We start from the raw sequence: 115,343 nt of genomic DNA, 5'->3' as shown, positions 1-115,343 counted from the left end.
GGGTGAGGGTGAAGCCGGGCTCGGCGAGGCCTCCGGCCTGGCGGGCGGAGAGGATCGCGCGGCCGGCCGCGCCCCGGTCCAGGGGGTGGCGGAACCCGGCCCGGTAGGCCACGTGGTAGTCGGTCCAGGTCGGCTCGACCACGGCCACCGCGAGCGCGTCCGATCCGTCGACGAGGGTGAGGTGGGCGGTGGCCCCGATGTCCTCGGCGAGCGAGCGCAGCGCGGGCAGCGCCGCCTCCCGGACCAGGGGGTGCACCTGGCGGCCCAGGCGCAGCACGCCGAGCCCGACCCGGGCGCGGCCGCCGAGGTCACGTCGTACGAGGGCGTGCTGCTCCAGAGTGGCGAGCAGGCGGTAGACGACCGTGCGGTTGACGCCGAGTTTGTTGGACAACTCGGTGACCGTCAGACCGTGGTCGGTGTCGGCGAGCAGCTTGAGGACGCGTAGTCCCCGGTCGAGCGTCTGGGAGGTCTCCGCGGTCACGACACCCACTCCTTAAGTGGCGAGTCGCGGCGGCACTCTCCGTGGTTCGCGGCGCCGGTCCCATCGGCATCGCGCGCAGAGCCCGCCGGCGAGGCCAAAACACCGGCTGCGCTCCGCGGCGACGCTGCCACGGGGCGTTTGCATGGCGGGGACAGTAGCGAGCGGATACCGCTCAGCGGAAGACCTCGTCCAGAATCCGGGCGCGAGCAGAATTTCGAAACCCGCGGAATGGGCGGAGCAGCCCCAACAGATGGACAAATAATGACCCGTGGGGGATGAATTTGATCCTGTTCGATCCCCTTCGGGACCTAAGTCCGTCTTAGCGAGGACCAGGGGCGACCCGCACGGATTTGCCGGGCCATTACCGTGGCAGACGGTCGAGGAGCGTCCGTGGGGGCCGCTCCTCGCGAGGGGCCCGGCATCGCACGCCGGGCCCCCTTTCCGCGACGGGCCCGCTACTTCATGCGGGTCGCCCACTCCTGAACCTTCTTGATCCGCTCGCGCAGCTGTCCCGCCGTGGCCTCCGCGCTCGGCGGACCGCCGCACACCCGGCGCAGCTCGGTGTGGATGACGCCGTGCGGCTTGCCGCTCTGGTGGACGTACGCGCCGACCATCGTGTTGAGCGACTTGCGCAGTTCGAGCAGTTCCTTGTGCGAGACGACGGGGCGTCGTTCTGCGGGCATTTCGAGCAGATCGGCCTGCTCGGCCGGCTTCTGGCGGCTGTGCGCGATCTGCCGGGCCTGCCGCTTCTGGAGCAGCATCTGCACCTGGTCGGGTTCGAGGAGCCCGGGAATGCCGAGATAGTCCTGCTCCTCCTCGCTCCCCGGGTGGGCCTGCATGCCGAATTCGGCGCCGTTGTACATGACCCGGTCGAAGACGGCATCGGATTCGAGGGCCTCGAAGGGGAGCATGTCGTCCCCGGTGTCCTCGTCCTGCTCCCTGTTCGCCTCGTCCATTTCCTGCTCGGACTCGGCGTAGGGGTCCTCTTCCTCGCCGTCCTTCTTCGGCTTGTCGAGTACGTGGTCGCGCTCGACCTCCATCTCGTTGGCGAAGCCGAGGAGCATGGGAATGGTGGGGAGGAAAACGGAAGCGGTCTCACCGCGCCGCCGTGACCGGACGAAACGGCCGACGGCCTGGGCGAAGAACAGCGGGGTCGAAATGGTGGTGGCGTACACCCCGACGGCCAGCCGCGGCACGTCGACGCCCTCGGACACCATGCGCACGGCGACCATCCACCGGTCGTCGCCCTCGGCGAACTCGTCGATCCGCTTGGACGCTCCGGTGTCGTCGGACAGCACGACGGTGGCCTTCGTCCCGGTGATCTCGCGGATCAGTTTGGCGTAGGCGCGGGCGGAGTCCTGGTCGGAGGCGATGACGAGCGCGCCGGCGTCCGGGATGGCCTTCCTGACCTCGGTCAGACGCTGGTCGGCTGCGCGCAGCACATTGGGCATCCAGTCGCCGCGCGGGTCGAGCGCGGTGCGCCAGGCCTGCGAGATGGCGTCCTTGGTCATGGGCTCGCCGAGCCGCGCCGCGATCTCGTCGCCGGCCTTGGTGCGCCAGCGCATGTTGCCGCTGTAGCTCATGAATATGACCGGCCGCACGACACCGTCGGCGAGCGCGTTGCCGTATCCGTAGGTGTAGTCGGCGGAGGACCGCCGGATCCCGTCGTTGCCCTCCTCGTACGTGACGAAGGGAATGGGGTTGGTGTCGGACCGGAAGGGGGTGCCGGTGAGCGCGAGGCGCCGGGTCGCCGGGTCGAAGGCTTCGAGGCAGGCCTCGCCCCACGACTTGGAGTCACCGGCGTGGTGGATCTCGTCGAGGATGACGAGCGTCTTGCGCTGCTCGCACCGGTTGCGGTGCAGCATCGGGCGCACGCCCACACCGGCGTAGGTGACGGCGACGCCGTGGTACTCCCTGCTGAGCGGCCCCGCGCTGTAGTCCGGGTCGAGCTTGATGCCGACCCGGGCCGCGGCGTCCGCCCACTGCTTCTTGAGGTGCTCGGTCGGCGCGACCACGGTGATCTGCTGCACCACGTGGTGGTGCAGCAGCCACGAGGCGAGGGTGAGCGCGAAGGTCGTCTTGCCGGCGCCGGGCGTCGCGACGGCGAGGAAGTCGCGCGGCTGCTCCTGGACATACCTCTCCAGGGCACCCTGCTGCCAGGCTCTCAGCTTGTTGGCGGTGCCCCAGGGGGCGCGGCCGGGGAAGGCGGGTGAGAGGTGGTGGGAGGCGGTAGTAGTCACGGTCTCCGGTTCGGGGCTCTCGGTGTACGGGATCACGGGCATCCGGGCGGCGGTGCCCGGCGGGCTGCCGAGCGGGCTCCGCGTCCACCCGGGCGGGCGCGGAACCGACTCGTACGTACGACAACCGGGCCACCTTACCGGCCCGGGTCGCCCGGAGGCGTCTTCCCGGGCTGGAGCTGCGCCCCCCGCACCCCCTGTCGCGCCTGAACGGCGCTCGTCCTCAAACGCCGGACAGGCTGAACATGCCCCCAGCATCGGCACCGACAGGGACGCGGGGAACTGCGCGACCAGCCACCTGCGGCCCGACGACGAAGGCGGGTTTTTGGGGGCGCGGGGAACTGCGCGAGGAGCGACCGCGGTCCGCAGACGACCGGGGTTTCAGGGGCGCGGGGAACTGCGCGACCAGCCACCTGCGGCCCGCAGACGAAGGCGGGTTCTCAGGGGCGCGGGGAACTGCGCGAGACCGCGGGCACGGTCCGCGGGACGAAGAGGGGTCAGGGGCGCGGGGAACTGCGCAAAGCACGCCGGGGAACAGGCCCGCGTGGCCGCGCGGAACGGACGCCCGGGCCGGGCGGGCCCGGCGCTACGTCGCGGATGGGCGCGGAGCTACTTCGCGAAAAGGGGCAGCCGCTCGGCGACCTTGGGAACGTCGAGCATGCCCTGGCAGACCGCCAGAACGAACTCCTCCGCGTCGTCCACGTCGAACTCCGGGTCGAGCGGATGACCGCTGAGGTGCAGGAAGACCCAGGTCGCGTACCAGGCGATCCGCTTGTTCCCGTCGACCAGCGCGTGGTTGCGGGCCAGCGACTCCATGAGGGCGGCCGCCTTGTGCCAGACGTCCGGGTACGCGTCCTGCCCGAACACGCTCGACCGGGGCCGCACGAGCGCGGACTCCAGCAGCCCGTAGTCGCGCACCTCCTCCTCGCCCAGGCGCTGGGTGAGGTTGTGGAGTTCGGGAAGCGTCAGGTACGGCGTCATGCGAGCCTCCGGTTCAGCTCGGCGCTCGCCTTCAGCACGTGCTCGGCCGCCTCGTCGAACAGTCGCGAGCGTTCGTCGACGGCACGCATCACGGCTTCGTGGGCGAAGGACTGCATGCTGCGCCCTTCCGCCTCCGCGCGCTGCCGCAGCGCATCGAGCTCTTCTTCGGTGAACCTGACATTGAGACCAGCCATGGGGCGACGGTACCGCGTGGTACCGCCTGGTGTCGTGCGGGTTTCAGGTGACGGAGGTGGGGGGCACGGCCCGAGCCGGGCGGGGCCGGAAGAAGTGGGGGCCGAGCAGGGGGCCGGGCAGGGCCTCAGCGCTCCCGGACCCGGGCCGCCACCCACGTCCCGCTCAGCGCCACCGCTGCCATCGGCAGGAACACCACCAGGAAGGCGCCCGGGTGGGAGCCCGTCGGACCCGTCACCGAGCCGCCGCCGAGCGCCGCGAACGCCGCCCCTCCCGCCGCCAGCAGCAGCGCGTTGGACAGGCCGTCCGAGATCTGGAGGGCGGCGGAGTTGGCACCCGCCTCCTGGGGGGCCGAGAGCTTCAGGAGCAGCACGCTCGTCGAGGTGATGACCATGCCCATGCCGAAACAACCGACGGCCCACGCGACGGCGACCACCCACACCGGCACCGCCGCGACCAGCACGCTCGGCGCGACCACGATCGCGAGCGCCACCAGGATCATGCCGACCACCATCATGCGTTCCCGGTACGCCTCCATGCGGGGCCGGGCCTGCACGGAGGAACCCAGCGCCCAGGTGGCCCCGCCGACGGCCAGCGAGAGTCCGGCCATCGTGGGGGTGAGGCCGCGCTGGGTGACGAGCATCAGCGGCACGAACGACTCCGCCACGATGAACGACCCCGCCGCGATCCCGCGCAGCAGCACCACGGAGGGCAGCCCGCGCGCCCCGCGCCAGGTGCCGTGCGGAAGGAGCGCGCGCCGGCCCGCGACGGCCGGCCCGAGGAGAGCCACGCCCGCCGCGAACGGCAGCACGGAGAGCCATCTGAGGTCCTGCCCGGCGTACTGCAACAGGCCCGCACCCACCGAGATCGCCAGCGCCAGCCCGATCCGGCGGCGGTCGAAGGGCTCCACGGGCGCGGACGGGTCGGCCGGCCCGGACGCCATCCGCCGCGTCGCCGGCAGCGCGAGCGCCAGCGGGAACACCACGAGGGCCGGGATCCCGATGAACACCCAGCGCCAGCCGAGCTGTTCGGTGACGGTCCCCGCGACGAGCGGCCCGACCACCGAGGGCACGACCCAGCCCGCCGCGAACGCCGCCATCATCGTCGGCTGGAGGCGCGCGGGGTAGGCGCGGCCCATGACCACGTACAGGGCCACGATCACCAGTCCGCCGCCGAGCCCCTGTACGGCGCGGCCCGCGATGAACGTCCACATGTTCGGCGCGGTCCCCGACAGCAGCAGCCCCGCCGCGAACCCGCTGATCCCGACGCCGAGCGCCCCGAGCGGCCCGCGCCGGTCGGCCCACTGGCCGGCCACGACCATCCCGAACAGGCTCGTCGTGAAGTACGCGGAGAAGGCGAAGGCGTACAGCGACACCCCGTCGAGCTCCCGCGCCGCCACGGGCATCGCGGTGCCGACGGCGGTCGCCTCGAAGGCGATGAGCAGCACGACCGTGACGATCCCGACGCTCAGCGCCCGATGCTCACGCCCCAGGATGCCGCCGCCCCCGACGACCTCCGCGGAGGGGTGGCCGGCCACGCGGACATCGGACGGTTCAAGGGCGCTCATCCGCCCAGGGTAAGAGGCGTGCGACGGGTTGGCCCCTGTCGGAGGGCGGATCTCGGCCTGGGCCGATGGTCGTAGGAGTACGCCGGGAAGCCGACGGTCCTGGGAGTACGACGGGAACATGACGCGCGATGAACTCCCCCGACCTCCCACGCCCTCCGTATGAACCCCCGTGAACGCCACATGGCAGTCGCATTGCACCCCGCCCCGGGCCCTTCCCCCGCCCCGGACGGCCCCCTACGGTCGTGCATACGCACTCAGCACACGGCCGTGTACCCGAGTGGCTCAGGGACTCGCCTGCAAAGCGAGTTACGCGGGTTCGATTCCCGCCACGGCCTCCAACCGCCTGAACAGGCGAAGCAAAAGGGCGGCACCCCGTACAGGGTGCCGCCCTTTTGCCGCCCGTCTCAGTTGGCGTCTCAGTTGGCCGGTACGAGCGCGCCGGCCGCACCGCCGTCGTCATCGTCCGGCCGATCCGCCTCGGGCTTCCAGATCAGGCCGTCCACCTGTCGCGCGATGTCCGTCCGCACGGCATCCACCATGTGCTGATAGCGAGCGGCCATGGCTGTGGTCGACCACCCCATGAGGCCCATGACGGCGCGCTCGGGGACACCGAGGATGAGCAGAACCGTGGCGGCCGTGTGACGCGCGTCGTGCAGGCGTCCGTCACGCACCTTCGCCTCTGTGAGGAGAGCCTTCCACTCTGCCCAGTCCCGACGGTGGGACGGACTGCGACCGTGTTCGTCCGGGAAGACCAGTCCGTTCTCCTCCCAGCGCTTCCCGGCCACGGCTCGCTCCTCTTCCTGCGCCTTTCGGTGGGCACGGAGTAGGTCGACGAGCTGCTCAGGGAGACCGACGGCACGGCGGCTGGCACGTGACTTGGTGACCGACAACTCCGCGTTGGTTCGCCTCCTCTGTGGGCAGTACCCGGCCGTTTTGCGTCCGCATGGCTCCACACACCCGTGGGCGTACTGCGGCCGGTGGCGGCTACGCCGGACCACAAGGAACCCGCCGTCGAGGTCCACGTCATCCCAAACCAGTCCGAGCACTTCCCCTTGACGGAGTCCAAGAGCGAGGGCGACGGCCCAGCGTGCGGAGTTCCGCTGACGATCGGCGGCCTTGAGCAACCGCTGTACCTCGTGGACGCTGTAGGGCTCCACCTCGTACTCCCCCGTCTTTGGGGCCTTGGCCAACTGAACCGGGTTCTTGCCGAGATGGCCGCGCCGAACCGCCTCATTGAGGGCGGTGCGCAGCGTGCGGTGCGCCTGGTGTGCGGTCGCGGGCTTGCTGCCGTTGGCCTGCATCTTGGCGTAGAACGCCTCGATGTGCTCGGGCTTCAGCCTGTCGAGACGGTGAGCGCCCAAACCGGGGATGAGGTGCTTCCGGACAGCCACGCCGTACCCGACCATCGTGTTGTCGTTCACGGCGAGGGGCGCGACGTTCTCAATCCAGTGAGTCAGCCACGCCTTGACCGTCCATGCCTTTCCGGGCTTGCGTATGGTCTTGGAGTCGCGCTCCTTCTCCAACTCGCGTACGGCTAGGGTTACTTCGGCGCGGGTCTTTCGCTCGACGTGGCGGCGGTCCGGGGCGCCGTCGTCACGGATGCCGACGGTGACGCGACCGTGCCATTTGCCGTCTTTGCCGAAGTAGATCGAGCTACGACCATTCGGCTGTCGGGTGCGCTTCTTGTCGTCCTCTGCCACAGGCAGGCTCCAGTTTCTTGCGTGTCGAGTTGGGGCAGGGAGGCGGCCTGATCTGTCCGGGATGCCGCCTCCCCGGGCGTCGTCAAGCGGCGCGTTGGGCGGTGCGGAGACGGGTCGCGTAGGCAGCCGGCGCATCGACGGGGACACGGCGAAGTCCGCCGACCAGAACGGACTCCAATTCGCCGGTGCGGATGAGCGCGAAGCATGTGGTCCTGCCGATCCTGAGTCGGCGTGCGGCCTCTTCGACCTTGAGGAAAACGAGGGTCGGGTCGTCGTCGACGGCGGTGGCGGGGGTGTCGTGTTCGTCCACGGCTCACTCCTGAGGGGCCGAGTTCATGGGCAGGTGCCGCCGCACAAACCGCAAAATCCGCAGAAAGCCCAGGGATGCCCGATGAGCTGCGGTGTTGTGGCGTGCGTACGGTGTCGAGTGGCGCTCCGCAGAAACCCGCGATATTCCGCAAAAATCAGGGGCGCGGCCGTCGACCGGCCCTGCAGGTGGGACGGTGCTCGGTTTTTTGCGGAATATCGCGGGATTGTGCGGCGGACCCCGGCCGCGTGGCGGCGCAAGGTCTCGCCGCAGGTCAGCGGGCGTGCCGGGGGTTATTGCGGATTTTGCGGTTTGTGCGGGAGGGGACAGGCGGTTCGGGGGCTACGGCCCGATGTCCCGGAAGGTGGGGTGTACCTGCAAGCGGGGTGCCGGGGGGCGTCCGCGCTTGCCGGTGCGCTCGGGCTGATAGGACCGCAGGTATCCGTGGTCTTCGAGCAACGCGAGAGCCGGTTCGAGGTCGGCAACAGTGGGGACCTCGCTGCGGGACAGGACGCTGAAGACGTCCCGTCGGCTGACGTCCGCCCATCCGTTGTCCCTCAGCGCTTCCAGCACGCTGCGGGCGCGTGACAGGACCGGGTCGGCGCTCATGACGTCGAAGACGGCGAGGGCGTGGGCGGTGTAGTACTCCCCCAGCTTGATAGCCGCGTGCATGGTGTCTTCGGTGACCGGGTGGGCATAGCCCTTGCCGCCGCGTTCGGCGAGGTGCAGCAGCGCGGCCACGCGTGCGGTCGCCCCGGCAAGCTTTCCGGCCCAATTGGAGATGTGGCCTAGCTTGCCGCCGCGCGCCTTGAGTTGCGGCTCGATGGCCTTCTGATAGGCGATCAGGGCCGTGTCCGCTTCCGGGGTCAGTTGGATGACGGCCGGGTCGGTCCACTCAGCAAGTGACAGGGTGAGGTCGATGACCCGGGAGGTGTAGTTGGCGGACGTCTGCTCGGGGACCGGATCGGTGATGATCTCGCGGTCACCGACCGTAGACACCGGCAGGGAGTACAGGAATCGGGCCAACAGCCCGCGGCCCTCGAACCCCTTCACCTTCCCGATGTCCCTCAGCACGTCCGGTTGCACGGCGAGGCCGATGGTCAGCGCGGGCGCGTCGATGTACTCCCGGCGGGTCTGCCGGTTCACCCGCAACCGGTCCCCAGCATGGCCTTTCAGGAAGACTTCCATGTTTGGGGCGCCGGAGTAGCGTCCGGCAATGATGTCGAAGATTCCGCCCTCGGCGCTCATCACCGACAGGCGGCCGCCCTGCTCGGCCATTAGCGAGGTCACCGTCTCGGGTGTCGAGTCGTCGGCCAACAGCACCGGTTCGGCGGGGACGGTGAGCGTGTCGGCCGTCTGCGCGAGGCCGACCGCCGCGGCCACCATCTCTTGCCGCTTGTCGCCGTCGGCGGACGCGGCCTTGGCGGCTGCTCTGTCTGCGGCTTCCTTGGCCAACCGCGCCGTGAGCTCCGCTTCGACGATCACGGGCTGCAACGCGGTCTTGAGTTGTTTCTCGGCCTCGTAGAGGGGGTTGGTCAGCAGGGCGAAGACGGCGGATTTGCGGTTGGCGGGTGGGAGGGCGACCACGGTGTACAGGTTGGTCGGCTCACGCCAGTTACCGCGTACGTGGACCACCGACCGGCCGCCGGCCGCCGTGGCGAGCACGGCGAGGGCGATGGAACCGGCGAGGTCCACCGGGGTCTGCGTCTCTTGCGCAACGGCCGCTACGAACTCCCCCAACCAAGCGGGTAGGGCACGTACCGGAAACGTCGGACGTTCACGGCGGCCGGTGAGCGGGATGGGGTCCTCCCACACCGGCTCCACTCCGGGTTCCTCAACGAGGCTCAGCCCGGCCCACAGGTCCGAGCTGTCCACCGGCTGTGCGCTCATGCCGCACTCGCCTCCCCTGCGCCGCCCCGTACGAGCCCGGAGCGGATCGCGGTGCGGCACTCCGATGCGGACAGGCCGATGGACTGCCCCGCACTCATCAGCTCGCTGGTGACGGTGGCCTCGGTCAGGTCCTCGGTCCGGATCAGTCGTGCGAGGGCGTAGGCCGCGAAGTACACAGAGCGATTACGACCGCCCTCGCGGGCGGACAGCACTTTTTCCAGTTCCCCGCGCAGGGCGGTGGTGCTGTAGGCGGTGGCGTTGCGCATGCGGGCGGACAGCTCCGACAGCGGCATGGGGGCCGGTGCGGGCTTGGTGGTGAGCAGGTCACTGAGCCACGCAGGGAGGGGGGCGGCAGGGGCGTCATGAATGACCTCATAGGCCCGGGTGCCGACCATGCTTCCGGCGCCGACCACGTACCCGCCCCAGGCTCGGGTATCGACCTTCCACCCCAGGCTGCCGCCCGTGCTGCGTAGCGTCTTTCCCTCAGGCGCGGTGAAGTACAGGTGCTGTCCGCCACGGCGGGTGCGCACGGTGTACGTCTCGGTCGGCAGCGGCTGGCCCGCTCGTTCGCAGAGGGCGGCCAACACGTCCAGCCCATCGGCCATGCCCGCCCACTCGGCCGGTGCGGTGTCGTCGGCGTTCTTGGGCAAGTCCAGGTCCACCACGACGAGTTGGGCGGGGCCGGTGGCGATCCCGACGTTGTATGGGGCCGTGTCCCAGCACGCGCGGATGCTGTCCGCGTCCAGGGTGGCGCGCTGCTCCGGGGTGCGGTGGCCCTCGGTGCATCGGCCGGTGCCGGGGCAGTCCCGTTCGGGATGTCCGGCGGGCCGCTTGTCTCCGGGCCGCAGGGGGAAGACGGGCCAGCCGCGCTCAGCGGCAGCGAGTGCGGCGCACAGCAGCGCCGGGGCATGGGTTGGTGTCATGCTGGGGGTTCTCCTGTTTCTGCGAAGGGACAAGGGAGCCGGGGCGGTCGCGGTCTTGTGGTGAGAGGCGACCGCCCCGGGCATAGCTACAGGTCGGTCAGTGCGTCGGTGGGGATCTCGTACACGTCGATGACCTCGGACACGTTGGACCAGCGGCCCGGGGTGTGGTGGATGTAGGCGACGTGCAGCGCGGTCCCGTCGCGGTCGGTGGTGGCGTAGACGTTCACCGCGTCCACCGCGTCACGGCTGGCACGGGCCCTGCGGATACCGGAGCGGGCCGCGTCCAGACTGATCGGCTCGGGCCTGTAATTGCGGCCGTCCACCTGGGTGAAGAGCGTCGCGGGCCGGGTGTTGGTGTGCATGACGGGTGTCCTTTCTCGGGGGGTTAGAACGGCGGTTCGTCGGTGGCCCACGGGTCGGGGCCCGGGTTGGTGTGGCGCGGCCACAGCGGGCGGCGCGGCAGGGGCAGCAGGGCCCACCGCCAGTGCTCCCGCCAGCAATCGCAGGGGTCCCAGTCCGAGCCCGCGTACTCGCCGGTCTCGTAGTCGCCGTAGAAGGATTCGGTGCCCCCGATGCCGTCGCACTGCGGGCAGCCGGGGCGGGGCGTGTCGGTCAGGATCAGGGCCGGGCGGGGCCAGGTCGCGCGCTGGATGCGCAGCCGGGGCCGGTAGCGGCGTTTCACAGGGACTTCCTTTCCGTAGCGGGCAGTTCGGGCAGCCCGGCCCGCGCGAGCTGGATGGCGTCGTAGCCGGGCAGGGTGGCGCGGGTGATCAGGGCCGTGGCGAGCTGTTCGGCGTAGGCGGCACCGGCGCGGGCGGACTCGATCTGTGCCCCGGCGCGTAGGGCTTCGACGCGTTCGACGTGGGCGTGCACGGTGTGCTGTTCGCTCATGTGCCGCTCGTGCGCGATGGTGTCGCGGCGGTCGGTGCGCCAGTGCCGGGCGGTGAAGCCGTAGGCGATGGTGGTGGCGAGCACCCACAAGAGCAGTGGGAGCGGCAGGCCATCGGCGTAGGCGGCGACGCCGGTGAGGGCGAAGGCACCGGCGATGCCGTACCCGGTCGCTGCGAGAACGCTGTCTCCGGTCCGGCTCAGAGAGGCGCCGGCCGCAGCGGCACCGGCCGCAAGGACGGTCATCAACGCGGCGTTGCCGAAGCTGTGTTGTGCGCCGTTGGCGTTCCAGATCCGGGCCAGGATCAGCACGGTGGACGTGGCTACGGCGGGGGCCGCTTTGGGGGCGGCCAGGGCGAGCCAGTGGCGCGCGAGGATCGGTTCGTTCACGGCCGTTCCTTCCGGGGTCAGTTGGGCAGGGCGTGGGCGAGAGCGGTCATGAGGCTGTTGACGGTGGGGGCGGCGCCGGTTCCGGCGAGGTAGAAGCCGAACATCGCGGCCAGGAACGCGGTGCCGTAGCTCTTGCTGGTGCGCAGGACGAGCACGAGCAAGATGCCGAAGATCAGCAGGAGCGAGATGGTGACTGCCATGGGTCAGCCCTTCTTCGAGAACGGGCGAGCGGCGGGGGTGTCGGTCTGGCCTTCGCGGTAGATGCGGAGCCAGAGGTTGTAGAGGTGGCGGCCGGTGCGGATGCGCTTGCGCTCGCCCCGGCAGCGGCGGCAGGTCTTGCCGGGCTTGAGCTGTCCGCGCCGGTTCTTCTTGAGGGCGTAGCCGAAGCCCTTGCACTTGCGGCAGTCCCCGAACGGGCTGGACGCACACAGGCTTGCGTAACCGAGAGTGACTATGAGCAGGCAGGCGCTAGCAAGGAGGATGAGGGTCATGGGGAGCCCTTCCAGGCGGTCTTCGGTGTTTCCGCAGGTGGGGTACTAGGTGCGAGATCGCTGATCAGAGGGCAAGAGGGGTGCTAGCGGGGGTGCTAGACCTAGCAGCGGTGGCCGCTAGGTCTAGCACCCGTGCGCGTCAGCTCCCGGACCGCTTTCCGTCACGCACAGCGACGGCTTTCAGGATGTCGGCGCGGGCGATGCCCCGGCGGGTGGTGCCCTTGCCCTTATCGGTGGAGCCCCATACGTCCTGCACGGCAACGCCGTGCGGCTTGAGGTTCGAGGTCACTGTCTCGGCCTTCCAGCCGCCGTAGACCTCGGGCCGCAGGGCCGCGAGGCGGGTGGCGACCTTCTCGTTCCACACCTTGTCCTCATCGGCCGGCACCACCGTGAGAACGTCGGCCAGCAGATCGAACGCGGCCTCCCCGCTCTCGGGCGCCTGGCCGATGGCGTGGCCGGTGACGTTGCCGTACTCCTCGCGCATCTTCCGCGCCCGGGCCACGACCTTTTCCGCGCCGACCGCGTCCACGAACGCGGACGCCACGATGCGCGGGTCGTCGCCTTCACCGGCCATCCAGCAGATGCCCCGGTCGGTGCGGGAGAACATCGTGGCCCGGTATCCCGCCTTGTACATCGAGGTGCCGAGCACCATGTCATTGGCGGGCTGGCCCATGACCTTGAGGCAGAAGCGCAGCACCGCGTTGGCGGAGATGCCGGTGGGCAGGGACTTCGCGTCGGGCCGCTGCGTGCCGAACAGGGTCACCATGCCGAGCGCGGGACCGCGCTTGCACAGGTCGGTGGCGATCTCTTCGAGTTCTTTGCCGTACTTCTCGTGCTCGAAGGGGACTTGGCACTCATCGAACCCGGCGACGATCGGGTGCAGCCCCAGGGACTTGTCGTTCGCCAGCTCTGCGGTGACCTTCGATTCCGGGCAGCGCGTGCGCGGCAGGGACTTGATGACCTTCGCCCGGCGGCGCAGCTCGGTGCGCAGCTCTCGCAGCGATTCGAGGACGTAGAGGATGTCTTCGTCCTCGTCCCCGGCGCGGTAGCGGTGGCAGACCGGCTCCAGGGCGCCGAAGTCGCCGGTGCCCTTGAAGTCGAACGCGTACAGCTCCGCACGCGGGTCCAGGGCCGCGATCAGCAGGAACAGGCGCATCAGGAACGTCTTGCCCATGCGCGGAATGGAGCCGACCACGACGGAGGCGAACATCAGGGTCCCGGCTACGTCGCCCATGCGCTGGTCGTTGCCGAAGACGACCGGCTTGAACAGATCCACGCTGCCGGACTTGAGCAGCGGCCACGCCGGTTTGGTGGTCTCGTTCATGGGCTTGTCGCCCACCCACAGGATCAGCCGCCCCTCATGCTCGGCCGGATCGGCAGAGGGCCACACGCAGCCGACCTTGCGCCGCAGCCCCGATGCCAGGGGCTTGCGCTCCTCCATGATGTCTTCTGGGGTCACACCCCAGGGAAGGTCAAGGTCAGCGCGGTATCCGGGACCGTCGCGGGTGATCTCGGAGGTGAAGCGCATTCCGTTCATGTCGCCGCCCTTCTTGATGGCGGCCGACAGCTTTTGATTGCCGATGCTGTCCAGCGCGCGCAGCACGATGGAGCCGGTGAGCTTCTGGAGTTCGGTTTTCAGCACGGCCAGGCCGATGACGGGCTGGTCCTGGGGTGCTCCCCAGAATCCGGCGACCAGCACCGCAGCCGACGCCAGCACAGCGAGCCAGCCCGGAGCCATGACATACAGGGTCAGCGCGAAGGCGGCACCGAAGACCGCACCCACGGCGGTGACGAACACCCGCAGCCGCACCCGGCTGTCACGCTGACGCGACAGCTTCAGGTACTCGGCGGTGTTCTCCTTGTAGACCTCATACGCGCGCAGCGGGGCGGCTTCGGCGTCCCACATCCACCGGTTGGTGTCGCGGACCATGCGGGCCGCGCCCCGGGGGGCGTTCATCCCGAGCCGCAGGGCGTACCAGGGGGTGCGGATGCCATGGAAGCGGGTCGCGTAGAACGCGTTCGAGGCGGCGCGCTGGGTGGTGGAGACGAACCCCGGCTTCGAGGTCAGCCAACTCGGCAGAATCGGCTGACGCTTGTAGGTCGTGATGCCCGGATCGGGCAGGCGGGGCGAGTCCACCGGACGAAGCCGCGGCGACTCGTCTTCGTCGTACTCGGCTTCGGCCGGCGCGGTGGCAACGGGCGCTTCGGCCGTTCCCGGGGCGGAGGTCGCCCCTGCGCGGGCGGTGCGGGCCTTGTCGAGATCGACCACCTCGCCGGTGCGGTCGGCGTTCATGTCGGCTTCGAGGCGTTCGAAGAACTCGTGATTCTCGTCGGGGTGATTCACTGAACTGTCCTCCTCCAAGAGGGCGTGAAGGGCCCGGCCGCAGGCTGTGGAAGGTTGGCGGCCGGGCTCCTGAAATGAGCGTGGGACGTAGCGGTCCGTGCGTCGCCGGTCGTGCTGTCCGCAGCTGTCCGCTCCTCTGCGGACACGGCGGACACGCGCTGTCAGGCGGCGTGGGCTGCGGTGCGGGACAGGGCTTCGGCGACGCGGGCGCCGACCCATTGGGCGACGTTGCAGGAGACGGCGTTCCCGGCCTGCATGGTCTGCTCGCCCTTGTTGCCGAGAACGGTGTAGTCGGCGGGGAAGCGCTGCGCGAGGAGCTGTTCGCGCGGCTGGATCATCCGGTAGTGGCAGTCCTCCAACGCAGGTCCCGGGGAGGCGATGGCGGCGGAGTCTCGCGTGCCGAGCGTGTGCAGCGACTCGCCGGTGCTCTTGGCGGCGGCGTTGCGGTATGGGATGACGAGCCAGTGATGCCGCCCCTGCCCGGTGACCGTGTCGACCGGCAGCGAGACGGGGCGGGCGGTGGCGTTGCGGCGCAGGGTGACGATGAACGAGTCGTCGGCCGGCGGCGGGGTCAGCAGAGCCTCGAACCCCTTGGGGTTGGCCAGCCGCGTGCGCATCGGCTCAGCGGTCGTGGTCGGGGTGGTGTTCCACGTGCCGCCCGTCGGTACCAGGACCGCGTCCCCGATCTTCACCGTGCGCGAGGCCAGTGGCGCCGTGTCGGCGGGCACGGCCCGTCCGTCGTGGCCGCCGTGGTTCACGGTCAGCACCATGCGCCGGTCCCCGAGCAGGTCGAGCCCGGCGCGGATGCGCTTGACGGTGTTCGCGGCCAGCGGGCGCAGCTTGTGCGCAGCCCGGTCGCCGATACGGACCCCGAGGTTGGACCAGTCGATGATGCTCGCCGCGGGGCGCACGTAGGGTTCCACGATGGAGTGGCGGCAGCGGGTGTTGGGGCAGCGGTAGTCGTACTGCTGCTTGTACTTGCCCACCCTTCGCCCGTTGCGCCACGACTGGACGGCGGACACGTCCTCACCGCACTCCGCGCACCAGGCGGGCGGGGTCGGCTTCAGGTCCGGCAGCGGGATGCCCTTGCGGGTGAAGACGATGTAGACGCGGTCGCGCCACTGCGGCGCCGGGTCGTTGCTGTCCCCGCCGACGTGGGCGGAGGACGCGGAGACGATCTGGCTGTTGTAGCCGAGCATCTCCATGCCGCCCCGCCACCAGTCGAAGAGTTCCCAGTCGACGACGAACTCCAGGACGTTCTCGCACAGCACCGCCTGGTAGCGGTGGACTTCGGTGGCGCGGATGACGTCGTAGGCGGTGGCGCGGGTGCGTTCCCACGCTCCGTCGGCGACGGGTCCGTGGTCCTCCAAGTCGAAGGCGAGCTGACCGTGGGTGCGCTTGCGCCCGCCGGCCGGGGAGATCTCCGTGCAGATCGGCGAGGCCCACAGCACGTCGGTGCGGGGCAGGCGCCGCATGTCGTAGTTGTTGACGTCGGCGCACAGGTGATCGGCGTCCGGGTGGTTCGCGGCGTGCGTCTCAACGGCGCGCTGCCAGTGGTTCGCGGCCAGGCGCAGGTCGTACCCGGCGGCGACCAGCCCGGTGGACGAGCCGCCCGCGCCGCAGAACAGATCGGTGAACGTCAGGCTCATGCCCAACTCCTCGCAGAGTGCGTATGGTTCACAGCTCGAACAGGCCCGGCGCCTCGACGGCCACCGGAGCGGCGGCACGTCGGGCGGCGCGGCCGTCGGCGGTGTGGCAGGCCGGGCACCACGCCAGAAGCTCACTGGCGGGCAGTGCGGCGGCGGCCACGGCGGTGGTGAGCGGGTCGGCGGGGGCAGCGATGAGCCGCACCCGGTGGCCGTGCTTGCCCGCGTAGGCGTCGTGCTGGTGCGGGCAACGCCCCTCGCTCTTGGCGTGCAGGTTTCCGCAGGCTCCGGTGCACTGGCAGCGGAACCCCGCCGCCTGCATCACCGGCCGCCACGTAGCGGTCCCGGTCAGCGGCTCGCTCACGCCGCCACCCCCGCAGACCGCTCAGCTTTCAGCGCCTCCCGCAGCAGTCGGCCGTTGGACGACGAGGTACGGACTGCCCTACGGATCGCCTCAGCCGTCAGCCTGTCGGCCGACCACTCGGCAGTGACCGACCGGGCTTCGGCAAGCAATTCGTCCGGGGTACGCGTCGGGCGGGGCGTGCGGGCCGCCTCGGGAACCCGACCGGTTGCCCGGCGCGGGGTCGACTCGACAGCGGCCACCGGCCGCAGCGAGACTGGTTCAGCCGACTTCACCGGCTCGGCTTCCGCAACCGGTTCGGCCGTCGGCTCCGGGGCGACTGCCGGTGTTGCTTCGGCCGACTCGGGGGCAGGGAGTTCCGTCACCTCGGGCGGGGTCTCGGGTGCCGACTCGTGCAGGTCAGACCCCAACCGATTTATTGTCATCTCTGCCGTTTCATCCTGATCTGTGATCAGGATGGCGCGGTGGTGCAGCACCTTCGCCACGAGGTCCGAGCCGAAGAAAATCGACCCGACCGGCAGAGACGTGGCGAGCAGCACCAGGACCCAGTTGGCGGGGGCCCAGTCGGCCAACTGCATCCGCTGTCCACCGCCGTGCAGTGCGGGCACCAGCCCGTGCACGTAGTTGAGGACCAGCGACGCAGCCGTGTAACCGGCCAGCACGCGCAGCGCGAACGTCTTGTCCCGGCCGCTCAGTACGAGGGTGGCGACCAGCGCCAGGGCCATCAGGCCATCGACCACGAACGGGTAGAGCAGGGCTGCCGTGGCGTCCGCGCCGACCGTCCGGGCCACGTCCCGCTGCGCGTTCCACGAGACGCGGAACGCCATACCGACCACGCCGACCAGAGCGAGAACCAAGAGGGTCTTCGGGGCGCGATTCATGCCGCGTCCCCGATTCCGCCGGTGGTGCCACGGCGTCCGGCCCGACGGCCGTTGACCGTCCCCAGGGTCGGGGCGACGCTCGGGGCGACGCTCCAACCAACCCCCGCCTGCTTGGCCTTGTACATCTCCTCATCCGCGCGCCTCAGCAGCGCGGACAGGTCGGCCAGCTCCGTGCGCGGGTCGATCCGGATCGTGCCGATCGACGCGGCCACACCGAGCTGCGTGCCCTCGAAGACCACGGGCCGCTCCAACTGGTCCGACAGCTCATACAGAGTCCAGTCGAATTCACCCGCGCTATAGACGCTGGTGACCGCCACGAACTCATCCCCGCCCAACCGGGCTGCGAGACCGCCGTTCTCGGCGGCCCACTGCTGCATGCGGTGCCCGGTGGCGCGGATGACCGCATCCCCCGCCGCATGCCCGTGGGTGTCGTTGGTCTGCTTGAACCGGTCGAGGTCCACGAAGTAGACCGCCCGCGGGCCACCGTTCAGGAACTTGCTGGCTCGCTCCTCGAACGCGTCCCGGTTCAGCAGACCGGTCAGCGGGTCGCGGCGGGCCGACTCGATCCGGCGCCGCATCCACAGACTGTGGATCGACCAGCTGGACGCCAGCGGTAGAGCAGCGGCCAGGGATGTCAGGATCTCGCTCACGCCGCTTCCTCCGTCCCGGCGAAACGGCCGGCGGAGCGGGCGGCGCGCAGGAACGGCACGGTGCGGGTGAGCGCGTCGGCGTACAGCGCGTCCCACGCGGCGATCTCGTCACCGCCCTCACCCTGAGCAGCCAGGTCCGCGATGACCTCGCGGGCCACATCGAGGCGGGCGGCCCGCTCCTCGGGCGACTCCGGGGTCAGCGGGCCCCGGAACAGGTCCCGGTCAAGACCCAGGGGCAGTTCGTCGAAGCCCAGGGCCAGTTCTTCGAACTCGATTGCGTTCAGAGCCTGGTGGCTGCCGATGTACGTACGCATGGAGATCTCTCCTGAAACGCGAAGGGAACCGGGCGGCCTCGGTCTTGTGGTGAGAGGCGGCCACCTGGCAGAGCCGGACCAGTGGCGGTCCGGTAGCGCCCCGGCCGGGAGTCGAACCCGGCCTACGACCATCGAGGCGAACGAACGTTTGGACCTCCTCTGGCGATGCTTGTGTGGACGTTGCTGCAAGGGGGACCAAGTCCCCACTCTCCGGCCGTTGCTCGCGGTCGCCGGGCCACCTCGCCAGTCGGGCCGAAGCCCATTGCGTCCTACCTGGCCTTTAGCGGGATTGCAGCGTCCCCGCCCTGAACATGAGCGACACACCATGTTGCGTGGTGTGTATTACCTACCACTCACGTTGGCAGAAGGATTCCGCGCCGTCAACCCGTAGCTTTCGACTCGAACCCGCCGGCCTTCTCGTGCGGTGGTGGTTCAACTGTCGCTAGTGGGCGCTGACTTCGGGAGCGAGCACTTGGGGGTGCACTCGTGCACTCCTACGTGCAAACCCTCTGTGCCGCGGCCCTGACCTGCGTAGAGTGACGACGAGTCAAGCTGGCACGACGGCCGCTCACTGGGGGTTCGATGGCAGACCGGAACGCCAGGCTTGCCGCGCTGATGCAAGAAGCCGACATCTCCCACAAGTCCCTTGCTCGCGCGGTGGTCACCACTGCCGCGCGAGCAAGCGAGGACGTCGCCTGTGACCACACGTACGTGAGCAGGTGGCTCAAGGGCTCCATCCCTCGCGGCAACATGCCGCAGTTCATCGCCGATGCGATCGGGCGCAAGGTTGGGCGTCGTCTTACGATCGACGACATCGGGATGGGCGACGCGGCCGTTTCGGCCGTGCGGCCCGAGTTGGGGCTCGACTTCGCCGACAGGCCGGAGAGTACGGCCAAGACTGTGGCCGACCTCTGGCGTGCCGACCTTGCCGAGGCTCAGACGTTGGTCCGGTCGCTGCCCGATTCCGCGGCTTGGAACGCCGCGTCTCTGCGCTGGATCGTGGCCCCTCCAGACGGAGAGCTGACGCGGACCGGCAACCGGGCGGTCGGCGCCGTGGACGTGGACATGGTGCGCTCGACAGCCGACGCATTCAGCATGCTCGACGGCAAGTTCGGTGGTGGCCATGCTCGACGGGCTCTCATTCAGTACCTCCACACCGATGTTCGGCCGATGCTCGACGGGAAGTACTCCGACGACGTGGGCAGGCAACTGCACTCGGCCGTGGCGGAAGCGCTCCTACTCGCCGGTTGGATGTCGTACGACAGCGGCCTTCACGGCATCGCTCAGCGGTACCTCATCCAGGCACTACGCATGACGCAAGCGGCCGGTGACCGGCTTCTCGGCGGAAGCGTCCTGTCCGCCATGAGCCATCAGGCCACGTTCCTGGGGCGGTACCAGGACGCTGCGACACTCGCCCGTGCTGCGTATACCGGCCCTGGACCTGCGTTAGGGCCGACCATGGCCGCACAGTTCCGCGCGATGGAGGCACGGGCACTGGCGCGACTTGGTGATGAGCGAGGCTGCGACCTCGCCCTTGCTGAGGCAGAACGCAAGCTCAGCCAGCGGACAGCCGAGAGCGATCCGCCGTACATTGCGTACTTCGATGAAGTGGAGCTCGCAGCCGAGATCGGCCACTGCTTCCGTGACCTGGGGCGCTCTGTCGAAGCTGCTCAGCGGGGCGGGGGATCTATCTTCGCCGACGGTCTGAACAATCGAAGCGACTTCTTCGCGACGATGGTTCAGGCAGATGCGCACATCATTCAGGGGGAGGCCGGCCAAGGGTTCGATATCGCACTGAGCGCACTACAACTTGGCGAGGGATTGAAGTCTGCACGCTGCATTCAGTACGTGCGGGAATTTCAGGGACGCGTCACGGTCGAAATGAGACGGGCCACGGAGTTCCGTACTTTCGAGGAACAGGCCCGTCAATTCCGCCTCTGGCAATAAGGCACGTCCCGAAGTGCAGGGCTCTGCCCAAGAGCTTGAACAGCACGTAACCGGCCCCGTGCGCGATGGGGTGGCCGTTTACAGGGTGTCGGAAGCCGGGGCCCCGATGTGGCTGCCCGCCGACCGGACCAGCGCCCACGCTTTGCATTCTGCCGCGGAAATCCACATCTGCGACAGATGGGTTAAGTGAAAGACTAATCTACGCCCGTATCCTCTAGGGCCAATTGCGCACTGCGCGAGAGGTCGAGAACCGCTTCAAGCAGTGGGAATGCCGAAGACTCCAGCTCTTGAGCCAGGCGGTTACTGCGCGCCTCCTCATCTTCCGCTAATGTCGAGTTCCAAAATGCGTACAGCGACCACAGGCAGTCAAACACTAAGTAGGCGTTTCTCCGCACCTCTGTGGCGGCATTCAGCGTATTCGCTGGACCGAGCAGGCTGATTTCTAGCCAGCTCTGATCAACTGCATCCTTCAGATTCAAAGCTTGAGACACATGGGATTGTTCCGCCCAAATTAATTCACCTCTTGCGCGTTCGGCTAAATCCATTCCAACAGAAATCAACTTCCTGTACGCGTCGCGTCGCGGCTCTCGAACCTCCTTCCGGTATTCAGCACGGACTGTTGCGCGAGTGGTTTCACGCTGTGCGCGATAGGTCAACGTGGAGGTACCAAAGGCGGTAAGCGCCCCCACTAAAGCACCGCAAATGGCGGCAATCCCTGAATCCATGGGGCGGGACTCTACCAAACACCGCAAGAGATCGCCGAATAATTCGCGCGGCTCCAGCTAAAAAGCGGGGGTGATCCGGCATTGCTGTTGAAGTGGTAATTGACCATGTGTCCTAGAACGGCGCCCAGTCTCGACGAGAGCCACCCGAGCGCAGGCTTTCCACACGCTTCTCAACTTCCTCGGCCGCTCGCGGGCTTGTACCGGCGTTCTGCGAGAGCCACGTGACCATGAGAAGTTCGCGAATACTTCGGAGTGTCTTGTATCCGGACCATTCCCGCACGTCGAAGCCATATCCGGTGACGAAATCCGCATACTCGGCTTCCGTGTGCCAACCGAAGCTGTCGTAGTACATGGCTGTCTGCATGAGGTCCCATTCTCGGGCGCCGACAACGAACCCGTCGAGATCGATAACCTTGGGATGACCGAGCGCGTCACGCAGCACGTTGCCGACGTTGAAGTCACCGTGCAGGTGACCCACCGGAAGCACGTACCGTAGACCACCGTACTCGGCCGCCAATTTCTCAGCCATGGACCGGAGGAAATCCCGGGTAGCGGACGCAATAGCAGCACTCTTCAAACGTTGCGCGACCTTGTCAAAAGGCTGAAGGGGAGGGAGCGAAAAGGGCGGTGACTGCAAGTCGTGAAGCCGCCGCAGCAGTACGCCCATTTCTCCCGTGCTCGCGTACGTGTCTCCGTCGGCTAGGCCTTCCCAGAAAGTCACCGGATGCCCCCGAACGACGATCGGCTGTTCCGCCTCCGTAACGAGACGTGCCGCCGGATATTCCTCATCCGCAAGCCATTCAGCTACTGCCACTTCCCGTCGGGCGGAGGGCAGCCGATCGGGACTCCGACCCACCCTGGAGACGATCCGGCCGCCTGCGATTCGGAATACTGCATGGTCTCCGAATCGCAGCATCTCAGTGCCGTTGGGGTCCACTTCGGCGGCGTCGCACGCCTCGCGCAGAATGGCCACTGCCGCGTTCGCGTCGAACTCGGTGCGCTCGGTCGTCGTCATGCCGTCTGAGTACCCCGTCCAACCGGCAGCGCACGGACTTCCCGCCCTCGGGCCGCGCCCTTGGCAATGAGCCCCTGCCCCTCCATCTGCGCGATGGCAGAACGGACGGCGGTCCGCGACGCCCCGAAGTGCTCGCACAGCTCCTTCTCTGTGGGGAAGCGGTCGCCGATCTTGACCAGGTCTCCCCGCAACAGGTCGGTCACCTTCTCGACCAATGGCCGACGGTCACCAGACCCCGCAACAAACCACCCGGCACCCTGCACCGACTCGATGACCCCCTCAGCCTTGAGCACGGCAAGCGCCCGTTCGATGGTGCTGCGGCTCACGCTGTACTGGCTCACGAGCTTTGCCTGTGAAGGCAACGCCTCAGTGATCTTGCCTTTCCTGATCTTCTCGCGAAGAGCTTCCGAGACTTCCAGGTACGTACCTCGCGGACTGCCTTGCGGCACGCGGCCTCCCCTTCCTCGACCTCGCCGGCGTCCAGGTGGCGCCTCGCAGATTCAAGCTTCCCACGTCCCGTGCCACCGGCCGTGGCCCCGTCTCCCGGGTTCCGCTCGGCTGTTCGTCGTCGCGCCTCTTCGTCCAGCGCATTGGCTACCGCGGCCGTTCACCTCCGTACGCGTACCCGAGACGGGGTTCCCGACTGCCGATCTTCCTGTCACCGTTGAAGGTATGACGAATGACTTACCTGTACGCATCGTCGGCGAGCGAGTAGTTACCGATGCCGGCGTCGGGCACGTGCCGACCGTATGGCTTCCGCTACATGGGCAGGTCATCGCCGAACTGCCGCCGCGGAAAGGCAACCGCCGCTGGCTCCGCGACACCGTGGGCATTCGCTCGCCAGAGTTCACCGGCAAACAGTGGCACCTGCCACGCAACAGTCTCATGCGGCTCGTGACAGCGTCCATCGACCGGTACGGGTTCATCGTGCTCTGGCGGGACATGTCTCAGCTATCGCAGTGCACCAACAGGTGCTTGAAAGCAACAGGCATCGAATGCCAGTGCTCGTGCCTAGGCGAGCACCATGGACAGGATGCCGTCGGCTGGCATGAGCGGGTTGGGGATGTTGTGGTGGCCGACCTTGGCGACTGCATCCGTACAGGTGTCGTGTACGGCGCGAGAGGCAGCGACGCGAACGCCGTGATCTATGACGGCGAACTAGCAGGCGAGCGCTACTGCGTCGATCGCAAGGGCCGGCAGAACTGGCCAGCGGCCGCACAGTTCATGTGCGCGAGCTGCATAACTGAGCGGGCGAGCGTGTGGGACCACTGCCACACTCACGGCTTCGTACGAGCCCCCCTGTGCAATCGCTGCAACACGCGCCTCTGGGGAGGATGGCAGGCCCAGCACGGCCGAGCACCGGCTACCCGCAACCTGGATGACAGCTATTACCGCCAATGTCCCAAGCATGAAACCCAGTGGAGGCCGTGCAGTGCATAGCCCCCCCTCGGCTCTTCCCTCGGGACCGAAAGGCTCAAGGTCCCCCCGTATAAGCCGTACACGCAGTCCGCCTGTCACTTTGGCATGCAAACATCCGAGGGTTACGGTCACTTCCTACGGACGCTATCAGACCGCCCTTCAGGCGGTAAGAGCCGTATCATCCTCGGGAAATTATTTTTGACAAACGCACGGGCGACTTCTCTATCCGGGTACCCAGGATCGCTATTTGATCTATCCAGAGCAAAGATTCGGCGCTTTCTGTTTTCCTTCAAGCGCTCAACCTTTCTCCCGGAGAGGGCGGCATGCAGCGCCTCCCTTCTGACCGTCCAAACCTCTTCATTTACAGCTCGATCATAAATCGCTCCCCGGCTCACCAAGTCTTCTCTCCAATCGCCAACCAGAGTCTCGATCGCGAGACGACGGACATTCAGATCTGCGTCATTAGTGGCGCGATCAATAAGGAGATCACGGGTAAACGAGTCGGTAGTCCAACCCTCGCGCAGAGCATCCAGGGCTGCATATCGAACGGTCCAGTCTGCATCATCACAAGCGCACGTTCTGACTAGATCTAGCGTGAATGGATCAGTTGGCCAATTCGAGTAAATAGCCTGCAAGGCTTCTTCTCTGATTACGCCATCTGAATCATTAAGAACTCTATCGGCAAGCGCATCATGGGTCTGCGACTCGTCCGTCCAAGAGTGGATCGCCACGTCGAGCGCAACTTGACGCACTGCCGCATCTGCGTCGTATCGCAGTCGTTCTAGACAGATCTCAAGCGTCCTATCCGACATGGGCCGAACTTGACTCAGAGCCATCAGGGCAGCAGATCGGACAAGCTCACTCGCATCCGCGCGTGAGCGTTCTTCTACAATTTGCAGAACTTTTGGGTCGTCCTGGTAGGTCAGGCACAGGCTAGTGACTGCAGCCTCTCGCAGATCATCATCCGGGTGAGATGCTGCACGCACGAGGAAACTAAACTCGTCCTCGGAATCGCCACCAGTACCTCCAGCGAGTCGGCGCACGAGGTCTTCTGTGTCTCTCTCGTTTCGGTCGTTAATTAGACTAACCTTCGCGAGCGCTGTAGCAATATCGTCAAGCGCGGGGCGGGCAAGAAGGTCCTGATGAAGCGCCACTGTCGAGTTGCCCGAAGCGGATGCTCCTCCGCTTGTTTCAGTCACGATTCCCGGGTGGCAGGACAGGCGCATCAATTCAGCGCGGGCATGATCCCATAGCGCTTCAAGAGTGCGCCTACGTTCATTAACTCTGCCTAGCTCCATCTCCGCACTAGCCCTGTATCGCAGCGCTTCATCACGCGAATCTTGCGTGCCCAAGCCTATCCGGGTGCTAGCTTCCGAGATCTGTCGAATATCCAGATCGACAATTATTTCGCGCAGCACGTTGATGATCTGAAGCAATGTATTCATAAGTAACTGCGCATCATTCAAAGCCCACCGAAGATTATCTCCCACATGGCGCGCCCGTTCGAGGCTGAGCTGCAATTGCAGAGTAGCCAAACTCTCGCCCGAGCTGCCAGGGGCACCTATACTGGCTGGCGCTGAGCTGGTTTTCCTGGCCGCCACGCTGCCCGACCGCAACAGAATTTCGGCTTCGAGACATAGTTTATTGTATCGATCAGGCGAGATTCCCGCCGCGCGGCTAGTTATGCGCAAAAAGATTCTCACGAAACGCGCCGATGGCATCAATGTCTCACCCCTATAGAGTCGATCGAGATGAGATTTTGAGTAGTGCATCTCCCTGATGGGCGGCCCCTCGGCCCGCTTGCCATTCACGTCGATCACCTCCTGTTGGGAGGCAAACCGTTCGAAGTGATCTGACATCTCCCGCGTGCTGAGGCCGGCCGCTTCTGCCTCCCGCCGAAGGAGGCTGCCGAGCTCTACTCGCGGGTCTTCACCCTCCATGCCTGGTTGCGCCACCGCTTACACCCTCCCGTAGCTCCACCGAACGCTTGGCAGCTCTGCCCCAGCCTGTCCCTGCCGTGTCCCGTGCTGCCCCTGGGACGGCTTGGGGACAGGGCCAGCTGCCTGCACAAACCCGCTACCTGCCCCGAACTGTCCCAGCCTGGCCACTTGGGAGTTGGGGACATCAGCCAGCAGCACGATTCTCGCCTGAACAACTACGCCAAGCATCAACTTCTGGTGCTTAACCCTGAGGAAGAAACGTGCTCCAGTACGTCATCGACAGCGGGTTCGAAACCATCGCGCTCGACAACGCGTCCCCCGGGGGGCTCGTGCTCGCAGCCGCTGCGGAGTGCCTCGGCGCTCTCGCCGCCGCGTGCATCATCGCGGGTGCTTCCTGGTGCAGCACCAAGCTGCGCAAGCATCGGAAGCCTCAGGTAACAGAGTCTGAACAAGAATGAGTTGGCCACGAGTCAGGCGCGGAGGCGATGGAGCGGGGCGTCTCAGTCTCCGTCTCATTCATAGCCGTACGCGGCCGTTCAGACCCGTGCACGGTCACTGCGAAGGACGCAGTGACCGTGCGGGGATGAACCTCGTTGAACGTGCCCGCATCTCTAGCTGAACAGCGGAGACAAACCTGCAAAGCGAGTTACGCGGGTTCAATTCCCGCCACGGCCTCCAAGTTCGGTTCTGCTAGCGGCACTTGAGTGCCTGCTTGGCGAATTGGACGTACTGCCGCATCAGGGTGGTGAGCACGTCCCGGGTCTGTTGCGTTTCAGGCGCCCGGTCCGCCGTCAGTTGCAGTTCGATGTACTTGGCCGAGGGCGGCAGGGTCGGCCCCCTGGCAATATCCGGGCGCGCGCACTCGAATACGGCGGCCGCATCTCCGCCCCAGACGAACGCCTCGTCACCCGCCTCGATACGGGTACCCAAGTGGCGTGCCGAGTGGTTCCAGTCCGTGCCTTTGCCGCTTCTCCGGAGCTCGGCCCAGGCTATGAACCGCGCGGCGTTGTCGATGCGCACCGTGCAGTACGTGGTCTGGTCCTTCGGAACGAAGACATCGAAGGGGCGGTTGTTCTCCACTGTCGCCGCGTCACCTGTGGGCAGCAACGGGGCGACCGCACTGCTCGCGAAGGCCCCCCAGCACATGTTCTTCGGCATGCTCGGCACCGATGGGTCGGCCGAGCAGCCGGACATGGTCAGCACCGCGGCAAGCACAGCCAGGAAGCCTCGGCCACGCGTCACTTCGCGCCACCGGGGGGCGTGGCGCTGGCCACCGCGGAACGTCCCGCCGAATACGCGACGGAGATCGAAGAGGACGCGACCCCCTGATATTCGCGGCTGTCCCGTTCGGCGAGGCCGACGCTGTTGCCCGCCGCCCTTACCGCGCCTGCCGCCGACTTCTTCGCATTGCTCTCCGCCGTCGCGTATGCGTCTGCCGCCTCTTGGCTCGCCTCGCCGGACGAGTCCTTCTGCCTGTTCTCGACAAGGGATTCGGTGATGTCTTCCTGGAGCCATTCCACGGCATCACCGCCGACCGGCAGCAGCTCGATGTACTTGGCTCCGACCGAGTTGAGGATGCGGTTCGTCCAGTCCGCCTTGTCCTGCACGGCGTCGTTGAAGGCCTTGTCGGTTTCCGCGTGCTTCTCATAGATGGCCTGCACACGAGCCTCGGCCATCATTCCCGCGATCTCCCCGCCCGGGTGCACCGCATTGCGCACGGCTTCCCCCACATCGGCCCCGTGACTTTCCGGGTGCGCGAAGACATCGCGTACGAGCAATGTCGTATAGGCCTGCTGTGCATTGGTGATCGCACCGTACGCATCGGGATCCTGTGCCACCGCACCAAGGAAATGCGCGACGCGTCCGGAGTTGACGAAGTCAGCCAGCACCCCGAAGGGCTTCGCCTGCGCCGCGCCGTTTTCCGCCGTCGCCTGCAAGTCGGGCATGTACTCCGCCGCCATGTTCCCCAAATTGCCGGAAAGGCCCTCGAGTTTGCCGGGCGCGCCGTCTTCTCCCGTGATCAGGGTGGGGTCGGATCCGATCTTCGCCACGACCTTCTCCATCACACTCGCCATCGCCGCCGTATGCTCCACCGGCTTCGCCTCCGCGTCCCCGGGGATCCGGCCCGTCGTGGCCGCCTCGATCGCGTTGCCCAGGGCGGACTGGTACGGGGTGCGGGCGTCGGGGCGGGCGTCGTACAGGTCGTCCGTCGCGGGCTTGTCGAGGAGGTGGTCGACCATGCTCAGGGGGTGGCCCCCGGCGTCGAGTGCGGGGGCGTCGTCCGAGGTCACCAGGCCGTTGCCATCCGTATCCTCCCGCACCGGCTCGTCAAAGAACTCCGCCGCCACCTGCGGGTTGTTGCTCATGGACGTCATCAGGCCGGTCAGCGGGTCGAAGCCGCGGCCGCCGTCCTTGTCCAGGTTCAGGGCCATCGCGTTGTCGTACGGCACGCTCTGCTGGAAGATCTTCGGGTTCTGCCGCTCGAAGCCCACCATGTCGCGGGCGACCGGCAGCAGGAACTCCCTGTCGTACGTGCCGTGCCGCAGCAGCGCGCCCAGCGCCTGGTAGCCGTACACCCGGGCGCCCGGGCCCGCCAGGCCTCCGACGTCGATCGGCCGGCGGCCCGCGCGCATCAGGTCGGTCGTCCAGGTGGGCGGGAGGTGGCCCGTGGTGTGCGGGTTGGTGGCGAGGCCCAGCAGGGGGCCCAGGTCGGCCTGGACGTGGCGGACCATCGCCGCGCGGTCCAGGCCCGCGGCGCCGAGGCCGGTGGCGTCCAGGGAGAGGCGCGCGTAGAAGTCCAGGCTCCCCTGCGGGCCCAGCCGGCCGTAGAAGGCGGTGGAGAACTCCGGGTCGTGGACGTTGGCGTCGAGGAGCGTCTGGAGCTGCTTCAGCTCCTCCACGTTGCGCGCCGTGCCGCCCTCGCCGGTGACCCGCTTCGCCAGGTCGACCGCCCGCGCGGCCTCCTCGTCGTCCAGGGACGCGTACTGGGGGGCGGTGAAGTCGTGCGCGTCGGGGACGTTCGCGGTGAGGGCCAGGCGCAGCGCCTCGTCGGCGGCGTCGCAGGCCGCGACCAGCGCGTCCACCTTGTGCTGCCAGGCGGCGACGTTCGCCTCCTCCGCCTTGAGCGCCTTCGAGAAGTCGGCGTCGGGGTCGTGCCGCGCCGCCGCGTCGTCCGCGAGCGGATCGCGCGCCGTGACCCGGCCGTGCGCGTCGACGACGATGCCGTTGCCCCGCGCGCCGTCCACGATGGCCTGGAGCCCGTCCTTCGCCTTCTTGAACTCCGTGTACGCGTCCAGGAGCAGCCGGTGCGCCCCGGTGGCCTCCTTCTCCGCGTCCGCGAACTCCTTCACCGTCTTGCGGATGAACGCGCGGGTGACCCCGGCGTTCACCCCGGCCCACCTGGCGGTCTCGGCGTGCACCCGCATGCCGTCGTGGGCCTCTTCGGACAGCTTCCTCAGCTTGGCCGCCATCTCCGACCAGGCGTCCACCGCGGCCCCGAGCTTGCCGACCGGAGCGTTCAACACATCCGCGAACTTCAGCAACGTCCGTGCACCGCCCGCTAGTTGATGTAGTCGCTGAGCACGGACACCGCGGCCAGTGAGCCCCGCACGCGCGCGTCGTCCTTCGCGTGCCGGGACGCCGAGTAGTCGAGGTGGTTGGAGATCTGCGCGCAGGCGTCGCGGAGCGTCGTGTACTGGCTCTGCCAGGTGTCGTGGAGCTTCAACAGGGCTGCGCCGCTGGTGAAGTTGTCCGCGCTCAGGGCGCGCGCCGCCTCGAAGGTGGCCGCCCTCGCGTGGTCGCCGTCGCGCCGGAAGCCGTCGTACAGCTTGTAGGCGTCCGAGCCGATCACTCCGAGGTCGTCGGCGTGGGCGACGAGATCACCCCCGTCCGCCCCGTGAGCCCCCCGCGTTCCCGCCGCCTCTGACGCCATCCCCAACTCCCGTGCCCCGCGCGTCCGTTACCGTTCCTGCGACAGCAGCGTACGGTACACGGGCCATCACGGTCCGGCGTCGGGGCCGGACGCACCCGGTTCGAGCGGGCGCCTAGCCCTGCTGGACCACCGCCGCCTGGGGCCGGATCGGCAGGCGGTTGACCGGGCGGCCGGTCGCGGCGCGGACCGCGGAGGCGATCGCGGCAGGACTGGTCACGACCGGGACGGCGCTGGCCGCCTTCGCGCCGAACGGGGCCACGACGTCCCGCTCCTCGACCAGCTTCACGATGCGGATGTCGGGGGCGTCCAGAGCCGTCGGCAGGGCGTAGCCGGTGAGGTCGGGGTGGCGGATGCGGCCGCGTACCGTGCGCAGGTTCTCGGTCAGGGCCGCGCCCACGCCCTGCGTCACCCCGGCCTCGATCCGGGCCGTCAGCCGGCGCGGGTTGAGGATCCGGCCCACGTCCTGGGCCACCGCGAGTTCGACGACCCGGACGGAGCCGAGCTCGATGTCGACGTCCACCACGGCGCGGATCGCGCAGAACGCGAGGCCCACGAACGCGTCGCCCTGGCCGGTCTCGTCGAGCGGCTCGGTGGGGTGCGGGCGGCACTGGGCGGTGGCCCACAGCTCCTTGCCGTCCATCGCCTCGGTGACCGTCGTCGACAGGACGCCGTCGTACGACGTGATCTTGCCGTCCGCGATCTGGAGCAGCTCCGTGGACATGCCGAACTTGTGCGCCAGGGGCTGGAGGAGCTGGGTGCGGACCATTTTGGCCGCGCGCTCCACCGCGCCGCCGGACACCCAGGTGTGGCGGCCGTGGGTGGCGGGGCCCGCAGGGGGCTGGTCGGTGTCGACCGGCGCGACGTGCACCTCGTCGATGCCCAGGGTCTCCTGGACGATCTGGCGGGCGAGCGTGGTGAAGCCCTGGCCGGTCTCGACGGCCGCGCAGATGACCGTCGCGACGCCGTCGTGGACCTTGACCGTGGCGGTGGAGACCTCGTCGGTGCCCTCCGCGCCGAGCATGTGGACCATGCCGAGCGCGTAGCCGACCCCGCGCCGCACCGCGTCCGGCTCGCCCGCGCCCTCGGGCCCGCCCGGCAGCAGCCAGTCGTCCTCGGGGGCGTCCTTGGGGAGGGTGGGGAGGGGGAAGTCCCGTACGGCGCCCAGGAGTTCGGCCACCGGCGCCGGACAGGTGACGGTCTGACCGGTGGGCAGCAGGTCGCCGGTGGCGAGCACGTTGCGCATCCGCAGCTCGGCCGGGTCGATGCCCAACTTGGCGGCCAGCTTGTCCATTTGGCCCTCGTACGCCGCGCACACCTGCATGGCGCCCTCGCCCCGGACGTGGCCGGACGGCGGGTTGTTGGTGCGCACCGCCCAGCCCTCCACGAAGGCGTGCGGCACGACGTAGGGACCGCACGCGAACGCGACGGCCGCGGCCAGGGATTCGGCGGACGCCTCGGCGTAGGCACCCGCGTCCAGGAGGATCTGCGCCTCGACCTTGACGAGGCGGCCCTCGGTGTCCGCGTGGTGGCGGTAGCGCAGCAGGGTGGGGTGGCGATGGGCGTGGCCGAGGAAGGACTCCTCGCGGGTCGCGGTCAGCTTGACCGGGCAGCCCGTCCTCAACGCCAGCAGGCCGAGCGGGAGTTGGAAGCCGAGGTCCTCGCGGTCGCCGGTCGCGCCGGGCACCCCGGTGACGACGACCTTGACGCGGTCCGGATCGAGACCGAAGCAGGCGGCGGCCAGATCGCGGTCGCCGTGCGGGTCGGTGGAGGCGGTGTACAGCTCCACGCCACCGTCGGGGCGCGGCACCGCGAGGCCGGCCTCGGCGCCGATCGGGGCAGGGTCCTGGCGGCCGATCCGGTACAGCCCCTCGACCACGACGTCGCCGGTGACCTCGGGGTCGCCGTACTGGAGCGGGAGGTGGCGGATCAAGTTGCCGTCAGGGTGCAGGGGTTCGGCGCCGAACGCCTTCTCCGGGTCGGTGACCGGCTCGAGCACCTCGTACTCGACGGCGATCGCGGCGGCCGCCAGGCGCGCGGTGTCCGGGTGGTCGGCGGCCACGGCGGCGATGGGCTCGCCGTGGTGGCGTACGTACTCGGCCGCGAAGACGGGACGGTCGGCGATGCGGCGGCCGAACGCCGGGTCGCCCGGCACGTCGGCGTGGGTCACCACGGCCCGTACGCCCGGCATGGCGGCGGCGGCCGTGGTGTCGATCGAGACGATCCGGGCGTACGCGTGCGGGGCCCGCAGCACGGCCGCCCACAGCAGGCCCTCGGCCCACAGGTCGGCCGCGTAGGGGAAGGTCCCCTCCGTCTTCGCCCGCGCGTCGACCGGCGCGAGCGACGCGCCGATCCCGTGCGCGGGCGGCTGCTGCTCCGGCCCGGCCACCGAGGTGGCCCCGTCGACCGTCGCGGTGGCTGCGTCGTTGCTCACGCCATGCCTCCGTCGTGCGTGTGCGGGGGCTTGGCGCTGCCGGCCCCGGGGGGTGCCTGGTGCGGAATGCGGGCCTCGTCGGCCAGGGCTCCGGCGGCCTCGCGGCCCGCCACCACGTCCTTCACGGCGTCGAGCACGCCGCGATAGCCGGAGCAGCGGCACAGGTTGCCGCAGAGCGCCTGGCGCGTTTCGAGCTCGGTGGGGGCGTGGTTGCCCTCCAGCAGGTCGTGCACGGTCATGGCCATGCCGGGGATGCAGAAGCCGCACTGCACGGCGCCGCTCTCGGCCAGCGCGCGCTGCACGTCGGAGGGTTCGCCGTCGGTGGCGAGCCCCTCGACGGTACGGACCTCGCTGCCGGCGGCGGTCGCCGCGGGCACCAGGCAGGAGGCGACGAGCCGCCCGTCCACCTGGACGTTGCACGCCCCGCACTCGCCCTGCGAGCAGCCGTCCTTGGCCCCGGCGAGCCCGAGCCGCTCGCGCAGCACGTACAGCAGCGACTCGCCGACCCAGGCCTCGGTCACGGGCCGGTCGGCGCCGTTCACGCGCAACACGTAGGAGGCGCGGGGGTGTTCGAGGTCGGGGGCGCCGGTGAAGGCGGGGACGGCCTCGTCGACGGGGGTGACGTCGGCGATGCCGGCGATGGCGGTGGTCTGGGCGCTCTCGGTGGTTCCGGCGCTCTCGGTGGTCCCGGCACTCTCGGTGGTCCCGGGGGCGCCGGAGGTTTCGGGAGCGTGGGGAGCCTCGGGGGTCCCGGGAGCCTCAGGAGTCCCGGGAAGGGCGACGTCTTCGGGCCCGGGCCCGGGCGCGGGCGCGGGCACGGCCTCGGCCGTCTCGATCGCGGGCACACCGTGCGATTCCGGTACGGCTTCGGCCAGGGGCTCGACGGCGACGGGCTCCTCGGGGAGCGACGCGGCGGGTACGTCGGCCGGGGCGGGTACGTCCGGCGCCACAGGAGCGGCTGGAGCTTCAGGAGCGGCCGAGGCGTCCGGGACGTCCGGGGCGTCCGAGGTGTCCGGGACTTCCGGGGCGGCCGGGACTTGCGGGGCTTCCAGGGCGTCGGGCGTCGACGGGGGGTTGCTCGACGGAAGGTGCGGCGTCGCGCCCGGCGCGTCCGGTACCACCGGCGCGGACAGCGCCGAGTCCGCCTCCGCCGCGCCCGGACCTGCCGGGGTTCCCGGAACCTCGTGGGCACCGTGCTGCGCGTCGTGGCGCAGGTCGGGATGCGGGCCGGGGTGCGGGCCGGGGTGCGGATCCTGGTGGACGTCGCGGGGCGTGTCGGGGTGCGCGTCCAGGGCGTCGAGGGGCAGCTCGGCCGCGGGGGGCGCATGCTCCGGCGTGGGCTGCGGCATGGCCTCCGGCAGGGGCTCCTGCGTGGGCTCCGGGAACTGGTGGGCCCAGGGGGCGGGTGCGCCGCCGGGGAGGGTGGCGGGCGGGGTCGAGCCCCACTGCTCGATCAGCGCGGAGGTCGTGAACTCCCCTGATTCCTCGGGGAGTTCACCCTCGGCGACCGGGATCGTCCACTGACCGGTGCCCGCGAGCGAGGGCTCGTCGGGGAAGTGCCACTGGCCCGTGGCGGAGGGGTCGTGGGCGGGCTGCGTCGGGGTCGCGGGCAGGGGGGTGGGCGCGGGGGGCTCCGGCCACACCACGGTCTGCGCGCCGGGCGCGGGGTCGGTGCCGGACGCGCCGGGCGTGCCCTGGCCGGTGGAGTCCGCCGGTTCGGCCGCCTCGGTGGGGATGCGCCAGATGCCGGTGGCCCCGGGGTCCGTCGCCGCGACCGGGGTGAGCGGCACGATCATCGGCGGTACGTAGCCGTGGCCGGGCGCCGCGAGGGGGGCGCCCATCATGTCCATGTCCGGGGGGAGCTGGACGAACGCGGTGGCGTCGGGCTCGTACTCGCCGCCGTGCGGCACCGGCTCCCAGGCGCCGTGCCGGGGCGCCTGGCCGTAGCCGTACTGGTGCGGCTGCCCGTACTCGTACTCGTTCTCGCCCTCGTGCCCGTGCTCGTATGCGCTCTCGCGCTCGTACTCGTTCTCACGTCCGCGGGCGTATGCGTTCTCGCGTCCGCGCTCGGGCTCGTGCTCGTTGTTGCGGTCGGTCACGACAGCGCCCTCCCCAGTGCTCGTCGGGCCAACGCGGCGACGGTGCGCCGCAGATGCAGTACGGCGGGCGAGAGGGGCGGAGGCGGTGAGCCGTCCGCCGGGGGCGCCGGGTCCGGGATGCAGGCGGCGGCCACGTACTCGCCGAACGCGCCGAGCGCCTCGGGGGCCAGCGCCGCGCGCTCGCCGTCCCAGTCGATGAGCGAGGCGATCCAGCGCTCGGCCTCCAGGGGGCGCAGCGGCATGGGCGCGATGGCGCCGACCGCGCAGCGCACTCCGCGCCGGGCCGGGTCGAGGACGACGGCGACCGAGGCGGTGGCCCGGCCGGGGCCGGTGCGGCCGGTCGCCTTGAGGAAAACTTGGGGCGCGTGCAGCAGCGGCACCCGGACATACCCGATCAACTCGGCCGGGGCGAGCATGTCCCGGCCGGCCAGCAGATGCGATACGGGAATCTCGCGCCGGGCGGCGTCCGGGCCCGCGATGACCAGGGTCGCCTCCAGCGCGGCGAGCACGGGCAGCGCGTCACCGGTCGGGGCGGCGGAGGCGATGTTGCCGCCGAGGGTGCCCGCGTTGCGGATCTGCGGGGGCCCGGCGGCGCGCGCGGCGGCGGCGAGCGCCGGAATGAGCGCCGCGAAGTCCGGGCGCCCCATCCGGGCGTGGGTGAGACCGGCACCGAGCAGGGCGTGGCCGTCCTGGTACTGCCAGCCGCGGATCTCGTTGATCCGGCCGAGCCCGACGAGGCCGGCGGGGCGCAGCAGGCCCCGGTTCACGGCCGCCATCAGATCCGTGCCGCCCGCGACGGGCACGGCGGCAGGCATGGCCGCGAGCGCCGCCACGGCCTCGTCCAGTGAGGCAGGCAGCGTCACCGACTGCGCCGCCTGCGGTGCGTGCGTGGTCAACCCAGCTGCCCCTTCCCGGTGTCCCGGCCGTACGACTGTGCCGTCTGTGGCCACCTGCTGATGGCCGTACCGTACGTGCTCACAACCCGGACGTGGCAACTCTGGCACAACTTCCGGACCGCGCGACGGGTGGGTCCACGAAGCGCGCTTCCGTCCCCGACCAGGGGAATGTTCCGGTTTCGCAGGCCTTGTACGACTTATGCGGTACGCCTTGTTCCGCACACCCGGGGTTCGTCACGGCGGTCTTCCTCGGTCGTCCTGGGTCTTGCTGGGTTTTGCTGGGTCTGCTGCTGGGGTCTTCCTCGTAGCCGGTCGCGGCCAAGGGCGGCCGTGAACCGGGGCCACGCTCCCAGGGAGACGAGGGCGGGGCGCCGCGTTGGGGCGGGGCTCACCTGTTTGGGGGCGCCCCCTCGATCGGGCGTCCGAGCACGCCGGGGCGCTGCTGCCAGGGCAACGGGCCGGTGGGCGGGCGGTAGTCGACACCGAGGGCGTCAAGGCGCTTGTAGTGGGCGGTCATTCGGCGCTCGAAGTCGGCGAAGTCGCGGTCGGCGGGGGCGGGCAGCGCGCTCCAGGCGACCTCGGCGAAGGCGGCGAGGCGGGGGAACACCTGGTAGTCGACGCGCGACTGGTTCTCCATCACCTCGGTCCACACATTGGCCTGCGTGCCCAGGATGTGGGCGGCGGCCTCCGGGCCGAGCTGGGGCGGAACGGGCTCGAAGCGGTAGACGTCCTCCAAGGTACGGACGAACCCGATGGGCACGGGCTCGTCGGCGCCCGGGGCCTGCCGGTGGTCCAGGTACACGTACTGCTCGGGGCACATCACGACATCGTGCCCGGCCTCGGCGGCGGCGATCCCGGCCCCGTATCCGCGCCAGGACGAGACGGCGGCGCCGGGCGCGAGGCCGCCCTCCAGGATCTCGTCCCAGCCGATGAGGCGGCGTCCGCGGGCGCCGAGCCAGGTGTCGAAGTGCCGGATGATCCAGGACTGGAGCTCGTTCTCGCCGGCGAGCCCGAGCTCACGGATCCGCTCCTGCGCGACGTCCGACTTCTGCCACTGCTCCTTGGGGCACTCGTCGCCGCCGATGTGGATGAAGGGCGAGACGTCCTCGGGGAAGAGGTCGAGCACCTCCTCCAACACCCCTTCGTAGAAGCGGAGGGTGCTGTCAGTGGGGGCGAGTACGTTCGGATTGACGCCCCAGGTGTCCCACACGGAGAGGGAGGCGGTGTCGATGACGTCGGTGTTGCCGAGTTCGGGGTACGCGGCGATGGCGGCCTGCGAGTGGCCCGGGATGTCTATCTCGGGAACGACGCGAATATGGCGCTCGGCGGCGTACGCGACGATCTCGCGGATGTCGTCCTGGGTGTAGTAACCCCCGTGCGGCTTCTCGTCCCACAGGGGCGAGGCGCGATGCCCCCACTTGGTCCGCCCACGCCACGCGCCGACCTCGGTGAGCCGTGGATGCCGCTTGATCTCGATCCGCCACCCCTGGTCGTCGGTGAGGTGGAAGTGGAAGACGTTGAGCTTGTGGGCGGCGATGAGGTCGAGGTAGCGCAGCACGCCGTCCTTCGGCATGAAGTGCCGTGCCACATCGAGCATGAGCCCGCGCCAGGCGAAGCGGGGGTGGTCCTCGATGGTGACCCCGGGCAGCGCCCAGGACCGCCCCCTGTCCCTCGGCGCGGCGCGCCGGAAGGCGTCGGGGCCGAGCAGTTGACGCAGCGTCTGAATACCGCGGAAGACGCCTGCGGCGGTGCCGCCCTCGATGAGTACGGCGGCGTCCTCGCGGGAGCGGTCGGTGGAGAGCCGGTACGCCTCGGGGCCGTGCCGGCCGGCGATCTCCTCGCTGACCCGCAGCACGACGCGGTCGGATTCGACGCGCTCGTCGCCGACGCCGTTGCCGACGCCGACGCCGACGCCGTCCGGCAGGGGGAGCCCTGTCGCGACCCCGATGGTTCCCCTCAGGAGGGGGGCGAGGGGGGCGGTTTCGGGGGTGGTGTGGAGGGTTGTGGTGGGGGTGAGGTGGGTGAGGGTTGGGGTGTGGGTGTGGGTGTGGGTGTGGTGTGTGCTGCTGGGGGCGGGGATGAGGTGGTCGATGTCCATCGGGGGCCTTTCGGGTGGGGTGGGTGAGGCTGGTCAGGGGTGGGTTGTGTAGCCGGGCGGGAGGGTTGGGGGGTGAGGGGCGTTGGGGGTGAGGGGTGTGGGCTGAGAGGACCGGGGTGCCTTTCGCGCAGTTCCCCGCGCCCCCGACTCCCTTTCGTCCTCGCGCCGTACGTGGCTGGTCGCGCAGTTCCCCGCGCCCCCAAGACCGGTTTTCGTCTGCGGGCCGTGCGTGGCTGGTCGCGCAGTTCCTCGCGCCCCTGGTCGCCCGTCGGTCTGCGGACCGTGCGTGCTCCTCGCGCAGTTCCTCGCGCCCCTGACTCTCGATCCTGCGGACCGTGCGTGGCTGGTCGCGCAGTTCCCCGCGCCCCCAACTACTTGGTGCCGGCCCGCACGGGACACTTCAGCCCCTAACTACTCGGTGCTGGCCCGCACGGGACACCTCAGCCCGTAACTACTCGGTGCTGGCCAGCACCTCAGCCCGTCCGGCGTTTGAGGACGAGCGCCGTTCAGGCGCGAACGGGGTCTGGGGCGGAGCCCCAGAGGTCCCGGAACCATCCAACCCCCGTCACGGGCGGGCGGGTGGGCAAAGGTGCCCGGGGTCTGGGGCGGAGCCCCAGGAGGGCCGGAGCCAACCAACCCCGCCGTAGGGGCGGGTGGGTGGGCGAACCCCCCGGGGGCTGGGGCAGAGCCCCAGGGGGCCCGGAACCAACCAACCCGGTGGGTGGGAACCCCGCACGCGGGGCCGGGGCGAAGCCCCGGGAGAGCCGGGGTCGGGTTATTTGAGGGCGCCCCCCATTCCCGCCACCAACCTCCGCTGCACCAGCACGAAGAACACCAGCACCGGCACGGTCATGACCGTCGACGCCGCCATGATCCCGCCCCAGTCGTTCTCGTCCGGCTTGAAGAACACCAGCAGCGCCATCGGCAACGTGGACTGCGAGGTGTCGCTGATGATGAACGACCTCGCGAACAGGAAGTCGTTCCACCCGGAGATGAAGGAGAAGACGCTGGTCGCCACGAGCCCGGGGAAGACCAGCGGGAACAGGATCTGCCACAGGAAACGCGTACGGCTCGCACCGTCGAGCGCCGCCGCCTCCTCGAGGGCGACCGGCACCCCCTTCACGAACCCCCGCAGCATCCAGATCGCGAAGGGCAGCGAGAACGCCAGGTGCGGCAGGATCAGCGAACCCAGCGTGTTGAGCTGCCCCAGGTCCCGCATGAGGAAGAACAGCGGGATCGTCAGCGCCTCGACCGGCACCATCTGCGCCACCAGGAACATGATCAGCAGCGTGGTGCGGAACCGGAACCGGAAGCGGGTCACCGCCGTCGCCGCGAGGAAGGCGATCAGCGCCGAGAGCAGCACCACCGACCCGGCCACGATCAGGCTGTTGAGGAAGTACCGCCCGAAGTCCTGTTGCGCGAACACCCGGCGGAAGGAGTCGAGGGAGGGGGACACGGTCCACGGCCTCGGGTGGCTCGACTGCACCTCCCCCGCCGGTTTGAACGCGGACAGCGCCATCCAGTACAGCGGGAAGGCCACCACCGCGGCCACCAGGAGCGCGGCACCCTCGGCCATCAGCCGCCCGGGCCTGCGGATCCGTACAGCGGAAAGGGTGGTCAGGGACCTCACAGTTCCTCCCCCTGGCGGCGCAGCAGCCGCAGATACACCAGCGTCGCCGCGAGCAGGATCAGCAGCATCACCACGCCGATCGCGGAGCCGAGGCTGTACTGCGACGAGGCGAACGCCTTCTGGTACGCGTACACGTTGAGGACCAGGTTCTGTCCGGCGATGCCGCCCCCGTTCGTCATGACGTAGATCTGCGTGAACACCTTGAAGTCCCAGATGACGGACTGGATCGTGACGACGGTGAGGATCGGGCGCAGCATCGGCACCAGGATCGAGCGCCAGATCCGCCACTGCGAGGCCCCGTCGAGGGCGGCCGCCTCCAGGACCTCGCCGGGGACGGCCCGGATCCCGGCGTACACCGTGACCATCACGAACGGGAAGGAGCACCACACCACTTCGAGCAGGACGAGCAGGAACGCGCTGTAGCGGCCGTACGTCCACGAGTGGTCGCCGAGGCCCAGGACGCGGTTGACCGGGCCGAAGTCCGGGTCGAAGAGGAACATCCACACGGTCGAGCCGGTGATCGCGGGCGTCGCCCACGCGCCGAGCGCGGCCAGCATCAGCGCGAGCCGGGGCAGCGCCCGTACCCGGGTCAGCAGGACGGCCAGGGCGCAGCCGACCGCGAGGGTGCTCAGGACGCAGGCGGCCGCGAAAACGAGGGTGGCGAGCAGCACCGACCAGAACTGGCTGTCCGAGAACAGCTCGGTGTAGTTGCCAAGGCCCTGGAAGCTGGTCGGCTCGCCGCCGCTGACCTGGGCCTGGGTGTACTCCAGGAAGGAGATCAGGCCGAGTTGGTAGATCGGGTAGACCAGGAGCGCGCCGAGGACGACGAGGGCGGGGGCCAGATACAGCCAAGGCGTCCAGCCGGCCCGGCGCGCCGAGGGACCGCGTACGCGCCCGGGGGTGGGGGCGGGGACGGCCGGGGGCGCCGGAGCCGTCCGGCGTGCGTCGGTCACCGGGCTCAACCCGCCGCCCCGAACGCGTCGTTCATCTTCTTCGCCGCGTCCGACGACGCCTTCGCCACGTCCTTCTTGCCGCTGACGATCTCCTGGAACATCGTGGGCAGCACCAGCGAGGAGTCGATCTGGCCCCAACCGGGCGACGCGGGAACGAACTTGGCGCCCGCGGCGAGGGTGCGGACGAACGGCTCCACGAACGGCTGCTTCTTCGCGACGTCGGCCCGCACATCGGTGTACGTCGGCAGGAAGCCCATCGCGTCGAAGAGTTCGCGCTGGGTGGCCTTGCCGGCGAGCTGCTCCATGAGGCCGACGGCGAGCGTGCGGTGCGAACTGCTCTTGAGCACACCGACGTTGTTGCCGCCCGCGAAGGCCGGTGCGATGGAGCCGGGTGCCGGGCCCGGCAGCGGTGTGACGGCGTACTTGCCCTTGACGGAGCCGGCTTCGATGGCGGCGTGGTTGAAGTCGCCGCCGATCGCCATGGCCGCCTTGCCGCCCGCGAACGCGGTGACGGTGGCGTTGCCGCCCATCTGCGCGCACTTGGCGGCGGGGCAGTTGTCGTCGCCGAAGAGCGAGGTGTAGGCCGTGATGCCCTTGCGGGCGGCCTCGGTGTCGAGGGCCGAGGTGTATTTTCCGCCGTTCTCGGTGGCCAGTTCTCCACCGTTGGCCCACACGAACGGCAGCGCCCCATAGGTGTAGGCGCCGCCGACCGCGAGGCCGTAGAGGTCGGGCCTGGCCCGGTGGATCTTCTTGGCGGTCGCGATGAGCTCGTCCTGGGTCGCGGGCACGGGGAGGCCCAGCTCCTTGAGGACGTCGGTGCGGTAGTACAGCGCGCGTACGCCCACGAACAGCGGGGCGCCGTACACCTTTCCGCCCACCGTGACGGACTGCTTCGCGGTCGGGTCGGTGTCCTTGGCCTCGTCCCAGGCGGCGAACTCGGCGCTCACGTCGGCGAGTCCGCCGTCCTTCACATAGCCGGCCGTGTCCGTGTTGCCGTACTCGATCAGGTCGGGCGCGGAGCCGGGGTCGTTGAAGGCGGCCTTGATCTTCTGGGCGCGGGACTCGACGGGTATGTACTCGACCTGGACGCGGGCCCCCTGGTGGGCCTTCTCGAAGGCGGCCACGGCCCGGTCGACGACGTGCTGCTTGGGGCCGTTGTTCACCTCCTGGAAGAGCCAGACCCGCAGGGTGCCGCTCTTGTCGTCGCTCTTCGCGCCGCTGTCGGACGTCTGCGGGGCACAGGCGGCCAGCCCGGCGAGGGCAAGTGCCGCCAACGGCACGGCGGTTCGGGCAGAGAGCTTCACTACAGGGATCCCCCCCATGACCGTTGCAACATACGCAACGAGCGTTTCGCATACTGCACAACAGGGAGGAGGTTATGGCGGAGGCAAAGCCCCCGCAAGAGGTCTGGACAACTCCGCACATGCGAACGGCCCCCGGGGTGTGCGTGACGCACACCCCGGGGGCCGTTCGAACCACTCGGACCGCTCGGACCTCGGGAAGCCCCGGACCTCCTGGGCCGCTCGGGAAGCCCCGGACCTACTTCTTGTCCTTGCCGCCCTTGTCCTTGTCCTTGTCGCCACCGGCGCCCATGGACTCGTAGATCTCCTTGCACATCGGGCAGACCGGGTACTTCTTCGGGTCGCGCCCCGGCACCCAGACCTTGCCGCAGAGCGCGACGACGGGCGTGCCGTCCAGCGCGCTCGCCATGATCTTGTCCTTCTGGACGTAGTGGGCGAAGCGCTCGTGGTCGCCGTCGCCGTTCGACACCTGGGGTGTCGGCTCTACGAGGGTCCCCGTACCTGCCCCGCGCTCGGGCTCAAGAGTGCTCATAACCACCAAGGGTACTGAAGGCGAGCGCGCCCGGTGGCGGCGCGTCGGCCCCACCGTCAATTGAGCGAGGGGTCGTCCGGATAGGTGGCCACCATCGCGAGCTCGCTGCGCTGGCGGCGCAGCACCGCCCGCCACAGGCTCTCCGGTTCCGGGGACGAGACGTCACCGGGCTCCGACTCGACCACGTACCAGGCGCCTTCGGTGAGCTCGTCCTCCAGCTGGCCGGGGCCCCAGCCCGCGTACCCGGCGAAGATCCGCAGCGAGCCGAGCGCCGCCGCGAGCAGTTCCGGGGGCGCCTCCAGGTCGACCAGGCCGATCGCCCCGTACACCCGGCGCCAGCCGAGCGGCCCCTCGTCACCGGGGATGACGGCGACCCCCAGGGCCGAGTCCAGGGAGACCGGGCCGCCCTGGAAGACCACGCCGGGCTCGCCCGCCAGACCCGCCCAGGACTCCAGGATGTCGCCCACGCCGACCGGCGTCGGGCGGTTCAGGACCACGCCGAGCGTGCCCTCCTCGTCGTGGTCGAGGAGCAGCACCACCGCGCGGTCGAAGTTGGGATCCGCGAGCGCGGGAGTCGCGACGAGCAGCCGCCCGGTGAGCGAGGACACCTCGGTCATGCGGACATGATCCCGCATAAGCGGGCCGAGCGGGGAGCGCACGGCAGCAATGGGGCGCACGCCCGTTTCACCCGACCGCCACGCCCTCGCGGCGACCGCCCAGAACCCGTGACGCTGTGGTGAACTTCCTGCGCGGAGCGTGCTGTAGCGAATTCATTACCTCTCCGAACCCTCCCAGGCCTTATGGGGCAGGGGTGAAAGCCCCTTACCCTTTATCCCTGCCCCTTGCCCGACCACTCCGGAACGCGAGATTCATGACCGGCACAGACGATGTCCTGCTTGTCCACGGCGGAACCCCGCTCGAGGGCGAGATCCGCGTCCGCGGCGCGAAGAACCTCGTGCCGAAGGCGATGGTCGCCGCCCTTCTCGGCAGCGGCCCGAGCAGACTGCGCAATGTGCCCGACATCCGCGACGTACGCGTCGTACGGGGCCTGCTGCAGCTGCACGGCGTCACCGTCCGCCCCGGCGACGAGCCGGGCGAGCTGATTCTCGACCCGTCCCACGTCGAGTCCGCCAACGTCGCCGACATCGACGCGCACGCGGGTTCCTCGCGGATCCCGATCCTGCTCTGCGGCCCGCTCCTGCACCGCCTGGGCCACGCCTTCATCCCGGGCCTCGGCGGCTGCGACATCGGCGGCCGGCCCATCGACTTCCACTTCGAGGTGCTCCGCCAGTTCGGCGCGACCATCGAGAAGCGCGCCGACGGCCAGTACCTGGAGGCGCCCCAGCGTCTTCGCGGTTGCAAGATCACGCTGCCCTACCCCTCGGTCGGCGCGACCGAGCAGGTGCTGCTCACCGCCGTCCTGGCGGAGGGCGTGACCGAGCTCTCCAACGCCGCGGTGGAGCCGGAGATCGAGGACCTCATCTGCGTCCTGCAGAAGATGGGCGCGATCATCGCGATGGACACCGACCGGACCATCCGGGTCACCGGTGTCGACACCCTCGGCGGGTACACCCACCGGGCCCTCTCGGACCGCCTGGAGGCCGCCTCGTGGGCGTCCGCCGCGCTGGCGACCGAGGGAGACATCTACGTCCGCGGCGCCCAGCAGCGCTCGATGATGACGTTCCTGAACACCTACCGGAAGGTCGGCGGCGCCTTCGAGATCGACGACGAGGGCATCCGCTTCTGGCACCCCGGCGGCTCGCTCAAGTCGATCGCGCTCGAAACGGACGTGCACCCCGGCTTCCAGACGGACTGGCAGCAGCCGCTGGTCGTCGCCCTCACCCAGGCCACCGGCCTGTCCATCGTCCACGAGACGGTGTACGAGTCGCGGCTCGGCTTCACCTCGGCGCTCAACCAGATGGGCGCGCACATCCAGCTCTACCGCGAGTGCCTGGGCGGTTCGGACTGCCGCTTCGGGCAGCGCAACTTCCTGCACTCCGCGGTCGTGAGCGGCCCCACCAAGCTCCAGGGCGCCGATCTGGTCATCCCCGACCTGCGGGGTGGCTTCTCGTACCTCATCGCGGCGCTGGCGGCGCAGGGTACGTCCCGGGTGCACGGGATCGATCTGATCAACCGGGGCTACGAGAACTTCATGGAGAAGCTGGAGAGCCTCGGCGCGAAGGTCGAACTCCCCAACGGTTCGCTGGTCTAACCCCCTGGGGCGCAGCCCCAGCCCCCTCGGGGGCTGCGCCCCCGGACCCCCCTTCGCGCCTGAAGGGCGCTCGTCCTCAATCGCCGGACGGGCTGAGGTCGCCCGATGCGGGCCACCACCAGTCCTGCCAGGGGCGCGAGGAACTGCGCGAGAAGCGACCACGACCCGCAGCCGACCGAGGTCTTTGGGGGCGCGAGGAACTGCGCGAGAAGCGACCACGACCCGCGGCCGACCGAGGTTTTGGGGGCGCGGGGAACTGCGCGAGAAGCGGGCACGGTTCGCAGGATCGAGAGGGTTGAGGGGCGCGGGGAACTGCGCGATCAGCCACGCACGGCCCGCAGGCCGAAAGCCGGCCCAGGGGCGCGGGGAACTGCGCGAAGAGGCGACCACGGCCCGCACCCGACGGACAGGCTCGCGGCACGCGAAAGGGCGGCCACCCCCAACACGGGGTGGCCGCCCTCAGCGTTGCTGCTGAGCGACCTTGCAGAGCAAAGGGCGCTTACTTGCCCTTCGCGGCTTCCTTGAGCTTCGAGCCCGCGGAGACCTTCACGCTGTAGCCGGCCGGGATGTTGATCGGGTCGCCGGTCTGCGGGTTACGAGCGGTACGAGCGGCACGGTGGGTGCGCTCGAAGGTCAGGAAGCCGGGGATGGTGACCTTCTCGTCGCCCTTGGCGACGATCTCGCCGACCGTCTCGGCGAGAGCGGCCAGGACGGCGTCGGCGTCCTTGCGAGTCACCTCGGCGCGGTCGGCCAGCGCGGCCACCAGCTCACTGCGGTTCATGTTCTTACTCCCGTGTTCTTCTTGCCTGTGAGGCGTGCCACGCGGCGGAAGCCGCATGTTGGATACAGCGAAGCCGATGCTGCCAGGGCACTCGGACAGTCCCCGGACCCGGGTCCGGTTTGCACGACCTCGCGTCCTGGGGGTCCCCCCTGGACGAAGTCCTTGGGGGAGCATCCTGCCCCCACCTGTGGCGGGAAAGCCAATCCGGCACCCTCCCGAGTCACACCGAGTCACACGAAAAGCGCCACTGCCTCAGGGTGGTGACGCCCCGTCGACCCCGTGCGCACCCCCGTGGAGAGCCCCCTCGGACGGTGCCGGGGGGTCGCCGGTGCGGATGCGGGTCATGGTCCGCCACCCTAAGGGGGCGTTCCTGGGCCCGCATCCCGCGACGCGCCGGAGCTCAGGCCGACGTGGGCCCCGTCACAGCGGCTCCGGCGGCCTTGGCGGCGGTGCGGACGGCCCCGGCGACGGCCCCGGCGACCTTGTCGTTGAAGACGGACGGGATGATGTAGTTCGCGTTCAGCTCGTCCTCGGCGACGACGTCCGCGAGCGCGCCGGCGGCGGCCAGCATCATGTCCGTGTTGACGGTGCGGGACTGGGCGTCGAGCAGGCCGCGGAAGACGCCCGGGAAGACCAGCACGTTGTTGATCTGGTTGGGGAAGTCCGAGCGGCCGGTGGCCACGACGGCCGCCGTCTCGCGGGCGATCGCGGGGTCCACCTCGGGGTCCGGGTTCGCGAGCGCGAACACGATCGCGCCCTCGGCCATCGCGGCCACGTCGTCGCCGTTCAGGACGTTGGGGGCGGAGACGCCGATGAAGACGTCGGCACCGACCACGGCCTCCTTGAGGGTGCCGGTGAGGCCCTCGGGGTTGGTGTTGTCGGCGATCCAGCGCAGCGCGGAGTCGGGGCTCGCGTCCACCAGGTCCTCGCGGCCCGCGTGCACCACACCGTGAATGTCGGCGACGACGGCGTTCTTGACGCCGGCCGCGAGCAGCAGCTTCAGGATGGCGGTTCCGGCCGCGCCGGCGCCGGACATGACGACGCGTACGTCGCCCATTCCCTTGCCCACCACGCGCAGCGCGTTGGTCAGCGAGGCCAGCACCACGATCGCGGTGCCGTGCTGGTCGTCGTGGAAGACGGGGATGTCGAGGGCCTCGCGCAGCCGGGCCTCGATCTCGAAGCAGCGCGGCGCGGAGATGTCCTCCAGGTTGATGCCCGCGAAGCCGGGGGCGATCGCCTTGACGATGGCGACGATCTCGTCGGTGTCCTGGGTGTCCAGGCACAGCGGCCAGGCGTCGATGTCGGCGAAGCGCTTGAAGAGGGCCGCCTTGCCCTCCATGACCGGCATGGCGGCCATCGGGCCGATGTTGCCGAGGCCGAGCACCGCGGAGCCGTCCGTCACGACTGCGACGGTGTTGCGCTTGATGGTCAGGCGCCGGGCGTCCTCGGGGTTCTCGGCGATCGCCATGCACACCCGGGCGACACCGGGGGTGTAGATCATCGAGAGGTCGTCACGGTTGCGGATGGGGTGCTTCGACTGCATCTCGATCTTGCCGCCGAGGTGCATCAGGAACGTACGGTCGGAGACCTTGCCGAGGCTGACGCCCTCGATGCCGCGCAGCTCCTCGACGATCTCGTCGGCGTGCGAGGTGGAGGTGGCCGCGATGGTGACGTCGATCCGCAGCTTCTCGTGGCCGGAGGCGGTCACGTCGAGGCCGGTCACCGATCCGCCGGAGGACTCCACGGCCGTGGTGAGCTGGGAGACCGCCGTGCCGCTGGCGGGCACCTCAAGACGGACCGTCATCGAGTACGAGACGCTGGGCGCCGTTGCCATGACCGTGTTCCTCTGCTTTCCCTGGCTTCGTTACCAGCACCGCCCCGGCTGTGGCGCGGCGGTGCCATCCGATGGTCGCACCTACTGGCTGGTAGCCGATAATGGGCGGCCTTTTTCGGAAAGTTGTTTCCACCATACGAGAAAGGGGTGGTCGGACGGAAGCCCCTCCGGTGACCCGCCCCGGCCGGAGGCCACCGCCCCGACGGCCGTGCGGCCAACGACAACAGGCCCACGCCATCCGAAGATGACGTGGGCCTGTCGCTCACGTTCATGACACCGACCCGCCATGCTCGCCTCGCGGCAAGTGGTCGCTCTGAGCGACTAAGGTTGGGCCCGGGGGCTTGGATCGAGCCGGTGCCACAACCAGGCTAACAAACCACTCCGCCAAGTGATCCCCGCATCGCGAGTTGACCGCGAATTTAATCGCGGAGCAGGTCCGGCACCCCTGCCGCATCGGGCTCGTCCCGGTCCCCCGAGACGACCGTGAGCTGCTGTGTCGCCCGGGTCAGCGCCACGTACAGCACCCGCAGTCCGGCCGGGGACTCGTCCGCGATCTCGGCCGGGCTGACGACCACCGTGGCGTCGTACTCCAGGCCCTTGGCCTCCAGGCTGCCCAGCGCCACCACCCGGTCCCCCAGGCCCGCCAGCCAGCGCGCGGCCTGTTCGCGGCGCCGCATCGCGACGACCACGCCGACCGTGCCGTCCACCCGGTCGAGCAGCCGCGCCGCCTCCTCGCGCACCGAACGCGCCAGGTCGCCGTCGCGCACCACCGCGAACCGGGGCTCGACGCCCGTGGAGCGGACGGCGGCCGGGGACTTCATGCCCGGCATCGCCAACGCCAGGACGCGGGCGGCCAGTTCGGCGATCTCGGCCGGGTTGCGGTAGTTGACGGTCAGCTCGAAACGGCGGCGCGGGCGGCTGCCCAGCGCCTCGTCCCGGGCCTCGGCGGCCTCGTCCGGGTCGGACCAGGAGGACTGGGCCGGGTCGCCCACCACCGTCCAGGTGGCGGTGCGCCCGCGCCGGCCCACCATGCGCCACTGCATGGGCGTGAGGTCCTGGGCCTCGTCCACGATGACGTGCGCGTACTCGGTGCGCTCCAGGGCGAGCCGCTCCGCGCGCTCGCGCTGGGTCTCCTCGCGGTGCGGCATCAGCTCCTCCAGGCCGGTCAGCGCGTCGAGCGGGTCGTACTCGCGCTTGCGCCGGGGCCGGGGCGGGGCGCCGACCAGCGTCTCCAGCTCGTCGAGCAGGGCCACGTCGTGCACCGAGAACGCGCCGTCCGCGACCCGCGCCAGGGAGCGGGCGAGGCGCCGCACCTCGCCCTGGTTGAGGATCCGGCGCGCCCAGCGCCCCAGGCGCTTCTCGTCGGCCATCGCGGCCAGCACCCCCCGCGGGGTGAGCTCGGGCCACCACGCGTCGAGGAAGGCGATGAAGCCGTCCTCGGAGGTGATGTCGTCGTCGAAGGAGGAGCGCAGTTCGGCGGCGAGCTCCGGGTCGGTGTGCCGTCCGGCCGTGCCCGACTTGGACCACAGCGCGTCCAGGAGCAGCCGGCGGGCGCGCGGGCGCAGCAGGTTGACGGGCGCGGTGCCGCCCAGCACCGTCTGGCGGATGCGGCGCAGCTCCTCGCCCTCCAGCTCGATGCGGGCGCCGAAGGCGACGACGCGCAGCCGCTGGGCGGGGTGCGGGGCCGGGGCCTGCTCGCCGAGGGCGAGCTGTTCGCCGCCGCGCCGCCGGGACCGTCTGGACTGCTGCTCCCCCGGCCCCTCCAGTGCGCCCCTGGCGGCCCTGCGCAGCACGTGCAGCATGCGGGAGGAGCCCTTGATCCTGGCGACTGCCGGGTCGTCGTACTCGGTGGCCTCCGCGCCGTCCACGAGGTTGCCCACGGCCCGGATCGCGACCTGGCCCTCCTCGCCGAGCGAGGGCAGCACGCCCTCGGTGTAGGAGACGAGCAGCGGGGTCGGCGAGACGATCAGGATGCCGCCCGCGTAGCGGCGCCGGTCCTGGTAGAGCAGATAGGCGGCGCGGTGCAGGGCGACGGCGGTCTTGCCGGTGCCGGGCCCGCCCTCGACGTACGTCACGGAGGCCGCGGGCGCGCGGATCACCATGTCCTGCTCGGCCTGGATGGAGGCGACGATGTCCCGCATCGTGTGGCTGCGGGCCTGGCCGAGCGCGGCCATCAGGGCGCCGTCGCCGATGACGGGCAGCTCCGCGCCGTTCAGGGTCGCCCGCAGCTCGGGACGCATCAGGTCGTCCTCGACGCCGAGCACCTTGCGGCCCTTGGAGCGGATGACCCGGCGCCGTACGACCCGGCCCGGGTCGACCGGGGTCGAGCGGTAGAACGGCGCCGCGGCGGGCGCGCGCCAGTCGATGACCAGCGGCGAGTAGTCGGAGTCCAGGACCCCGATCCGGCCGATGTGCAGGGTTTCGGCGATGTCGGCCGTGCCGTCCGGGCGCACGGCGTCCTCGGCCGGGTCGATCGAGGTGTACGCGCCGTCCGGTCCCTTCTTGCCGTCCTGGCCGAGCAGGAGGTCGATGCGGCCGAAGAGGAAGTCCTCGAACTCGTTGTTGAGGCGGTTGAGATGGACCCCCGCCCGGAACACCTGTGCGTCGCGTTCGGCGAGGGCGCCGGGCGTGCCGACCTGCCCCCGCTTGGCGGCGTCGTTCATCAGGAACTCCGCCTCGTGGATCTTCTCCTCCAGGCGGCGGTACACCTGGTCGAGATGTACCTGTTCCCCAGCGATCTCGCGTTCCCGGACCGAATCCACAGTGGATTCGGCGGTACCGGAAGCGGTATCGACAGCGGCATCCTGCGCGGCCACCGAGGCCCCCTTCTGACGTGCATTGGGCAGCCGTCAACCGTACGCGAAGGGGGGCCCGATGTCAGGCCACGATTTGGTGCCGAACCGCATGTCGGGGCGGTGCTCCCGCGGCGCGGCTCACGCGGGGATGTCCACGAGCGCCTTCCCGTCGGAGGTACGGACCTCGAAGTGGTCGATCTGGTCGTGGTTCATCGCGGTGCCGCCGTGCACGTACAGCGGGTACCTGGCCGACTCGTGGGGGCTGTCCTTGATGCCGTAGCCCCAGTTGGGCACCGCCCACGAGGTGACCGTCTCGCGCTCGCCGTTCCTGCCGATCGCGATCAGGCTGCACTTGAGCGGGCCCTTGACGTTCTTCAGCTCCAGGACGGTGTGGGTGCCCCAGGCCTTGGGCTCGGTGCCGACGGTCGCGGTGACCTCCGACGTCGGGTCGGTCGCGGAGGTCTTCTGCGTCATGTGGTTGAAGAAGGCGTCCTCGGCCGGGCTGGTCGGGTGGGCCTCGGCGCTCTGGTGGGTGCCGGTGCCCGAGGACGTCGCCACCACCGCGACCGCCGGGCCGCCCACGATCAGCGCCGCCGCGGCCGCCACCAGATAGGTGGTGCGCCGCCTGCGCCGGGCCCGCTGGGCCGCGACCTCGTTGAGCAGGGCCGTGGACAGATCGGGCGGCGCGGGTCGCAGGGGCTGGGCGGCGGGGCCCGGGAACTCCCGCAGGCCGGCCAGCATCGGCTCCATGCCCGCCAGGGCGTCGAGTTCGGCGGCGCACGGCTCGCAGCCCGCGAGGTGGGCCTCGAAGGCGGTGGCCTCGGCGTCGTCGAGGACCCCGAGCACATACGCGCCGACGGCCTCGTGCGGCGAGCCCTGCGCGTACTCCCCGCTCGTCATGTCGTCACCCCCCGTTCCTCCAGTGCGAGTTTCATCGAGCGCAGGGCGTAGAAGACCCGGGACCGCACGGTCCCGCTGGGTACGCCGAGCGCCTGGGCCGCCTCGTTGACCGTACGTCCCTTGAAGTACGTCTCGACGAGTGCCTCCCGGTGGGCCGGGGTGAGGTCGTCGAGTGCATCGGAGAGGGTCATCAGCCACAACGCCTTGTCGATCTCGTCCTCCGCGGGCATGACCTCCAGCGGCGACGGATCGACCTCCTGCGGCCGGGCCTGCCGGCTGCGGTGGCCGTCGATGACGATGCGGCGCGCGACCGTCACCAGCCAGGGGCGGACCGAACCGGTGGCCCGATTGAGCTGACCGGCGTTCTTCCAGGCACGGATGAGCGTCTCCTGCACGACGTCCTCGGCCCGCTGGCGGTCACCGGCGACGAGACGCATGACGTACCCGAGCAGCGGCCCCGCGTGCTCGCGGTACAGCGCCCGCATCAGCTCCTCGTCGGGCACGGAGCGGTGCTTGGCCCCTCGCGGACGGTCATCGGCCACGGCGGCATCCTTGCGCAACCGGCACCTCCAGGTCGAGACCATTCCGGCGCGCGGCTGCGAGCCGGTTCGCCTCTCCATACGGGCGGTTGTCGGGAACCATTCAAAACGCGGGCGACTTTCTTCGCGCGGTGTCCGCCGGCGCGCTCACAGGGCGGCGACGCGGCGCCGGTGCCGGGCGACCCGCTCGCGGTTTCCGCACGCCTCGCTGGAGCACCAGCGCCGCCGGCGCCCGCGCGAGGTGTCGAGGTAGAGCAGCCGGCAGCTGTCGCCCTCGCACTGGCGCAGCCGGGACCGCGCCTCGGGATCGGTGAGCAGGTCGACGGCGTCCCGGGCGACGACGGCGAGCAGCGCGCCGCATTCGGGAGCCCGGCTCAGGGTGCGCACCAGGCCGCCGTCCGCGCCCCTGATCGCACGTACGCCCGGCGGAGCGGCGGCGGCGAGCGCGTTGACCCGGTCGAGGGCCGCGGGCGCCGCCTCGGCCGTCCCGCCGAGTTCCGCGTACACCAACTGGCCGACACAGCAACGCAGTTCGAGGAAGCGGGCGAGCCAGTCCGCGTCGAGCGCGGCGAGGGGGGTGCCGCGCGGGACGAGTCCGGTGGCGAGCAGCCAGCGGGCCAACTCCTCGCTTCCGCGCAGCTGTTCACTCTCCCGCGCTCCGGTCGCCACCAGATCCAGACAGATCCGCCCGGAGTCGAACCGCACCATGCGCCTGTCACCGCCTTGGGGGTTACCGGTGAGTGCCTCCCCCCAGAGTGCCCGTCGCGGGCCGCCCCCGGTAGCCCTCCTACCGGGGGCGGCCGGGTGCGGGTGCCCGGCCGGGCACCCCGTCGGGCGGTCCGTCGTGCAGGATGCGCTGGAAGAGCCGGTGGTCGCGCCACTCGCCGTCGATGTGGAGATAACGCGGCGCGAGGCCGTACTCCTCGAACCCGGCCTTGGCCAGGACGCGTTGGGAGGCGTGGTTGTGCAGCATCGTGGACGCCTCGACGCGGTGCAGGCCCAGCTCCTCGCGCGCGGTTCGGCAAATCTGCTCGACGCAATCGGTGGCCAGGCCACGCCCGGTGTACCCGGCGTCGATCCAGTACCCCAGGCTCGCGCTGCACAGCGGGCCGAGCACGATCCCGGTCAGGGTGAACTGCCCGACCACCAGGTCCCCGTCCACGCACAGCCAGCGCCGCACGTCCGGGTCGGCGAGGCGTTCGGCCTGGCCTTCGGCGGTGTAGAAGGACTCGGGCCGGTACGGGTCCCAGGGGCGCATATGGGCGCGGTTGCGTATGAGGGCGGCGGCGAGGGCCGGGGCGTCGAAGGGGGCGGCGGGGCGCAGCGTCGTCATGGCCGTACGGTAGACGTCCGCGTATGGGGGTGCGCGTCGCGGCCATGTCGCCCGGGGCCCGGCGGCGATTGACTCGGGGGCATGAACACACACGACAACAGGCGGGCCGGCGGCGGCAGTTGGGTGCTGGGGGCGGCCACGGTGGCCACGGGTCTCGCGGCGGGTTCGTTCTTCGTCTTCTCCTGCGCGGTGATGCCCGCGCTGGCCCGCGGCGACGACCGGACCTATGTCGCGGTCATGCGGAACATCAACGACGTGATCCAGAACCCGGTCTTCTTCGCGAGCTTCCTCGGGGCGCCGGCGCTGCTCGCGGTCGCGGCCTGGCAGCAGCGCCACGAGCCGGTGGTACGGGGCTGGGTGTACGCCGCGCTCGGCGCGTACGCCCTGGCCTTCGCGCTCACCAGCGGGGTGAACGTGCCCCTGAACGACGCGCTGGCCCGCACCGCCGACCCGGCGGCCGCCCGCGCGCACTTCGAGGGCCCCTGGGTGGCGTGGAACGCGGTGCGGGCCGGGCTCTGCACCCTCTCCCTGGGTTTCGTGGCGCGGGCCTGCCTGGTGCGGCTCAGCCCGCGTCGTCCGCGTATTTCGCGTCGGCGGCCGGGTCGAGTGACAGTCGGTAGCCGCGCTTGACCACGGTCTGGATGACGCGGGGCGCGCCGAGCGCGGTGCGCAGCCGGGCCATCGCGGTCTCCACGGCGTGCTCGTCGGTGCCCGAGCCCGGCAGGGCGCGCAGCAGCTCGGCGCGGGAGACCACCCAGCCGGGACGGCGGGCCAGCGCGCGCAGCAGAGCCATCCCGGCCGGGGGCACCGGGCGCAGCGCGCCGTCCACGAGCACGGCGTGGCCCCGGATCTCGACGCGGCGCCCGGCCAGGGGCAACACCCTTGCCCCGGAAGGGAGTTCGGCGCACAGGAGCTGCACGAGCGGCCCCAGCCGGAAGCGTTCGGGGGCGAGGGTGCGCACCCCGTGGGCCTGGAGCGGCAGCGCGGTGACCGGGCCGACGCAGGCGGTCAGCACGTCGTCGCGCAGGGCGAGCAGCAGCTCGGCGAGCATGCCGCGTTCCTCGGCCCGGTTCAGGAGCGAGGCCGCGGCCGGGGCGCTGGTGAAGGTGAGCGCGTCCAGGCCGCGGGAGACGGTGGCGTCCAGGAGCCGGTCGAGCGGCGCCGGGTCCAGCGGCGGCAGCCAGCGGTAGACGGGGACCCCGACGATCTCGGCGCCGCCGGCCCGCAGCGCCTCCACGAAGCCCGGCAGGGGTTCGCCGTGCAGCTGGATCGCGATGCGCCGGCCCGCCACGCCCTCGGCGAGCAGCCGGTCGAGCACCTCGGCCATCGACTCCGACGACGGCGACCACTGTTCGGTGAGGCCGGCGGCTCGCACCGCGCCCTTGACCTTGGGCCCGCGCGCCAGGAGCTCGACGCCCCTGAGGGTCTTGAGGAGGGCGTCCCCTATCCCCCAGCCGTCGGCGGCCTCCACCCAGCCGCGGAACCCGATGGCGGTGGTGGCGACCACCGTGTCGGGCGCCTTGGCGATCAACTCCTGGGTGGCGGCGAGGAGTTCGCTGTCGTCGGCGAGCGGCACGATCCGCAGCGCGGGCGCGTGCAGGACGGCCGCCCCGCGCCGGGTGAGCAGCGTCGCGAGCTCGTCGGCGCGGCGGGCGGCGGTGACGCCGACGGTGAACCCGTCGAGGGGCCCGCCCGGCCCGTGCGGCCCGTGCGGTGCGGCCACTTCTGGTTCTGCGGACATGACTCTCCCGGTGGTGCGGTGACGTCCGAGACTGCCAAGGGGGCGTGACGCCCGGGGTTCACGGTGGTTTCCCGGGTGTTACGTCCCCCTTGTGCGGCCGGGATCACACCTTGACGGGCGCGGGCGGGGCCGTGGCGGGTACGGCCGCTTCGACGGGCCGGCGGATGTATACCGCCCAGGTGACCGTGAAACACGCCGCGTAACAGGCGAGGAAGGCGGCGTAGGCGGCGGTGCCGGTGCCGGTGGTCTGGAAGGACTGGCGGAAGACGAGGTTGATCGCGAGGCCGCCGAGCGCGCCGATCGCCCCTACCAGGCCCATGGCCGCCCCCGACAGGCGCCGTCCGTAGGCCGCGGCGGCCTGCGGGTCCAGGCCGCGTGCGAGCCCCTTGGCCTGGAAGATGCCGGGGATCATCTTGAACGTGGAGCCGTTGCCGAGCCCGCCGAGCGCGAACAGGGCGATGAACCCGGCGAGGAAGACGGGCAGCGACTTCTGCGCGGAGGCGTACAGGACGACGCAGGTGGCCGCCGCCATCGCGGCGAAGTTCGCGAGCGTGATGCGGGCGCCGCCGTGGCGGTCGGCGAGGCGGCCCCCGACGGGCCGGATCAGGGAGCCGAGCAGCGGCCCGATGAAGGTGAGCGAGGCGGCTTGCAGCGGGGTCCGCCCGAACTGGGTCTGGAGGACCAGGCCGAAGGCGAAGCTGTAGCCGATGAACGAGCCGAACGTGCCGATGTACAGGAACGCCATGATCCAGGTGTGCCCCTCGCGCAGCGCCTCCCCGACCGCGCCGGTGTCGTTGCGCACGGGCGCCAGATTGTCCATCCCGAGCGCGGCCGCGAGCCCGGCGAGGGCGATGAGCGGCAGGTAGACGGCGAGCACGACGCGCGGGTGGGTGGCCCCGGCGGTCGCGATGACGAGCAGCCCGACGAGCTGGACCACCGGGACGCCGATGTTGCCGCCGCCCGCGTTCAGGCCGAGCGCCCAGCCTTTCTCGCGGAGCGGGAAGAAGGCGTTGATGTTGGTCATCGAGGACGCGAAGTTGCCGCCGCCCACCCCGGCGAGGGCCGCGACGAGCAGGAAGGTGCCGTACGAGGTGCCCGGTTCCATCGCGAACCAGGCGGCGCCGGCCGGGACCAGGAGCAGCAGGGCGCTGAAGACGCTCCAGTTGCGGCCGCCGAAGCGGGCGACGGCGAAGGTGTAGGGGATGCGGACGAGGGCGCCCACGAGGGTCGCCACCGAGATCAGGAAGAACTTGCCCGCGGGGTCCACTCCGTAGGCGGGGCCCATGAAGAGGACCATCACCGACCACAGGCTCCAGATGGAGAACCCCACGTGTTCGCAGAACACGGAGAGGAACAGGTTCCGCCGGGCGACGCGCCGTCCCGTCTCCCGCCAGAAGGTGTCGTCCTCCGGCTCCCACCGATCGATCCAACGGCCAGCCATCTTGCCTCCACGGTCGGTTCGCTTCATCTGGCAGTGACCGTAGGGAGGGCGGGTTTCGGCCGCGTGCCGCCGGGTGACCGGGGTGCAACCGTGTCTTCACGGGGTGCGGTCGGCGGCGGTGAGACCGCCGCCGACCGGGCGGCTCAGGCGGGCCGGAGCCGGGGGCGGCGCTTGGCCGCCACGTCCTCGACCCAGCCGAAGCACAGGACGCACAGGCCGATGAGGAGCCAGGTCACGACCAGGACCGGCCAGGAGCTGTCGAGGAACTTGGCGGCGCCCGCGAGGGCGTCGACACTCCACAGGTCGTCCCAGACGGTGGCCGCGACCAGGATGCACAGGTTGTGCCAGAGGTAGATCGTCACGGCACGGGAGTTGAGCAGGGTGATCAGCCGGTCCCAGCGCCGCAGCGGGGCCGGCCAGGTCTCCCACGAGGGGCTGATGTGCAGCAGCAGGAGCACCGCGCCGAGCGACCACAGGGTCTGCGCGAGCGGGATCGCGTCGAGTTCGGTGGAGCCGGTGAGGGAGAACCCGCCGCGCACCGCCCACCAGTAGCCGAGCGCCATCACCAGGGGCGCCAGCGAGGGCACCAGATAGCCGGGCGTTTTCCGCAGGACGCCCGCCTGGTGGGCCATGCCGAGGATCCAGCAGGCGCCGAAGGTGGCGAAGTCGGTGAGCGCGGAGTCGATCCGCTCGGGCAGCCCGAGGTCGGCGAATTCCAGGAGCGCGCTGAGCGCGACCGGGGCGAGGATCGTGGGCCACGCCAGGCGCTTGAGGAGCGGGCGCACGAGCGGTGAGAGCAGCACGAACCACAGGTAGGCGCGCAGGTACCAGAGCGGTTCGGCGAGGTTGGCGCCCCAGTTGTCGCCGAGTACGTGGTGGATGCCCGGCAGGTCGGCCGCGTACGGCGGGTCGCTGAGCGGGACCACCCAGAACACCAGGTGCCCCCACCACCAGGCGGGGTGCCCGTCGGCGTCGGGACCCCAGCCCTGGGCGAGCATGCCGGTGACGCCGACCGCGCCGAGCAGCCACATCGGGGGCAGCAGCCGCCGCAGCCGGCCCCGTACGACCTGGACGGCGGGCCGCTTCAGGGAGCGGGCCATCAGGTTTCCGGCGAGCGCGAACATCACGCCCATGGAGGGGAAGGCGAGCGGCAGCCAGGCCCAGCCCATCAGGTGGTAGAGCACCACCCGGAACAGGGCGAGACCGCGCAGGAAGTCGAAGTACCGGTCGCGCGCGGGCGGCCGGGGTGCCGGGACGGCGGGGGTGGCCGCCGCCTCCGGCACGTCCACGTACGAGGTCATCCGGCGGCCTTCCGTTCGGCGGGGTTGCCGGGCGCCTCGACGACGCCGGTGCGGCGCAGCTTCTGCCAGCGCAGCCGGCCGCCGGTCACCGCGGTGATCCAGGACTGGAGCAGCACGACGTACATCAACTGCCGGTACAGGACCTGTTGGAGCGGCAGGGACAGCAGATGGGTGAGCCGCTCCTTGTCGAGCCGGAACGCGTAGGCCGCGCACACCGCCTGGATCAGCAGCACCATGAGCCAGGCCAGGACCGTCTGTTCGGACTTGCCGAAGATGATCCCGTACAGCAGGAAGATGTCGATGAGCGGGGCGAGCAGCGGGGCCACCACCATGAACAGGGCGACCAGCGGCAGGCCGACGCGGCCGAAGCGGCCCGAGGGGCCGCGGTCCTTGAGGGCGCCGCGGTGCTTCCAGATCGCCTGCATGGTGCCGTACGACCAGCGGTAGCGCTGCGACCAGAGCTGCTGGACGGACTCGGGGGCCTCGGTCCAGGCGCGGGCGTTCTCGGCGTAAACCACGCGCCAGCCGTCGCGGTGGATGGCCATGGTGATGTCGGTGTCCTCGGCGAGGGTGTCCTCGCTCATGCCGCCGACCCGCTCCAGGGCCTGGCGGCGGAAGGCGCCGACCGCGCCGGGGATGGTGGGCATGATGCCCATCAGGTCGTACATGCGGCGGTCGAGGTTGAAGCCCATCACGTACTCGATGTGCTGCCAGGCGCCGATGAGCGAGTTGCGGTTGCCGACCTTGGCGTTGCCGGCGACGGCGCCGACGCGGGAGCTGCCGAAGGGCTGCACGAGTTCGCGGACGGTACCGGGCTCGAAGACGGTGTCGCCGTCCATCATCACGACGAGCTCGTAACGGGCGTGCGCGATCCCGTTGTTGAGGGCGGCGGGCTTGCCTGCGTTCTCCTGGCGCACCACACGGACGTTGGGCAGGCCCAGCGCCTCGACGATGTCGGCGGTGCCGTCGCTCGAACCGTCGTCGATGACGATCACTTCGATCGGATGATCGCTCGCCATGAGCGAACGAACGGTGTTGGCGATGCATTCGCGTTCGTTGTACGCGGGCACGAGCACCGAGACCGGTTCGGTCACCGGCGGGCCCCAGCGGAAGTCCTTGCGGCGCACCTTGCGGGCGTGCGCGAAGGAGAGGACCAGCATCAGGCCGAAGCGGGTGAACACCAGCACACCGATGACGGCGAGGCCGACGACCAGGAAGTCGGTGGTGTGCTCGGCGACCTGGACGGCGCCGACGAACGCCTGCCCCTTCCACAGGTCCATCCCGCTGACCGGGGTCAGGGCGCTGGGCGCGCCGAGCGCGGTGGTGAGGTTGACGAAGGTGTAACCCGACTCCTGCATGTCCGGCAGGAAGGTGTCGAGCGCGGCCACGGTCTGCGAGCGGTCGCCGCCGAAGTCGTGCATGAGGACGATGGCGCCCTTGTCGTCCTCCGGGGTGGCGTTGTGGATGATCTTCTTCACCCCGGGCCGCTGCCAGTCCTCGCTGTCCGTGGAGTCGAGCGCCACGACATAGCCCTTGCTGCCGACGTACTGGACGACCGGCCAGGTGTCGTTGTCGATGGCGTCGGCGAACGAGGAGTAGGGCGGCCGGAACAGCGAGCTGTGCACGCCCGCGGCGCCGGCGAGCGCCAGCTGGTTCTCGGAGAGCTCCCGGTCGATCCGCGACTTCGACTGGTAGGAGAGATCGGGGTGGTTGAAGGTGTGCAGGCCCACCTCGTGGCCCTCGGCGACCATGCGCTTGATGAGGTCCGGGTAGCGCGAGGCGTTGGTTCCGGTGACGAAGAAGACGGCGTGCGCGTGGTGCTTCTTCAGCTCGTCCAGGACCTTCGGCGTCCAGGTGGGGTCCGGGCCGTCGTCGAAGGTGAGGACGATCTTGTGGTCCGGTATCTGGAGGCTCACCGGCTTGCCGGGGGTGCGCGCGTCGATGACCGGGCCGCCGTCGATGATCGAGTCGGGCACCCGGTCGGTGGGCGCGGGGTCGCGGACCCGGTGGTCCGCGGAGATCTCGCTGTGCACATAGCCGCGCAGCATCAGCATCGCGACGAGCGCGACGAGGAGCAGCAGCGGCAGCAGGTAGCGCATGGGCAGCCGCTTGCGCCGCGTCGGCCGCGGCTTGGCCTGGGTGGTTGTCATGACAGGTGTCGTTACGCCTTCGGGCCGGTACGCCGGGGTGGCCGTACGGGGTTGGTGCTCAGGGCCGCTGACCGGACCGCCGCGGGCGGGCCGGGATCACGGGATCAGGGGTTCGGAGGTGCTGGGGGGACTGTCCGGGCCCCTGCGGGCGGGCCGGGTGCGGCGGGCGGTCGCGCTAGGCGCCGGTCCTGCCGGCGGTGGGGGTGACCGCGCGCGTGACCGGCTTCTTCGAGGCGCCGGGGCGCGGGGAGACCTTGGTGTTCACGGGGCTGTGCCCGGTGACGGGGGTGGTGCTGTGCGCGGCCTTGGAGGGCTTGACCGTCCTGGCCGCCGGCGCCTTGGAGGCTCCGTGGGAAGGGGCCACGAGCTTCTTCGGGGACTCCCTGGGCTGCGGGACCTGCGAGGCGGTCGCCTGCGGCGGCGCCGTCACCGCGTCGTCCTTGGTCCCGTCGGGCAGGGTCAGGCCGGGGGCGCGCGAGTTGCCGCCGAGCAGGGAGCCGACGAGCGCCACGGCGAAGCCGGTGGCGGCGAGGCCGCAGAGCCAGCCGAGCCGGCGCAGCTTCTTGCCGCGCCGTCCGCTGATGTCGACGAACACGGGCTTGTCGTGGCCCTGCTGGGTCGGTATGGCCGGCAGCGGGTTGAAGACCGGGATCTCCTGCGTCGCGGACCACGGCACGGGCTCGGGTGCGGGTGCGGGTTTGGATGCAGGTGCGGGCTTGGATGCGGGCGCGGCGACAGTTGCGTCTTCGGGCGCGGGCGCGGGTGCGGGCTTGGATGCAGGTGCGGGCTTGGATGCGGGCGCGGGGACAGTTGTGTCTTCGGGCGCGCGCGAGGGTGCGGGTGCGGGCGCGGATGCCCGAGAGGCCGCGGATGCGGGCGCGGGCACTGCTGTGGATGCGGGGGCTGTGGATGCGGGCGCGGCTGCGGGCGATGGTGCGGGTGCGGGTTCCGGCCGGGGCCGGGGCACGTTCAACTCCGCCGCGCGGAAGCTCAGTTGCATCGTCACGTCGGGTGAGGTCCGGCGCTCCCCCGACTGACCGGAACGAGACTGTCCGCCCGGTCCGCTGGTTATCCGACTGTCCATGTTCGTACGCACTCCCTGAATGTGTTTCGCGGGTTGCGCGCACGACTCCCGGGCGCCACCTCCGGAACGGGGAAAACCCACCCGTTCGGAGCGCCCCCCTATCCCGCCGCACCCGGGCGATGAATGTAGCGCACGAGGCTGTGGACATGTGTTCACGTATCACGTGACCTTCGCCTTACCCGGCCCACACGCGGGGCATTGACGGCCATCAGGGACAAGTCGGGCTCGGGAAGCCAGCTTCCGGCGGGCCTTTCCAGCCACCCGTGCGCCGCCGCCTCCTCCTCCGCAATACGCCGCAGGACATCGAGCCCGGGGTGCGTGAGCCCGTCGCGCCACACCAGGGACACCGGCGCGAGCGGCACGGGCCCGGTCAGCGGGCGCACCACCATGCCGGGCACGTCCATGAACTCGGTGCTGGCCAGCACCGACCAGCCCTGCTTGCGCACCACCCGGACGAACTCCTCCTCGCCCGCGATCTCCGGGAACGGCGCGGCCGCCCGGATGCCGCGCCCCGCGAAGAGCCGCTCGGCGAGGTCGGTCCACTCGGCGGTCGCCGGATTGCCCGCCGCCACGTACAGCGTCTCGCCGGACAGCGCGTCCAGCGGCACCTCGGCCAGCCCCGCGAGCCGGTGCCCGGCGTCGAGCAGCACCGCCATCCGCTCGTAGCGCACCGGCTGGTGGCCGAGCCCCGCCAGGACCGCCGGGTCGAGCCCGGCCACCCGGCCGAAGGAGACGTCGAGCCGTCCCGCCAGGATCTCGGCGGCGGCCCCCGTCAGGCCACTGATGAACCGGGCCACGAACTCGACGCCCGGCGCCTGGGCGCGGGCCTCGGCAAGTACCCGCGCCCCGGTGCCGACCGGCGCCGAGATGTCGACGAGCAGCGGCCGCTCGGCGCCCTGGCCCGTCCAGGCGTCGCGGAGTTCGTCGTGCGCGGCGAGCACCCGCCGGGCGTACGGCAGCAGCCGCGCCCCGTCCGCGGTGAGCGTCACGGCCCGGGTGGTGCGCACGAAGAGATCGGCCCCCAACTCCCGCTCCAGGCGCCGGATGTCGCGGCTCAGGGCCTGCTGCGCGACGAAGAGGCGAGCCGCGGCGCGGGTGAAGTGGAGTTCCTCGGCGACGGCGGCGAAGGAACGCAGCAGGCGCGGGTCGGTGTCGTGGGGCACGGGCGGCAGTCAACAACATCACGGGCGTTGACAACAAGAGTGCGTGAATGGGCGCTGATCAGGTGTTGGACCCTTCACGCAGGGCCCCGCGAGGATCGGGGCATGCCGCAATCGACCCCGCTCTCCCGCCGCTCGACCCCCTACATACGCCTCTTCGCCACCCCCGGCGCCCGCGCCTTCACCCTGGGCAACCTCATCGCCCGCCTCCCCATGGGCATGTTCGGCGTGAGCGCCGTGATCATGATCGCGGGGGCGCGCGGCTCCTACGCGCTGGCCGGGGCCGTCACCGCCACGGGCCTGGCCGCGACCGCGCTGGTGGCGCCGTGGACCGCCCGGCTCGTCGACCGGTACGGCCAGGCCCGAATCGCCGTACCGGCCACGGCGATCGCGGTCTGCGGGTCGCTCGCCCTGCTCCTGTGCGTCCACCTCGACGCCCCCGACTGGACCCTGTTCGCCGCCTACGCCGCGACCGCCACCACCCCCAACACCGGCGGCATGTCCCGCGCCCGCTGGGCCCATCTGCACGGGGGCCCCTCACCGCGCGACGCGGCGGCGCTGCACACCGCCAACTCCTTCGAGCAGGCCGCCGACGAGCTGTGCTTCATGCTCGGCCCGGTCGCCGCCGCGTTCCTCTGCTCGGCCCTGTTCCCCGAGGCCGGCACCCTCGTCGGCGCGGTGCTGCTGATGACGGGCGTCCTGGTCTTCGCCGCCCAGCGCGCCACCGAGCCGCCCCCCACACCTCGTACGGCATCCGCCAAGTCCCCTGTCCGGACACGGGGGTTCGTCCCGCTGCTCGCGGTCTTCCTCACCACCGGTGCGGTGTTCGGCGCGCTGGAGGTGGTGACCATCGCCTACGCCGACGCGCTCGGCCACCGTGGCGCCGCGGGCGCGGTGCTGGCCCTCCAGGCCGCCGGGTCCTGCGTCGCGGGGCTCCTGTACGGGTCGGCGCGCCCGGCCCGCGACACGGGCCGGCGGCTCGTCGGCTGCCTCGCGGCCATGGCCGCGCTGATGGGGCTGCCACTGCTCGCGGCCCTGGCCACCGGCTCCCTGTTCGCGCTCGCGGGCGCGCTGCTCCTCGCGGGGGCGGCGACCGCCCCCACCATGGTCACCGGTATGACCCTGGTTCAGCGCCGCACCCCGCAGGGGCAGTTGAACGAGGGCATGACCCTGGCCGTCACCGCGATCCTCGGCGGCATCGCGGTCGGCTCGGCGCTCGGCGGCCAGGTCATCGAGCAAGCGGGCGCGGAGATGGGCTACTTGGTCCCGGTCTGCGCGGCGGCCGCCGCCCTGGTGGTGGGAGCCGCCGGTCGCGGGCGGTACGCTGCACCGCCCCGCCGATAAGCGGGACGTCCCCCTCCGCTTGAGTATGACCCTGTGTCAGGAAAGGCCCATCCCCATGGCCATGAAGAAGTCGACGATCCAGCAGCAGGTCGCCGAGGCGATCGCGCAGGCCAACCCGCAGGACCGCCCGATCGTCACGATCCAGGCGATAGCGGGCCCCAGCGTCTGGCTGATGAGCATGTTCGGCGCCATAGGCCAGGCCTTCCTGAAGTACTACTTCATCACCGTGACCCAGCAGGCCGTGCTCATCCACCGGGCCAGCCGGATGAGCAACCGGCCGCAGGAGATCGTCGTCGCGATCCCGCCGAACGAGGCGATGCAGATGGTCAGCGACATCCGCCGCAACACTCTGTGGAGCTCGTTCCGCTGCCAGCTGCCGGGGCGGCCGAAGCCGACCCGGATGAACGTCCACCGCATGTGGCGCAACGAGATGGACCAGCTCCTCGGCATGCTCACCGGCCAGCCGGTCGCCTGACCCGGTCCGGGCACGACAAAGGCCCGGCCGCTCGAAAGCGACCGGGCCTGTGCCTACATGGGGCGAGGAGCTCCGGACATCCGGGTCTCCTCGATCGTGGAGATGGCGGGAATCGAACCCGCGTCCAACGGTGCAAAAACAGGGCTTCTCCGTGTGCAGTTCGCTGCGCTTTTCTCGGCCCCGGCAATCACGCGAACAAGTCGCCGACGGGCCCAGCCACTGTTTGATTTCCTTCTAAACCCCGTGACCGGGCTTAGAAGTTTAGTCCCCTAGCTGATGCCAGGATCCGGGTCGGGAACAGCCCCGGGCTGACACTTCACGCGTCGCTACTTAGGCAGCGAGGGCGAAGGAATCGCGCTTGGTGTTGGCGATTATTGTTTGCGACATATGGTTTACGAGATCATTGCCGCTTCCTCGACACGCTTCCCCTGCTTCGACATCCGCTGTCGAAACCGATCATCCCCATGTTGTTTTTTCAAGGTGGTGCCACACCTTCACCGAGGTGCAGTGCCATCGTACGTGACCAACGCCCGAGGGTGCCAGCCTATTCCGGTCGGGCCTGGCGCAGGCTCGCCCGCTCCTTGCGCTTGACCGCCGAGATCGCGCGGTCCGTCTCGCGGCGGTCCTGCTTCTCGCGCAGCGTCTGGCGCTTGTCGTACTCCTTCTTGCCCTTGGCGAGCGCGATCTCGATCTTGGCCCGGCCGTCCTTGAAGTACAGGGCGAGCGGCACGATCGTGTGACCCGACTCGCTGGACTTCGACTCCAGCTTGTTGATCTCCATCCGGTGCAGCAGCAGCTTCCGCTTCCGCCGGGCGCTGTGGTTGGTCCAGGTGCCCTGCGCGTACTCGGGGACGTGCACGTTGTGCAGCCAGGCCTCGCCGCCGTCGATCTGGACGAACCCGTCGACCAGCGAGGCACGGCCCTGGCGCAGCGACTTCACCTCGGTGCCGGTGAGCACCAGGCCGCACTCGTAGGTGTCGATGACGAGGTAGTCGTGCCGTGCCTTCTTGTTCTGCGCGACCAGCTTGCGCTTGCTGTCCTTCTCTTTGTCCTTGCCCGTGTTCTTAGCCATAGTGCGGCTATTTTCGCACCTCGGCGCAAGCGGTTTACGACGTGCCGCCCAGACCGCTCAGGACGGTCCGGGCGTGCTCCAGCGGGTGCTCGGTGACCGGCAGGTCGGGGGTGATGCCCCTGCCGTCGAGCCCATGGCCCGAGGGAGTGCGGTAGTGGCCCACGGTCAGCTCGGCGACCGAGCCGCCGACCAGGCCCGTGGGCATCTGGACCGAGCCCTTGCCGAAGGTGCGCGAGCCCACGGTGACCGCGCGGCCCCGGTCCTGGAGCGCGCCGGTGAGGAGCTCGGCCGCGCTCATGGTGCCGCCGTCGATCACGACCACCAGGGGCCGCTCGACGTCCCCGCCGCCGCTCGCGTACAGCGCGCGCTGCTTGCCGTGCACGTCGTACGTGGCGACCAGGCCGCCGGGCAGGAAGGCGGAGGCCGCGGTGACGGCCTCGGCGACCAGGCCGCCGCTGTTGCCCCGCAGGTCGAGCAGGATCCCGGCGCCCTCCGGGGCCCGGCGCACCGCGGCCCGCACCCGCTCGCCCGACCCCTTGGTGAAGGCCGTCACCCTGATCATCACGACCTCGTCGGAGAGGTTCTCGACGGTCACGTCCTCGGTGCCGAGGACCGCCCGGTCCAGCGTCCGGGTCCAGGTGAGGGGGCCGCGTCCGAGGCCGATGGCGACCTTGCTGCCGGCCGCGTCGCCGCGCAGCCGCGCCACCACGTCGGTGACCGGCTTGCCGTCGGCGGACCAGCCGTCGATGGTGCGCAGGACGTCGCCGGGTCGCACTCCGGCCCGGGCGGCGGGCCCGCCGGGCTGCACCCGGGTCACCTGGATGTGGCCGCCGGCCGCGCGGGCCACCCACAGACCGACGCCGGTGTAGCGGCCCTCCAGGGCGTCCGCGTACTGCTCGTACTCGGCTCTGTCGTAGACCGCGCCCCAGCGGTCCCCGCTGCGGCCGACGGCCTCCTCGGCGGCCCGGGTGGCGGACTTCCCGTCGGCCTGCGCCTCGGCGGCCGCGCGCCGCACCTCGTCCGCGGTGCGGTCGCCGCCGCGGGTGGTGTGACCCTCGCGCGGGTCGAGGGCGGCGGCCGCGGCGGCCGGGGCGGTTGCCTGTGCGGGGGGCCTGCGCTCGGCACCCGGCAGGCAGTTGGTGGCGGCCCCGGTCACCAGGACGCTCGCGAAGACCAAGGTCAGAGCCGCCCCGCGGCGCACCCCGCGGGGCCTGGGACAGAGATCCGGACCCGACATGGCGCCGAGTCTAGGACAACGGCGAGGCGCCGTAGGGGCTGTTGCTCCTACGGCGCCAGGGGCGTATGTCACACGCGGGGTCAGACCTTGAGGTACTTGCGCAGCGCGAAGAAGGCCGCGAGCGCGGGCATCAGGACGCTGGCCGCGAGCACCAGCGGCAGCTTGGCGAGGACCGCGTCCCAGCCGATGAAGTTGATGAGGTTCAACTTGTGCGCCAGGTCGAGCCCGTGGTCGATCATGAAGTAGCGGCCGACGATGAGCATGCCCGCGGCGGCCACCCCGCCCAGCAGCCCCGCGAACGCGGCCTCCATGATGAACGGCGCCTGGATGTAGAAGCTGGAGGCGCCGACCAGGCGCATGATCCCGGTCTCGCGCCGCCTGCTGAACGCGGAGACGCGCACCGTGTTGACGATCAGCATCAGCGCGACGATCAGCATGACGAACATGACCAGCATGGCCGCCACGTTCATGCCGTTGAGCAGGCCGAACAGGTTCTCCAGGATGCCCTTCTGGTCCTGCACGGACTGGACGCCGTCGCGGCCCGCGAAGGCGGTGGCCACCACGGCGAACTTCTCCGGGTCCTTGAGCTTGACCCGGAAGGACTCCTGCATCTGGTCCGGGGTGATCGAACCGGCCATCGGGGAGCCGCCGAACTGCTCCTTGTAGTGCTTGAACGCGTCGTCGGCCGATTCGTACGACACCGTCTGGACGACGTCCAGCTTCTTGAGGTCGGCCTCGATGTCCTTCTTCTGCTGCGCCGTCACCGCGCCCTTGGCGCACTTGGCGACGCTCTCGGCGTCCGCCTTGTTGCAGAGGAAGATGGAGACGTTGACCTTGTCGTACCAGTAGCCCTTCATGTTGTTGACCTGATCCCGCATCAGCAGCGAACCGCCGAACAGGGCCAGCGAGAGGGCGACGGAGACGACGACGGCGATCGTCATGGTCAGGTTGCGACGGAGACCGACCCCGATCTCCGAGAGAACGAACTGGGCGCGCATGGCGACGATTTCAGCCTTTCAGTGCTCGACGAGTGCTCTACGGCGCTCAGTGCTGGTAGCCGTAGACGCCGCGCGCCTGGTCTCGTACGAGACGGCCGGACTCCAGCTCGATGACGCGCTTGCGCATCTGGTCGACGATGTTCTGGTCGTGGGTCGCCATGACAACGGTGGTGCCGGTCCGGTTGATCCGGTCGAGCAGCTTCATGATGCCGACGGAGGTCTGGGGGTCGAGGTTGCCGGTCGGCTCGTCCGCGATGAGCAGCATGGGCCGGTTGACGAAGGCGCGGGCGATGGCCACGCGCTGCTGTTCACCACCGGAGAGCTCACCGGGCCTGCGGTCTTCCTTGCCGCCGAGCCCGACGAGGTCGAGCACCTGCGGCACCGCCTTGCGGATCTCGCCGCGCGGTTTGCCGATGACCTCCTGGGCGAACGCGACGTTCTCCGCGACGGTCTTGTTGGGGAGGAGCCTGAAGTCCTGGAAGACCGTGCCCAGTTGGCGCCGCATGTGCGGCACCTTCCAGTTGGAGAGCCGGGCCAGGTCCTTGCCCAGTACGTGCACCTGCCCATGGCTGGCGCGCTCTTCGCGCAGGATCAGTCTCAGAAACGTCGACTTGCCGGATCCGGACGAGCCGACGAGGAAGACGAACTCCCCCTTCTCGATGTCGAGGGAGACTTCCCGCAGGGCTGGTCGGTTCTGCTTGGGATAGGTCTTGGAGACATTGTCGAATCGGATCACGGGTGCACCACGGGTCGGCCGGGAGTATAGGTGTGCGTGACCTTACGCGAACGGGACGAGCCCGCGCAGGCCACGTCCGGGGATGCCCCTTATGTCCCTTGGGTTGTGCGGGTGGGAACGGGATGAATCAGGCGGGGCGCGCCGAAACGCGTGGGAGCTGGCACAGTGGTAGGGGGAACGGTCGCGTTTCCCTGAGCGTTGAGCGGAGAGATGGCGGATTGAACGCTGTATGCGCCGGCTCCGCCGCGCGGGAGGAGGAGAGCGCATGACCTATGACAGATTGGTGTGCGCCAACTGCGCGGCGCCCGTGAGCGAGGGCCGCTGTCGCGTCTGCCGGGCCAACCGGGAGCGTCTCCAGCAGGAGAACCAGTGGGGCGCCCTGAGCCCCGCGGCGCTGGTCACCCTGCTGATCATCCTGGTGGGAGCGCTGGCCCTCCTGGCCCACCAGAGCGTCTGAGCCACGGTTCGCCGGTCCGTACGAGGCCGTCCGAACCCCACCCTTACGCCGTACGCCGTACACGAAGAGGGCCCCGAGTGCGTGATCGCACCCGGGGCCCTCTTCGCGTAGGGGTCGCTATCGCTTACGCGACGTTACGACCGTTGACCAGACGCGGCATGAGGCGGAAGCCCACGCCACCCGCGATCATGGTCGCGGCGCCGATCAGCAGGAAGGTGGTCCCGCCCGCACCGGTGGCGGCGAGCTCCTCCTTCTGCTTCCCCTGCTCGACCGGCTGCGAGCCGACCGCGTCGGGGGCGGTGCCGGTGTTGCCCGTGGTGCCGGTCGAACCCGTGGTCCCCGTGGAGCCGGTGGAGCCCGTGGTCCCGGTCGAGCCGGTGGTGCCGGTGGAGCCCGTCGTACCGGTCGAGCCGGTGCTGCCGGTGGTACCCGTGGTGCCGGAGGACGTGCTGGAGCCCGTGGTGCCGGAAGACGTCGTCGAACCGGTCGTGCCGGAGGAGGTCGTCGAACCGGTGGTGCCGGCCGACGTCGTGGAGCCCGTGGTGCCGGAAGACGTCGTCGAACCGGTCGTGCCGGAGGAGGTCGTCGAACCGGCGGTGCCGGCCGACGTCGTGGAGCCCGTGGTGCCGGAGGACGTCGTGGAACCGGTGGTACCGGAGGACGTCGTCGAACCGGTGGTACCGGCCGACGTGGTCGAACCGGTGGTGCCCTCGGAGGTGGTGGAACCGGTGGTACCGGCCGAGGTCGTCGAACCGGTCGTGCCGGCCGACGTGGTCGAGCCGGTGGTGCCCTCGGAGGTGGTGGAACCGGTGGTACCGGACGAGGTCGTGGACCCCGTCGTACCGCTGGTGGTGGAGCCGGTCGTCTGCCCACCCGTGGTGTCGCACAGCGGCGCACCCGGGACGCAGGGGTCGTCGAGGACCGTGTTGGTCTTGACGTCGTTGGAGTCGGAGCCGACGGCCTGGGCCGCACCCGCGGCGGTCAGGGACGCGCCGGCGGCAATCACCGCACCGGCGGCTATCCGCGCGACGCGGACCCGCGTGTTCTTGCTCATTAGCCTGCTACCCCCAGTAGCTGATCTCGTCATGGAGCAGCGCCCGGGGCGGCAACACGGGGAGACGTATGGAACCCCTCCCCTGTCACACGCGCCCCGTACATACGCATGCCGCGCGTTAGCTTTGCCAGTTTCAAAGACGGCGTCAAGGTCGTTGCGTACGCAATGTCCGGTATGGGGGTACTTGCCGGGCGTACGGGAATACGACTGTGACAGAAGAGCCGAACTGGCGCGCGCCTGAGGGGAGTTCGGATGTCGACAAAGCGCCGAGTCGCCCAAGCGAGCGCTTGCGCGAGCGAATTGGGGGGGCTCGGTTCTGCCGCGGACCGTGCGGGGCGGTTCGCGCAGTTCCCCGCGCCCCTCAACCCGCCTTCTTCCGCGGACCGCGGCCGCTCCTCGCGCCCCCAACCCGCTTTTTTCCGCGGACCGCGGTCGCTTCTCGCGCAGTTCCCCGCGCCCCTAACTACTCGGTGCGGGCCAGTGCAGGCCACCTCAGCCCGTCCGGCGTTTGAGGACGAGCGCCCTTAAGGCGCGATGCGGGGTCTGGGGCGGAGCCCCAGGTGCTTGTTCGGCTGCGGGCCGTGCGGGGTGCTCGCGCAGTTCCCCGCGCCCCTAGCAGGACCGGTGCGGGCCCACACCGGGCAACCTCAGCCCGTCCGGCGTTTGAGGACGAGCGCCCTTAAGGCGCAATACGGGGTCTGGGGCGGAGCCCCAGGTGCGGGTTCGGCTGCGGGCCGTGCGGGGTGCTCGCGCAGTTCCCCGCGCCCCCGGCAGGGTTGGTGGTGAGGTTACTTTTCCTGCTGCTTGCGCCAGCGGATGCCGGCCTCCAGGAAGCCGTCGATCTCGCCGTCGAGGACCGCCTGCGGGTTGCCCACCTCGAACTCCGTCCGGAGGTCCTTGACCATCTGGTACGGGTGCAGGACGTACGAACGCATCTGGTTGCCCCAGGAGTTGCCGCCGTCGCCCTTGAGGGAGTCCATCAGCGCCTGCTCCTCCTGGCGGCGGCGCTCGAGGAGCTTGGCCTGGAGGACGTTCATGGCGCTCGCCTTGTTCTGGATCTGGGAGCGCTCGTTCTGGCAGGACACCACGATGTTGGTCGGGATGTGCGTGATGCGGACCGCGGAGTCCGTGGTGTTGACGCCCTGGCCGCCGGGGCCCGACGCGCGGTACACGTCGATGCGCAGCTCGGTCTCGTCGATGTCGACGTGGTCGGACTGCTCGACGACCGGCAGCACCTCGACACCCGCGAAGGACGTCTGGCGGCGGCCCTGGTTGTCGAAGGGGGAGATGCGGACCAGGCGGTGCGTGCCCTGCTCCACGGAGAGCGTGCCGTAGGCGTAGGGGGCGTTGACCACGAAGGTGGTCGACTTGATGCCGGCCTCTTCCGCGTACGAGGTCTCGTACACCTCGGTCTTGTAGCCGTGCCGCTCGGCCCAGCGCAGGTACATGCGCTGGAGGCGCTCGGCGAAGTCGGAGGCGTCGACGCCGCCCGCCTCGGCGCGGATGTTGACCAGCGCCTCACGCGAGTCGTACTCGCCGGACAGGAGGGTACGGACCTCCATCTCGTCCAGCGCCTTGCGCACGGACTCCAGCTCGATCTCCGCCTCGGCACGGGTGTCCGAGTCGTCCATCTCCTCGGCGAGCTCGAAGAGCACCGCGACGTCGTCGATGCGGGCGCGCAGGGCCTCGGTCTTGCGCAGCTCGGCCTGGAGGTGCGAAAGCTTGCTGGTGATCTTCTGCGCCGCCTCCGGGTCGTCCCACAGGGACGGGGCGGCCGCCTGCTCCTCGAGCACGGCGATGTCCGCCCGCATCGTGTCGAGGTCAAGGACGGCCTCGATCGACCCCATGGTCGAGGAAAGGGACTTCAGCTCTTCGGATACATCGACGACTGCCACGGGTCCAGCGTAACGGCTCCGCGCTCCGGCGTTCCCCGGGCCCATCGGATCCTGGGCGACCCTAGGGGACGACGGGCGCCGAGTTCTTGGTGTCCTGCGGCGGCGACTGCTTCCCGGAGTCGGAGTCCAGGGCCAGCCATCCGCCGACGCCGACCGCCGCGGCCAGCGCGACCGCGGCCGTCGTCAGGATCAGGCGGCGCCTGCGGACCTGGTCGGCCCGGTGGCGGGCCGAGCCGGGCCGCGGGGCCCCGGCCGGGCGGGGGGCGCGGGCGGTGCCGAGCGGTCCGCCGGCCAGCTCGTCCGGGCCGGGGACGCGCATGCTGGTGTGGGTGTCGCGGTTGGCGGAGTCGTGCGGCGCCCCGGGCACCAGCGGGACCGCTCCGCGGCGCGGGGTGGTGGGGACGGTCGGGTACGGATCCTCGTACGCCTCCTCGTCCTCGGCCCCCTCGGCGTCCGGCTCGTCGACGTCCAGCGGAGGCATCCCCGCGATCAGCGGGAGCAGTTCGCGCAGCCGGGCCGAGAGTTCCGAGGCGCGCAGCCGCGAGGCCGGGGCCTTGGCCAGGCACTGGACGATGAGCTGCCACAGCTCGTCGGGGATGCCGGGCAGCGGGACGACGGTCTCGGTCACATGGCGGCGCAGCACGGCGCCGGGGTGGCCGCCGCCGAAGGGGGTGAAGCCGGCGAGCAGCTCGTAGAGCACGGTCGCGAGCGCGTAGATGTCGACGGCGGCGCGCGGCGGGAGGCCCTCGACGATCTCGGGCGCCAGATAGTCCGGGGTGCCGATGATCCGGGTCGCCTTGGTGCGGCGCGGGGTGTCGATGAGCTTGGCCACGCCGAAGTCGGTGAGCAGGGCGGGGTGGGCGCCGCCGGGGCCGAGCGGGCCCTGCATGTCGAGCAGGATGTTCTCGGGCTTGACGTCACGGTGGACCACGCCGGCCGCGTGGGCCGCGGCGAGCCCGTCGGCGACGTCGGCCACGATGGCCACGGCCGCCTCGGGCGCGAGGCGGCGCTCGCGGTCGAGGCGGGTGCGGGCGTCGGTGCCTCTGATGAGGTCCATGACGAGGGCGAGGTCGTTGCCGTCGACCACCAGGTCGCGCACGCCCACGACATGGGGGTGGTCGAGGCCGAGCAGGGCGGTGCGCTCCTGCACGAAGCGTCCGACCAGCTCCTGATCGGCCGCGAGGTCTTCGCGCAGCAGCTTGATGGCGACGGGGCCCTCGGGCCCTTCGCCGAGCCACACCGTGCCGGCGCTGCCGCGGCCCAGGATCTGGTGGGCGGTGTACCGGCTGCCGATATTCCGTGCCAAGACTGCTCCCTCAGCGGCTGGCTGTGCACGCTGAGGCTACGCGGCCGGGACGCCAACCTTCACTTCTGGCGCCGAAATCACCCTCTGGAAGTCGACAAATCCATGAAGTCGCGTCCCGGACCGGCGGGCCGGAGCCCCTTCGTCCGCTGGCTTTTACGGGTCTTTACGGGTTCCCGGAATCGCCGATGCTCTTTATCCAGCCGGATACCGTCGAAATCCCGTCACCGATGGCCTGCCAGTAGCCCTTGCCCTGGGCGACCCAGTCCTGGAGCGGGGTGAGCTCCCAGATCAGCCAGCCCGCGACGATGAGCAGCACGATCGTGAACAGGCACCCCTTGAGACAGCCCAGACCCGGAATCCGCATCCGGTTCGGGCTGCGCCTGCGCGGCTCGCGGGGCTCCCTCGGCTCGCGCGCCGGCGCCTGCGGCTGCTGCGGCGGGGGCTGCGGCGGCGCGTACTGCTGCTGTTGCCGCTGCTGCTGGTAGGGCTGCGGCGGCGGGGCGTACCGCTGGTGCTGCGGCGGCTGCCCCTGCGGGGGGCGCCGGCCGTCGTACGCCTGCGGGGGATGGCCCTGCCCGCCGTACCCCTGCGGAGGCTGCTGGCCCTGCTGCCCGTAACCCTGCGGTGGCTGCTGCTGGCGGTGCGGGCGGCGGCGCAGCGGGTCCTGGTCGGGGGAGAGATATCCGACCTGGGTCTGCTCGTTGCGGTCGCGCGCGGCCTGGAGCTGGGACTGCCAGGGGTGCGGCTCCTGCGGTCCGGTCGGCGGGACCGGCGGCAGGACGGCCGTCGGGTCGGCGTTGGGGGCGCCTCCCGTCTGCGGCAGGACCGAGGTCCGCGCCGACGGGTCGTACGAGGCCGCGCTGGTCGGCAGGACCTGCGTCGGGTCGGCGGCGCCCGGCGCGTCCGGCACCGGGGCCGGCGCGGGATCGGGGGCGAGCAGCGCCCCCACGCCGTCGGCCGCCTCGACCTGGGCGGGGGTGGAGTGCACACCGATGCCGGAGGCGACGACCCGCAGCCCGCGCGCCAGGTTCACGGCGCTGGGGCGGCGGTCGGGGTCCTTGCTGAGGCAGCGCTCGATGACCGTCCACAGCGGGGCCGGGACGGTGGTGGGCCGGCGCGGTTCCTCGCTGAGGTGGCGGTGCAGCACCTCAAGGGCGGTGCCCCCGGCGAACGGCGGGCGCCCGGTGACCAGCTCGTACAGCAGGATTCCGGCGCCGTAGATGTCCACGGCGGAGGTCTGCGGCCGGCCCTCGGCGGACTCCGGCGCGACATAGGCGGGCGTGCCCACGAACTCGTGGGTACGGGTCAGGCCCGGGGAGTCGGCGAGGCGGGCGATGCCGAAGTCGGTGAGCATCGGGTGCATCGCGCCGTCGCGCTCGTCCAGGAGGACGTTGGCGGGCTTCAGGTCGCGGTGGACGACGCCGTCGGCGTGGCTGGCGGCCAGCGCGTCGGCGATCTGCGCGGTGAGCAGGGCGGCGGCGACCGGGGTGAGCGGGCCGTTCTCGCGGAGGTAGCGGTGCAGGTCGGGACCGTCGATCAGGTCCATGACCAGAGCGAGGAGGTCGCCCTCGACGACCAGGTCGCGGGTGCGCACGATGTTGGCGTGGCGCAGCCTCAGCAGTACGGAGCGTTCGCGCAGGAAGCGCATCACCACGTCCGCGTCGCCGGCGAGCTCCTCCTTGAGGACCTTGATCGCCACGGTTTCGCCCGGCTGGCCCGCCACGGACGCCTCGGACCCGGCGGTCTCTCTCTGGCGGGCTCGCCAGACGGTGCCCGTGGCGCCGCGTCCGAGCGGCTCCTCGAGCAGGTACTTGCTGCCTACCGGCCGCACGTCATGCGCTCCCTGCTGCTCGCGTCAGTTGCTGTGTGGGTTTCCGGCCCACTCTAGTGCCGCCCCCGCGCGCCCCGACGGGTCGCGGGTTCGGCGCCACCAGGTTGTTCACCGTCGTCTCATGGTTCTCCGGAAAGACGCGGTCCGCGCGCCAAAGGTTGCCGAACACCCGTGCCCGGCGTCCCGTCGGAATGCCCCACTCGGTCGCAACCAGCCACTTTTCCGTCCACTTTTGCGTCGTCGGCCGACCAATCAAGATCAATTCGAGGTGGGCGACGGGCGTGTTGTCAGTGGCAGGTGCGAGGATGCCCTCAGCACGAATTGTGTGCCGGGTGGGGGGAATCACAGGGCTGGTCCCCTTTCTTGGCACCCCCGCGCAGAAGGGACCGCCGAGGCGATGCAGATCCGGCTGACCGTCCTCGCGCCACGCAGCGGCCACGCTGCGGCGCGCGCCTGCGACGTGCTCGTCACCGCCCCGGCGGGAACGGCACTCGCGGCCGTCGCGTCCGGCCTGGCCTCGGCCGCCTCCGGCGCGGAGGTCTCGGGCGCCTCCGTGGTGCTCTACGCGGGCCGCGAGCGCCTCGACGCCCAGCGCCGCATCCTCGGCGAGCCCCCTCTGGTGGACGGCACGGTGCTCTCCCTCGCCACCCCGGCCGAGGACGAGCCGGCCCACGACGGCCCGGCCCCGGCCCGCCTGCACGTGGTGGCGGGGCCGGACGCGGGCGGGGTCCACCTGCTGCACGGCGGCCGCATCGGGGTCGGCCGCGCCGCCGAGTCCGATGTCCCGCTGGACGATCCGGACGTCTCCCGCCAGCACTGCGAGGTGACGGTCGGCGAGGACGGCCGGGTGAGCGTCGCGGATCTGAACTCGACGAACGGCACCCGGCTGGACGGCCGGGAGATCGGCGCGCAGCCGGTCCGGTTCGCGCCCGGCGCGCTGCTGCGGATCGGCGAGTCCACGCTGCGCCTGGCCCCCGGCGGCACCGAGGCGGAGCCCTCCCTGGCCGCCGCGCCGGACGGCGAGGGCCATCTCCGGGTGACCCCCAACACGGCGCCGGGCTGCCCCTTCGAACCCCAACACCCGTCCCTTGCACCGCAGTTGGGGCCCCCGCCCCAGGGGACGCCCCACGCCTTCGGCACGACGCCGCCCCCGCCCGCCGCGTCCGCCCCGTCCGCCCCGTCCTTCGGTACGTCCGCGCCGGGTGCTCACGAGGAGTCGTCCGTGGGCGGTTTCGACGCGCTCGGGGCGCCCTCCGGCTACGGGCACGACGGGCGGGACGATCATCGCGAGCCGTCCGCGCCGAGCAGGCGACAGGGCACTCCGACGCGTGGCACCCGCCTGCCCGAAGGCGGGCTGGACCGCCGCGAGGACGTCGAGCCCGCCCGCGCCGACCAGCACGCCCGCGCCGAGCAGCCGGACGGCGGCCGCCGTCGCGGCGGGATAGGCGCATGGGCGAGGCGGCTCACCGGGGGGCGCGGCGAAGCGGCCCCCGAGCAGACGGCCGCCGAGCCACCGCACCCGCCGGCCGAGCCCACGCCCGAGAGCTGGCCCGATCCGGCCGCCCTGCTGCTCACCGCGCTCGGCCCCGGGCCCCGGCTGTGGGAGCGGGAGCCGGGCCACCCCGAGGCACTCGCCGTGCGGGTCGGCACCACGGACCGCGGCGAGCTGTCGGCCGTGCCCGTCACGGTGGGCCTGCGCGAGGTGGGCTCGCTCGGCCTCGCGGGGCCCCGCGACCGCCTCGCCGGGCTCGCCCGCTCGGCCATCGCCCAGCTGGCCGCCCTGCACGCGCCGACCACCCTGGAGATCGTCCTCATCAGTACGGACCGGGCGCGCGGCCTCCAGACGCGCACCGCCGAGTGGGACTGGCTCGGCTGGCTCCCCCAGGTCCGCCCCGCCCACGGCCAGGACTGCCGGCTGCTCCTCGCCTACGACCGGGACCAGGCGACGGCACGCACCGCGGAGCTGGTCAGACGGCTCGACGCGGGCCCGCTCGGCCCGGGCTGGGCCTCCGCGGACCGGGCCGCCGTCTCCGAGGCCGCCGCCCGCTACGAGGGTCCGTTCACGGTGGTCGTCCTGGACGGCGACCCCGGCTCGGCGCCCCTGCGCGAGACCACCGCGCGCCTGGCCTCGGCGGGCGCGGCGGCCGGCATCCATCTGCTCTGCCTCGCCGAGACCCCGGCCGCCTCGGCCGCCTCCCCCGTCACGGACACGTATGAGACGGCCTGCGCGGCCTCGCTCGCCTTCCGCGAGTGCGGGGCGGCCGCCCTGCTCAGCGGCGATGTGGCCACCGCTCTGCGGTTGTTGCGCATCGCCGGGGGGCACCCCGCGGGCCACGGCACGGTGGCGACGGTGGACGCGGTGTCCCGGCCCTGGGCCGAACGGTTCGCGCGCGCCCTGGCTCCCCTGCGCACCGGTGACGGCACCGCGTCCACGGCCGGCCGGCTGGCCTCCTCGCTCCCCCGATCCTCCCGTCTGCTCGACGAGTTGGGCCTCGCGCGGGCCACCCCCGCCTCCCTGATGGCCCGTTGGGAGTCGGCGCCGGACGGCGCGGTGGTGCTCGGCACGGGACCGCGCGGCCCGGTCGGCGTGGACCTCGTCTCCGACGGCCCCCACCTCCTCGTCGAAGGGCCCCCCGGCAGCGGCCGCACCGAGCTGCTCCGGGCCGTCGCCGCCTCGCTCGCGGCGGGCGCCCGGCCCGACCGGCTCGGCCTGGTGCTCGTGGACGGTGCGGGCGGCGAGCGCGGGGAGGGGCTGCGCCCCTGCACCGAACTCCCGCATGTCTCCACCCACTTGATCGCCTCCGACCCGGTACGGATGCGGGAGTTCGCGCAGGCGCTGGGAGCCGAGCTCAAGCGCCGGGCCGAGCTCCTGGGCGGGCTCGGCTTCACGGAGTGGCACAACCAGCGGGAGGTCGCGGGCCGCCTGGTCGGGCAGCGGCAGGCGCCCGCCGCGGAGAGCCGGGGCGATCTGGACCCGCCGGGCAGCAGCACGCTGCGGCTGCGTCCGGTCGCGCGCGGCCGCACCGAGGAGGGGCCCTCGCTGCCCCGCCTGGTGGTCCTGGTCGACGATCTGGACGCGCTGGTCGCACCCGCCCTGGGAAGTCCGGGCCGTCCCGCCGCGGGTTCGGTCGTACGGGCTCTGGAGGCGGTGGCCCGCGACGGCGAGCGGCTCGGGGTGCACCTGGTGGCGACCTCGGCGCGGCCGGACCGTACGGCCGACACCGAACTGGCCCGCGGCGCCCGGCACCGCGTGGTCCTGGACCCGCCGCCCGCGACGCCGTCCCCGGAGGAACCGTCTCCGGGCCGGGGCCGGCTGCACCAGCCGGACGGGGCGTCCGTGCCGTTCCAGGGCGGCCGGGTCACCGGACGCATACCGCGTACCGCGACCCAGCGGCCCACGGTCGTCGTCCTGGAGTGGGAGCGGATGGGCGACCCGCCGGCCCGCCGGCCGGTGCGCGAGCTCGGCAACGGCCCCACCGACCTGGCCCTGCTCGCCAGCGCCCTGGACCGCGCGGCGTCCTTGGTCAACGCCCCGTCGGTGCCGCCGCTGTCGTGACGCCGGGTCGCCGTGGGCGTGGCGACGGGCCCGCCCCCTTCGGCCCGCTTGATCAACCCGGCCGCAATGGGCGGCAGTTGGGACATCCCGCGCGGCTCAACGTCACAAGCCCATTACGATCAACTGGTTGACGGCGAAGACGGTATTGCGGCGCTCCCGCACCCGGCGTAGGACTGTCGCACGGGACGAGAGCTGCGGCGCCTGCGTCACCGGGCGCGGCGGTTCGTACGCGCACGGGAGAGACGGGGCACGCATGCGCAGCACTCGTACAGGTCGCACCACCAGGGCCACCAGCACGACAGGTCGCACCCTGCTGTCCGCCGCGGTCGTCGGCGGTCTCGCGCTCGGCGCGGCCGCGTGCGGCAGCGGCGACGACGCGAAGAGCACACCCTCCACCGGCACCACCACCTCCGCCTCTTCGGGCAGCGGGGTCCAACTCCCCAAGCTCACCGGGGAGAAGATCGAGGTGGCGGCCGTGTGGACGGGGGCCGAGCAGGCCAACTTCGTCAAGGTGCTCAAGGAGTTCGAGTCGCGCACCGGCGCCACCGTCACCTTCGTGCCCGCCCAGGACCCGATCGTCAACTTCCTCGGCACGAAGATCGCCGGTGGCAGCCCGCCCGATGTGGCGCTGCTCCCCCAGGTCGGCGCGATCCAGCAGGCCGTGGCGAAGAAGTGGGCCAAGCCCGCCGGACCCGAGGCCAAGGCGCAGCTCGCCGCGAACTACTCGAAGGTGTGGCAGGACCTGGGCGCGGTCGACGGCACCCAGTACGGGGTCTACTTCAAGGCCGCCAACAAGTCCCTGGTCTGGTACAACACCAAGGTCTTCCAGAACGCGGGCGTCACCGCGCCGGCCACCTGGAAGGACTTCCTGGCCGCCGCCGACACGATCTCCGCCTCGGGTGTGACGCCGGTGTCCGTCGGCGGCGCCGACGGCTGGACGCTCACCGACTGGTTCGAGAACGTCTATCTGTCCCAGGCCGGCCCCGACAAGTACGACCAGCTGGCCAAGCACACGATCAAGTGGACGGATCCGTCGGTCAAGGACGCGCTCACCACCCTGGCCCAGCTCTTCGGCAAGCCGAACCTCATCGCGGGCGGTGCCAACGGCGCGCTCCAGACCGAGTTCCCGGCGTCCGTGACGCAGACCTTCACCGGCGGGGACCAGCCGAAGGCGGGCATGGTCTTCGAGGGCGACTTCGCGGCGGTCAACATCGCGGAGACCTCCGCCAAGGTCGGCACCGACGCGAAGGCGTTCCCGTTCCCGGCCGTGGGTGACAAGGCCCCGGTCGTCACCGGCGGCGACGCGGCCGTGGCCTTGAAGGACACCAAGGGCGCCCAGGCGCTGCTCACGTGGCTGGCCTCCACCGACGCGGCCAGGATCGCGGCGGGTTCGGGCGGGTTCATCTCGCCGAACAAGGCCCTCGACGTCGCCGTGTACCCCAACGACGTCCAGCGTGGCATCGCCAAGTCGCTGATCGCGGCCGGGGACAACGTGCGCTTCGACATGTCGGACCAGGCCCCGCAGTCCTTCGGCGGCACCCCCGGCAAGGGCGAGTGGAAGGACCTTCAGGACTTCCTGAAGAACCCCTCCGACATCGCCGGCACCCAGTCCAGGCTGGAGGCCGACGCGGCCGCGGCGTTCAAGAACTGATCCGGCGATGACCACCGCGACGGCGGGGGGCGCCCCGCCTCCCGCCACCCCGTCCGCGCCCAGGACCGTCAAGAGCGTCACCAGGACTCGCAAGTGGATCGCGGCCGTCTTCCTGCTGCCCGCGCTCGTCCTGCTCGGCGCGCTCGTCGTCTATCCGATCGGGTTCTCGATCTACCGGTCGTTCTTCGATCAGTCCGGTGATTCGTTCGCCGGAATCGACAACTACAAGACGCTGTTCACGGACCACACCATCCGGACCGCGGTGAAGAACAACGCGATCTGGGTCCTGTGCGCCCCGACGATCGCCACCGCGCTCGGCCTGATCTTCGCCGTACTGACCGAACGGGTCCGCTGGGGAACGGCGTTCAAGCTCATCGTCTTCATGCCGATGGCGATCTCCATGCTGGCGGCGGGCATCATCTTCCGCCTGGTGTACGAGCAGGACCCGGCGCGCGGCGTCGCCAACGCCGTGGCGGTGGGGGTACATGACACGTTCACCGCCTCGGCCGGCTACCCCAAGGCGCATCCGCTGCCCAGCGCCCCGCTGAAGGCCGCGGGCGGCGGGGCCTTCCTCACCCCGGCCGCCGCGCACGCGGGGCAGCCCGTGCTGCTTCCCCTGGTCGGGGTGGCCGCCGACAAGATGCCGACCTCGGCCGCGCCCGCCAAGCCCGCCCCGACCGAGCCGGGCAAGGTCACCGGCACGGTCTGGCTCGACTTCACCAAGGGCGGCGGCGGCCGTCCCAACGTCATCGACGCCAAGGAGCTGGGCCTCAAGGGCATCACGGTCGAGGCCGTGAAGAACGGCGAGGTGGTCGCCTCGGCCACGGCCGGCGCGGACGGTACGTTCTCACTGCCCGGCGCCGCCGACGGGGCCCAACTCCGGCTGCCCGAGAGCAACTTCCACGAACCGTACAACGGCATCGAGTGGCTCGGCCCCACGCTGGTCACCCCGGCCATCATCGGCTCGTACATCTGGATGTGGGCGGGCTTCGCGATGGTGCTCATCGCGGCCGGGCTCGCGGGGCTGCCGCGCGAACTGCTGGAGGCGGCGCGGGTGGACGGCGCCAACGAGTGGCAGGTCTTCCGCCGGGTGACGGTGCCGCTGCTCGCGCCGGTGCTCGCGGTCGTCCTCGTCACGCTGATGATCAACGTCCTGAAGATCTTCGACCTCGTCTTCATCATCGCGCCGGGCTCCAGCCAGGCCGACGCGAACGTGCTGGCCCTCCAGCTCTACCGCTCCTCCTTCGGCACCGAGGCGGACCTGGGCATCGGCAGCGCGATCGCCGTCCTGCTGCTGCTCCTGGTGATCCCGGTGATGCTCTTCAACATCCGCCGCATGCGACGGGAGGGCAAGCGATGACCGTCCGCCGCAGCGCCACCGCCCTCTACCGGGGGTCCGGGGGTCGCCCCCCGGTACAGCACAGCAACATCCGCCGCATGCGCCGGGAGGGCAAGCGATGACCGCTGTCGATGGGATCGTCAGGGCACGGCAGTCGCTGCCCGCGCGGATCGCCTCGCGGGCCGGGGGCGGTGTGCTGCGGGTGTTCCTGATCCTGGTGGGCCTGCTCTGGCTGATGCCGACCGTCGGGCTGCTGCTGTCCTCGCTGCGCAGCCCCTCCGACATCGCCTCGACCGGCTGGTGGAAGACCTTCGCCGACCCGTCGCGGCTGACCTTCCACAACTACGCCGACCTGCTCGGCAACAGCACGATCACCAACTCCCTGTGGTCCACGGTCGCGATCACCGTCCCGGCCACGGTCCTGGTCGTCGTCATCGGCTCGCTCGCCGGTTACGCCTTCGCGTGGATGGATTTCCCGGGCCGCGACTGGTGGTTCATGGTCGTGGTGAGCCTGCTGGTCGTGCCGGTGCAGGTCGCCCTCGTGCCGGTGGCCAAGCTGTTCGGGCAGGTCGGGATCTTCGAGACGACGATCGGCGTGATCATCTTCCATGTCGCCTTCGGTCTGCCCTTCGCGATCTTCCTGCTCCGCAACTTCTTCGCGGAGATCCCCAGGGAGCTCCTGGAGGCGGCCCGGCTCGACGGGGCGGGCGAGATCCGCCTGTTCACCCGGGTCGTGATGCCGCTCGGTGGCCCGGCGATCGCCTCGCTCGGCATCTTCCAGTTCCTGTGGGTCTGGAACGACATGCTGGTCGCGCTGATCTTCGCCGACTCCAAGCACCCGCCGATCACGGTGGCCCTGCAACAGCAGGTCCGCCAGTTCGGCAACAACATCGACGTGCTGGCACCGGGCGCCTTCGTCTCGATGGTCATCCCGCTCGCCGTCTTCTTCGCCTTCCAGCGGCAGTTCGTGTCGGGGGTGATGGCCGGCGCGGTGAAGTGAGCGCACGCGCAACGGACGTGTTGCGGGCGGGCGTGCGGGCGGCTGACCAACGAGCAGAACGGCTTCGGCGTCGAGGACGCCACGCCCTGTCAGGAGTGGGCGCGGATCATGCAGGAGTGCCTCGAAGTCGTCCGCGAGAAGGGCGAGTTGACCGACGGCGTAAACGCGCACATGGTGGCCGAGTTCGTCGTCGCGGCCTGTACGGGCATGCAGGTGTACTCCTGGATCGTGAGCGGCCGCAAGGACCTGTCGGAGCGCGCCGTCCAGATGTGGAAGATCCTGCTGCCCGGCATCGCCACCCCCTCCGGCGCCACCGGCGCCAAGGTGAGCACGCGGCGCGTCGCCACCCTGGTGCGCTGAGCGGGACCACCCCCGACCGTCGAAAGGCACCGTGCGACCGTTTCCTAAGCGCTGGGGCGGCCGGGCGACGCCGGAAACGGACGCCACGCGCTGACGGCCACCGGGCCACACGCGAACACCGGGCGGGCATCGGGCACGCCCGGATCAGACACGAGCGGGGAGAAGAGCAAGGTGAACGACAGCAGCACGCACCCGGCGGCGAAGACCGGACCGGGCATGGTCGAGGGCAAAGTCGTCATGATCACCGGCGCGTCCAGCGGGATCGGCGCCGCGGCGGCACGCTTGTTCGCGGCCGAGGGAGCGGCCGTGGTGCTGATGGCACGCCGCGAGGACCGGCTCGCAGCGCTGGTCGACGAGATCACCGCGGCGGGTGGCCGCGCGGTCGCCAGCGCGGGCGATGTCGTACGGAGCGGGGACGTCGCGCGTGCGGTGGAGTGCGCGGTGGAGAGCTTCGGCCGGCTCGACGGGGCGTTCAACAACGCCGGTTGGGGCGCGGCCGGCGCCGACCTGCACGAGGTCGACGACGAGACCTACGACCGGATCATGGACATCAATGTGCGCGGTGTCTGGAACTGCCTGCGCCACCAGATTCCCGCGATGCTGACGACGGGCGCCGGCGCGATCGTCAACACCTCCAGTTCGGCAGGTGTGGTGGCGACCGGTGCGGTCGCCCCCTATGTGGCGGCGAAGCACGCCGTACTGGGCCTGACCAAGGCGGCGGCCGCGGAGTACGGCGCCCGCGGGATACGGGTCAACGCGCTGGTCGTGGCCAGCACCAGGACCGAACTCCTGGAGGACGTGATCGCGCAGACCCCCGCCCTTGAGGAGGTGTTCGTGGCGCGCCAGATCCAGCGGCGCATGGCCGACCCGGTGGAGGTCGCGCAGGGCGCGCTGTGGCTGTGCAGCGACCGCGCGTCCTTCGTCACGGGGTCGGCGGTGGCGACGGACGGGGGCCTGACCGCGATCTGACCGGCCGGCCGCGGGCGGGTCACACCCTCGGGTCACGCCGCGGGGCGGGTTCTTCGTCTGGATGACCCTGCCGTCCGCGATGGACAGCAAGGCCCTGCTGCCGCGCGCGGTCTCCCCCGGTGTCGCCTACGTACTGGGCACCGGCTTCTCCACCGCGGGCGGCGAACGGCACCTGCGGCTCCCTTCTCCCATCCCACCCCGCGCCGCATCCGCGAGGGCGTACGCAACCTGGCGGCCCTGTTGCACGACGAGGCGGAACAAGTTCCCCTGGGGACACGGCAGTTGACGTCCTGCTGACGCCGACCGCGCACCGGTACGCCCGCCTTCACCCGCCCGTCGGCGGCAGCATCCGCCCCACCCCGAGGAGCATTGATCCCATGCATCTGGTCGAGGACGCGCACGAACTCCAGGACGATCTCGTCCGGCTGCGCCGCACCCTGCACACCACCCCCGAAACCGGCCTCCACCTGCCCCGTACGCAGGAGACCGTGCTGCGGGCCATCGACGGACTCGGCCTGGAGGTCACCACGGGCCGCGGCCTGAGTTCGGTCACCGCGGTGCTGCGCGGAGCCCGCCCGGGTCCCACCGTGCTGCTCCGGGGCGACATGGACGCGTTGCCCCTGGCCGAGAAGACCGGCCTGGACTACGCGTCACGCAACGGCAGCATGCACGCCTGCGGACACGACCTGCACACCGCCATGCTGGCGGGTGCGGCCCGGCTTCTGGCCCAGCACCGCGACCGCCTGGACGGGGACGTCGTGTTCATGTTCCAGCCCGGCGAGGAGGGGCACGACGGCGCCCGGCTCATGCTCGACGAGGGGCTGCTCGACGCCTCCGGCACCCGCCCCCAGGCCGCGTACGCGCTGCACGTCACCAGCGCCGGCCACCCCCTCGGGCAGTTCGCGGGCCGCGCGGGGCCCACCATGTCCGCGGTCGCCGTCCTCACCGTCACCGTCCACGGATCCGGCGGGCACGGCTCCATGCCGCACCGGGCGAAGGATCCCGTCCAGGCGGCGTGCGAGATGGTCACCGCCCTCCAGACGTGGATCACGCGCGGCTTCGACGTCTTCGACCCGGTCGTCCTGTCCGTCGGCACCTTCCACGCCGGTACCCAGCACAACATCATTCCCGAGACGGCCACCTTCGAGGCCAGCGTCCGCTCCTTCTCGCCGGGGGCGCTGGCGCGGCTCAAGGACGGCACGGTGCGGGTCTGCGAGGGTCTCGCCGCGGCCCATGGCGTCCGTGTGGACGCCCGCTTCGAGGAGCTCTACCCGGCGACCGTCAACGACCCCCACGCCGCGGCGACGGTCGCCTCGACCGTCGCCGAGCTGTACGGCGAGGAGCGCTTCGCCCCGCTCCCCCATCCCCTGCCCGGCTCCGAGGACTTCTCGCGGGTGATCGACGAGGTGCCCGGCGCGATGGTCTTCCTGGGCGCGCCGGGGGTGGGCACGGACCATCGCACGGCGCCCAACAACCACTCGCCTTACGCGGCCTTCGACGACGGTGTCCTCGCGGACGGGGCCGCGCTCTACGCCGCGCTCGCCGTCGACTCCCTCGCCGCGCCGAGCTGACCCTTTCGGAGCCCCGATGACCCAGATCCACACGGACCGCATGTGGGCCCTCACCGCCTGGCCGGCCCCGCCGCCCGCCGAACCAATCGCGCAGTTCCCCGCACCCCTGAAAACCCCGCCCTTGCCCGCGGGCCGTCTGTGGCTGATCGCGCAGTTCCCCGCGCCCCTAAAAACCCGCCTTCGTCCGCGGGCCGAACGTGGCTAATCGCGCAGTTCCCCGCGCCCCCAAAAAACCCGCCTTCGCCCGCAGGCCGTCTGTGGCCGGTCGCGCAGTTCCCCGCGCCCCTAAAGGCCCTTCGGTCCGCGGGTCATGCGTGGCTGATCACGCCCCTGGTACGGCAGCACTCACCGCCCCCGTCAACCACAACACACCTAGGGGCGCGGGGAACTGCGCGAGAAGCGACCACGGCCCGCAGACACGAGGGGGTTTCAAGGGGCGCGGGGAACTGCGCGAGAAGCGACTACGGCCCGCAGACACAAACGGGTTTCAAGGGGCGCGGGGAACTGCGCGGGCAACCCGGCACGGCCCGCACCCGAAGGCGCGCGGCACGGCCCCCGGCCGAACAAGCGGCCCAGCCGAAGGCGAGCGGCACCTCACACGCCCCCACCCCCGCTACGCGGCCAGCGCCGCCACCGCCGCCCGAGCCAAGTCGTCCAAGTACCCCTTCGGCAAGGGGCCCTTGACCACGACGAGGCGCCAGTACAGGGGGCCCACGATGAGGTCGAGGGCCCGGTCGGGGTCGGCCCCGGGGGGCAGCTCGCCGCGTGCGACCGCTTCGCGGATGACCACCGCGGCGACCCCCTGCTGCCCATCGAGCAGCGCCGATTTGATCGCGTCCGCGATCTCGGGGTGGCGTACGGACTCCACCAGCAGGTCGGGGATGACCTGCGAGGCGACCGGGTGGCGCAGGGCGAGCGAGGCGACCGCGAGGAGCGCGCGGATGTCCCCGTACAGGGACCCGGTGTGCGGCACCGGCAGGCCCTGTTCGGCGAAGGCCGACACCAGGTCGAGGACCAGGCTGAGCTTCGACTTCCAGCGCCGGTAGACCGCCGTCTTGCCGACCCCCGCCCGGCGCGCGATGCCCTCGATCGACATCCGGGCGAATCCGACCGCGGCGAGCTCCTCGAAGACGGCCGCCCGGATGGCGTCCGTCACGTCCTCGCGCAGCACGGCCGCCCCGGCCGGGGCGCGGCGCGGCTTGGGGCGGCTCGCGGGGGTCTCCGAGGGGTCCGTCTTGGTCATGGCTTGAGCATAGCGTTGCGACGAGACGGTTGCGTTGCGACGTGAAGACGTCCTACTCTCCCCGTAGCGACGATACGGGTCCGTTCCGTCGCGAGTGATCCCCCGACCCGGGAAGCCTCCCGGGACCCCCCGGCGAAAGCGACCGTAGTGAGCCAGACCGCAGCTGCGCGCCCGACCGCAGCACCACCGGCCGCGTCGGCCACCATCCCGGCCCAGTCCCGCCGGTCCGCCGGCGACCAGGCTCTGAGCCCGGCCGAGCTGGCCGCCAAGTACGGCCTGAAGGTGAGCGGCGCCCGCCCCTCGCTGGGCGAGTACGTCCGGCAGCTGTGGGCCCGGCGGCACTTCATCACCGCGTTCGCCACCGCCAAGCTGACCGCGCAGTACAGCCAGGCGAAGCTGGGGCAGATCTGGCAGCTCATGACGCCGCTGCTGAACGCGGCGGTGTACTACTTCATCTTCGGCATCCTGATGGGCAACAAGAGCAGCACGCCCGACTACATCCCGTGGCTGGTCACGGGCGTGTTCATCTGGACCTTCACGGCCAACTCGATCATGGCGGGCACCCGCGCGATCACCGGGAACATCGGTCTGGTGCGGGCGCTGCACTTCCCGCGCGCCTCGCTGCCCGTCTCGCTCGCCCTCCAGCAGCTCCAGCAGCTGCTGTTCTCGCTGGCCGCGCTGGCGATCATCATCATGAGCTTCGGCCAGCTCCCGGGCGTCTCCTGGCTGCTGCTGGTTCCGGCCCTGCTCCTCCAGTCGATGTTCAACACGGGCCTGTCCCTGGTGATGGCCCGGGTCACCGCGAAGACCCCGGACATCGCCCAGGTGATGCCGTTCGTGCTGCGCACCTGGATGTACATGTCCGGCGTGATGTGGAACCTCACCCCGCAGCTCAAGAAACTCCCGCACGTGGTGGGCGAGTTGCTCCAGCTGAACCCGGCCGCGGTCTACATCGACCTGGTGCGCTTCTCGATGATCAGGAGCTTCCACGCCGGTCAACTGCCGCCGCACGTATGGCTGGTGGCCGGCGGCTGGGCGTTCGTCGCGCTGGCCGTGGGCTTCATCTACTTCTGGAAGGCAGAGGAGCAGTACGGCCGTGGCTGAGACCAGCACCCTGAGCGCGCGGGACACGAGCACCTCCCTGGGCGCCCCGACCGTGATCGCCGACGACGTCCACGTCATCTACCAGGTCAACGGCACCGGCTCCCGGGGCAGGGGCGGGGCGACCGCCGCGCTCCACCGGCTCGTCTCGCGCAAGGGGCAGAGCCCGGGCATGCGCGAGGTGCACGCCGTCAAGGGCGTCTCCTTCGTGGCCCACCGGGGCGAGGCCATCGGCCTCATCGGCTCCAACGGCTCCGGCAAGTCGACCCTGCTCAAGGCGGTCGCGGGGCTGCTGCCCGCCGCCCGCGGCAGGATCTACACCCAGGGCCAGCCCTCGCTGCTCGGCGTGAACGCGGCGCTGATGAACGACCTCACCGGCGAACGCAACGTCACGCTCGGTGGCCTCGCCATGGGCATGACGCGCGAGCAGGTGCGCGAGCGCTACGACGACATCGTCGACTTCTCCGGGATCAACGAGAAGGACGACTTCATCTCGCTCCCCATGCGCACGTACTCCTCCGGCATGAGCGCCCGGCTGCGGTTCTCCATCGCGGCCGCCAAGAACCACGACGTGCTGCTCATCGACGAGGCCCTGGCCACCGGCGACGCCCGGTTCCAGCGCCGCAGCCAGGAGCGCATCAACGAGCTGCGCAAGGAGGCCGGCACGGTCTTCCTGGTCAGCCACAGCAACGCCTCCATCAGGGAGACCTGCGAGCGCTCGCTCTGGCTGGAGTCGGGCACGCTGCGGATGGACGGCCCGACGGCCGAGGTGCTCGCCGCGTACGAGCGGTTCACGAAGAAGAAGTAGGCGCGAAGAAGTAGGCGCCTCCGCGGCCGCCCCCGCGCGCGGGGCACCCCTTATGGGGCCCCGCGCCGGACGGCCCGGCCGGACGCCCCATACCGGACGGCCCGTACCGGACGCCCCGTACCGGACGACCCATACCGGACGGCCCGCACCAGACGACCCGTACCGCCCCCCGTACCGGACCCTCCGTGCCGGACCCGTCGCGGCGCCTCGCGAAATCGGGACAAAGCGCGCCTAAACTTCGCGCGATGACGCCCTCTCAGACGCCCCCGCCGCCCGCCCGGGTCCGTATCCCGGCCCCCGCGCCCGCGCCCGACCCGGGCGCCTTCGGCCGCCGCACCCGGTACGCCGCGCTCGCCGCGAGCTGGCTCGCCACCCGTGCGCTGATGCTCCATCTGCTGGTCACCGACCGGCTCGGGGTCGGCGGGGTGAGCGGCGAGGTGTACGTCCTCTACCGGCGCTGGTACGACCAGCTCAGCGCGGGCACCTTCCCCTTCGGGGACCCCACCTGGCAGTACCCGCCCGGCGCGGGCGCCCTGCTGCTGACCCCGCTGATCTTCCCCTTCCTCACCTTCTTCCAGGCCTTCACCGCCGTCACCGTGGCCTGCGACGCGCTGATCGCCCGCGCGCTGGTACGGGCCGGCGCCCGGCCCGGCGGCAGCGCGGCCGGGGCCTGGCTGTGGGTGGGCGGCCTCCCGCTGCTCCTGCACATCCCGTACGCCCGCTACGACGTCCAGGTCACCGCCCTCGCGGTGGGCGCCCTGCTCGCGCTGCGCCGCAGGCCGGGAGTGGGCGGGGTGCTCGCGGGTCTGGGCGCCCTGGTGAAGGTGTGGCCGCTGCTCACCCTGATCGGCGCCCCGCGCGGCCGGAACACCCGCCGCGCCCTGCTCGGCGCGCTCGGCTCGGCGGCCGCGCTGCTCGCGGTACTCGCCCTGGTCTTCGACCACACCCTGGACTTCGCCCGCCAGCAGGGCGGCCGGGGCCTCCAGATCGAGTCCCTGGGCGGCACCGTCTACCAGCTCGCCCACCTCGCCACCGGCCGTCCCGGACGGGTCGCCCACCGGTACGGGGCCATGGAGTTCACCGGCCCGTATGTGTCCGCGCTCGCCGCCCTCAGCTTGGCCCTGACCGGACTCGCCCTCTGCTGGCTGGTGTTCTGGCGAGTACGGGCACGGCGCTGGACGGTCGCGGTGCCGCTGGACGCGGCCCTGTGCGCGGTGCTCCTGTTCACCGTGACCAGCCGCGTCATCAGCCCGCAGTACCTGGTGTGGCTGCTCGGCCTGGCCGCGGTCTGCCTCACCTCGGGCCGCACAAGCCAGCGCCCGGTGGCCCAACTCCTGCTGCCCGCGGCCGCGTTGAGCGCCCTGGCCTTCCCCTGCCTGTACGGCGAGGTCATCGCGGGGACGGCTCTGGGCACCACCGTCATGGTCGCCCGCAACGCGCTGCTGGTGGCCGCCGCCCTGGTCTCCTGCCGCCGGCTGTGGACCTCCACGGTCACGGCGTCCACGACCACGGTGAAGGACGCCACCATCAGCGAGCGACGCTGAAGGGGCACCCACCAGACGGCGGGTGCCCCTTCAGTCGCGGTTCAGCAGGATCAGATGTGGCTGCGCAGCAGCGTCCGCATCGTCCGCATGGCGACCGACAGGTTCGCCAGGTCGAACGCGTCGGACGACTGGATCTCCTCGAGCGTCGTGCGGGCCCGGCCGAGGATCGCCGCGTTCTTCTCCTCCCACGCCTTGAAGCGCTGCTCCGGCGAGCTGCTGCCGTTGCCGGCCGACAGGACGTCCTGGGTCAGACCGGCGTGCACCGCGAACAGGTCCTCGCGGATCGCGGCACGCGCCATCGACTGCCAGCGGTCGGCTCGCGGGAGCTCGATGATCCGGTCCAGGAGCTGGGTGATCCGCAGCCGGTCGGCGAGGTCGTAGTAGACCTCGGCGACCTGGAGCGGCTCCTTGCCGGTACGGGCCGCGATGGCCACGATGTCGAGCGCCGGGAAGGCCGAGGAGAGCCCGGCGACCCGGCGGGCGAGCTCCTCCGGCACGCCCGCGCCGGTCAGCTCGTCCAGGATGCTCTGGTGCCACTCCAGGTCGGCGCCCCGCAGCAGGCCCGTCAGCGCGTCCCAGACCTCGGTCACCCCGGCCGAGAAGTCCGCGATCGTCTCGGCGATCTGGAGCGGCTGCGGCCGGTTGTTGAGCAGCCAGCGGGTGCCGCGCTCCACCAGACGGCGCGAGTGCAGCCGGATCCGGGTCTGCACATCGGCGTCGACCTTGTTGTCGAGCGCCTCCACGGCGTCCCACACCTGGTTCACGTCGAAGATCTCGCGGGCCGCGGCGTGCGCCCGCACGATCTCCTCGAGCGAGGCCCCGGTCTCCTCGCGGAGCCGGTGCAGGAAGGTCGAGCCACCGATGTTGACGGTGTCGTTGACCAGCACCGTGGTGATGATCTCGCGGCGCAGCGCGTGCCCGTCGACTGCCTCGGCGAACTTCTCGCGCAACTGCTGCGGGAAGTAGGCGTGCAGCAGCTCGGCCAGGTGCGGATCGTCCGGCAGACCGGTGTGGATCAGCTCGTCCGCCACCGTGATCTTGGTGTACGCGAGCAGCACGGCGAGCTCGGGCTGGCTGAGCCCCTTGCCACTGTTGAGCAGCTCGCGGATCTGGCGGTCGTTGGGCAGGAACTCAAGGGCCCGGTCCAGGTGGCCGTCACGGCCCAGGCGGCGCATGAAGCGCTGGTGGGCGTGGAGCAGCGAGGGCGACTGCGCGACCGCGTTGGCCAGGGCCACGTTCTGCGCGTAGTTGTTGCGCAGCACCAGGTGGCCGACCTCGTCGGTCATCGCCGCGAGGATCTTGTTGCGCTGCTTGACGGTCATGTCGCCGTCGGTGACGAGCCCGTTGAGCAGGATCTTGATGTTCACCTCGTGGTCGGAGGTGTCCACGCCGGCGCTGTTGTCGATGGCGTCGGTGTTGATCTTGCCGCCGTCGCCGTCGGGCCCGCCCTTGCGGTCGAACTCGATCCGGCCGAGCTGGGTGAGGCCCAGGTTGCCGCCCTCGCCGACGACCTTGACCCGCAGCTCCTCGCCGTTGACGCGGATCGCGTCGTTGGCCTTGTCGCCGACGTCCGCGTTGGACTCCGCCGAGGACTTCACATACGTACCGATGCCGCCGTTCCACAGCAGGTCGACGGGGGCCTTGAGGATGGCCTGCATCAGGTCGGCCGGGGTCAGCTTGGTGACGCCGGAGGCGATGCCGAGGGCCTCGCGGATGTGCGCGTTGACCGGGATCGACTTGGCGGTACGGGGGTGGATGCCGCCGCCCGCCGAGAGCAGGTCCTTGTTGTAGTCGGCCCAGCTGGAGCGCGGCAGGTCGAACAGGCGGCGGCGCTCGGCGTAGGAGGTGGCCGCGTCCGGCGTCGGGTCGATGAAGATGTGCCGGTGGTCGAATGCCGCGACCAGCCGAATGTGCTCGGAGAGCAGCATGCCGTTGCCGAACACGTCACCCGACATGTCTCCGACGCCGACGACCGTGAAGTCCTCGCTCTGGGTGTCGTGGCCGAGCTCGCGGAAGTGCCGCTTGACGGACTCCCAGGCGCCACGGGCGGTGATGCCCATGCCCTTGTGGTCGTATCCGGCGGAGCCGCCGGAGGCGAAGGCGTCACCGAGCCAGAAGTCGTAGCTGATCGCCACGTCGTTGGCGATGTCCGAGAACGTCGCGGTGCCCTTGTCGGCGGCGACCACCAGATAGGTGTCGTCCTCGTCGTGGCGGACCACGTCGGCCGGCGGGACGACCTCGCCCGCGACCAGGTTGTCGGTGATGTCGAGCAGCGCCGAGATGAACGTCTTGTAGCTCGCGATGCCCTCGGCGAGCCAGGCGTCGCGGTCCACCGCCGGGTCGGGAAGCTGCTTGGCGACGAAACCGCCCTTGGCGCCCACCGGCACGATGACGGTGTTCTTCACCATCTGCGCCTTGACCAGGCCGAGGATCTCGGTGCGGAAGTCCTCACGCCGGTCGGACCAGCGAAGGCCGCCTCGGGCGACCTTGCCGAAGCGCAGGTGCACGCCCTCGACGCGCGGCGAGTACACCCAGATCTCGAACGCCGGGCGGGGCGCCGGGAGGTCGGGGATCATCTGCGGGTCGAACTTCATCGAGACGTACGCGTGCGGCTTGCCCTCGGCCGTCTTCTGGAAGTAGTTGGTGCGCAGCGTCGCCTTGATGACGGTCAGGAAGGAGCGCAGGATGCGGTCCTCGTCCAGGCTGGCCACCTGGTCCAGGGCCCCGTCGAGCTCTTCGAGGATGCCGTCGATGAGCTCGGTGCCGGCCTTCTGGCGGCCCGGCGAGAGCCGGGCCTCGAAGAGCGAGACCAGCAGCCGGGTGGTGTGGACGTTGTCGCGGAGGGTGTCCTCCATGTAGTCCTGGCTGAAGGTGGCGCCCGCCTGGCGCAGGTACTTGGCGTAGGCGCGGAGCACCATCGCCTGGCGCCAGTTGAGACCGGCGCGCAGCACCAGGGAGTTGAAGCCGTCGTTCTCGGCGGCCCCCGTCCACGTCGCGGCGAAGGCCTCCTGGAAGCGCTCGCGGGCGTCGTCGGCCAGGTAGTCGCCGCCGTTGGACTTCTTCGGCAGGCGCAGGCCGAAGTCGTAGATCCAGGCGTGCGTACGGTCCGCGCAGCGCAGCTCGTAGGGGCGCTCGTCGGTGACCTCGACGCCCAGGCGCTGGAGGACCGGGAGGACCGCGGACAGCGAGACCTGCTCGCCGATCCGGTAGATCTTGAAGCGGCGCTCGCCGGGGGCGGCGTTGACCGGCTCGTACAGCGAGAGCGCGAAGTCGTTGCGCCCGTGGGTCAGTTGCTCCAGGTGGACGAGGTCGGCGACGGCCGCGCGCGGCGAGTGGTCGGCCTTGTAGCCCTCGGGGAAGGCGTGGCCGTAGCGGCGCAGCAGCTCGGCGGCGCGCTCCTCGCCGCACTCGGCGTTCAGCGCGTCGGAGAAGCCGTCGGCCCAGGAGCGGGCCGCGTCGACCAGGCGGGCCTCGATGCGGTCGGTGTCGGCGTCGGTGAGCGCGGCGAGCTCGGTGCCGGCCGGGACGCGCACCACGAAGTGCAGCCGGGACAGGATCGACTCGGTGTTCCAGGCGGTGAAGTCGACGCTGGTGCCGCCGAGTTCCTCCTTGAGGATGTCGATGAGCCGCAGCCGTACGCCCGTGGTGTAGCGGTCGCGCGGCAGGTAGACCAGAGCCGAGTAGTAGCGGCCGTACTCGTCCTGGCGCAGGTACAGGCGCAGCCGGCGCCGCTCCTGGAGGTAGAGCACCGACGTCACGATGGAACGGAGCTGGTCGGCGGGGGTCTGGAACAGCTCGTCGCGCGGGTAGGTCTCCATGATCTGGAGCAGGTCGCGGCCGTCGTGGCTGTTGGGCGAGAAGCCGGCACCCTTGAGGACTTCCTGCACCTTGCGGCGCACGACCGGGACCCGGCGCACGGACTCGGTGTACGCGGCCGACGAGAACAGGCCGAGGAAGCGGCGCTCGCCGATCACATTGCCCTGCTCGTCGAACTTCTTCACGCCGACGTAGTCGAGGTAGGACGGCCGGTGCACGGTGGCGCGGCTGTTGGCCTTGGTCAGCACGAGCAGCTTGTGCTCGCGGGCCTTGGCGCGGGCGTCGGCGGGCAGCCGGCTGAAGGACGGCGAGACGGGGTGGGCGTCGTCCTCGCCGTGCTGGGGGTCGGAGCGCAGGATGCCGAGGCCGGTGCCGGGAACGGCGGACAGCGAGTCGTCGTCGGTGAGCTGGTACTCGCGGTAGCCGAGGAAGGTGAAGTGGTCGGTGGAGAGCCAGCGCAGCAGCTCCCGGGCCTCGTCGATGTCCTCGTCGAGGAGGTCGCCGGCCTTCGGCTCCTTGGGCAGCTCGTCGGCGATGCGCAGCGCGGCGTCGCGCATCTTCTCCCAGTCCTCGACGGCTTCGCGCACATCGGACAGGACGCGCAGCAGATCGGCGGTGATCTGCTTCAGGTCGCCGCGGTCGGTCTCGCGGTCGATCTCGACGTGGATCCAGGACTCGGTGAGCGCGTCGTGCGGCAGCTCGGCGGTCTGGGTTCCGGTGTCGAGCACCTCGATGAGCTTGCCGGTCAGATCGCGGCGTACGACCACCTGGGGGTGGATGACGACGTGAATGCCCCGGTTCTGCCGGGACAGCTCATTGGTGACCGAGTCGACGAGGAAGGGCATGTCGTCCGTGACGACTTCGACCACCGAGTGACTGCACGTCCAGCCGTTCTCCTCGACGGTCGGGGTGTGCACCCGGACGTTGGCGGTGCCCTGCGGCCGGTTCTCCGCGAGGCGGTAGTGGGAGAGCGCCGCGCCGAACACGTCGACCGGGTCGCGGTCGGCCAGGTCCTCGGGGGCGGTATGCAGGTAGTACCGCTGGAGATACCCGAGGAGGACGCCCTGTTCGGGAGCTTCCTCGCTCGTGGCCCCAGTCGTGGCTGCCCGGTCGCTCCGGGGGGTGTCCCCCAGGCCTCCGGGCCCCCCGGCCGGGCTGTTCTCAGCTACCCGTGCCGCCCGCGCGAGCAGCTCGGCCTTGGCTTCGTCCAGCTTGGTCTGCATGTCCTCTGGCTCCTGTCGCGCGCCATTGCGTGACGTAGGGGAAAAAAGCGACAAACCGCGGCGACGCGGGGTGTCCGGTCGTAGCCGACGCTATGTCGCAATGAGAGACACCCGGGCGCTTACCGGCCAATTTTGTGGCTTCGGGCCTTGATTCCGGGTGGAGGGAATCAGCGACTGCCCGGGCACCGTGGCACTCCGGGCGCAGGGCGAAGGCATCAGTGCCTCCGCGGCATATCGCGCTGATCACGAGACAAGGCTATCGCCCCTTCCCCCCGAACCGTCATGAGCCTTATGTGTACAAAAGCTGGGACCGAAGTTTGACAGTCTGGACAGCGACGTGGCGGCGGAAACGAGCCCTCTTGGCAAACGGGCGCCGCACGGGCAGGTTGGCCCGACGGAACCCGCATGTGCGATCGAGCTCCAGCCACCTGAGCCCCAGCCCCTGAGAGGGAGTGCCCTCATGGCAGCCAAGATCCTCATCGTGACCGGTGACGCCGCCGAATCCCTGGAGGTCCTCTACCCCTACCAGCGCCTGCGCGAGGAGGGGTACGAGGTCCACATCGCGGCTCCGGCCCGCAAGAAGCTGCGGTTCGTGATCCACGACTTCGAGCCCGGCTTCGACACCTACACCGAGAAGCCCGGCTACACCTGGCCCGCCGACCTGGCCTTCTCGGAGGTCGACCCCGGCCAGTACGCCGCTGTGGTGGTCCCGGGCGGCCGGGCCCCGGAGTACCTGCGCAACGACCCCGAACTGAGGAAGATCCTCAAGGCCTTCTTCGACACCGACAAGCCCGTCGCCCAGATCTGTCACGGACCGCTGCTCACCGCCGCGGTCGGCGGCCTGGTCGGACGCCGGGTCACCGCCTATCCCGCCCTGGAGCTGGACGTCCAGACGGCGGGCGCGACCTTCCAGGACACGGAGACGGTGGTGGACGGCACCCTCGTCTCCGCCCGGGCCTGGCCGGACCATCCGAGCTGGATGCGGGAGTTCCTCACGGTGCTGCGGGCGAAGGCGCCGGTGACGTAGGGACGAGGGTGAGGGGCGGGCGCGGGGCCCGAGCAGCGCCCCGGGTGCCCGCGGGGACGGCGCCGGTCAGCTCACCAGTTCCTCGGCCACCGCGACGGCCTCGGCGAGCGAGTCGACGACGGGCACGCCCGCCGCGGCGAGGCTGGTGCGGCTGTGGGAGCCGCCGGTGAACAGCACCGCCCGGGCTCCGACCGCCGCCGCGGCCACCGCGTCGTCGACCGCGTCCCCGATCACCACGATCCGCTCGCCGGATATCTCCGGGTCCGCCGCCCGCAGCGCGGTCAGGTGGCGGACCATGTGTTCCGCCTTGCTGCCGTGCGAGGGCCCGGTGCGCCCGTCGACCCGTACGAAGTGCTCGGTGATGCCGTGCCGCCGCACGATCGGGACCAGGTGTTCGTGCGGCGCCATGGAGAGCAGCGACTGGCTGTGCCCGGCCGTCCAGCGGGCCGCGAGGAGTTCGGCCGCGCCTTCGGTGAGCCCGCACGCGTCCGCCCGCGCCCAGTACTGCTGGTGGAAGGCCGCGTCCATGAGCAGCCATTCGGCGTCGGTGGGCAGCCGGCCCATGAGGCGCTGGTAGAAGAGGGGGATCGGCACGCAGTACAGATCGCGGTACCGCTCCAGGGTGATCGCCGGCAGGCCCAGCTCGGCGAAGGCGGCGTTGGTCGCCTCGATGACCGCCGCGATGTCGTCGAGCAGTGTGCCGTTCCAGTCCCAGACGAGATGCGCCGGGCGCTTCCCCGTGTCCTGCCTGCCGTTCCCCATGCCCAAAAGGTACCCACCCCCACTGACAATCGACCACGCCCGGGCGTATGGGCCGGTCGCAGGGGTGGGCCGGGGGGCTCAGGCGATCAGGTTGGGGATCTCCTGCACGCCGAACCAGAGCAGTTCGTGGTCCTCGGCGCCGTCCACGACGAACTGGGCGTCGTCGTCGCCGTGGTCGGCCGCGCCGAGCGCGTCGGCCGCGGCCGTCACATCGGCGAGCGCGTCCTCGGCGTCCACGTGCACGGCCGCCGCCCTGGTCAGCGCCACCGTGGAGGCGATCTTGACCTCGCCCAGCGAACTCGCGTCCAGGGCGCTGTCCGGGTCGGCGCTCACCAGGGTGTCCGGCACGTCCACGGCCACCACCACACGGCGCCTCGCGGAGCCGGGGTCACCGGCGAGCAGCCGCAGCGAGGCGGCCGCGGCACGGCTCAGCGCCGCGTACTCCAGCTCTTCGATGTCGTCGGAGACGTACCACTCGCGCAGTCCGGGCGTGACCGCGTACGCGGTGAGCGGGCCGGGGCCGAGCTCTCCCGCGCCGTGTGCCGTGGCGAGACCGGAGATGGTCAGGGGTACGTAGGCGCGCATGTGTGACCGCTCTCTTCTCGTCGTCCCATCCGTCAATGAGACGCGTTCAGGATACGCGCGGGAGTCCCCCTTCGAGCTGCCGGTACCCGCTCGGCGCCGGGCGGTACTCACCCTCTTCAAGGCGGCCCCCACCTGCGAAGACGGACGGCCCGCTCATCCGGATAGGTGAATCGGTGTGCCGCCTCGGCACCCCTGGTCCGGTCCTTGCGGCCGCTGTCGCCGCCCCCGTACAAGATCCCCAACGAAAGTTACCCTCTGGTATCGAAGGAGGCGGCGGCCATGAGCGGGACCATGACAGGACCGGCGGGACGCGGCGACCAGCGCAGGCCCGGCAGCACCGGACCCCGGCGGCCCCGGCGACTGGCCCCGCACGAGCTGTTCGCGCAGAAGCTGTTGGCCGTCCTCAGCGGGGAGCGTCCCGTGCACTGGATGCTGGGCCTGACGGTCGGGGACGCCTACGAGCAGTTGGTGCGGCTCGCCCCGCGCACCCCTTTCCGCACCCGGGGCGTCCGTCCCGTCGTACGGTCCTGCCGCGCGACCCCACCGGCCCAGGGGATCGTCGAGGCGGCCGCCTGCATCGCCGCGGGTGAGCAGGTGCGCGCCATGGCCTTCCGTCTGGAACGCGGCGCCGATCTGCGCTGGCGGTGTGCCGCGGTCGAGCTGGGCGGCGAGCGGGTCCCGGTATAAGCGGGTCCCGCTACAGGGGAGGGCCAGGCGGCCGCGGCTCGGCGAGGGGCCCGGCACAGCGGAGGGTCGACATGGCGAGGGGCCCGGCACCTTCCCGGTGCCGGGCCCCTCGACGACGTACGACCGACGGTTACTTCTTGCGGCGACGACCGCCCGTGGTCTTCTGCGCCTTGCGGCGCTCCGCGCGCGTCAGGCCGTCCGCCTCCGAGCGGGCCGGCTCGTCGTCCCCGTTGTCGAAGTCGCCCTCGACGACACCGCCCTCGCCGTCCACCGTCGGCGCCGAGAAGTGCAGGCGGTCCGGGCGCTGCGGAGCGTCCAGGCCCTTGGCCCGGATCTCCGGACGCGCGGCCGGGATGGTGTCCTCCTTGGTGAGCGAGGGGGCGTCGGCGGGCGCGGCGTCCGCGACCGGGACCTCCTCGACCTGCTGCTCGACCTGGACCTCCAGGTTGAACAGATAGCCGACCGACTCCTCCTTGATGCCCTCCATCATGGCGTTGAACATGTCGAAGCCCTCGCGCTGGTACTCGACCAGCGGGTCCTTCTGCGCCATGGCCCGCAGGCCGATGCCCTCCTGGAGGTAGTCCATCTCGTAGAGGTGCTCACGCCACTTGCGGTCCAGGACCGACAGGACCACCCGGCGCTCCAGCTCGCGCATGATGTCGGAGCCGAGCTGCTCCTCGCGGGCGGCGTACTGCTCGTAGATGTCGTCCTTGATGGACTCGGCGATGAACTCGGCGGTGATGCCCGCCCGGTCGCCCGCCGCGTCCTCCAGCTCCTCCACGGTGACCTTCACCGGGTAGAGCTGCCGGAAGGCGCCCCACAGCCGGTCCAGATCCCACTCCTCGGCGAAGCCCTCGACGGTCTCGGCCTGGATGTAGGCGTCGATCGTGTCGTCCATGAAGTGCCTGACCTGCTCGTGCAGATCCTCGCCCTCCAGGACGCGGCGGCGCTCGCCGTAGATGACCTCGCGCTGACGGTTGAGCACCTCGTCGTACTTCAGGACGTTCTTGCGCGTCTCGAAGTTCTGCTGCTCGACCTGCGACTGGGCGGACGCGATCGCGCGCGTCACCATCTTGTTCTCGATCGGCACGTCGTCCGGCACGTTCGCCATCGACATGACGCGCTCGACCATCTGGGCCTTGAACAGGCGCATCAGGTCGTCGCCGAGCGACAGGTAGAAGCGGGACTCACCAGGGTCGCCCTGACGTCCCGAGCGACCGCGCAGCTGGTTGTCGATACGCCGCGACTCGTGCCGCTCGGTGCCGAGCACGTACAGGCCGCCGAGCTCCTTGACCTCTTCGAACTCGGCCTTGACGGCCAGCTCGGCCTTCTCCAGGGCGGCGGGCAGCGCCGCGGCCCACTCCTCGACGTGCTCGACCGGGTCGAGACCCGCCTGGCGCAGCTCGGCCTCGGCGAGGTCGTCCGGGTTGCCGCCGAGCTTGATGTCGGTGCCTCGTCCGGCCATGTTGGTGGCGACGGTGACGGCGCCCTTGCGACCGGCCTGGGCGACGATCGTCGCCTCCCGGTCGTGCTGCTTGGCGTTGAGCACCTCGTGCTGGATGCCCCGCTTGGAGAGCTGCTGCGAGAGGTACTCGGACTTCTCGACCGAGGTGGTGCCGACCAGGATCGGCTGGCCCTTCTCGTGCTTCTCGGCGATGTCGTCGACGACCGCGTCGAACTTGGCGACCTCGGTGCGGTAGATCAGGTCCGACTGGTCCTTGCGGACCATGGGCTTGTTCGTCGGGATCGGCACGACGCCCAGCTTGTAGATCTGGTGGAACTCGGCGGCCTCGGTCATCGCCGTACCGGTCATGCCGGAGAGCTTGTCGTAGAGGCGGAAGAAGTTCTGGAGGGTGATCGTGGCGAGGGTCTGGTTCTCGTCCTTGATGTCCACCTCTTCCTTCGCCTCGATCGCCTGGTGCATGCCCTCGTTGTAGCGGCGGCCGGCGAGGATACGGCCGGTGTGCTCGTCGACGATCATGACTTCGCCGTCGATGACGACGTAGTCCTTGTCCTTCTTGAACAGTTCCTTCGCCTTGATGGCGTTGTTCAGGTAACCCACGAGCGGGGTGTTCACCGACTCGTAGAGGTTGTCGATGCCCAGCCAGTCCTCGACCTTGGCGACGCCCGGCTCGTGGATGGCGACGGTGCGCTTCTTCTCGTCGACCTCGTAGTCGCCGGTCTCCTCGATGCCCTTGAGCGGGTTGCCCGGCTCGCCCTTGGTCAGGCGGGTGACCAGCTTGGCGAAGTCGCCGTACCACTTGGTGGCCTGGTCGGCGGGGCCGGAGATGATCAGCGGCGTACGGGCCTCGTCGACGAGGATCGAGTCGACCTCGTCGACGATCGCGAAGTTGTGGCCGCGCTGGACGAGCTCGTCCTGGGCCCACGCCATGTTGTCGCGCAGGTAGTCGAAGCCGAACTCGTTGTTCGTGCCGTACGTGATGTCGCAGTTGTACTGGGCACGGCGCTCGGCGGGCGACATGTTGGCGAGGATGCAGCCGACCTCGAGACCGAGGAACTTGTGCACCCGGCCCATCATCTCGGAGTCGCGCTCGGCCAGGTAGTCGTTGACCGTGATCAGGTGCACGCCCTTGCCGGACAGCGCGTTCAGATAGGCGGGCAGCGTGCCGACGAGGGTCTTGCCCTCACCGGTCTTCATCTCGGCGACGTAACCGAGGTGCAGGGCCGCGCCGCCCATCATCTGGACGTCGTAATGGCGCTGGCCGAGGACGCGCTTGGCGGCCTCGCGCACGGTCGCGAAGGCTTCGGGGAGCAGGTCGTCCAGGCTCTCGCCGCCCGCGTACCGCTCCTTGTACTCGTCGGTGAGGGCACGCAGCTCGGCGTCGGAGAGGTTGACGAAGTCCTCTTCGATGGAGTTGACCTGGTCCGCGATGCGGTGCAGCTTGCGCAGGATCTTGCCTTCGCCTGCACGCATGATCTTTGAGAGGACGGACACGGGGGTTGGTCTCCTTGCCGGTCGGGCCTGGCGCGGTCGAGTGGCTATGGGTGTGGATACAGCAACGGTCATCGTATGCGAGGACCCGGCCGCGCCGGGAGGTCTGCTGTCACGACAACGGACGGGACTGTCCGAAGGTGCCGGGGAGGCGGCGAAATGAGGTGGGCGCCGTGGCCGCGGCCCCGCAGAATCGGGCGATGGAACCCGTGACGCTGACCACCGAACGCCTGCTCCTGCGCCCCGTGGGACCCGAGGACGCCGACGCCGTCCACGCCGCGTGCCAGGACCCCGACATCCAGCGCTGGACCACCGTCCCCTCGCCCTATCTGCGCGAGCACGCGGAGAGCTTCACCTCGTCCCAGGCGCCCGACGCCTGGCGCGACGACAGCGGCTACACCTTCGCGGTACTTCCTGCCGACGGCACGACCCTCGTCGCGATGCTCAGCGTCACGAGACGCGGACCTGGCCTCGCGGAGCTGGGCTTCTGGACGGCCAAGGAGCACCGGGGCCGCGGCTACATGGTGGAGGCGGCGACCAGGGCGGCCCGCTGGGCCTTCGAGGCGGCCTCCGTGGACCGGCTGGAATGGCGGGCCGAGGTGGGCAACGAGGCGTCCCGCGCCGTCGCCCTGAAGCTGGGCTTCGTCATGGAGGGCACCCTGCGCTCGGCGACCGTGCACCAGGGCGTCCGCAGGGACGGCTGGGTGGGCGCCCTGCTCCCCTCGGACCTGGGCCTGCCCGGCGTCCTGCCCTACCTTCCCGCGCGGGTCTGACCTCGCGCGCGGGGAAGATCTCCGGCCGCGTTGTCAGTGGCGGCCACTATCGTGCGGAGCATGACGAGTTCCCCGCCTCCCGCCGCCGAACTGTCCGCCGACGAGGCCCGCCGCATAGCCCTGCGCGCCCAGGGATTCCTCGGCGCGGCCGACCGCCGGGGCGGGGTGCGCGGGGTGCTGCGCCACTTGGGCGCGGTCCAGCTCGACACCATCTCGGTGCTGGCCCGCTCGCACGAACTCGTCCCCTACGCCCGCCTCGGAGCGGTCGGGCGCGAGGCCGTCGAGGAGGCGTACTGGGGCGGTGGCCACTCCTTCGAGTACTGGTCGCACGCGGCCTGTGTGCTGCCCGTGGAGGAGTGGCCGCACTTCGCGTTCCGCCGCCGCGCCTACCGCTCGCGGCCGCACTGGGGCCACGAACTGCCGGACGGCGCCTATGAGCAGGTGATCAAGCAGCTCCGCGCCGAAGGCCCGCTCACGGCAACGGACTTGGGCGGCGCCAAGAACAAGGGCGAGTGGTGGGACTGGTCGGCGTCGAAGGTCGCCGTCGAGCGGGCGCTGATGTACGGCGAGGTGGTGTGTACGGAACGGCGCGGCTGGAAGCGGGTCTACGACCTGGCGGAGCGAGCCATTCCGGACGCGCTGCTCCACGACGACCTGGCCGACGACGAGTGCCTGCGCCGCCTGGTGCGGCTCGCCGGGCAGTCCCTCGGCGTGGGCACCCGTGCGGACATCGCGGACTACCACCGCCTCAAGGGCGAGCAGTTCGACGCGGTGGTCGCCGACTCGGGCCTGGTGCCGGTCACCGTCCAGGGCTGGTCGAAGCCCGCCTGGGCGGATCCCCTCGCGCTGGCCACCGAGTCGCGCGGCCGCCACCGCACCACCCTGCTGTCCCCGTTCGACTCGCTGGTCTGGGACCGCGCCCGCACCGAGCGCATCTTCGGCTTCGCCCACCGCCTGGAGGCGTACGTCCCCAAACCCAAGCGGATTCACGGGTACTTCGCGATGCCGCTGCTCTCCGGCGGGCGGCTGCTCGGCCGCGTGGACCCGGCGCGCGAGGGCCGCACCCTGGTCGCCAAGCAGGTCTCGCTGGGCTCGCCGAAGGCCGTCCGGCCCATGGCCCAGGCCTTGTTGGAGGCGGCGTCATGGGTGGGCTGCGACGCCGTACGCGTCGAGCGGGCCGGGACACCGCAGGAGGCGGCGGCGCTCACCGAGGCGCTGGCTACCTGATCTCCAGGATCTTCTCGCGCATCGCGTAGACCACCGCTTCCATCCTGGAGTGGAGCTGGAGCTTCTCCAGGATGTTGCGCACATGGTTCTTCACGGTGTTCTCGGAGATGAACAACTGCTTCGCGATGTCACGGTTGTTCATCCCCGTGGCGACCAGCTTGAGTACCTCCAGCTCACGGTCGGTGAGCCGGGGCGCCGGCACCAGACGGCGCTCGTCGGTGCGCTGGATCATCGACTTGAACTCGGTGAGCAGCTTGGAAGCCATCGAGGGGCTGATCTGCGACTGTCCGTCGGCCACCGCGCGGATCGCGGTCGCCACCTCGTCGGTGGAGATCTCCTTGAGGAGGTAGCCGGTCGCGCCCGCCTTGATCGCGTCGTAGAGGTCGGCCTCCTCATCGCTGATCGTGAGCATGATGATCTTCGCGCTGGGGGCCACCTCCTTGATGGAGGTGCAGGCCTCGATGCCGCCGCGACGGGGCATCCTTACGTCCATCAGCACGATGTCCGGCAGCAGGTCGGCCGCCTTGTCCACCGCTTCCGCGCCGTCCCCGGCCTCGCCGACGACCTGGATGTCCTCCTCGGCGGCCAGCACGATCTCAAGACCCCGGCGAAAGAGCGCGTGGTCGTCCACCACCAGGACCCGGATCGGCTCCTTGCGGGAGTCCCCCCGATCCATGCCGCGCTCGTGGTCGCCGTTCGGGCTGTCGGCATAGGAACCGTCATGCACCGGCCCGAAGCTGTCCGCCATCGTTCCTCCCCCTGAAGGCCGTGGCCCGAGTTGGTGTTGCTGCACCAACCCCGCTCCAGGGAGCTGCGGTTGGCGTGCGACGCCATGATTTCATGCCTGGGCGACAGAAGGGTGTTCCCGTGGTGGCACGGTGGTGCCCCTGGGGGCGCACATGGGCTCCAGGGGCACCTTCACTCGTGGGTACGGAGCGCTGTTCCCATGCGTTCAGCGCGCCGGCCGACGAATTGTTCGTAGGCCTTCCGGGCGGTCTCAGCCGCCCAGCGCACCGCCCGCGCCGCTCGCGTCCTCACCGGAGAGCGGGTCGCTCTCCAGGCGGATGACGCCGTAGTCGTAGGCATGTCGCCGGTAGACGACGCTGGGGTGCTTGGTCTCCGAGTCGACGAACAGGTAGAAGTCGTGCCCGACCAGTTCCATCTCGTACAGCGCCTGGTCGAGCGTCATCGGGGCTGCGGTGTGTGTCTTCTCGCGCACCACCAGCGGTCCTTCGCCCTGCACTTCGAGCGAGCCGATCCTGGTGGTGGGAACGCGGTCCTCGTCCGAAGCGTCCACAGGCTTGCCGTTTCCGTTCAACTCCGCGACGCCCGGCACCACATCGACGACCTCGGCGGCCGACAGCCGGCCGTTGCCGCGGCGCGTGTAGCGCTTGTCGTGCTGCTTGCGCAGCCGGGCCTCCAGCTTGCCCGTCGCCAGGTCGAGCGCCGCGTACGGATCCGCCGCCGCCGCCTCCGCTCGGATGACCGGGCCTCGCGAGTGGAGGGTGATCTCCACCCGGTCCGAGCGGTCCGCCTGCCGCGGGTTGTGTTCCTTGGACACCTCGACGTCGAGGCTGATTACCTTGCCGTCGAGCTTCTGGATCTTCTCCAGCTTCAGCTTCTCGGCCACGTGCTTGCGGAACCGCTCGGGCACCTCGGTCTTGCGGCCCTTGACGACGATGTCCACGCAGAACTCCGTTCCCGGATCACTCCGCCTCTGGCGGAGCTGCTCCCTTTTGCACCAGACCCCGGTGAGTGCCGGGGCGTCGGACTCGGTGACGTATCACCTCCTCCTCCCCCGTCGAGAAGATCCCCACCCCACCGACTCGGGGGTAAGTAAAAACGCTCCGAAGCTCAGCCGTGCATTAAGTGAACGGGCTTTCGCCATTCCTCACAACCGAACATAGCTCTCTCGGCCGCTTGTCGGCACCCGCTACCCGCACGTACCTCCACTCGAGTGCTCCTGCCCTCTCACTACCTGCAACGATGCAGGTTCTCGGTCAGTTCCGGATTATTGCGAACGATTCCGGAGTGGCCGCGACAACGGCGGCCACCGGGCGCGGAACATCCCCGTCCCGCGCCACCGATCCGGTCCCCCGCCGGTCGAACCCGGCCCCTGCCCGGGGAAATCCTTGAATTTCCCCGGACGGGCCTCGAGCTTCTCCCGGGGCGTCCGTGTGACGACCGCCTACCCCAGCCGCACGGATCGCACGCGCCGCTTCCACCAGAGATGCGCCCGTGGTCATCAGATCGTCCACCACGACCACGTGACCGCCCGCCAGCAGCCTCGCACCGCCGCCCGCGACCACCAGAGCGCCGGAGAGGTTCGCGAGCCGCTGGGGGGCGCTCAGGCCCGCCTGGTCGGCGACGGTGCGCCGCTGGCGCAGGACCGCGGCCACCCGGGCGTCGGTCCCCGTCCGGCGCAGTTCGGCGGCGGCCGCCAGCGCCATGCGCCGGATCGCGTCATGCCCACGGGCCCGGACCGCACGCCGCGACGAGGGCACCGGGACCAGCAACAGCGGCCCCCGCACTCCGGAGGCAGAGCCCGCCGCGGCCCGCGCCGCGCCCGCCAGCGCCTGACCGAGCACTCCGGCGAGACCGAGGGCGCCCCGCTCTTTGTGGCCGAGCAGCACCGCGCGCACCGCGTCCTCATAGCGCGCGGCCGCGTACACCGGAGGCAGACCGGCAGGCGTCGGCACCGGGCGCACCCGGCGGGCGGGCGCACCGGTCAGCGCCGCCCGGCACCCCTCGCACAGCGCCGTGCGCTGCCTGCCGCAGCCGCCGCAGGCGGTCGGCAGCACAAGGCCGGAGAACTCCCGCCACCACCCCCGCATGGCCTCCACTGTGCCAAGGCGGCCGAGGGTCGGCCACCCCTGTGGACAACTCGTCCACAGGGGTGGCCACTAGCCCGGATAGGCGGGCGCCGAGCCCTTTTTGACGGCCGTCCGCCAGTTCGCGCCGGGCGGCAGCCGGACGATTCCGTCCTCCTGCGAATGCGCCACCAGCGGCATCCGGTCGTCGTCGGTGGCCGCGACATCGGTGACCTTGTTGACGCTCGGCAGTGTGCCGGCGGCCGAGGTGGACCCGTCCGTCTGCACGTACCGCAACTGCTGGGAGACCCCGCCGGTCTCCTTGCCGACGACCACGAGCCGGCTGCGGCCGGCCCAGGACACGGCCGTCACGTCCTCCATCTGCGGGGCCCCGGGCCGCAGTTCGACGACCGAGACCACGCTCTTGTCGCCCTCCCCGCTGCGCTCGACCCGGCCGATCCTCAGCGTCGTACGGCTGCCGTCGGACACCAGCAGGGCGGCGCGCACGCCGTCCGCCGACATCCGCACCTGCTGGACGCGTGCGCCGTTGAGGCCGGCGACGTCGACCGTCTGCGGCTCCCCCTGGCCCCGCACCAGACGCAGCAGCCTCGGCTTGGCCACGTCGCGGTCGGCCACCCACAGGTCGCCCCGCCCGTCCCAGCTGGGCGCCGAGAGGCCGCCGTCCTTGGCGTTCCGGTCGTCGCTGGTCACCGGCGTACGCACCAGGGCGCTCCCGGAGGCGAGCGGGGCCACGAACAGCGACCTGCCGTCCGGTGACACCCCGGCCGCGCGCTTCTCGTCCCGCGACACCGCGACGGTACGCACCTGCTGCTCGCCCTTGCCGAACGGGCCCTGCACCGGCTCCGTCATCACCGAGGCGTCCGAACCGTCGGAGCTGTCGGAGCCGTCCGAGGAGGTTCCCGAGCCGCCCGCGTCGGGCCGCATCCGCTCCACGTGGCCGTTCGCGTCCACGAAGTACTGGCCGGGACTGGTCGACATCCGGTCGGGCGCGTACGTCTCCGCCTGGTCGCCGCTGAGCACACACAGCTGGGAGCCGTTGGAGCGGTCGAGTTCCACCTGGCCGATCCGCGTGGTCGTCAAGTCCCGCAGGGTGAACAGGAGTTGGGCCGCCATGCGCTTGCACTGCGCCTCGTCGGCGTTGGAGGCCCGGTCGTTCAGCGGCACCTTCAGGGCGTTGCGGTCATCCAGAGCGAGCGTCTTGGTGTCGCCCTTCAGCGCCGTGCCCGAGGGAAACTTCGACGCGACCACCGGTTCCAGCCAGCTGGTGGGGCCGTCCAGGACCGACTGCACCGTCTGCGCGACGAGGTTCATCTGCGTCTCGGGGTCCGTGCGCTGGCGCATGTACACCGGGTCGGCGACGAGGCGGTCCTGCCCCGCCGCGAAGTAGTACTTGTTCACGGAGCGGTAGATGCGCTGGAAGTCGGACTGCCCGAGCAGCAGCCCCTCCGGCAGCGCGTCGATGCGCCACTCCCGGCCCGTTCCGTCGGCGCCGCTCTGGCGGACCAGGTGAATGGTCTGGGTGTAGTTCTCCTGCGGCGCGGCCGGCAGATAGGCGTGGTGCTTGTCGATGACGGCGACGCGTTTGCCGGAGACCGTGAAGGTGAAGCCGTTCGCGTCCGCGCCCCGGTCGGCGGACCGGGTGGGCTGCGGGTCGGGGCCGTCGGCGAGCACGGTGACCTCGGTCGCCCGCCAGTCGGTCGCGGCCTTCGGCGTCAGATATTGGCGGGCCATCGCGAACTGCGGATCGTCGCTGGTCATCGCCTCGAGGAAGCCCGAGACGATCTCGCTCGGCTCGGCTCCGGGCCGCGGCGGGACGGCGTACACCTGCACCTGCGAATCGGCCCGCTGGGACGCCGACACCGAGTGCACGTCGCCGCTGCTGGGCATGGACGCACAACCAGACACGAGCAGCGAGCCGCTGCCCAGCACGACCACCGACCCCAGCAGCTTGCCGCGGGCCCTCCCCCGGTCAGCGCCCACGGGCCGATCCCTCCTGGTCAGTCGTTTCGGCGAGCCGCTCCTGGCCGGCCGTACCGTCCCCGCGGCCGTTACCCGTCCGTGCGCCCGGCTCCGGGTCGCTGAGGCGTGCCACCACCCGGCCACCGCCGCCTCCGGGCAGCCCGGCGGGGCTCGCCCCCGGGCCCGAGGTGCGCGGGCGCACCGGGGCGGTGGGCGGCACGGGCAGCGTCGAGCGGTCCAGGCGGGGCGTCGGCACGGTGGACAGCCGGTTGCCCTGCGTCTGTGAGGACGCCGCCTCGGTCCTGGCCCGCTCCCGGGCGGCCCGTGAGTCCTCCGGCTCCAGCGGTATCGGCGATCCGCGCAGCGGCTCGTCGGCGGTACGCGGCAGGGTCAGCCGGAACTGGGACCCCCCGCCCGGCTCGCCCCAGGCCTGCAACCAGCCGCCGTGCAGGCGCGCGTCCTCGACGGCGATCGACAGACCGAGCCCGGTACCTCCGGTGGTGCGGGCGCGCGCCGGGTCGGCCCGCCAGAACCGGTTGAACACCCGCGTCGCCTCGCCCGGCTTGAGCCCGACGCCGTAGTCCCGCACGGCGACGGCGACGGCGCCGCCGGCCGCCGCGAGGCGCACCACCACGTCCCTGCCCTCACCGTGCTCGACGGCGTTGACGACCAGGTTGCGCAGCACCCGCTCGACGCGGCGCGCGTCGGCCTCGGCGACCACGGGCTGCTCGTCGCCCGCCACCCGTATCCGGGTGCCCTTGCGCTCGGCCAGCGGCTCGGCGCCCTCGATGACCCGGCGCACGACCTCGCGCAGATCTATCGGCTCGGCCTCCAGGGCGGCCGCGCCCGCATCGAACCGGCTGATCTCCAGGAGGTCGGCGAGCAGCGACTCGAAGCGGTCGAGCTGACCGGCGAGGAGCTCGGCCGAGCGGGCCGTGACCGGGTCGAAGTCGGCCCGCGCCTCATGGATGACATCGGCCGCCATCCGTACGGTCGTCAACGGGGTACGCAGCTCGTGCGAGACGTCGGAGACGAACCGCCGCTGCATCCGCGACAGCTCCTCCAGCTGGTTGATCTTGACCTGGAGGTTCTGCGCCATCTTGTTGAAGGCCTCGCCGAGCCGCGCGATGTCGTCCTCGCCGGTGACCTTCATGCGCTCTCTGAGCACGCCCGTGGAGAGCCGCTCGGCGACTCCGGCCGCCATCCGCACCGGCGTGACCACCTGCCGCACGACGAGCCAGGCGATCGCCCCGAGCAGCACGACGACGAACAGGCCCGCGGTCGCCAGCGTGGTCTTGACCAGGGTGAGCGACTTCTCCTCCTGCACCAGCGGGAAGAGGTAGTAGAGCTGGTAGGACTGCCCGTCGACGTCCTTGAGCCGGGTGCCCACGACGAGTCCGGGCTCGGCTTCCTGGCCGTCGGTGAACTTGATCGAGGTGTACGTCTTGAACGCGCCGACACCCGCGTCGACGTTGTCCCGCAGGCTCTGCGGAACGCTCGCGCGGGGGTCCACATAGCCGGAGGCGCGCGGGCCCCGGTTGCTGGAGGCCGAGTCCGAGTCGGAGGAGGCCGAGCCCAGGGCCACGACGTAGAACGCGCCCTGGCCGCTGCTCGCGAGCTGGGTCACCAGATCGTTGCGCCAGCTCACCGAGGAACCCGACCCCCGGCCGCCGGAGGCGCTGTCGTCGCCGGAGGAGACCGGGGAGCCGGCCTTGTCCTTGGCGACCGCGAACCCGCCCGCGGACTGGCTCTCGGCCGCCTTCTCCTTCGTTTCGAGCAGGCCGTTGCGCACCGCCCCGATGACCACGAAGCCGAGCAGCACGACCACACCCAGCGACATCAGCAAGGTGGCCGCGACCACCCGCAGCTGGATGTTGCGCCGCCACAGCCGTGCGGCGGGCAGCAGCGGACGCCGCAGCCAGCGCACGACGAGTCGCAGCACCGGACCGCCGGGCGCTCCGTCCTGGAGCAACCGGCCGCCCCAGGACGTCTTGCGCCCAGCTTCTTGGGTCATCTCAGCTCGGTCCTGCCTTGTAACCGACCCCGCGGACGGTCACCACGATCTCCGGCCGCTCGGGGTCCTTCTCGACCTTCGAGCGAAGCCGCTGGACATGGACGTTGACCAGGCGGGTGTCGGCCGCGTGGCGGTAGCCCCAGACCTGTTCCAGGAGTACTTCTCGAGTGAACACCTGCCACGGCTTCCGGGCGAGCGCGACCAACAGGTCGAACTCGAGCGGGGTCAGTGCGATCGACTGCCCGTCCCGCTTCACCGAGTGACCTGCCACGTCGATGACCAGATCGCCGATGGCGAGCTGCTCCGGCGCCGGCTCCTCGGACCGGCGCAGCCGGGCCCGGATCCGGGCGACCAGCTCCTTCGGCTTGAACGGCTTCACGATGTAGTCGTCGGCCCCCGACTCCAGGCCGACCACCACGTCCACGGTGTCGCTCTTGGCGGTGAGCATGACGATCGGCACACCCGACTCGGCCCTGATCAGCCTGCAGACCTCGATGCCGTCCCGTCCGGGCAGCATGAGATCGAGCAGCACCAGGTCGGGCTTGGCGTCACGGAATGCCGCCAGTGCCTTGTCGCCATCCGCTACGAACGACGGCTCAAAACCTTCTCCACGCAACACAATGCCGAGCATCTCGGCCAGTGCGGTGTCGTCGTCGACGACAAGGACGCGTCCCTTCATAAACGTCATCATCCCATTAGCTAATCGTTACCTGGCGTGACCTGGCACACAGCTCCCTCAGCCCGCCGCCTGTCACCGGGGACAGCACACCCTCCTCCGTGACGATCGCCGTGACCAGTTCCGGCGGTGTCACATCGAAGGCGGGGTTGTACGCCTGGGTCCCCAGCGGGGCCACGGAATGGCCGGAACCGGACCCCCAGCCACTGCCCGGAACCTGCGGCGCAGTGAACTCTGTCACCTCTTGGCCGGGCCGCTGTTCGACCTCGATCGAAGCGCCGTCGGGAGTCTCCAGATCCACGGTGGTGACGGGCGCGACCACGATGAACGGCACGTGGTGGTACTTGGCGAGCACGGCGAGCGGATAGCTGCCCACCTTGTTCGCCACCGAGCCGTCGGCCGCGATGCGGTCGGCGCCGATGAGGACGGCGTCCACCTCGCCCGCCGCGAACAGGGAGCCCGCCGCATTGTCGCTCAGCAAGCTGTACGCCATCCCACTGCCCGCCGCCTCGTACGCCGTCAGCCGCGCACCCTGGAGCAGCGGCCGCGTCTCGTCGACCCACAGGCGCCGCAGCCGGCCGGCCCGGTGCGCGGCCAGCGCGACCGCGAAGGCGGTGCCCTCGCCTCCGGAGACCAGACGGCCGGTGTTGCAGTGGGTGAGGACGCGATGGCTGCCGCCCGGCAGCAGTTCGTCGAGCAGCGCGAGCCCGTGCCGGGCCATCCTGGCGCTGGCCTCGGCGTCCGCCCGGTGCAGGGCCTTGGCGGCCCCCAGCGCCGCGGCCCCGGCCTCCGCGGGTCCTGCACCCTTCTCCGCCGCGGCCCGGTAGGCCCCGGCGGCCAGCCGCACCCCGTACCCGAGGTTGACCGCGGTGGGCCGGGCCTCCGCGAGCAGCGCCGCCGCCTCGTCCACGTCGTAGCCACGGGCCGCGGCCAGCGCCACCCCGTAGGCCCCGGCGATGCCGAGCAGCGGGGCGCCGCGTACCGCCAGCTTCTGGATGGCCAGCACCAGCCCCGGCACATCCGTGCAGACCAGCTCCACCTCCTCGGCGGGCAGCCGGGTCTGGTCCAGCAGGACCAGCACGGGCCCCTCCGGTGGCTCGTCCCAGCGCAACGACGGTATTCCCGAAGGACCGGGCCCCTTGGTGGTTCGCACGTCCTGATCAGCCATCCGCCCAGTCTGCCCCGTGAGCGGCGGACAAAAGAAGGTGCCGACGGGATACGGGGAGTACGGGGGCCGGTCCGTGGCCGGGATCCACGTGACACGATGGCAGCCAACCCGAATGAGCCGGCGCGCGCAGCCGGTTCCGCGACCAAGCCACGAGGTGGACGACCGTGAATGACTCCCCGGGCTGGGCCTCGCCCGGATCGGCCCCCTCCGACGGTGACAACTCCGGCACGCCCGCGGCACCGGAGCCCTCGGACCGGGCCCGTGCCACCTCCAAGTGGTCGCAGGAGCAGCCCCCGGCCGCCCAGTGGTCCTCGCCGGGCGCCGATCCGTCGCCCCCGCAGCAGACCCCGGGCTGGGGCACCCCGCCCCAGGGCCAGGGCTGGGGGCAGGTACCGGGGCAGCAGCCGCCGGGCGGCAACTGGAACCAGAACTACGGCCGTCCGCCCGCCGCCAAGCCGGGCGTCATCCCGCTGCGGCCGCTGGGCGTCGGAGAGATCCTCGACGGCGCGGTCTCCACCGCCCGTGCCCACTGGCGCACGGTCCTCGGCCTCACCCTGGTCGTCGCCGTGGTCTCGCAGATCGCCCAGATCCTGGCCACCCGCTTCATCCTGCCGGCGCCGACCGCGATCGACCCGGATGCCACCGGCAGCGAGGCCATCCGCCAGGCCTTCGACGCCATGCAGTCCAGCTTCGTCGACCTCGTTCCGCCCCTGATCATCGGGCAGTTGGCCACGCTGTTCACCACGGCCGTCCTGACCATCGTGGTCAGCCGCTCCGTGCTCGGCCGGCCGGTGACCCTGGGCGACGCCTGGGCCGAGGCCCGCCCGCGGTTGCTGAGCCTGCTCGGCCTGCTGGCCCTCCTGTTCGTCATGTGCGGCGGGATCGTCGCGCTCGGCGTGCTGCCCGGGGCGCTCCTCGGCGGGGCCGGCGGCGCCGCGCTGGCCGTGCTCGGCGGTCTGGCCACGTCGGTGGTCGCACTGTGGCTGTACGTCCGCTTCTGCCTTGCCGCACCGGCCCTGATGCTGGAACGGCAGAGCATCGTCCAGTCCCTGCGCCGCTCCGCGAAGCTCGTCAAGGGCTCCTGGTGGCGCATCCTGGGTGTCACCCTGCTGGCATCGGTCCTGGTCGCCATCGTCTCGATGATCATCATGATGCCGTTCACCTTCGGCGCGGCCGCGGCGGACGGCAACACCCTGAGCAACCTCCTCGACGGAACCGCCACCGATTTCAGCTGGACCTACCTGATCATCTCGGGCGTGGGGGCCGTCATCGGGTCCGCGATCACCTACCCCATCGTGGCCGGCGTCAGCGTCCTGCTCTATATCGACCAGCGGATCCGCCGTGAGGCACTCGACATGGAACTCGCCCGCGCCGCAGGCATTCCCGGCTACGAAACGTCCGGGAGCTGATGCAGTGTCAGAAGCGGGGGGCTTCATCGCGACACACGTACTGACCGGCGCATCCGGCACGCCTCCGGTGGACATCGGACGCGATCTCGCACGCGAGGCGGCCCGGCGCGAACTGTCCGACCCGGCGTACCACCAGCACGACCCGAGTCTCCTCCAGCGCGCCCTCGACACGTTCTGGGACTGGGTCGGGGGACTCTTCGACTCGGCATCCGGGGCCACGCCAGGGGGCCCGCTCGGCCTGATCATGCTGGCCGTCGTCGTGATCTGCCTGGTCGCCGCCCTGTGGTGGCGACTCGGCACCCCGCAGCGGGCCATCTCCTCGGGCGGCACCGTCTTCGACGATCGCCCCCGCAGCGCCGCCGAACACCGCACCGCGGCCGAGGCACATGCCAACGCCCTCCGCTGGAACGCGGCCGTCCAGGAACAAATGCGCGCCATCGTCCGCTCGCTCGAAGAACGCGCCCTCCTCGACCCGCGCCCCGGGCGGACCGCCGACGAGGCCGCCGCCGAAGCGGGCCGCCCCCTGCCCGGCCACGCCGTCCGACTCCGCGCCGCGGCCCGGGCGTTCGACGACGTCACATACGGCGGCCGCACCGCCGACGAGGCGGCATACATACGGCTGCGCGACCTCGACCGGGACCTCCGCGCCGCAAAGCCCGCGCTGAACGACGCGGCCCAGGGGGTCAGCGCATGACCGCCACCGCGACCGCTCCCACCTCCACCTCGGCCACCGCCCGCCAGCTGTGGACCCGGACCCGCGGACTGGTCCTCACGCTCGTCATCCTCATAGCGGCCGGCGTCGTGCTCGCCGCACTGCACACCACCGACTCCCAGCACGGCAGCCTCGATCCGCGCTCCGCCGACCAGAACGGCACCCGGGCCGTCGCCCAGCTCCTCACCTCCCAGGGCGTCGCGACCCGCGTGGTCACCACCCTCGACGAGGCGACGACCGCCGCCGGCCCCGACACCACCCTCCTGATCACGGTCCCCGACCTCCTGACCGAGGGTCAGCAGCGCCAACTGCGCACCGCCACCGCCGAATCCGGCGGCCGTACGATCCTCATCGCCCCCGACGCGCCTTCGCTCGACATCCTCGCCCCCGGCGTCCACGCCGAAAGCTCCGCCGCCGTCAAGCCGCGCGACCCCGGCTGCACCCAGCCCGCCGCGACCCGTGCGGGCCGCGCGAACACCGGAGGCATCCGCTACTCGGCCCCCGACGAGCGCAGCGACGGCTGCTACCCGGCCGCCGGCCTCCCCACCGTGCTCCGCATCCCGGAGCACGGTCGGGGCGACACCGTCCTGCTCGGCGCCCCGGACCTCCTCGTCAACCACCACCTCGACGAAGAGGGCAACGCCTCCCTCGCCCTGCACCTGCTCGGCACTCGCCCCCATCTGGTCTGGTACCTCCCCTCGCTGGGTGACGCGTCCGCCACCGACGGCGGCAAACGCTCGTTCTTCGACCTGATCCCGTCCGGATGGCTCTGGGCCACCCTCCAACTCGCCGTCGCCGCCGCACTGGCCGCCATCTGGCGCGCCCGCCGACTCGGCCCGCTCGTCACCGAGCGACTTCCCGTCGCCGTCCGCGCCTCCGAGACGACCGAGGGCCGCGCCCGCCTCTACCGCAAGGCCAACGCCCGCGACCGCGCGGCCCAAACCCTCCGCTCCGCCGCCCGCACCCGACTGGCTCCCCTGCTCGGCGTGGCCGCCTCGGCGGCACACTCCCCCGAGATCCTCGTCCCGGCCGTCTCCGCCCGGCTCCCCGCGACCGGCCGCGACCCCCTTTCCCTTCTCTTCGGCCCAACCCCGGCCGATGACACCGCACTTGTCCGCCTCGCGGACGAACTGGACGCCCTCGAACGAGAGGTACGCACTTCATGAGCGACCGCACCCCGGAGACCACCGCGACCCCGGACGACGCCCGCGCTTCCCTCGAAGCCCTGCGCGCCGAGATCGCCAAGGCCGTCGTCGGCCAGGACTCCGTCGTCACCGGCCTTGTTGTCGCCCTCCTGTGCCGCGGCCATGTGCTGCTCGAAGGCGTACCGGGCGTTGCCAAGACCCTCCTGGTGCGCGCCTTGGCCGCCTCCCTCCAACTCGACACCAAGCGTGTCCAGTTCACCCCCGACCTGATGCCGAGCGACGTGACCGGCTCGCTCATCTACGACGCCCGTACGGCAGAGTTCTCCTTCCAGCCCGGCCCGGTGTTCACCAATCTGCTGCTCGCGGACGAGATCAACCGGACCCCGCCCAAGACCCAGTCGTCCCTGCTCGAAGCCATGGAGGAACGTCAGGTCACGGTCGACGGCACGCCACGCCTCCTGCCCGACCCGTTCCTGGTGGCCGCAACCCAGAACCCCGTCGAGTACGAAGGCACGTACCCCCTGCCCGAGGCCCAACTCGACCGCTTTCTACTGAAGTTGACGGTCCCGCTGCCCTCGCGCCAGGACGAGATAGACGTCCTGGCCCGGCACGCGAACGGCTTCAACCCCCGCGACCTGAAGGGGGCGGGACTGCGCCCCGTGGCCGGCCCCGGGGACCTCCAAGCCGCCCGCGCCGCCGTCGCCAAGACCTCGGTCTCACCCGAGATCACCGGCTATGTCGTCGATATCTGTCGTGCCACGCGTGAATCCCCCTCGCTCAGCCTCGGGGTCTCCCCGCGAGGCGCCACCGCCCTGCTCTCCACGGCCCGGGCCTGGGCCTGGCTCACCGGCCGGGACTACGTCATCCCGGACGATGTCAAAGCCCTGGCACTCCCCACACTTCGCCACCGAATCCAACTGCGCCCCGAAGCCGAGATGGAGGGCGTCACCGCCGACTCCGTCATCACTTCCGTTCTCGCCCACGTCCCCGTGCCCCGCTGAGGCGACCCCATGGCCCTCACCGGACGCTCCGCACTCCTTGCCGCCCTCGGCTCCATCCCGGTCGGTGTCTTCGCCCCGGGCTGGGCCGGCATGCTCGCGGTCAACGCTCCCCTTGCACTCGCAATTCTGTGCGACTACGCCTGCGCCGCGCCAGTGCGAAAGCTCCAGTTCACTCGAAGTGGTGACACATCAGTTCGACTGGGTGACGCGGCCTCAGTCGCCCTCACCATCACCAACCCATCCAACCGCCGTCTCCGCGCCGAGCTCAGGGACGCCTGGCCCCCCAGCAGCTGGTCGTCCGACGCCGAACAGGCCGCCTCGCGGCACCCGTTGACGATCCCGGCCGGAGAACGAAGCCGCGTGACCACCCCCCTGCGTCCGAAGCGCCGCGGCGACCGCCAGGCGGACCGCGTCACGGTCCGGTCGTACGGCCCCCTCGGCCTGGCCGCCCGCCAGGGCAGCCACCAGGTCCCCTGGTCCGTACGCGTCCTGCCGCCGTTCACCAGCCGCAAGCACCTGCCGTCCCGCCTGGCCCGCCTTCGCGAACTCGACGGCCGCACCAGCGTGTTGACCCGAGGCGAGGGCACCGAATTCGACAGCCTTCGCGAGTACGTTCCCGGCGATGACACCCGGTCCATCGACTGGCGGGCCACCGCGCGCCAGAGCAACGTCGCCGTACGCACCTGGCGACCAGAACGAGACCGGCATGTCCTCATCGTCCTCGACACGGGCCGCACCGCGGCCGGCCGCGTCGGTGACATGCCGCGCCTCGACGCGGCCATGGACGCCGGACTCCTCCTCGCGGCCCTCGCCTCCCGAGCCGGCGACCGAGTCGACCTCCTCGCATACGACCGACGCGTACGAGCCCAGGTCCAGGGCCGAGCCGCAGGCGAACTCCTGCCGGCACTGGTCAACGCGATGGCCCCGCTCGAAGCGTCCCTGATCGAAACGGACGCCCGCGGCCTCAGCGCCGCGGCCCTCACCCACGCTCCCCGCCGCTCGCTCATCGTCCTGCTCACGAGCCTGGACACCGCGGCGGTCGAAGAGGGCCTGCTCCCCGTACTGCCCCAACTCACCCAACGCCATACGGTCCTGGTGGCAGCGGTGGCCGATCCACACATCAAGCAAATGGCCGCCTCGCGAGGCGACGTCGAGGCGGTGTACGCGTCCGCCGCAGCCGCCCAGACGCAGGAACAGCGCCGTCGCACGGCCGAGAAGCTGATGCGCCACGGCGTCACCGTGGTGGACGCGACCCCTGAAGAACTGGCGCCCGCCCTGGCCGACGCCTATCTGGACCTGAAAGCGGCCGGCCGCCTGTAGCGCACAGGAAAAGCGGAGGTGGGGGCAAGGGAAACGGGGTGCCCCCACCCCAAAAACAACTCGCCAATACTCCCGGA

The 115,343-nt window shown here is 70.8% G+C and carries 96 protein-coding genes, 1 tRNA gene and 1 other RNA gene (1 of these 98 running past the window's edge); 28 read left to right on the top strand and 70 right to left on the bottom strand.

The window, feature by feature from the left end; translation table 11 throughout:
- The 5 genes from N4G70_RS00490 to N4G70_RS00470 form a co-directional block, all read right to left on the bottom strand.
- Window positions 1-481: the 5' portion of an IclR family transcriptional regulator gene (locus N4G70_RS00490; RefSeq protein WP_261710331.1), read on the bottom strand. The gene continues 164 nt to the left of window position 1, outside the view; only the first 481 of its 645 coding nucleotides appear in the window; the start codon lies at window positions 479-481; its stop codon lies off the left edge, out of view.
- A gap of 455 nt (window positions 482-936) precedes the next feature.
- The gene (locus tag N4G70_RS00485; protein ID WP_261710330.1) at window positions 937-2,763 is read right to left on the bottom strand and encodes a DEAD/DEAH box helicase; all 1,827 of its coding nucleotides are present in this window, start codon (window positions 2,761-2,763) and stop codon (window positions 937-939) included.
- Window positions 2,764-3,327: 564 nt separating this feature from the next.
- Window positions 3,328-3,699 (bottom strand): type II toxin-antitoxin system death-on-curing family toxin, encoded by a 372-nt coding sequence (locus tag N4G70_RS00480; RefSeq protein ID WP_261710329.1) that lies wholly within the window; start codon window positions 3,697-3,699, stop codon window positions 3,328-3,330.
- The gene (locus tag N4G70_RS00475) at window positions 3,696-3,893 is read right to left on the bottom strand and encodes a plasmid mobilization protein (RefSeq protein ID WP_261710328.1); all 198 of its coding nucleotides are present in this window, start codon (window positions 3,891-3,893) and stop codon (window positions 3,696-3,698) included. The genes N4G70_RS00480 and N4G70_RS00475 overlap by 4 nt, the downstream gene beginning before the upstream one ends.
- 125 nt (window positions 3,894-4,018) lie before the next feature.
- On the bottom strand, window positions 4,019-5,458 hold the full coding sequence (locus N4G70_RS00470; protein ID WP_261710327.1) for an MFS transporter: 1,440 nt from the start codon (window positions 5,456-5,458) through the stop codon (window positions 4,019-4,021).
- 263 nt (window positions 5,459-5,721) lie between these two features.
- Between N4G70_RS00470 and N4G70_RS00465 the strand changes: the two genes are divergently transcribed.
- Window positions 5,722-5,796, top strand: a tRNA-Cys gene (locus N4G70_RS00465).
- A 78-nt stretch (window positions 5,797-5,874) separates the two neighbouring features.
- Here the strand turns inward: N4G70_RS00465 and N4G70_RS00460 are convergent.
- The 15 genes from N4G70_RS00460 to N4G70_RS00390 all read right to left on the bottom strand — a co-directional run bounded on the left by N4G70_RS00460 (window position 5,875) and on the right by N4G70_RS00390 (window position 18,243).
- Window positions 5,875-7,158, bottom strand: coding sequence for a site-specific integrase (locus N4G70_RS00460; protein ID WP_261710326.1), 1,284 nt, complete (start codon window positions 7,156-7,158; stop codon window positions 5,875-5,877).
- 82 nt (window positions 7,159-7,240) lie between these two features.
- The gene (locus N4G70_RS00455) at window positions 7,241-7,468 is read right to left on the bottom strand and encodes a helix-turn-helix domain-containing protein (protein WP_261710325.1); all 228 of its coding nucleotides are present in this window, start codon (window positions 7,466-7,468) and stop codon (window positions 7,241-7,243) included.
- A 339-nt stretch (window positions 7,469-7,807) separates the two neighbouring features.
- Window positions 7,808-9,355 (bottom strand): YfjI family protein, encoded by a 1,548-nt coding sequence (locus N4G70_RS00450; protein WP_261710324.1) that lies wholly within the window; start codon window positions 9,353-9,355, stop codon window positions 7,808-7,810.
- Window positions 9,352-10,278, bottom strand: coding sequence for a bifunctional DNA primase/polymerase (locus tag N4G70_RS00445; RefSeq protein ID WP_261710323.1), 927 nt, complete (start codon window positions 10,276-10,278; stop codon window positions 9,352-9,354). The genes N4G70_RS00450 and N4G70_RS00445 overlap by 4 nt, the downstream gene beginning before the upstream one ends.
- Window positions 10,279-10,364: 86 nt before the next feature.
- Window positions 10,365-10,640: a hypothetical protein gene (locus N4G70_RS00440; RefSeq protein WP_261710322.1), complete on the bottom strand. Its 276-nt coding sequence runs from the start codon at window positions 10,638-10,640 to the stop codon at window positions 10,365-10,367.
- Window positions 10,641-10,663: 23 nt separating this feature from the next.
- Window positions 10,664-10,960, bottom strand: coding sequence for a hypothetical protein (locus N4G70_RS00435; RefSeq protein ID WP_261710321.1), 297 nt, complete (start codon window positions 10,958-10,960; stop codon window positions 10,664-10,666).
- Window positions 10,957-11,556, bottom strand: coding sequence for a hypothetical protein (locus N4G70_RS00430; RefSeq protein ID WP_261710320.1), 600 nt, complete (start codon window positions 11,554-11,556; stop codon window positions 10,957-10,959). The genes N4G70_RS00435 and N4G70_RS00430 overlap by 4 nt, the downstream gene beginning before the upstream one ends.
- Window positions 11,557-11,573: 17 nt before the next feature.
- On the bottom strand, window positions 11,574-11,756 hold the full coding sequence (locus N4G70_RS00425; RefSeq protein WP_161244336.1) for a hypothetical protein: 183 nt from the start codon (window positions 11,754-11,756) through the stop codon (window positions 11,574-11,576).
- 3 nt (window positions 11,757-11,759) lie between these two features.
- Complete coding sequence (locus N4G70_RS00420; protein WP_261710319.1) at window positions 11,760-12,047, bottom strand: hypothetical protein; 288 nt, start codon at window positions 12,045-12,047, stop codon at window positions 11,760-11,762.
- Window positions 12,048-12,186: 139 nt separating this feature from the next.
- Entirely contained in the window at window positions 12,187-14,391 is a 2,205-nt protein-coding gene (locus tag N4G70_RS00415) for a cell division protein FtsK (RefSeq protein WP_261710318.1), read from the bottom strand.
- Window positions 14,392-14,552: 161 nt separating this feature from the next.
- Window positions 14,553-16,040 (bottom strand): DNA cytosine methyltransferase, encoded by a 1,488-nt coding sequence (locus N4G70_RS00410; RefSeq protein ID WP_261710317.1) that lies wholly within the window; start codon window positions 16,038-16,040, stop codon window positions 14,553-14,555.
- 28 nt (window positions 16,041-16,068) lie between these two features.
- Window positions 16,069-16,401: a hypothetical protein gene (locus N4G70_RS00405; protein ID WP_261710316.1), complete on the bottom strand. Its 333-nt coding sequence runs from the start codon at window positions 16,399-16,401 to the stop codon at window positions 16,069-16,071.
- Window positions 16,398-17,279, bottom strand: a complete 882-nt coding sequence (locus N4G70_RS00400; RefSeq protein WP_261710315.1) for a DUF2637 domain-containing protein — start codon at window positions 17,277-17,279, stop codon at window positions 16,398-16,400. Before N4G70_RS00400 ends, N4G70_RS00405 begins: the two co-directional genes overlap by 4 nt.
- Window positions 17,276-17,929, bottom strand: coding sequence for a GGDEF domain-containing protein (locus N4G70_RS00395; protein ID WP_261710314.1), 654 nt, complete (start codon window positions 17,927-17,929; stop codon window positions 17,276-17,278). Before N4G70_RS00395 ends, N4G70_RS00400 begins: the two co-directional genes overlap by 4 nt.
- On the bottom strand, window positions 17,926-18,243 hold the full coding sequence (locus N4G70_RS00390) for a hypothetical protein (protein WP_261710313.1): 318 nt from the start codon (window positions 18,241-18,243) through the stop codon (window positions 17,926-17,928). The genes N4G70_RS00395 and N4G70_RS00390 overlap by 4 nt, the downstream gene beginning before the upstream one ends.
- Window positions 18,244-18,825: 582 nt before the next feature.
- On the opposite strand from N4G70_RS00390, the gene N4G70_RS00385 reads away from it, so the two are divergent.
- Window positions 18,826-20,190 (top strand): hypothetical protein, encoded by a 1,365-nt coding sequence (locus N4G70_RS00385; protein ID WP_261710312.1) that lies wholly within the window; start codon window positions 18,826-18,828, stop codon window positions 20,188-20,190.
- Between the two features lie 194 nt (window positions 20,191-20,384).
- On the opposite strand, the gene N4G70_RS00380 is transcribed toward N4G70_RS00385, so the two are convergent.
- The 3 genes from N4G70_RS00380 to N4G70_RS00370 form a co-directional block, all read right to left on the bottom strand.
- On the bottom strand, window positions 20,385-20,915 hold the full coding sequence (locus N4G70_RS00380; protein WP_261710311.1) for a hypothetical protein: 531 nt from the start codon (window positions 20,913-20,915) through the stop codon (window positions 20,385-20,387).
- 112 nt (window positions 20,916-21,027) lie between these two features.
- Complete coding sequence (locus N4G70_RS00375) at window positions 21,028-21,930, bottom strand: phosphotransferase enzyme family protein (RefSeq protein ID WP_261710310.1); 903 nt, start codon at window positions 21,928-21,930, stop codon at window positions 21,028-21,030.
- Window positions 21,927-22,379, bottom strand: a complete 453-nt coding sequence (locus tag N4G70_RS00370) for a GntR family transcriptional regulator (protein WP_261710309.1) — start codon at window positions 22,377-22,379, stop codon at window positions 21,927-21,929. Before N4G70_RS00370 ends, N4G70_RS00375 begins: the two co-directional genes overlap by 4 nt.
- A gap of 223 nt (window positions 22,380-22,602) precedes the next feature.
- Here N4G70_RS00370 and N4G70_RS00365 point away from each other — a divergent pair, with 223 nt between their 5' ends.
- The gene (locus N4G70_RS00365; RefSeq protein ID WP_261710308.1) at window positions 22,603-23,370 is read left to right on the top strand and encodes an endonuclease VII domain-containing protein; all 768 of its coding nucleotides are present in this window, start codon (window positions 22,603-22,605) and stop codon (window positions 23,368-23,370) included.
- A 107-nt stretch (window positions 23,371-23,477) separates the two neighbouring features.
- Here the strand turns inward: N4G70_RS00365 and N4G70_RS00360 are convergent, their stop codons facing one another.
- Window positions 23,478-25,304, bottom strand: a complete 1,827-nt coding sequence (locus N4G70_RS00360; protein ID WP_261710307.1) for a HEAT repeat domain-containing protein — start codon at window positions 25,302-25,304, stop codon at window positions 23,478-23,480.
- A gap of 245 nt (window positions 25,305-25,549) precedes the next feature.
- On the opposite strand from N4G70_RS00360, the gene N4G70_RS00355 reads away from it, so the two are divergent.
- The gene (locus N4G70_RS00355; protein ID WP_261710306.1) at window positions 25,550-25,747 is read left to right on the top strand and encodes a hypothetical protein; all 198 of its coding nucleotides are present in this window, start codon (window positions 25,550-25,552) and stop codon (window positions 25,745-25,747) included.
- Between the two features lie 232 nt (window positions 25,748-25,979).
- Here N4G70_RS00355 and N4G70_RS00350 read toward each other — a convergent pair whose 3' ends face one another.
- From N4G70_RS00350 to N4G70_RS00295, 12 genes are all read right to left on the bottom strand, one after another.
- Complete coding sequence (locus N4G70_RS00350) at window positions 25,980-26,492, bottom strand: hypothetical protein (RefSeq protein WP_261710305.1); 513 nt, start codon at window positions 26,490-26,492, stop codon at window positions 25,980-25,982.
- A 35-nt stretch (window positions 26,493-26,527) separates the two neighbouring features.
- Window positions 26,528-28,831, bottom strand: coding sequence for a DUF6571 family protein (locus tag N4G70_RS00345; RefSeq protein ID WP_261710304.1), 2,304 nt, complete (start codon window positions 28,829-28,831; stop codon window positions 26,528-26,530).
- A 17-nt stretch (window positions 28,832-28,848) separates the two neighbouring features.
- Complete coding sequence (locus tag N4G70_RS00340; protein ID WP_261710303.1) at window positions 28,849-29,220, bottom strand: hypothetical protein; 372 nt, start codon at window positions 29,218-29,220, stop codon at window positions 28,849-28,851.
- Window positions 29,221-29,332: 112 nt separating this feature from the next.
- Window positions 29,333-31,651, bottom strand: a complete 2,319-nt coding sequence (locus tag N4G70_RS00335; protein WP_261710302.1) for a xanthine dehydrogenase family protein molybdopterin-binding subunit — start codon at window positions 31,649-31,651, stop codon at window positions 29,333-29,335.
- Entirely contained in the window at window positions 31,648-33,750 is a 2,103-nt protein-coding gene (locus N4G70_RS00330) for a 2Fe-2S iron-sulfur cluster-binding protein (RefSeq protein ID WP_261710301.1), read from the bottom strand. Before N4G70_RS00330 ends, N4G70_RS00335 begins: the two co-directional genes overlap by 4 nt.
- Window positions 33,747-34,646, bottom strand: a complete 900-nt coding sequence (locus N4G70_RS00325) for a xanthine dehydrogenase family protein subunit M (RefSeq protein WP_261710300.1) — start codon at window positions 34,644-34,646, stop codon at window positions 33,747-33,749. Before N4G70_RS00325 ends, N4G70_RS00330 begins: the two co-directional genes overlap by 4 nt.
- 388 nt (window positions 34,647-35,034) lie before the next feature.
- Window positions 35,035-36,744, bottom strand: coding sequence for a beta-N-acetylhexosaminidase (locus N4G70_RS00320; RefSeq protein WP_261710299.1), 1,710 nt, complete (start codon window positions 36,742-36,744; stop codon window positions 35,035-35,037).
- 775 nt (window positions 36,745-37,519) lie between these two features.
- Window positions 37,520-38,320, bottom strand: a complete 801-nt coding sequence (locus tag N4G70_RS00315) for a carbohydrate ABC transporter permease (protein WP_399034283.1) — start codon at window positions 38,318-38,320, stop codon at window positions 37,520-37,522.
- Window positions 38,321-38,370: 50 nt separating this feature from the next.
- The gene (locus N4G70_RS00310; RefSeq protein WP_399033568.1) at window positions 38,371-39,327 is read right to left on the bottom strand and encodes a carbohydrate ABC transporter permease; all 957 of its coding nucleotides are present in this window, start codon (window positions 39,325-39,327) and stop codon (window positions 38,371-38,373) included.
- A gap of 5 nt (window positions 39,328-39,332) precedes the next feature.
- Window positions 39,333-40,631: an extracellular solute-binding protein gene (locus N4G70_RS00305; RefSeq protein WP_261710298.1), complete on the bottom strand. Its 1,299-nt coding sequence runs from the start codon at window positions 40,629-40,631 to the stop codon at window positions 39,333-39,335.
- Window positions 40,632-40,866: 235 nt separating this feature from the next.
- Entirely contained in the window at window positions 40,867-41,160 is a 294-nt protein-coding gene (locus N4G70_RS00300) for a DUF3039 domain-containing protein (protein ID WP_100578609.1), read from the bottom strand.
- A gap of 56 nt (window positions 41,161-41,216) precedes the next feature.
- Entirely contained in the window at window positions 41,217-41,777 is a 561-nt protein-coding gene (locus tag N4G70_RS00295; protein WP_261710297.1) for a YqgE/AlgH family protein, read from the bottom strand.
- A gap of 254 nt (window positions 41,778-42,031) precedes the next feature.
- On the opposite strand from N4G70_RS00295, the gene murA reads away from it, so the two are divergent.
- A complete protein-coding gene (gene murA / locus N4G70_RS00290) occupies window positions 42,032-43,372 on the top strand; it encodes a UDP-N-acetylglucosamine 1-carboxyvinyltransferase (RefSeq protein WP_261710296.1) in 1,341 nt (446 codons plus the stop codon).
- 499 nt (window positions 43,373-43,871) lie between these two features.
- Here murA and N4G70_RS00285 read toward each other — a convergent pair whose 3' ends face one another.
- The 7 genes from N4G70_RS00285 to N4G70_RS00255 all read right to left on the bottom strand — a co-directional run bounded on the left by N4G70_RS00285 (window position 43,872) and on the right by N4G70_RS00255 (window position 51,554).
- Entirely contained in the window at window positions 43,872-44,153 is a 282-nt protein-coding gene (locus tag N4G70_RS00285; protein ID WP_003968811.1) for an HU family DNA-binding protein, read from the bottom strand.
- Window positions 44,154-44,553: 400 nt separating this feature from the next.
- Window positions 44,554-45,987: an NAD-dependent malic enzyme gene (locus N4G70_RS00280; protein WP_261710295.1), complete on the bottom strand. Its 1,434-nt coding sequence runs from the start codon at window positions 45,985-45,987 to the stop codon at window positions 44,554-44,556.
- A 419-nt stretch (window positions 45,988-46,406) separates the two neighbouring features.
- The gene (locus N4G70_RS00275) at window positions 46,407-48,803 is read right to left on the bottom strand and encodes a UvrD-helicase domain-containing protein (protein WP_261710294.1); all 2,397 of its coding nucleotides are present in this window, start codon (window positions 48,801-48,803) and stop codon (window positions 46,407-46,409) included.
- Between the two features lie 117 nt (window positions 48,804-48,920).
- Window positions 48,921-49,682: an anti-sigma factor gene (locus N4G70_RS00270; RefSeq protein WP_261710293.1), complete on the bottom strand. Its 762-nt coding sequence runs from the start codon at window positions 49,680-49,682 to the stop codon at window positions 48,921-48,923.
- Window positions 49,679-50,266: a sigma-70 family RNA polymerase sigma factor gene (locus N4G70_RS00265; protein ID WP_078966511.1), complete on the bottom strand. Its 588-nt coding sequence runs from the start codon at window positions 50,264-50,266 to the stop codon at window positions 49,679-49,681. The genes N4G70_RS00270 and N4G70_RS00265 overlap by 4 nt, the downstream gene beginning before the upstream one ends.
- A gap of 102 nt (window positions 50,267-50,368) precedes the next feature.
- On the bottom strand, window positions 50,369-50,929 hold the full coding sequence (locus tag N4G70_RS00260; protein ID WP_261710292.1) for an ABATE domain-containing protein: 561 nt from the start codon (window positions 50,927-50,929) through the stop codon (window positions 50,369-50,371).
- Window positions 50,930-51,008: 79 nt separating this feature from the next.
- Complete coding sequence (locus tag N4G70_RS00255; RefSeq protein WP_261710291.1) at window positions 51,009-51,554, bottom strand: GNAT family N-acetyltransferase; 546 nt, start codon at window positions 51,552-51,554, stop codon at window positions 51,009-51,011.
- A gap of 81 nt (window positions 51,555-51,635) precedes the next feature.
- On the opposite strand from N4G70_RS00255, the gene N4G70_RS00250 reads away from it, so the two are divergent.
- Entirely contained in the window at window positions 51,636-52,184 is a 549-nt protein-coding gene (locus N4G70_RS00250) for a DUF1772 domain-containing protein (RefSeq protein WP_261710290.1), read from the top strand.
- On the opposite strand, the gene N4G70_RS00245 is transcribed toward N4G70_RS00250, so the two are convergent.
- The 6 genes from N4G70_RS00245 to N4G70_RS00220 all read right to left on the bottom strand — a co-directional run bounded on the left by N4G70_RS00245 (window position 52,117) and on the right by N4G70_RS00220 (window position 60,434).
- Window positions 52,117-53,295, bottom strand: a complete 1,179-nt coding sequence (locus N4G70_RS00245; protein WP_261710289.1) for a uroporphyrinogen-III synthase — start codon at window positions 53,293-53,295, stop codon at window positions 52,117-52,119. The genes N4G70_RS00250 and N4G70_RS00245 overlap by 68 nt on opposite strands.
- A 103-nt stretch (window positions 53,296-53,398) precedes the next feature.
- Window positions 53,399-54,736, bottom strand: coding sequence for a NarK/NasA family nitrate transporter (locus N4G70_RS00240; RefSeq protein ID WP_261710288.1), 1,338 nt, complete (start codon window positions 54,734-54,736; stop codon window positions 53,399-53,401).
- A 143-nt stretch (window positions 54,737-54,879) separates the two neighbouring features.
- On the bottom strand, window positions 54,880-56,037 hold the full coding sequence (locus N4G70_RS00235; protein WP_261710287.1) for an acyltransferase: 1,158 nt from the start codon (window positions 56,035-56,037) through the stop codon (window positions 54,880-54,882).
- Window positions 56,034-58,136, bottom strand: coding sequence for a bifunctional polysaccharide deacetylase/glycosyltransferase family 2 protein (locus N4G70_RS00230; protein WP_261711316.1), 2,103 nt, complete (start codon window positions 58,134-58,136; stop codon window positions 56,034-56,036). Before N4G70_RS00230 ends, N4G70_RS00235 begins: the two co-directional genes overlap by 4 nt.
- Before the next feature lie 226 nt (window positions 58,137-58,362).
- Complete coding sequence (locus N4G70_RS00225) at window positions 58,363-58,863, bottom strand: hypothetical protein (protein WP_261710286.1); 501 nt, start codon at window positions 58,861-58,863, stop codon at window positions 58,363-58,365.
- Window positions 58,864-59,423: 560 nt separating this feature from the next.
- Window positions 59,424-60,434, bottom strand: coding sequence for a LysR family transcriptional regulator (locus tag N4G70_RS00220; RefSeq protein WP_261710285.1), 1,011 nt, complete (start codon window positions 60,432-60,434; stop codon window positions 59,424-59,426).
- A gap of 102 nt (window positions 60,435-60,536) precedes the next feature.
- Here N4G70_RS00220 and N4G70_RS00215 point away from each other — a divergent pair, with 102 nt between their 5' ends.
- Together N4G70_RS00215 and N4G70_RS00210 are read left to right on the top strand one after the other, a co-directional pair.
- On the top strand, window positions 60,537-61,775 hold the full coding sequence (locus N4G70_RS00215) for an MFS transporter (RefSeq protein ID WP_261710284.1): 1,239 nt from the start codon (window positions 60,537-60,539) through the stop codon (window positions 61,773-61,775).
- A 55-nt stretch (window positions 61,776-61,830) separates the two neighbouring features.
- Window positions 61,831-62,250, top strand: coding sequence for a hypothetical protein (locus N4G70_RS00210; protein ID WP_261710283.1), 420 nt, complete (start codon window positions 61,831-61,833; stop codon window positions 62,248-62,250).
- Between the two features lie 94 nt (window positions 62,251-62,344).
- Here N4G70_RS00210 and ssrA read toward each other — a convergent pair.
- The 5 genes from ssrA to ftsE all read right to left on the bottom strand — a co-directional run bounded on the left by ssrA (window position 62,345) and on the right by ftsE (window position 66,293).
- Window positions 62,345-62,714: a transfer-messenger RNA gene (gene ssrA, locus N4G70_RS00205) on the bottom strand.
- Between the two features lie 80 nt (window positions 62,715-62,794).
- Window positions 62,795-63,322: an SsrA-binding protein SmpB gene (smpB, locus tag N4G70_RS00200; RefSeq protein ID WP_261710282.1), complete on the bottom strand. Its 528-nt coding sequence runs from the start codon at window positions 63,320-63,322 to the stop codon at window positions 62,795-62,797.
- A gap of 34 nt (window positions 63,323-63,356) precedes the next feature.
- Window positions 63,357-64,559: a S41 family peptidase gene (locus N4G70_RS00195; protein ID WP_261710281.1), complete on the bottom strand. Its 1,203-nt coding sequence runs from the start codon at window positions 64,557-64,559 to the stop codon at window positions 63,357-63,359.
- Between the two features lie 80 nt (window positions 64,560-64,639).
- Window positions 64,640-65,557: a permease-like cell division protein FtsX gene (gene ftsX, locus N4G70_RS00190; protein WP_261710280.1), complete on the bottom strand. Its 918-nt coding sequence runs from the start codon at window positions 65,555-65,557 to the stop codon at window positions 64,640-64,642.
- A 46-nt stretch (window positions 65,558-65,603) separates the two neighbouring features.
- Window positions 65,604-66,293 (bottom strand): cell division ATP-binding protein FtsE, encoded by a 690-nt coding sequence (ftsE, locus tag N4G70_RS00185; RefSeq protein ID WP_114036589.1) that lies wholly within the window; start codon window positions 66,291-66,293, stop codon window positions 65,604-65,606.
- Window positions 66,294-66,558: 265 nt separating this feature from the next.
- Between ftsE and N4G70_RS00180 the strand changes: the two genes are divergently transcribed.
- Entirely contained in the window at window positions 66,559-66,750 is a 192-nt protein-coding gene (locus N4G70_RS00180; RefSeq protein ID WP_261710279.1) for a hypothetical protein, read from the top strand.
- A 124-nt stretch (window positions 66,751-66,874) separates the two neighbouring features.
- Here N4G70_RS00180 and N4G70_RS00175 read toward each other — a convergent pair whose 3' ends face one another.
- The 4 genes from N4G70_RS00175 to N4G70_RS00160 all read right to left on the bottom strand — a co-directional run bounded on the left by N4G70_RS00175 (window position 66,875) and on the right by N4G70_RS00160 (window position 72,836).
- Complete coding sequence (locus N4G70_RS00175; protein ID WP_261710278.1) at window positions 66,875-67,804, bottom strand: hypothetical protein; 930 nt, start codon at window positions 67,802-67,804, stop codon at window positions 66,875-66,877.
- Between the two features lie 788 nt (window positions 67,805-68,592).
- Complete coding sequence (gene prfB / locus N4G70_RS00170; protein ID WP_261710277.1) at window positions 68,593-69,699, bottom strand: peptide chain release factor 2; 1,107 nt, start codon at window positions 69,697-69,699, stop codon at window positions 68,593-68,595.
- Between the two features lie 61 nt (window positions 69,700-69,760).
- Window positions 69,761-71,005 (bottom strand): serine/threonine-protein kinase, encoded by a 1,245-nt coding sequence (locus N4G70_RS00165; protein WP_261710276.1) that lies wholly within the window; start codon window positions 71,003-71,005, stop codon window positions 69,761-69,763.
- A 163-nt stretch (window positions 71,006-71,168) separates the two neighbouring features.
- Window positions 71,169-72,836 (bottom strand): serine/threonine-protein kinase, encoded by a 1,668-nt coding sequence (locus tag N4G70_RS00160; RefSeq protein WP_261710275.1) that lies wholly within the window; start codon window positions 72,834-72,836, stop codon window positions 71,169-71,171.
- A gap of 397 nt (window positions 72,837-73,233) precedes the next feature.
- On the opposite strand from N4G70_RS00160, the gene N4G70_RS00155 reads away from it, so the two are divergent.
- From N4G70_RS00155 to N4G70_RS00125, 7 genes are all read left to right on the top strand, one after another.
- Window positions 73,234-76,392, top strand: a complete 3,159-nt coding sequence (locus tag N4G70_RS00155) for an FtsK/SpoIIIE domain-containing protein (protein WP_261710274.1) — start codon at window positions 73,234-73,236, stop codon at window positions 76,390-76,392.
- A 253-nt stretch (window positions 76,393-76,645) separates the two neighbouring features.
- The gene (locus N4G70_RS00150) at window positions 76,646-78,043 is read left to right on the top strand and encodes an ABC transporter substrate-binding protein (protein WP_388719708.1); all 1,398 of its coding nucleotides are present in this window, start codon (window positions 76,646-76,648) and stop codon (window positions 78,041-78,043) included.
- A gap of 7 nt (window positions 78,044-78,050) precedes the next feature.
- On the top strand, window positions 78,051-79,403 hold the full coding sequence (locus tag N4G70_RS00145; RefSeq protein WP_261710273.1) for a carbohydrate ABC transporter permease: 1,353 nt from the start codon (window positions 78,051-78,053) through the stop codon (window positions 79,401-79,403).
- Between the two features lie 97 nt (window positions 79,404-79,500).
- Window positions 79,501-80,382: a carbohydrate ABC transporter permease gene (locus N4G70_RS00140; protein ID WP_261710272.1), complete on the top strand. Its 882-nt coding sequence runs from the start codon at window positions 79,501-79,503 to the stop codon at window positions 80,380-80,382.
- A gap of 108 nt (window positions 80,383-80,490) precedes the next feature.
- Window positions 80,491-80,742, top strand: a complete 252-nt coding sequence (locus tag N4G70_RS00135) for a hypothetical protein (RefSeq protein ID WP_261710271.1) — start codon at window positions 80,491-80,493, stop codon at window positions 80,740-80,742.
- 216 nt (window positions 80,743-80,958) lie between these two features.
- On the top strand, window positions 80,959-81,711 hold the full coding sequence (locus N4G70_RS00130; protein WP_261711314.1) for an SDR family NAD(P)-dependent oxidoreductase: 753 nt from the start codon (window positions 80,959-80,961) through the stop codon (window positions 81,709-81,711).
- Between the two features lie 377 nt (window positions 81,712-82,088).
- Window positions 82,089-83,282, top strand: coding sequence for a M20 family metallopeptidase (locus N4G70_RS00125; protein ID WP_261710270.1), 1,194 nt, complete (start codon window positions 82,089-82,091; stop codon window positions 83,280-83,282).
- Between the two features lie 613 nt (window positions 83,283-83,895).
- Here the strand turns inward: N4G70_RS00125 and N4G70_RS00120 are convergent.
- Window positions 83,896-84,525 (bottom strand): TetR/AcrR family transcriptional regulator, encoded by a 630-nt coding sequence (locus N4G70_RS00120; RefSeq protein WP_261710269.1) that lies wholly within the window; start codon window positions 84,523-84,525, stop codon window positions 83,896-83,898.
- Between the two features lie 147 nt (window positions 84,526-84,672).
- Between N4G70_RS00120 and N4G70_RS00115 the strand changes: the two genes are divergently transcribed.
- The 3 genes from N4G70_RS00115 to N4G70_RS00105 all read left to right on the top strand — a co-directional run bounded on the left by N4G70_RS00115 (window position 84,673) and on the right by N4G70_RS00105 (window position 87,978).
- Window positions 84,673-85,629: an ABC transporter permease gene (locus N4G70_RS00115; RefSeq protein ID WP_399033546.1), complete on the top strand. Its 957-nt coding sequence runs from the start codon at window positions 84,673-84,675 to the stop codon at window positions 85,627-85,629.
- Window positions 85,622-86,434, top strand: a complete 813-nt coding sequence (locus N4G70_RS00110) for an ABC transporter ATP-binding protein (protein ID WP_261710268.1) — start codon at window positions 85,622-85,624, stop codon at window positions 86,432-86,434. The genes N4G70_RS00115 and N4G70_RS00110 overlap by 8 nt, the downstream gene beginning before the upstream one ends.
- 245 nt (window positions 86,435-86,679) lie before the next feature.
- Window positions 86,680-87,978, top strand: coding sequence for a glycosyltransferase 87 family protein (locus N4G70_RS00105; protein WP_261710267.1), 1,299 nt, complete (start codon window positions 86,680-86,682; stop codon window positions 87,976-87,978).
- A gap of 50 nt (window positions 87,979-88,028) precedes the next feature.
- On the opposite strand, the gene N4G70_RS00100 is transcribed toward N4G70_RS00105, so the two are convergent.
- Window positions 88,029-93,017, bottom strand: a complete 4,989-nt coding sequence (locus N4G70_RS00100; RefSeq protein ID WP_261710266.1) for an NAD-glutamate dehydrogenase — start codon at window positions 93,015-93,017, stop codon at window positions 88,029-88,031.
- 460 nt (window positions 93,018-93,477) lie between these two features.
- Here N4G70_RS00100 and N4G70_RS00095 point away from each other — a divergent pair, with 460 nt between their 5' ends.
- Window positions 93,478-94,044 (top strand): DJ-1/PfpI family protein, encoded by a 567-nt coding sequence (locus tag N4G70_RS00095; RefSeq protein ID WP_261710265.1) that lies wholly within the window; start codon window positions 93,478-93,480, stop codon window positions 94,042-94,044.
- Window positions 94,045-94,110: 66 nt separating this feature from the next.
- On the opposite strand, the gene N4G70_RS00090 is transcribed toward N4G70_RS00095, so the two are convergent.
- Entirely contained in the window at window positions 94,111-94,806 is a 696-nt protein-coding gene (locus tag N4G70_RS00090) for an HAD family hydrolase (RefSeq protein ID WP_261710264.1), read from the bottom strand.
- A gap of 78 nt (window positions 94,807-94,884) precedes the next feature.
- Window positions 94,885-95,391, bottom strand: coding sequence for a DUF6912 family protein (locus N4G70_RS00085; protein WP_261710263.1), 507 nt, complete (start codon window positions 95,389-95,391; stop codon window positions 94,885-94,887).
- 279 nt (window positions 95,392-95,670) lie between these two features.
- Here N4G70_RS00085 and N4G70_RS00080 point away from each other — a divergent pair, with 279 nt between their 5' ends.
- Entirely contained in the window at window positions 95,671-96,078 is a 408-nt protein-coding gene (locus tag N4G70_RS00080) for an Rv3235 family protein (protein ID WP_261710262.1), read from the top strand.
- 130 nt (window positions 96,079-96,208) lie between these two features.
- On the opposite strand, the gene secA is transcribed toward N4G70_RS00080, so the two are convergent.
- Entirely contained in the window at window positions 96,209-99,034 is a 2,826-nt protein-coding gene (gene secA, locus N4G70_RS00075; RefSeq protein WP_261710261.1) for a preprotein translocase subunit SecA, read from the bottom strand.
- A 197-nt stretch (window positions 99,035-99,231) separates the two neighbouring features.
- On the opposite strand from secA, the gene N4G70_RS00070 reads away from it, so the two are divergent.
- Together N4G70_RS00070 and N4G70_RS00065 are read left to right on the top strand one after the other, a co-directional pair.
- On the top strand, window positions 99,232-99,804 hold the full coding sequence (locus N4G70_RS00070; protein WP_261710260.1) for a GNAT family N-acetyltransferase: 573 nt from the start codon (window positions 99,232-99,234) through the stop codon (window positions 99,802-99,804).
- A gap of 60 nt (window positions 99,805-99,864) precedes the next feature.
- Window positions 99,865-101,031 (top strand): winged helix-turn-helix domain-containing protein, encoded by a 1,167-nt coding sequence (locus N4G70_RS00065; protein WP_261710259.1) that lies wholly within the window; start codon window positions 99,865-99,867, stop codon window positions 101,029-101,031.
- Here the strand turns inward: N4G70_RS00065 and N4G70_RS00060 are convergent.
- The 7 genes from N4G70_RS00060 to mtnA all read right to left on the bottom strand — a co-directional run bounded on the left by N4G70_RS00060 (window position 101,024) and on the right by mtnA (window position 109,679).
- Entirely contained in the window at window positions 101,024-101,779 is a 756-nt protein-coding gene (locus tag N4G70_RS00060) for a response regulator transcription factor (RefSeq protein WP_261710258.1), read from the bottom strand. The two genes, N4G70_RS00065 and N4G70_RS00060, sit on opposite strands and share 8 nt — an antisense overlap.
- 249 nt (window positions 101,780-102,028) lie before the next feature.
- Window positions 102,029-102,718, bottom strand: a complete 690-nt coding sequence (gene hpf, locus N4G70_RS00055; protein WP_120723077.1) for a ribosome hibernation-promoting factor, HPF/YfiA family — start codon at window positions 102,716-102,718, stop codon at window positions 102,029-102,031.
- A 313-nt stretch (window positions 102,719-103,031) separates the two neighbouring features.
- Complete coding sequence (locus tag N4G70_RS00050; protein WP_261710257.1) at window positions 103,032-103,865, bottom strand: ComF family protein; 834 nt, start codon at window positions 103,863-103,865, stop codon at window positions 103,032-103,034.
- Window positions 103,866-103,934: 69 nt separating this feature from the next.
- A complete protein-coding gene (locus N4G70_RS00045; protein WP_399033535.1) occupies window positions 103,935-105,842 on the bottom strand; it encodes an LpqB family beta-propeller domain-containing protein in 1,908 nt (635 codons plus the stop codon).
- Window positions 105,832-107,835 carry an MtrAB system histidine kinase MtrB gene (gene mtrB / locus N4G70_RS00040; RefSeq protein WP_261710256.1) on the bottom strand — a complete coding sequence of 668 codons (2,004 nt, stop codon included), beginning with the start codon at window positions 107,833-107,835 and terminating at the stop codon, window positions 105,832-105,834. The genes N4G70_RS00045 and mtrB overlap by 11 nt, the downstream gene beginning before the upstream one ends.
- Before the next feature lies 1 nt (window position 107,836).
- Entirely contained in the window at window positions 107,837-108,526 is a 690-nt protein-coding gene (gene mtrA, locus N4G70_RS00035) for a two-component system response regulator MtrA (RefSeq protein ID WP_189389435.1), read from the bottom strand.
- A 4-nt stretch (window positions 108,527-108,530) separates the two neighbouring features.
- Window positions 108,531-109,679, bottom strand: a complete 1,149-nt coding sequence (mtnA, locus tag N4G70_RS00030; protein WP_261710255.1) for an S-methyl-5-thioribose-1-phosphate isomerase — start codon at window positions 109,677-109,679, stop codon at window positions 108,531-108,533.
- A 164-nt stretch (window positions 109,680-109,843) separates the two neighbouring features.
- Here mtnA and N4G70_RS00025 point away from each other — a divergent pair, with 164 nt between their 5' ends.
- The 5 genes from N4G70_RS00025 to N4G70_RS00005 are packed head-to-tail and all read left to right on the top strand — an operon-like array spanning window position 109,844 to window position 115,266.
- Window positions 109,844-111,088: a glycerophosphoryl diester phosphodiesterase membrane domain-containing protein gene (locus N4G70_RS00025; RefSeq protein WP_261710254.1), complete on the top strand. Its 1,245-nt coding sequence runs from the start codon at window positions 109,844-109,846 to the stop codon at window positions 111,086-111,088.
- Between the two features lie 4 nt (window positions 111,089-111,092).
- Window positions 111,093-111,782 (top strand): DUF4129 domain-containing protein, encoded by a 690-nt coding sequence (locus N4G70_RS00020; RefSeq protein WP_261710253.1) that lies wholly within the window; start codon window positions 111,093-111,095, stop codon window positions 111,780-111,782.
- Window positions 111,779-112,966 carry a DUF4350 domain-containing protein gene (locus N4G70_RS00015; RefSeq protein ID WP_261710252.1) on the top strand — a complete coding sequence of 396 codons (1,188 nt, stop codon included), beginning with the start codon at window positions 111,779-111,781 and terminating at the stop codon, window positions 112,964-112,966. The genes N4G70_RS00020 and N4G70_RS00015 overlap by 4 nt, the downstream gene beginning before the upstream one ends.
- A complete protein-coding gene (locus tag N4G70_RS00010; protein WP_261710251.1) occupies window positions 112,963-113,946 on the top strand; it encodes a MoxR family ATPase in 984 nt (327 codons plus the stop codon). Before N4G70_RS00015 ends, N4G70_RS00010 begins: the two co-directional genes overlap by 4 nt.
- Before the next feature lie 9 nt (window positions 113,947-113,955).
- Window positions 113,956-115,266: a DUF58 domain-containing protein gene (locus tag N4G70_RS00005; protein ID WP_261710250.1), complete on the top strand. Its 1,311-nt coding sequence runs from the start codon at window positions 113,956-113,958 to the stop codon at window positions 115,264-115,266.
- Window positions 115,267-115,343: the final 77 nt, after the last annotated feature.

It is taken from the genome of Streptomyces sp. ASQP_92 (assembly GCF_025399895.1).
Taxonomy (GTDB): domain Bacteria; phylum Actinomycetota; class Actinomycetes; order Streptomycetales; family Streptomycetaceae; genus Streptomyces.
This window is presented reverse-complemented; position numbering and strand designations above follow the sequence as displayed.

Bases quoted from the DNA above. Each gene is read 5' to 3' on its own strand.
- N4G70_RS00485 (WP_261710330.1), bottom strand. From the start codon at position 2,763: ATGCCCGTGATCCCGTACACCGAGAGCCCCGAACCGGAGACCGTGACT.
- N4G70_RS00480 (WP_261710329.1), bottom strand. From the start codon at position 3,699: ATGACGCCGTACCTGACGCTTCCCGAACTCCACAACCTCACCCAGCGC.
- N4G70_RS00475 (WP_261710328.1), bottom strand. From the start codon at position 3,893: ATGGCTGGTCTCAATGTCAGGTTCACCGAAGAAGAGCTCGATGCGCTG.
- N4G70_RS00470 (WP_261710327.1), bottom strand. From the start codon at position 5,458: ATGAGCGCCCTTGAACCGTCCGATGTCCGCGTGGCCGGCCACCCCTCC.
- N4G70_RS00450 (WP_261710324.1), bottom strand. From the start codon at position 9,355: ATGAGCGCACAGCCGGTGGACAGCTCGGACCTGTGGGCCGGGCTGAGC.
- N4G70_RS00445 (WP_261710323.1), bottom strand. From the start codon at position 10,278: ATGACACCAACCCATGCCCCGGCGCTGCTGTGCGCCGCACTCGCTGCC.
- N4G70_RS00440 (WP_261710322.1), bottom strand. From the start codon at position 10,640: ATGCACACCAACACCCGGCCCGCGACGCTCTTCACCCAGGTGGACGGC.
- N4G70_RS00425 (WP_161244336.1), bottom strand. From the start codon at position 11,756: ATGGCAGTCACCATCTCGCTCCTGCTGATCTTCGGCATCTTGCTCGTG.
- N4G70_RS00420 (WP_261710319.1), bottom strand. From the start codon at position 12,047: ATGACCCTCATCCTCCTTGCTAGCGCCTGCCTGCTCATAGTCACTCTC.
- N4G70_RS00410 (WP_261710317.1), bottom strand. From the start codon at position 16,040: ATGAGCCTGACGTTCACCGATCTGTTCTGCGGCGCGGGCGGCTCGTCC.
- N4G70_RS00400 (WP_261710315.1), bottom strand. From the start codon at position 17,279: ATGAATCGCGCCCCGAAGACCCTCTTGGTTCTCGCTCTGGTCGGCGTG.
- N4G70_RS00390 (WP_261710313.1), bottom strand. From the start codon at position 18,243: ATGCGTACGTACATCGGCAGCCACCAGGCTCTGAACGCAATCGAGTTC.
- N4G70_RS00385 (WP_261710312.1), top strand. From the start codon at position 18,826: ATGGCAGACCGGAACGCCAGGCTTGCCGCGCTGATGCAAGAAGCCGAC.
- N4G70_RS00380 (WP_261710311.1), bottom strand. From the start codon at position 20,915: ATGGATTCAGGGATTGCCGCCATTTGCGGTGCTTTAGTGGGGGCGCTT.
- N4G70_RS00375 (WP_261710310.1), bottom strand. From the start codon at position 21,930: ATGACGACGACCGAGCGCACCGAGTTCGACGCGAACGCGGCAGTGGCC.
- N4G70_RS00365 (WP_261710308.1), top strand. From the start codon at position 22,603: ATGACGAATGACTTACCTGTACGCATCGTCGGCGAGCGAGTAGTTACC.
- N4G70_RS00340 (WP_261710303.1), bottom strand. From the start codon at position 29,220: ATGGCGTCAGAGGCGGCGGGAACGCGGGGGGCTCACGGGGCGGACGGG.
- N4G70_RS00320 (WP_261710299.1), bottom strand. From the start codon at position 36,744: ATGGACATCGACCACCTCATCCCCGCCCCCAGCAGCACACACCACACC.
- N4G70_RS00315 (WP_399034283.1), bottom strand. From the start codon at position 38,320: ATGGCCGAGGGTGCCGCGCTCCTGGTGGCCGCGGTGGTGGCCTTCCCG.
- N4G70_RS00300 (WP_100578609.1), bottom strand. From the start codon at position 41,160: ATGAGCACTCTTGAGCCCGAGCGCGGGGCAGGTACGGGGACCCTCGTA.
- N4G70_RS00295 (WP_261710297.1), bottom strand. From the start codon at position 41,777: ATGACCGAGGTGTCCTCGCTCACCGGGCGGCTGCTCGTCGCGACTCCC.
- murA (WP_261710296.1), top strand. From the start codon at position 42,032: ATGACCGGCACAGACGATGTCCTGCTTGTCCACGGCGGAACCCCGCTC.
- N4G70_RS00285 (WP_003968811.1), bottom strand. From the start codon at position 44,153: ATGAACCGCAGTGAGCTGGTGGCCGCGCTGGCCGACCGCGCCGAGGTG.
- N4G70_RS00280 (WP_261710295.1), bottom strand. From the start codon at position 45,987: ATGGCAACGGCGCCCAGCGTCTCGTACTCGATGACGGTCCGTCTTGAG.
- N4G70_RS00270 (WP_261710293.1), bottom strand. From the start codon at position 49,682: ATGACGAGCGGGGAGTACGCGCAGGGCTCGCCGCACGAGGCCGTCGGC.
- N4G70_RS00265 (WP_078966511.1), bottom strand. From the start codon at position 50,266: ATGGTCTCGACCTGGAGGTGCCGGTTGCGCAAGGATGCCGCCGTGGCC.
- N4G70_RS00260 (WP_261710292.1), bottom strand. From the start codon at position 50,929: ATGGTGCGGTTCGACTCCGGGCGGATCTGTCTGGATCTGGTGGCGACC.
- N4G70_RS00255 (WP_261710291.1), bottom strand. From the start codon at position 51,554: ATGACGACGCTGCGCCCCGCCGCCCCCTTCGACGCCCCGGCCCTCGCC.
- N4G70_RS00250 (WP_261710290.1), top strand. From the start codon at position 51,636: ATGAACACACACGACAACAGGCGGGCCGGCGGCGGCAGTTGGGTGCTG.
- N4G70_RS00245 (WP_261710289.1), bottom strand. From the start codon at position 53,295: ATGTCCGCAGAACCAGAAGTGGCCGCACCGCACGGGCCGCACGGGCCG.
- N4G70_RS00240 (WP_261710288.1), bottom strand. From the start codon at position 54,736: ATGGCTGGCCGTTGGATCGATCGGTGGGAGCCGGAGGACGACACCTTC.
- N4G70_RS00235 (WP_261710287.1), bottom strand. From the start codon at position 56,037: ATGACCTCGTACGTGGACGTGCCGGAGGCGGCGGCCACCCCCGCCGTC.
- N4G70_RS00230 (WP_261711316.1), bottom strand. From the start codon at position 58,136: ATGCGCTACCTGCTGCCGCTGCTGCTCCTCGTCGCGCTCGTCGCGATG.
- N4G70_RS00215 (WP_261710284.1), top strand. From the start codon at position 60,537: ATGCCGCAATCGACCCCGCTCTCCCGCCGCTCGACCCCCTACATACGC.
- N4G70_RS00210 (WP_261710283.1), top strand. From the start codon at position 61,831: ATGGCCATGAAGAAGTCGACGATCCAGCAGCAGGTCGCCGAGGCGATC.
- smpB (WP_261710282.1), bottom strand. From the start codon at position 63,322: ATGGCTAAGAACACGGGCAAGGACAAAGAGAAGGACAGCAAGCGCAAG.
- N4G70_RS00195 (WP_261710281.1), bottom strand. From the start codon at position 64,559: ATGTCGGGTCCGGATCTCTGTCCCAGGCCCCGCGGGGTGCGCCGCGGG.
- ftsX (WP_261710280.1), bottom strand. From the start codon at position 65,557: ATGCGCGCCCAGTTCGTTCTCTCGGAGATCGGGGTCGGTCTCCGTCGC.
- N4G70_RS00180 (WP_261710279.1), top strand. From the start codon at position 66,559: ATGACCTATGACAGATTGGTGTGCGCCAACTGCGCGGCGCCCGTGAGC.
- N4G70_RS00175 (WP_261710278.1), bottom strand. From the start codon at position 67,804: ATGAGCAAGAACACGCGGGTCCGCGTCGCGCGGATAGCCGCCGGTGCG.
- N4G70_RS00155 (WP_261710274.1), top strand. From the start codon at position 73,234: ATGCAGATCCGGCTGACCGTCCTCGCGCCACGCAGCGGCCACGCTGCG.
- N4G70_RS00150 (WP_388719708.1), top strand. From the start codon at position 76,646: ATGCGCAGCACTCGTACAGGTCGCACCACCAGGGCCACCAGCACGACA.
- N4G70_RS00145 (WP_261710273.1), top strand. From the start codon at position 78,051: ATGACCACCGCGACGGCGGGGGGCGCCCCGCCTCCCGCCACCCCGTCC.
- N4G70_RS00140 (WP_261710272.1), top strand. From the start codon at position 79,501: ATGACCGCTGTCGATGGGATCGTCAGGGCACGGCAGTCGCTGCCCGCG.
- N4G70_RS00135 (WP_261710271.1), top strand. From the start codon at position 80,491: ATGCAGGAGTGCCTCGAAGTCGTCCGCGAGAAGGGCGAGTTGACCGAC.
- N4G70_RS00130 (WP_261711314.1), top strand. From the start codon at position 80,959: ATGGTCGAGGGCAAAGTCGTCATGATCACCGGCGCGTCCAGCGGGATC.
- N4G70_RS00125 (WP_261710270.1), top strand. From the start codon at position 82,089: ATGCATCTGGTCGAGGACGCGCACGAACTCCAGGACGATCTCGTCCGG.
- N4G70_RS00120 (WP_261710269.1), bottom strand. From the start codon at position 84,525: ATGACCAAGACGGACCCCTCGGAGACCCCCGCGAGCCGCCCCAAGCCG.
- N4G70_RS00105 (WP_261710267.1), top strand. From the start codon at position 86,680: ATGACGCCCTCTCAGACGCCCCCGCCGCCCGCCCGGGTCCGTATCCCG.
- N4G70_RS00100 (WP_261710266.1), bottom strand. From the start codon at position 93,017: ATGCAGACCAAGCTGGACGAAGCCAAGGCCGAGCTGCTCGCGCGGGCG.
- N4G70_RS00095 (WP_261710265.1), top strand. From the start codon at position 93,478: ATGGCAGCCAAGATCCTCATCGTGACCGGTGACGCCGCCGAATCCCTG.
- N4G70_RS00090 (WP_261710264.1), bottom strand. From the start codon at position 94,806: ATGGGGAACGGCAGGCAGGACACGGGGAAGCGCCCGGCGCATCTCGTC.
- N4G70_RS00085 (WP_261710263.1), bottom strand. From the start codon at position 95,391: ATGCGCGCCTACGTACCCCTGACCATCTCCGGTCTCGCCACGGCACAC.
- N4G70_RS00080 (WP_261710262.1), top strand. From the start codon at position 95,671: ATGAGCGGGACCATGACAGGACCGGCGGGACGCGGCGACCAGCGCAGG.
- N4G70_RS00070 (WP_261710260.1), top strand. From the start codon at position 99,232: ATGGAACCCGTGACGCTGACCACCGAACGCCTGCTCCTGCGCCCCGTG.
- N4G70_RS00065 (WP_261710259.1), top strand. From the start codon at position 99,865: ATGACGAGTTCCCCGCCTCCCGCCGCCGAACTGTCCGCCGACGAGGCC.
- N4G70_RS00060 (WP_261710258.1), bottom strand. From the start codon at position 101,779: ATGGCGGACAGCTTCGGGCCGGTGCATGACGGTTCCTATGCCGACAGC.
- N4G70_RS00050 (WP_261710257.1), bottom strand. From the start codon at position 103,865: ATGCGGGGGTGGTGGCGGGAGTTCTCCGGCCTTGTGCTGCCGACCGCC.
- mtrB (WP_261710256.1), bottom strand. From the start codon at position 107,835: ATGACCCAAGAAGCTGGGCGCAAGACGTCCTGGGGCGGCCGGTTGCTC.
- mtrA (WP_189389435.1), bottom strand. From the start codon at position 108,526: ATGATGACGTTTATGAAGGGACGCGTCCTTGTCGTCGACGACGACACC.
- mtnA (WP_261710255.1), bottom strand. From the start codon at position 109,679: ATGGCTGATCAGGACGTGCGAACCACCAAGGGGCCCGGTCCTTCGGGA.
- N4G70_RS00015 (WP_261710252.1), top strand. From the start codon at position 111,779: ATGACCGCCACCGCGACCGCTCCCACCTCCACCTCGGCCACCGCCCGC.
- N4G70_RS00010 (WP_261710251.1), top strand. From the start codon at position 112,963: ATGAGCGACCGCACCCCGGAGACCACCGCGACCCCGGACGACGCCCGC.
- N4G70_RS00005 (WP_261710250.1), top strand. From the start codon at position 113,956: ATGGCCCTCACCGGACGCTCCGCACTCCTTGCCGCCCTCGGCTCCATC.